This window comes from Methylocystis sp., assembly GCF_051061225.1.
Taxonomy (GTDB): domain Bacteria; phylum Pseudomonadota; class Alphaproteobacteria; order Rhizobiales; family Beijerinckiaceae; genus Methylocystis.
Genome location: NZ_JBPFEB010000006.1, coordinates 1 through 112569 on the forward strand (window position 1 = coordinate 1; position 112569 = coordinate 112569).

General features: G+C 67.4%; 106 protein-coding genes and 1 pseudogene (1 of these 107 only partly in view). 46 read left to right on the forward strand and 61 right to left on the reverse strand.

Translation table 11 applies throughout. The annotated features are described in order from the left end of the window. Positions 1–230: 230 nt before the first annotated feature. From ACR652_RS01980 to ACR652_RS01990, 3 genes are all read right to left on the reverse strand, one after another. A complete protein-coding gene (locus ACR652_RS01980; protein ID WP_434504845.1) occupies positions 231–770 on the reverse strand; it encodes a DUF992 domain-containing protein in 540 nt (179 codons plus the stop codon). A gap of 127 nt (positions 771–897) precedes the next feature. Further along, the gene (locus ACR652_RS01985; protein ID WP_434504846.1) at positions 898–1947 is read right to left on the reverse strand and encodes an SAM-dependent methyltransferase; all 1050 of its coding nucleotides are present in this window, start codon (positions 1945–1947) and stop codon (positions 898–900) included. Positions 1948–2146: 199 nt separating this feature from the next. Continuing rightward, positions 2147–3496: a sensor histidine kinase gene (locus ACR652_RS01990; RefSeq protein ID WP_434504847.1), complete on the reverse strand. Its 1350-nt coding sequence runs from the start codon at positions 3494–3496 to the stop codon at positions 2147–2149. Between the two features lie 201 nt (positions 3497–3697). On the opposite strand from ACR652_RS01990, the gene ACR652_RS01995 reads away from it, so the two are divergent. Next, positions 3698–4399, forward strand: a complete 702-nt coding sequence (locus ACR652_RS01995) for a hypothetical protein (RefSeq protein WP_434504848.1) — start codon at positions 3698–3700, stop codon at positions 4397–4399. 89 nt (positions 4400–4488) lie between these two features. Here ACR652_RS01995 and ACR652_RS02000 read toward each other — a convergent pair whose 3' ends face one another. After that, on the reverse strand, positions 4489–5331 hold the full coding sequence (locus ACR652_RS02000) for a hypothetical protein (RefSeq protein ID WP_434504849.1): 843 nt from the start codon (positions 5329–5331) through the stop codon (positions 4489–4491). A gap of 218 nt (positions 5332–5549) precedes the next feature. Between ACR652_RS02000 and ACR652_RS02005 the strand changes: the two genes are divergently transcribed. The 4 genes from ACR652_RS02005 (at position 5550) to ACR652_RS02020 (ending at position 8578) form a co-directional block, all read left to right on the forward strand. After that, entirely contained in the window at positions 5550–5864 is a 315-nt protein-coding gene (locus ACR652_RS02005) for a hypothetical protein (RefSeq protein ID WP_434504850.1), read from the forward strand. A gap of 97 nt (positions 5865–5961) precedes the next feature. Continuing rightward, positions 5962–6636 carry a M15 family metallopeptidase gene (locus tag ACR652_RS02010; RefSeq protein WP_434504851.1) on the forward strand — a complete coding sequence of 225 codons (675 nt, stop codon included), beginning with the start codon at positions 5962–5964 and terminating at the stop codon, positions 6634–6636. 131 nt (positions 6637–6767) lie between these two features. Next, a complete protein-coding gene (locus ACR652_RS02015) occupies positions 6768–7175 on the forward strand; it encodes a hypothetical protein (protein WP_434504852.1) in 408 nt (135 codons plus the stop codon). Continuing rightward, complete coding sequence (locus ACR652_RS02020; protein ID WP_434504853.1) at positions 7172–8578, forward strand: hypothetical protein; 1407 nt, start codon at positions 7172–7174, stop codon at positions 8576–8578. The genes ACR652_RS02015 and ACR652_RS02020 overlap by 4 nt, the downstream gene beginning before the upstream one ends. A gap of 102 nt (positions 8579–8680) precedes the next feature. On the opposite strand, the gene ACR652_RS02025 is transcribed toward ACR652_RS02020, so the two are convergent. Both ACR652_RS02025 and ACR652_RS02030 read right to left on the reverse strand, forming a co-directional pair. Further along, the gene (locus ACR652_RS02025) at positions 8681–9112 is read right to left on the reverse strand and encodes an MgtC/SapB family protein (RefSeq protein ID WP_434504854.1); all 432 of its coding nucleotides are present in this window, start codon (positions 9110–9112) and stop codon (positions 8681–8683) included. A gap of 31 nt (positions 9113–9143) precedes the next feature. Then, positions 9144–10745: an APC family permease gene (locus ACR652_RS02030; protein ID WP_434504855.1), complete on the reverse strand. Its 1602-nt coding sequence runs from the start codon at positions 10743–10745 to the stop codon at positions 9144–9146. 46 nt (positions 10746–10791) lie between these two features. Between ACR652_RS02030 and ACR652_RS02035 the strand changes: the two genes are divergently transcribed. The 5 genes from ACR652_RS02035 (at position 10792) to ACR652_RS02055 (ending at position 14227) form a co-directional block, all read left to right on the forward strand. Further along, positions 10792–11289, forward strand: a complete 498-nt coding sequence (locus ACR652_RS02035) for a hypothetical protein (RefSeq protein WP_434504856.1) — start codon at positions 10792–10794, stop codon at positions 11287–11289. Positions 11290–11606: 317 nt separating this feature from the next. Then, positions 11607–13001: an outer membrane beta-barrel protein gene (locus ACR652_RS02040; RefSeq protein WP_434504857.1), complete on the forward strand. Its 1395-nt coding sequence runs from the start codon at positions 11607–11609 to the stop codon at positions 12999–13001. Positions 13002–13279: 278 nt separating this feature from the next. Next, positions 13280–13525 (forward strand): hypothetical protein, encoded by a 246-nt coding sequence (locus ACR652_RS02045; RefSeq protein WP_434504858.1) that lies wholly within the window; start codon positions 13280–13282, stop codon positions 13523–13525. A 16-nt stretch (positions 13526–13541) separates the two neighbouring features. After that, positions 13542–13784, forward strand: a complete 243-nt coding sequence (locus ACR652_RS02050; RefSeq protein ID WP_434504859.1) for a hypothetical protein — start codon at positions 13542–13544, stop codon at positions 13782–13784. Positions 13785–13969: 185 nt separating this feature from the next. After that, the gene (locus ACR652_RS02055) at positions 13970–14227 is read left to right on the forward strand and encodes a hypothetical protein (RefSeq protein WP_434504860.1); all 258 of its coding nucleotides are present in this window, start codon (positions 13970–13972) and stop codon (positions 14225–14227) included. Between the two features lie 32 nt (positions 14228–14259). Here the strand turns inward: ACR652_RS02055 and ACR652_RS02060 are convergent, their stop codons facing one another. Then, entirely contained in the window at positions 14260–14778 is a 519-nt protein-coding gene (locus ACR652_RS02060; RefSeq protein ID WP_434504861.1) for a hypothetical protein, read from the reverse strand. Between the two features lie 139 nt (positions 14779–14917). Here ACR652_RS02060 and ACR652_RS02065 point away from each other — a divergent pair, with 139 nt between their 5' ends. Beyond that, a complete protein-coding gene (locus tag ACR652_RS02065) occupies positions 14918–15337 on the forward strand; it encodes a hypothetical protein (RefSeq protein WP_434504862.1) in 420 nt (139 codons plus the stop codon). Between the two features lie 18 nt (positions 15338–15355). On the opposite strand, the gene ACR652_RS02070 is transcribed toward ACR652_RS02065, so the two are convergent. From ACR652_RS02070 to ACR652_RS02100, 7 genes are all read right to left on the reverse strand, one after another. Then, the gene (locus ACR652_RS02070; protein ID WP_434504863.1) at positions 15356–15871 is read right to left on the reverse strand and encodes an NADH-quinone oxidoreductase subunit B family protein; all 516 of its coding nucleotides are present in this window, start codon (positions 15869–15871) and stop codon (positions 15356–15358) included. Positions 15872–15897: 26 nt separating this feature from the next. Next, positions 15898–17421, reverse strand: a complete 1524-nt coding sequence (locus tag ACR652_RS02075) for an NADH-quinone oxidoreductase subunit C (RefSeq protein ID WP_434504864.1) — start codon at positions 17419–17421, stop codon at positions 15898–15900. 196 nt (positions 17422–17617) lie between these two features. Continuing rightward, positions 17618–19066: a hydrogenase 4 subunit F gene (locus ACR652_RS02080; protein ID WP_434504865.1), complete on the reverse strand. Its 1449-nt coding sequence runs from the start codon at positions 19064–19066 to the stop codon at positions 17618–17620. Next, a complete protein-coding gene (locus ACR652_RS02085) occupies positions 19063–19728 on the reverse strand; it encodes a hydrogenase-4 component E (protein WP_434504866.1) in 666 nt (221 codons plus the stop codon). The genes ACR652_RS02080 and ACR652_RS02085 overlap by 4 nt, the downstream gene beginning before the upstream one ends. Position 19729: 1 nt before the next feature. Next, positions 19730–20683 carry a respiratory chain complex I subunit 1 family protein gene (locus ACR652_RS02090; protein WP_434504867.1) on the reverse strand — a complete coding sequence of 318 codons (954 nt, stop codon included), beginning with the start codon at positions 20681–20683 and terminating at the stop codon, positions 19730–19732. Beyond that, entirely contained in the window at positions 20680–22671 is a 1992-nt protein-coding gene (gene hyfB / locus ACR652_RS02095; protein ID WP_434504868.1) for a hydrogenase 4 subunit B, read from the reverse strand. Before hyfB ends, ACR652_RS02090 begins: the two co-directional genes overlap by 4 nt. 112 nt (positions 22672–22783) lie before the next feature. Next, the gene (locus ACR652_RS02100; protein WP_434504869.1) at positions 22784–24439 is read right to left on the reverse strand and encodes a SulP family inorganic anion transporter; all 1656 of its coding nucleotides are present in this window, start codon (positions 24437–24439) and stop codon (positions 22784–22786) included. A 271-nt stretch (positions 24440–24710) separates the two neighbouring features. Between ACR652_RS02100 and ACR652_RS02105 the strand changes: the two genes are divergently transcribed. Then, positions 24711–25433 (forward strand): response regulator, encoded by a 723-nt coding sequence (locus ACR652_RS02105; RefSeq protein WP_434504870.1) that lies wholly within the window; start codon positions 24711–24713, stop codon positions 25431–25433. Beyond that, positions 25433–26827 (forward strand): ATP-binding protein, encoded by a 1395-nt coding sequence (locus ACR652_RS02110; RefSeq protein ID WP_434504871.1) that lies wholly within the window; start codon positions 25433–25435, stop codon positions 26825–26827. Before ACR652_RS02105 ends, ACR652_RS02110 begins: the two co-directional genes overlap by 1 nt. An 11-nt stretch (positions 26828–26838) precedes the next feature. On the opposite strand, the gene ACR652_RS02115 is transcribed toward ACR652_RS02110, so the two are convergent. The 12 genes from ACR652_RS02115 to ACR652_RS02170 form a co-directional block, all read right to left on the reverse strand. Then, positions 26839–27072, reverse strand: a complete 234-nt coding sequence (locus ACR652_RS02115; protein WP_434504872.1) for a hypothetical protein — start codon at positions 27070–27072, stop codon at positions 26839–26841. 62 nt (positions 27073–27134) lie between these two features. Next, the gene (locus tag ACR652_RS02120; RefSeq protein ID WP_434504873.1) at positions 27135–27404 is read right to left on the reverse strand and encodes a hypothetical protein; all 270 of its coding nucleotides are present in this window, start codon (positions 27402–27404) and stop codon (positions 27135–27137) included. Positions 27405–27458: 54 nt separating this feature from the next. Beyond that, complete coding sequence (locus tag ACR652_RS02125) at positions 27459–28886, reverse strand: FAD-binding oxidoreductase (protein ID WP_434504874.1); 1428 nt, start codon at positions 28884–28886, stop codon at positions 27459–27461. Positions 28887–28971: 85 nt separating this feature from the next. Beyond that, a complete protein-coding gene (locus ACR652_RS02130; RefSeq protein WP_434504875.1) occupies positions 28972–31680 on the reverse strand; it encodes a nitrate reductase in 2709 nt (902 codons plus the stop codon). A gap of 8 nt (positions 31681–31688) precedes the next feature. After that, positions 31689–33296 (reverse strand): sulfite reductase subunit alpha, encoded by a 1608-nt coding sequence (locus ACR652_RS02135; RefSeq protein WP_434504876.1) that lies wholly within the window; start codon positions 33294–33296, stop codon positions 31689–31691. Next, positions 33293–35047: a NirA family protein gene (locus ACR652_RS02140; RefSeq protein WP_434504877.1), complete on the reverse strand. Its 1755-nt coding sequence runs from the start codon at positions 35045–35047 to the stop codon at positions 33293–33295. Before ACR652_RS02140 ends, ACR652_RS02135 begins: the two co-directional genes overlap by 4 nt. Then, positions 35047–36252, reverse strand: coding sequence for an NAD(P)/FAD-dependent oxidoreductase (locus ACR652_RS02145; RefSeq protein ID WP_434504960.1), 1206 nt, complete (start codon positions 36250–36252; stop codon positions 35047–35049). Before ACR652_RS02145 ends, ACR652_RS02140 begins: the two co-directional genes overlap by 1 nt. Then, complete coding sequence (locus ACR652_RS02150; RefSeq protein WP_434504878.1) at positions 36252–37043, reverse strand: ABC transporter ATP-binding protein; 792 nt, start codon at positions 37041–37043, stop codon at positions 36252–36254. The genes ACR652_RS02145 and ACR652_RS02150 overlap by 1 nt, the downstream gene beginning before the upstream one ends. A gap of 17 nt (positions 37044–37060) precedes the next feature. Next, positions 37061–37942 (reverse strand): nitrate ABC transporter permease, encoded by an 882-nt coding sequence (ntrB, locus tag ACR652_RS02155; protein ID WP_434504879.1) that lies wholly within the window; start codon positions 37940–37942, stop codon positions 37061–37063. Between the two features lie 20 nt (positions 37943–37962). After that, on the reverse strand, positions 37963–39255 hold the full coding sequence (locus ACR652_RS02160; RefSeq protein ID WP_434504880.1) for a CmpA/NrtA family ABC transporter substrate-binding protein: 1293 nt from the start codon (positions 39253–39255) through the stop codon (positions 37963–37965). Positions 39256–39532: 277 nt separating this feature from the next. After that, positions 39533–40666: a CmpA/NrtA family ABC transporter substrate-binding protein gene (locus ACR652_RS02165; RefSeq protein ID WP_434504881.1), complete on the reverse strand. Its 1134-nt coding sequence runs from the start codon at positions 40664–40666 to the stop codon at positions 39533–39535. Further along, a complete protein-coding gene (locus ACR652_RS02170; RefSeq protein WP_434504882.1) occupies positions 40663–41235 on the reverse strand; it encodes an ANTAR domain-containing response regulator in 573 nt (190 codons plus the stop codon). The genes ACR652_RS02165 and ACR652_RS02170 overlap by 4 nt, the downstream gene beginning before the upstream one ends. Before the next feature lie 348 nt (positions 41236–41583). Here ACR652_RS02170 and ACR652_RS02175 point away from each other — a divergent pair, with 348 nt between their 5' ends. Then, positions 41584–42840 (forward strand): alpha-amylase, encoded by a 1257-nt coding sequence (locus ACR652_RS02175; RefSeq protein ID WP_434504883.1) that lies wholly within the window; start codon positions 41584–41586, stop codon positions 42838–42840. A 14-nt stretch (positions 42841–42854) separates the two neighbouring features. Here ACR652_RS02175 and ACR652_RS02180 read toward each other — a convergent pair whose 3' ends face one another. Further along, entirely contained in the window at positions 42855–43115 is a 261-nt protein-coding gene (locus ACR652_RS02180; RefSeq protein WP_434504884.1) for a WGR domain-containing protein, read from the reverse strand. Between the two features lie 46 nt (positions 43116–43161). After that, positions 43162–44706 (reverse strand): S10 family peptidase, encoded by a 1545-nt coding sequence (locus ACR652_RS02185; RefSeq protein ID WP_434504885.1) that lies wholly within the window; start codon positions 44704–44706, stop codon positions 43162–43164. A 193-nt stretch (positions 44707–44899) separates the two neighbouring features. Between ACR652_RS02185 and ACR652_RS02190 the strand changes: the two genes are divergently transcribed. After that, positions 44900–45505, forward strand: a complete 606-nt coding sequence (locus tag ACR652_RS02190; RefSeq protein WP_434504886.1) for an Hsp20/alpha crystallin family protein — start codon at positions 44900–44902, stop codon at positions 45503–45505. A 51-nt stretch (positions 45506–45556) separates the two neighbouring features. On the opposite strand, the gene ACR652_RS02195 is transcribed toward ACR652_RS02190, so the two are convergent. Beyond that, positions 45557–45823, reverse strand: a complete 267-nt coding sequence (locus ACR652_RS02195) for a hypothetical protein (protein WP_434504887.1) — start codon at positions 45821–45823, stop codon at positions 45557–45559. A 165-nt stretch (positions 45824–45988) separates the two neighbouring features. On the opposite strand from ACR652_RS02195, the gene ACR652_RS02200 reads away from it, so the two are divergent. The 3 genes from ACR652_RS02200 (at position 45989) to ACR652_RS02210 (ending at position 49392) form a co-directional block, all read left to right on the forward strand. Continuing rightward, the gene (locus ACR652_RS02200; protein ID WP_434504888.1) at positions 45989–46420 is read left to right on the forward strand and encodes an Rrf2 family transcriptional regulator; all 432 of its coding nucleotides are present in this window, start codon (positions 45989–45991) and stop codon (positions 46418–46420) included. Positions 46421–46625: 205 nt separating this feature from the next. After that, complete coding sequence (gene hcp / locus ACR652_RS02205) at positions 46626–48290, forward strand: hydroxylamine reductase (protein ID WP_434504889.1); 1665 nt, start codon at positions 46626–46628, stop codon at positions 48288–48290. 85 nt (positions 48291–48375) lie between these two features. Then, on the forward strand, positions 48376–49392 hold the full coding sequence (locus ACR652_RS02210) for a 2Fe-2S iron-sulfur cluster-binding protein (protein WP_434504890.1): 1017 nt from the start codon (positions 48376–48378) through the stop codon (positions 49390–49392). Positions 49393–49441: 49 nt separating this feature from the next. Here the strand turns inward: ACR652_RS02210 and ACR652_RS02215 are convergent, their stop codons facing one another. After that, positions 49442–50494, reverse strand: coding sequence for a LysR family transcriptional regulator (locus tag ACR652_RS02215; RefSeq protein WP_434504891.1), 1053 nt, complete (start codon positions 50492–50494; stop codon positions 49442–49444). Between the two features lie 185 nt (positions 50495–50679). Here ACR652_RS02215 and ACR652_RS02220 point away from each other — a divergent pair, with 185 nt between their 5' ends. Genes ACR652_RS02220 through ACR652_RS02230 form a run of 3 tightly spaced genes read left to right on the forward strand, consistent with a single transcriptional unit; the run spans position 50680 to position 52399 of the window. Next, complete coding sequence (locus ACR652_RS02220) at positions 50680–51207, forward strand: hypothetical protein (protein WP_434504892.1); 528 nt, start codon at positions 50680–50682, stop codon at positions 51205–51207. Between the two features lie 11 nt (positions 51208–51218). Further along, on the forward strand, positions 51219–51860 hold the full coding sequence (locus ACR652_RS02225) for a GNAT family N-acetyltransferase (protein WP_434504893.1): 642 nt from the start codon (positions 51219–51221) through the stop codon (positions 51858–51860). Then, the gene (locus ACR652_RS02230; protein ID WP_434504894.1) at positions 51857–52399 is read left to right on the forward strand and encodes a hypothetical protein; all 543 of its coding nucleotides are present in this window, start codon (positions 51857–51859) and stop codon (positions 52397–52399) included. Before ACR652_RS02225 ends, ACR652_RS02230 begins: the two co-directional genes overlap by 4 nt. Before the next feature lie 18 nt (positions 52400–52417). Here ACR652_RS02230 and rocD read toward each other — a convergent pair whose 3' ends face one another. Further along, positions 52418–53635: an ornithine--oxo-acid transaminase gene (gene rocD, locus ACR652_RS02235; protein WP_434504895.1), complete on the reverse strand. Its 1218-nt coding sequence runs from the start codon at positions 53633–53635 to the stop codon at positions 52418–52420. Positions 53636–53777: 142 nt separating this feature from the next. On the opposite strand from rocD, the gene amaB reads away from it, so the two are divergent. Together amaB and hglS are read left to right on the forward strand one after the other, a co-directional pair. Beyond that, positions 53778–55328 carry an L-piperidine-6-carboxylate dehydrogenase gene (gene amaB, locus ACR652_RS02240; protein ID WP_434504896.1) on the forward strand — a complete coding sequence of 517 codons (1551 nt, stop codon included), beginning with the start codon at positions 53778–53780 and terminating at the stop codon, positions 55326–55328. After that, positions 55325–56692, forward strand: a complete 1368-nt coding sequence (hglS, locus tag ACR652_RS02245) for a 2-oxoadipate dioxygenase/decarboxylase HglS (RefSeq protein ID WP_434504897.1) — start codon at positions 55325–55327, stop codon at positions 56690–56692. The genes amaB and hglS overlap by 4 nt, the downstream gene beginning before the upstream one ends. On the opposite strand, the gene ACR652_RS02250 is transcribed toward hglS, so the two are convergent. The 4 genes from ACR652_RS02250 to ACR652_RS02265 are packed head-to-tail and all read right to left on the reverse strand — an operon-like array spanning position 56675 to position 62752. Further along, positions 56675–58294: an adenylate/guanylate cyclase domain-containing protein gene (locus ACR652_RS02250; RefSeq protein ID WP_434504898.1), complete on the reverse strand. Its 1620-nt coding sequence runs from the start codon at positions 58292–58294 to the stop codon at positions 56675–56677. The genes hglS and ACR652_RS02250 overlap by 18 nt on opposite strands. Before the next feature lie 7 nt (positions 58295–58301). Next, a complete protein-coding gene (locus ACR652_RS02255; protein ID WP_434504899.1) occupies positions 58302–58676 on the reverse strand; it encodes a response regulator in 375 nt (124 codons plus the stop codon). A 17-nt stretch (positions 58677–58693) separates the two neighbouring features. Continuing rightward, positions 58694–61465, reverse strand: coding sequence for a response regulator (locus ACR652_RS02260; protein ID WP_434504900.1), 2772 nt, complete (start codon positions 61463–61465; stop codon positions 58694–58696). 3 nt (positions 61466–61468) lie between these two features. Beyond that, positions 61469–62752, reverse strand: coding sequence for an urea ABC transporter substrate-binding protein (locus ACR652_RS02265; RefSeq protein WP_434504901.1), 1284 nt, complete (start codon positions 62750–62752; stop codon positions 61469–61471). 218 nt (positions 62753–62970) lie between these two features. Here ACR652_RS02265 and ACR652_RS02270 point away from each other — a divergent pair, with 218 nt between their 5' ends. The 3 genes from ACR652_RS02270 to egtD are packed head-to-tail and all read left to right on the forward strand — an operon-like array spanning position 62971 to position 65623. After that, complete coding sequence (locus tag ACR652_RS02270) at positions 62971–63390, forward strand: hypothetical protein (RefSeq protein ID WP_434504902.1); 420 nt, start codon at positions 62971–62973, stop codon at positions 63388–63390. Then, a complete protein-coding gene (gene egtB / locus ACR652_RS02275; RefSeq protein WP_434504903.1) occupies positions 63387–64673 on the forward strand; it encodes an ergothioneine biosynthesis protein EgtB in 1287 nt (428 codons plus the stop codon). The genes ACR652_RS02270 and egtB overlap by 4 nt, the downstream gene beginning before the upstream one ends. Then, a complete protein-coding gene (gene egtD, locus ACR652_RS02280) occupies positions 64673–65623 on the forward strand; it encodes an L-histidine N(alpha)-methyltransferase (protein WP_434504904.1) in 951 nt (316 codons plus the stop codon). Before egtB ends, egtD begins: the two co-directional genes overlap by 1 nt. Before the next feature lie 133 nt (positions 65624–65756). On the opposite strand, the gene ACR652_RS02285 is transcribed toward egtD, so the two are convergent. The 3 genes from ACR652_RS02285 to ACR652_RS02295 all read right to left on the reverse strand — a co-directional run bounded on the left by ACR652_RS02285 (position 65757) and on the right by ACR652_RS02295 (position 67392). Next, entirely contained in the window at positions 65757–66095 is a 339-nt protein-coding gene (locus tag ACR652_RS02285; RefSeq protein WP_434504905.1) for an MscL family protein, read from the reverse strand. A 14-nt stretch (positions 66096–66109) separates the two neighbouring features. Continuing rightward, complete coding sequence (locus ACR652_RS02290) at positions 66110–66676, reverse strand: HdeD family acid-resistance protein (RefSeq protein ID WP_434504906.1); 567 nt, start codon at positions 66674–66676, stop codon at positions 66110–66112. Between the two features lie 215 nt (positions 66677–66891). Next, on the reverse strand, positions 66892–67392 hold the full coding sequence (locus ACR652_RS02295) for an SH3 domain-containing protein (RefSeq protein ID WP_434504907.1): 501 nt from the start codon (positions 67390–67392) through the stop codon (positions 66892–66894). Positions 67393–67586: 194 nt separating this feature from the next. On the opposite strand from ACR652_RS02295, the gene ACR652_RS02300 reads away from it, so the two are divergent. Further along, on the forward strand, positions 67587–67925 hold the full coding sequence (locus ACR652_RS02300) for a hypothetical protein (protein ID WP_434504908.1): 339 nt from the start codon (positions 67587–67589) through the stop codon (positions 67923–67925). Between the two features lie 23 nt (positions 67926–67948). Here ACR652_RS02300 and ACR652_RS02305 read toward each other — a convergent pair whose 3' ends face one another. Both ACR652_RS02305 and ACR652_RS02310 read right to left on the reverse strand, forming a co-directional pair. After that, entirely contained in the window at positions 67949–68467 is a 519-nt protein-coding gene (locus ACR652_RS02305) for an RES family NAD+ phosphorylase (protein WP_434504909.1), read from the reverse strand. Next, entirely contained in the window at positions 68464–68799 is a 336-nt protein-coding gene (locus ACR652_RS02310; RefSeq protein ID WP_434504961.1) for an antitoxin Xre/MbcA/ParS toxin-binding domain-containing protein, read from the reverse strand. The genes ACR652_RS02305 and ACR652_RS02310 overlap by 4 nt, the downstream gene beginning before the upstream one ends. A gap of 293 nt (positions 68800–69092) precedes the next feature. On the opposite strand from ACR652_RS02310, the gene ACR652_RS02315 reads away from it, so the two are divergent. The 8 genes from ACR652_RS02315 to ACR652_RS02350 all read left to right on the forward strand — a co-directional run bounded on the left by ACR652_RS02315 (position 69093) and on the right by ACR652_RS02350 (position 76016). Then, positions 69093–70463, forward strand: a complete 1371-nt coding sequence (locus tag ACR652_RS02315; RefSeq protein WP_434504910.1) for a tryptophanase — start codon at positions 69093–69095, stop codon at positions 70461–70463. A 91-nt stretch (positions 70464–70554) separates the two neighbouring features. Next, positions 70555–70980, forward strand: a complete 426-nt coding sequence (locus ACR652_RS02320; protein ID WP_434504911.1) for a universal stress protein — start codon at positions 70555–70557, stop codon at positions 70978–70980. Between the two features lie 203 nt (positions 70981–71183). After that, positions 71184–71420: a hypothetical protein gene (locus ACR652_RS02325; protein ID WP_434504912.1), complete on the forward strand. Its 237-nt coding sequence runs from the start codon at positions 71184–71186 to the stop codon at positions 71418–71420. 81 nt (positions 71421–71501) lie between these two features. Further along, positions 71502–72353, forward strand: a complete 852-nt coding sequence (locus tag ACR652_RS02330) for a cytochrome c oxidase subunit II (protein WP_434504913.1) — start codon at positions 71502–71504, stop codon at positions 72351–72353. A 6-nt stretch (positions 72354–72359) separates the two neighbouring features. After that, entirely contained in the window at positions 72360–74114 is a 1755-nt protein-coding gene (locus ACR652_RS02335; protein ID WP_434504914.1) for a cytochrome c oxidase subunit I, read from the forward strand. Continuing rightward, positions 74111–74812, forward strand: a complete 702-nt coding sequence (locus tag ACR652_RS02340; RefSeq protein ID WP_434504915.1) for a cytochrome c oxidase subunit 3 — start codon at positions 74111–74113, stop codon at positions 74810–74812. Before ACR652_RS02335 ends, ACR652_RS02340 begins: the two co-directional genes overlap by 4 nt. A gap of 10 nt (positions 74813–74822) precedes the next feature. Continuing rightward, positions 74823–75560, forward strand: a complete 738-nt coding sequence (locus ACR652_RS02345) for a heme-copper oxidase subunit III family protein (RefSeq protein WP_434504916.1) — start codon at positions 74823–74825, stop codon at positions 75558–75560. A 24-nt stretch (positions 75561–75584) separates the two neighbouring features. Next, positions 75585–76016 carry a cytochrome C oxidase subunit IV family protein gene (locus ACR652_RS02350; protein ID WP_434504917.1) on the forward strand — a complete coding sequence of 144 codons (432 nt, stop codon included), beginning with the start codon at positions 75585–75587 and terminating at the stop codon, positions 76014–76016. Between the two features lie 64 nt (positions 76017–76080). Here ACR652_RS02350 and ACR652_RS02355 read toward each other — a convergent pair whose 3' ends face one another. Continuing rightward, entirely contained in the window at positions 76081–76293 is a 213-nt protein-coding gene (locus ACR652_RS02355; RefSeq protein WP_434504918.1) for a hypothetical protein, read from the reverse strand. 68 nt (positions 76294–76361) lie between these two features. Continuing rightward, positions 76362–77627: a cation:proton antiporter gene (locus ACR652_RS02360; protein ID WP_434504919.1), complete on the reverse strand. Its 1266-nt coding sequence runs from the start codon at positions 77625–77627 to the stop codon at positions 76362–76364. A 97-nt stretch (positions 77628–77724) separates the two neighbouring features. Here ACR652_RS02360 and ACR652_RS02365 point away from each other — a divergent pair, with 97 nt between their 5' ends. The 4 genes and pseudogenes from ACR652_RS02365 to ACR652_RS02380 all read left to right on the forward strand — a co-directional run bounded on the left by ACR652_RS02365 (position 77725) and on the right by ACR652_RS02380 (position 80839). Continuing rightward, positions 77725–77952 (forward strand): hypothetical protein, encoded by a 228-nt coding sequence (locus tag ACR652_RS02365; protein ID WP_434504920.1) that lies wholly within the window; start codon positions 77725–77727, stop codon positions 77950–77952. A gap of 342 nt (positions 77953–78294) precedes the next feature. Continuing rightward, a pseudogene (nirK, locus tag ACR652_RS02370) lies at positions 78295–79371 on the forward strand (copper-containing nitrite reductase); the annotation flags it as partial. 303 nt (positions 79372–79674) lie between these two features. Further along, complete coding sequence (locus ACR652_RS02375; RefSeq protein ID WP_434504921.1) at positions 79675–80574, forward strand: SUMF1/EgtB/PvdO family nonheme iron enzyme; 900 nt, start codon at positions 79675–79677, stop codon at positions 80572–80574. 109 nt (positions 80575–80683) lie between these two features. Next, positions 80684–80839, forward strand: a complete 156-nt coding sequence (locus tag ACR652_RS02380) for a hypothetical protein (protein WP_434504922.1) — start codon at positions 80684–80686, stop codon at positions 80837–80839. A 17-nt stretch (positions 80840–80856) separates the two neighbouring features. Here the strand turns inward: ACR652_RS02380 and scpB are convergent, their stop codons facing one another. The 3 genes from scpB to ACR652_RS02395 form a co-directional block, all read right to left on the reverse strand. Further along, positions 80857–81552, reverse strand: a complete 696-nt coding sequence (gene scpB, locus ACR652_RS02385) for an SMC-Scp complex subunit ScpB (protein WP_434504923.1) — start codon at positions 81550–81552, stop codon at positions 80857–80859. Continuing rightward, the gene (locus tag ACR652_RS02390) at positions 81549–82613 is read right to left on the reverse strand and encodes a DUF1403 family protein (RefSeq protein ID WP_434504924.1); all 1065 of its coding nucleotides are present in this window, start codon (positions 82611–82613) and stop codon (positions 81549–81551) included. The genes scpB and ACR652_RS02390 overlap by 4 nt, the downstream gene beginning before the upstream one ends. An 84-nt stretch (positions 82614–82697) precedes the next feature. Beyond that, positions 82698–83738 (reverse strand): AI-2E family transporter, encoded by a 1041-nt coding sequence (locus ACR652_RS02395; RefSeq protein ID WP_434504925.1) that lies wholly within the window; start codon positions 83736–83738, stop codon positions 82698–82700. A 184-nt stretch (positions 83739–83922) separates the two neighbouring features. Between ACR652_RS02395 and ACR652_RS02400 the strand changes: the two genes are divergently transcribed. Beyond that, positions 83923–84396 (forward strand): YaiI/YqxD family protein, encoded by a 474-nt coding sequence (locus tag ACR652_RS02400; RefSeq protein ID WP_434504926.1) that lies wholly within the window; start codon positions 83923–83925, stop codon positions 84394–84396. A 7-nt stretch (positions 84397–84403) separates the two neighbouring features. Here ACR652_RS02400 and ACR652_RS02405 read toward each other — a convergent pair whose 3' ends face one another. From ACR652_RS02405 to ACR652_RS02415, 3 genes are all read right to left on the reverse strand, one after another. Further along, a complete protein-coding gene (locus ACR652_RS02405; protein WP_434504927.1) occupies positions 84404–85507 on the reverse strand; it encodes an extracellular solute-binding protein in 1104 nt (367 codons plus the stop codon). 99 nt (positions 85508–85606) lie between these two features. Then, on the reverse strand, positions 85607–86491 hold the full coding sequence (locus tag ACR652_RS02410; protein ID WP_434504928.1) for a hypothetical protein: 885 nt from the start codon (positions 86489–86491) through the stop codon (positions 85607–85609). Positions 86492–86657: 166 nt separating this feature from the next. Then, the gene (locus ACR652_RS02415) at positions 86658–87587 is read right to left on the reverse strand and encodes an N-acetylmuramic acid 6-phosphate etherase (protein WP_434504929.1); all 930 of its coding nucleotides are present in this window, start codon (positions 87585–87587) and stop codon (positions 86658–86660) included. 156 nt (positions 87588–87743) lie between these two features. Between ACR652_RS02415 and ACR652_RS02420 the strand changes: the two genes are divergently transcribed. Both ACR652_RS02420 and nagA read left to right on the forward strand, forming a co-directional pair. Further along, complete coding sequence (locus tag ACR652_RS02420) at positions 87744–88775, forward strand: SIS domain-containing protein (RefSeq protein WP_434504930.1); 1032 nt, start codon at positions 87744–87746, stop codon at positions 88773–88775. Continuing rightward, positions 88772–89926 (forward strand): N-acetylglucosamine-6-phosphate deacetylase, encoded by a 1155-nt coding sequence (nagA, locus tag ACR652_RS02425; protein WP_434504931.1) that lies wholly within the window; start codon positions 88772–88774, stop codon positions 89924–89926. The genes ACR652_RS02420 and nagA overlap by 4 nt, the downstream gene beginning before the upstream one ends. A 328-nt stretch (positions 89927–90254) precedes the next feature. Here the strand turns inward: nagA and ACR652_RS02430 are convergent, their stop codons facing one another. The 11 genes from ACR652_RS02430 to ACR652_RS02480 form a co-directional block, all read right to left on the reverse strand. Beyond that, the gene (locus ACR652_RS02430; protein ID WP_434504932.1) at positions 90255–90683 is read right to left on the reverse strand and encodes a type II toxin-antitoxin system VapC family toxin; all 429 of its coding nucleotides are present in this window, start codon (positions 90681–90683) and stop codon (positions 90255–90257) included. Beyond that, a complete protein-coding gene (locus tag ACR652_RS02435; protein WP_434504933.1) occupies positions 90683–90946 on the reverse strand; it encodes a type II toxin-antitoxin system VapB family antitoxin in 264 nt (87 codons plus the stop codon). The genes ACR652_RS02430 and ACR652_RS02435 overlap by 1 nt, the downstream gene beginning before the upstream one ends. An 88-nt stretch (positions 90947–91034) precedes the next feature. Next, positions 91035–92357, reverse strand: coding sequence for a plasmid replication protein RepC (repC, locus tag ACR652_RS02440; RefSeq protein ID WP_434504934.1), 1323 nt, complete (start codon positions 92355–92357; stop codon positions 91035–91037). Between the two features lie 187 nt (positions 92358–92544). Continuing rightward, a complete protein-coding gene (gene repB / locus ACR652_RS02445; protein WP_434504935.1) occupies positions 92545–93558 on the reverse strand; it encodes a plasmid partitioning protein RepB in 1014 nt (337 codons plus the stop codon). Further along, complete coding sequence (repA, locus tag ACR652_RS02450) at positions 93555–94769, reverse strand: plasmid partitioning protein RepA (RefSeq protein ID WP_434504936.1); 1215 nt, start codon at positions 94767–94769, stop codon at positions 93555–93557. The genes repB and repA overlap by 4 nt, the downstream gene beginning before the upstream one ends. Before the next feature lie 216 nt (positions 94770–94985). Further along, the gene (locus ACR652_RS02455) at positions 94986–99560 is read right to left on the reverse strand and encodes a hypothetical protein (RefSeq protein ID WP_434504937.1); all 4575 of its coding nucleotides are present in this window, start codon (positions 99558–99560) and stop codon (positions 94986–94988) included. A gap of 81 nt (positions 99561–99641) precedes the next feature. Further along, positions 99642–100106, reverse strand: a complete 465-nt coding sequence (locus ACR652_RS02460; RefSeq protein WP_434504938.1) for a CesT family type III secretion system chaperone — start codon at positions 100104–100106, stop codon at positions 99642–99644. Positions 100107–100273: 167 nt separating this feature from the next. Then, entirely contained in the window at positions 100274–100546 is a 273-nt protein-coding gene (gene minE / locus ACR652_RS02465; protein ID WP_434504939.1) for a cell division topological specificity factor MinE, read from the reverse strand. Continuing rightward, the gene (minD, locus tag ACR652_RS02470; protein WP_434504940.1) at positions 100543–101358 is read right to left on the reverse strand and encodes a septum site-determining protein MinD; all 816 of its coding nucleotides are present in this window, start codon (positions 101356–101358) and stop codon (positions 100543–100545) included. The genes minE and minD overlap by 4 nt, the downstream gene beginning before the upstream one ends. A 49-nt stretch (positions 101359–101407) precedes the next feature. Next, the gene (gene minC, locus ACR652_RS02475) at positions 101408–102184 is read right to left on the reverse strand and encodes a septum site-determining protein MinC (protein WP_434504941.1); all 777 of its coding nucleotides are present in this window, start codon (positions 102182–102184) and stop codon (positions 101408–101410) included. 163 nt (positions 102185–102347) lie between these two features. Beyond that, positions 102348–102935 carry a hypothetical protein gene (locus ACR652_RS02480; protein WP_434504942.1) on the reverse strand — a complete coding sequence of 196 codons (588 nt, stop codon included), beginning with the start codon at positions 102933–102935 and terminating at the stop codon, positions 102348–102350. Positions 102936–103422: 487 nt separating this feature from the next. Here ACR652_RS02480 and ACR652_RS02485 point away from each other — a divergent pair, with 487 nt between their 5' ends. Genes ACR652_RS02485 through ACR652_RS02500 form a run of 4 tightly spaced genes read left to right on the forward strand, consistent with a single transcriptional unit; the run spans position 103423 to position 110099 of the window. Beyond that, the gene (locus tag ACR652_RS02485; protein WP_434504943.1) at positions 103423–103767 is read left to right on the forward strand and encodes an STAS domain-containing protein; all 345 of its coding nucleotides are present in this window, start codon (positions 103423–103425) and stop codon (positions 103765–103767) included. Further along, a complete protein-coding gene (locus ACR652_RS02490) occupies positions 103768–104193 on the forward strand; it encodes an ATP-binding protein (RefSeq protein WP_434504944.1) in 426 nt (141 codons plus the stop codon). 53 nt (positions 104194–104246) lie between these two features. Next, positions 104247–107504, forward strand: a complete 3258-nt coding sequence (locus ACR652_RS02495) for an NAD-glutamate dehydrogenase domain-containing protein (RefSeq protein ID WP_434504945.1) — start codon at positions 104247–104249, stop codon at positions 107502–107504. A 15-nt stretch (positions 107505–107519) separates the two neighbouring features. Continuing rightward, positions 107520–110099 carry a PAS domain S-box protein gene (locus ACR652_RS02500; RefSeq protein WP_434504946.1) on the forward strand — a complete coding sequence of 860 codons (2580 nt, stop codon included), beginning with the start codon at positions 107520–107522 and terminating at the stop codon, positions 110097–110099. 17 nt (positions 110100–110116) lie between these two features. Here the strand turns inward: ACR652_RS02500 and ACR652_RS02505 are convergent, their stop codons facing one another. Both ACR652_RS02505 and ACR652_RS02510 read right to left on the reverse strand, forming a co-directional pair. Next, positions 110117–110629, reverse strand: coding sequence for a hypothetical protein (locus tag ACR652_RS02505; RefSeq protein ID WP_434504947.1), 513 nt, complete (start codon positions 110627–110629; stop codon positions 110117–110119). Between the two features lie 571 nt (positions 110630–111200). After that, on the reverse strand, positions 111201–112569 hold the 3' portion of the coding sequence (locus ACR652_RS02510) for an outer membrane protein (protein ID WP_434504948.1). The gene runs 548 nt beyond the window's last position; 1369 of the gene's 1917 nt are visible here — the last part of the coding sequence; its start codon lies off the right edge, out of view — the gene reads right to left on this strand; its stop codon occupies positions 111201–111203.

A 112569-nucleotide genomic window follows, 5' to 3' on the forward strand; every position in this document is an offset into this window, starting at 1 on the left:
ACAAGCAGGCCTTCACCATCGGCTCGGTCGTCGACAGCGCCGGCGGCACGATCAGCAAGTCCAACTCCGACAACATGTCGATGAACAACAACGCCAGCGCCTCCATCGTCACCCCGCTGCAGTAAGCGGGGGGCGTTCGAGTCACGCAGTCGGGCCCCGCCGCGGCGCATGCGGCCCGCCCGACACAGGGCGGCTCTCCCCAACAGGGGCGGGCCGCCCTTGCGTTTGCGTCAGTGACGCGCGCGAGCCTTGCTCGGCGTCGGAGCCGGCGCGTCGGCGGCGGGCGGCGGCGGCGTCACCGGCATGTATTGCAGGCTGATGTTGCCGATGCCGGCGGAGAGATTGAGGCCCGTTCCCGCCGACACGGAGATCGGCTGCAGGGAGATCGTCTTGCCGGAGCCGCCGATGAGCACCGCGCCGCCGACGCCCGCGCCCACCGCGACCGAGCCCTGCGCGCCCGCGTAATCGCCGGCGAGCGCGCCGGGGCCGACGCCGTTCGTCGCCGCCAGCACGCCCCACACCATCTGACCCGAACCGCTGATCCCGATGTTGACGCCGACATTGGTCAGACGGCCAATGTAATGCGACGTGACGCCGTTCCTGCCGGTGAAGACGCAATCCAGCGCCTGATTTTCCATCAGAATCATCCCGACGCCGCCGGAAATGTGACAGACCAGCGTGCCGACCTTCGCGCTTTGGGCGGAGGCGGCCGGGGCGAAGCCGAGAACCAGCGCCGCGCCACAATAACGTAACAGCCGATGTGCAAACATTGAGAAACCTTCCACAGTCTGCGGCCCGCGCGGGCCGCGATCAACGCGCGCAGTGTAACGCGAAAACCACCCAGGTCACAGCCGCCCGCCCGGACCGCGACACTCCGCCCCGCCGGCCGCCCGCGCGTCACGCCTTTTTCAGCGCCGCCACGACGAGACAATCGGTGACGCGGAAGGGATCGGCGGCCAGTTGCGCCGCGAAACGGCGGAAGACGTCGTCGATCGAGCAGCGCGCATTGCCGCTTTCGGAGAGCACGCGGGCGAGAATCGGCGCGGTCACGGCGCGCGCCATATTGGCCCAGCCGGCGCCGAGCGCGGCGGCGTCCCCGTCGCGCTGATAGGCGTCCCAGAAGGGATCGGCGCCCTCGATCAGTTCGACATGCTCCATCACCAGCCCCGAAAAGCGGCCCGCCGCGTCGAAGGGCGCGGTGATCTCCTCCAGCGGCCGCGCCGTGACCGGCAACGCGAACGTCTCCATCTCGCCGCGCGAGAGAAGCCCCTCCCTCTTCATATCGGCGAGGACGCGCCACAGCACGTCCCAGAATCGCAGCCGCCCCGGCGCGCCCTCGCGAGCCGCGACGAACAGGGTCAGCATTCCGGCGCCGCTTTTCAGCTCGCTCGACCGGCTGCGCAGAAAATCGCGCCAGTCCTGTTGGGCCAGACGGGAGAAGGCGCGGCGCGCCGCGTCATCGCCGCTGGCGTCGATGTAGAGATGATCGCGGATCGGCGCGGGCGTGCGACTCAGCCAGTGCATCGACCACGAATTCCAGCCGAGATCGACGCTCGCGGGCGGCAGGATGGGGTCGAAATAGGAGCGCCCGATCGCCCTCGGAAAGACGCGGTCGCTTTTCTTCAGATAGCTGGCGTCGCTTGCCAGCAGCGTCTCGAACAGGGCGGAGAAATCATTCGTCGGCAGATCGGTGTGGACCACCTCGACCGGCCCGGACCGGCGCACCAGCACATGATCGAGCGCGAGGCCGATCGGCCGCAGCGAGTTTTGTCCCTGCGAGGAGGCGTAATCGACGATGACGCAGCGCGCGCCGTCGAGAGGCGCCTTTTCGACCAGCGCCCGCCACAGCGGCAAGGCGCGCGCGACGCCCGCCTCCTGCATCGTGGAGTTGCGGTTGTAGAAGCCGCCGCCCTCCATGGCCGGGCGGCTGTGATCGCCGTCTGACACCGTGCGGACCCCGCCGTTAAAAATACCGCGCGCGGCGCTTCCGCCGCTGCTTTGCAACGGCAGTTTAACGGGCTTTTTACGGTTGGCCATCCGCGATTCGGCAGGCCCGATTCGGTCGCGTTACGTTTCGCGCCTGTTCCGGCGGTCCCGATCTGGCGCAGGGCGCCGCCGCCCCCCGTTTACGATCCGGCAAGGCGCGTCACCCCTGGCGCGGTTCGCAGGGCAGGACGAAACTGAAGGTCGATCCGCCGGCGGCGTTGGGCTCCATCCAGATGCGGCCGCCATGCGCCTCGATGATCGTGCGGCACATGGCGAGGCCCACGCCCATGCCGCGCGGCTTGGTGGTCATGAAGGGCTCGAACAGGCGGTCGCGCACGCCCTCCGCCACGCCCGTCCCCGAGTCGGCGACGTCGACGCGCACCGTATGGTCCTCGTTGTGGCAGGCGATGGTGACGTGGCGCTCGCCGGCCTCGGCCATCGCGTCCACGGCGTTGCGCAGAAGATTGGAGAGCACCTGCATGATCTGCACGCGGTCCGCCTGCACCGTGTCCTGCGCGGCGTCGAGACGCAGTTGCAGGTCAGCCTCCGCCTTCTCCAGCGCCGGACGATTGACCGAGCAGGTCTCCTCGATCAGCCCGCGCAGGCTGACCGGCGCGAGCGCGGGCTTTCCTTCCAGAAGAAACTCACGCAGCCGCGCGATGATCTCGCCGGCGTGGACGATCTGCTGCGCCGCCGCCTGGAGATTGCGCTCGACGGCGGGCGCCGCGTCCGCCGCGCCGTTGCGCAGGAGCCGTCTCGACGCTTCGACGTAATTGGAGGCGGCGGCGAGCGGCTGCACGATTTCATGCGCCAGGCCGCTCGCCATGCCGCCCAGCGCCTGCAATCCGGAGGCGTGGAGCCGGTCGAGCCGCGCGCTCGCCTTGGCCTCCGCCTCCACCTGCGTGCGGATGCGCTGCTCGAGCGCGTCCGCATAGTTCCAGACCGCCCGGAGCAGCACCGCGCTGTAAACGAGCAGGACGATGATGGTGAGGTAATAGTCCCTGTCGCCCGCGCGCAGCAGGGCGAGCAGCGAGCCAAGCACGATCGGGCCGGAAAAGGCGATGGCGGCCGACGGAAGGCTCGCCATGACAATGGCGCCGCCGCCCAGCATCCCCGAGCACAGGCAGGCGATCAGCAGCTTGCCGCCGACGGTGGCGTCCTCGAGAAACAGCAGCGGCAGCGCCCCCCAGCAGCTTCCCAGCGCCGCCGCATAGAGGCCCGCGCGAATCACCCCCCGCCGCGAGGGTCCCCCCGCCGCCCGGGGCGGCCGCGGCGTCCGGCGGCGCAGATAGACGAAGGCCGCCATGCCGATGACGAGCGCGCCCCAGACGAGGGCGCGCGCGCGGTAGGGCCGGTCCCAGGAGGCGGCGATGAAGACGCTGGCGTTGCAGATGTTGGCCAGCATGACGCCCTGCGTATGCCGCAGAATATTGGAAAATTGCTCCGCCCGCAGACGCTGGATCTGGTGGGACGCGGCAAGCGGGGAGCGTTTTTCGTCGTCGGTGGTCATGTCAATGGGGTCGAAGGGGCGAGAACGGTCTTCTACGCGCCGCTTTTGTCAAAAATCTGATGCTTGGCTTTTCAAACGTCGACAAGGTTACCATGCTCTGCCCAAGCTTGCCATCCTTTTTCAACGGGCTGCGAGGCAAGCGCCCGCTTGTCCTCCGCCCGCGCGCGCCCCAGCTAACCAGCCAGGGGGGCGGCGCTGAGGGTGGAGGCGCATATTCATAATTTTCAACTTCGGCGGCTTGCCGCGGCGGACCCGGCGACGGACGCGGCGGCGCTCTTTCTCGCCGAGAGCTTCGGCCAGCATGCGCTGTTCGAACACGCCTTTCCGGACAGCGGCGCGAGAGCCTTCGCCTTGCGCGCCCTGTTCCGCGCGATCGTCGAGGACGCCGCGCGGCACGGCCGCGTCGAGGCGGCCTTCAGCGACGAGCTCGCCGGCGTTCTGCTGTGGTATCCGCCCGGCCACTATCCGATGACGCTGGCGCGCGAGCTTGCGGGCCTGCGAAGCTGGCTCCAGATCGCCGCGCGCGCGCCGCTCGGCCTGTTCAGGCTCTCCCGCCTGCAGGCGACGCTCGACAGCCTGCGTCCGAAGGCGCCCCATTGCCACGGTTACTTCCTCGCCGCCCGGGCGAGCGCGCGGATCGGCTTCGTCCTGGCGCGGCGCATGCTGGACGAGGCGGACGCGCGCGGCTGGCCGACCTATCTCGAAACGCAGGACCCGCGCACCGTGTCGCTCTATCTGCGCCTCGGCTTCCACATCGTCGACAGCGTCGACGCCGCCGGGACGCCCACCTGGACCATGTGGCGGCGCCCGCTCGCCTGCGCGGCGGCGCCGGCGCCGGCCGGATTGGGCAAGGCGCGCGCGCGCCGGATCGACGAAAAACCCCTCATGCCGAATCCGGCATGAGGGGTGGCGCCGTCCGAGCGAGGGGAGCATCCCGCGACCGCGCGGTCAGCGCGGCGGCGTCTCGCATCTGGCCTCAGCCGGGAGAGACCTCACCAGCAGTTGCAGCCGCCGCCATAGCCGTAGGTGGCCGGATAGCCGCCGCCATAGCCGCCGCCGAAGCCGTAGGTGGCCGGATAGGCCGAGCCATAAACGCCGCAGCCCGCCGTAGCCGGGTAGGCGGAGCCGTAATAGCCGTAGCCTGCCGTCGCGGCCGGATAGGCCGAGCCGTAGTAGCCATAGCCGCCATAGGGATAGGTCGCCGCGGCGAGACCGCCGCCATAGCCCCATGCGCCATACGGACGGGAGGCGTAGCCCCAGCGGCTGTAGCCCCAGCGGTTATAGCCCCACGGACGCGCATAGCCCCAACGGCTGTAGCCCCAGCGGCCGTAGCCCCACGGGCGCGCAAAGGCCAAATGCCTGTAGCCCCACGGACGCGCATAGCCCCAGCGGTTGTAGCCCCAATGGCGCCGGAAGCCGCGATAGGCCCAGCGGTCATAGGCGACGTTGCGGCGGAAGCCGCTATAGCCCCAGCGATTATGCGCGAAATCGCGACGCATCATGCCGTCGCGCGTCGAGCGGTTGAAGGCGTAGTTGCGACGATTCATCCCTTCCCGCATCCCGCGGTCCGAGGCGATGTCGCGACGCGTCATCCGGTCATTGTCGAAACGGTTGACCTTGGCCTCGTTGCGCATCGTTGAACGGCCGGCGTTGATCTCATTGCGCGCGCCGGAACGGCCGACAGTCGTATCCATGCGTGATCCGGCGACGGCTCCCTGACGGCCAGCGCCGCCCGCGCCGCGTTCCAGGGCGGACGCGGGCGAGGAAAGTGCAAACGGAGCGGCTGCCAGCGCCGCGCCAAGCGCCGCGGCCAGCATTCTGCGTGAGTTGGGCATAGCCAAATCTCCGGGTCCTTGTGTGACAAGCCCCTTAGCCAGCCGTGCAACGCGACGGGTCGCGCTTTGTTCCAAGCGCCCGCCAGACGCGGCAAGGCCTTGCAGACAGGCGCAAAGGCGCGCGTTACACAGGCGCAAAGACGCGCAAAACGCATGCGTGAACCATACGCCGTTCACCGCATTCAGCCTGCTTACGGCGCGCGTGATGGAGTCCGGCGATGGCGCAGGCGAAGACAAGCGAGGCGGGGCCTCCGACGGTCGAACAAATCCGCAGCGACATCGATCATGCCGCCGCGGAGGACAAGATCGCCTTCCCCGACCCCGCCGCGGCGCCGCTCGGCGCGGACGCGGAAGCCGGCGGCGCTCCCGCGACGGCGCGGCAGCGGGCCATGGCGGCGCCGCCGGGTCCCGCGCGCAAGCAGGAGCAGCCCCCGCCGCAGGGCGGCGTGGTCATCGCATGGCGCAGCCTCGCCCTCGGCGCGCTCGCCTTCGCTCTTGCCGGCGGCCTTCTGGTGTCGATGCGCTTCGGCTGACGGGGGCGTCCCGACATGCTTTCGACACGGCCACGCGCGAAACGTCTTGCGCGCCAGCGCAAACGTCACGCGGCGCGCAAACGCCGGGGACAGCACCATGCCGATGACGCGACGCCGCCGCCGCCTCACCTTGCAAGCGGCGGGTCTCGCCGCCCTGTTGACGGCGCTCTCGCCCGCCACGGCGCAGACGCCGCGCGCGCGCTTTGGCGCAATCCCCGACGATGTCTGGCAGCGCATGCAGGGACGGTCCTGGCGCCCCGACCTGCCCTGCGCCAGGCGCGAGGATCTCGCGCTGATGCAGATTCCCTACCGGGATTTCGATGGCGCGACGCGAAGCGGCGAATTGATCGTCGCGCGCGGCGTCGCGCCGCAGGTGGCCGCGATCTTCGACGAGATTTACGACAGCGGACGCTTCCGCATCTATCAGATGCGCCTCATCGACGACTTCGGCGGAAGCGACGACGCCTCCATCGCCGCCAACAACACCAGCGGCTTCAATTGCCGCACCACCGATCACGGCGGCCTCTCGAAACATGCGCTCGGCCTCGCGATCGACATCAACCCCGTGCAGAACCCCTATCGCGAAGGCGCGGTGACGGCGCCCGAGGCCGGCCGGGCCTATGACGAGCCGCATGAGCGCCACAGCCAGACGACGGGGATCATTCTCGAAGGCGACGTCGTCACCCGCGCCTTCGCCCGACGCGGATGGTCGTGGGGCGGAAGATGGACGCATACGGTCGACTATCAGCATTTTTCCAAGGGCGGCCATTGAGGGGCCGCTCCGTCTGGCCGGCGCCGGAGAAGCCGCCTGCGCGCGCCATTGGTACTTACACCTAGGAACAGGCAGCGCCCCGATTCTGTTTCAGCCATGGGCCTGGAAAGGACGCACGGGAGCCAGATCAAATGTCCGCCCTGTCTGAAGAGTCCGCCGCCCGGTCCGAGGCGATCGACCTTGCGCCGGGCCATGCCGCGCAGCCGGCGCCGTCCGGAGACCCGGCCAAAGGCGTGATCGCGAGCGCGGTCGGCGCCGTGGCGCAATCGCTCTCGGCCGACCAGTTGCGCGGCTATGCGAATGAGGCGATCGGGCAAACACGGATTCGGATCGGGCTCGCCGTCGGATCGCCGGAACTCGCTTTGCTCGGCATGGCGCAAAAGGCGCTCGGCCAGGCGCAGAGATATATCTGCGACGCGCAGTCGGCGCTGGAGCCCGACGCGCCCGCATGCGAAATGCTCGCGGCCGCGCGCGAGACTTGCGGGAACGAGACTTGCGCGAACGAGACTTGCGCGGACAAGACGACCGACGCGCCATGACGGCGCCGGCGACGGCCGCGCAAGGCGACGCCGTCGTCATTGATCCGACGCCGCTCTTCGAGATTTCGCCCTGGCTTTACATGCAATTCATGGAGCCGCTCGGCGTCACCGACGGTTCCGTCGCGGCCGCCTGGGACGATGACGCGGACGATTGGCGCGAGGATTTCGTCGAGGCGCTGCGCGACCTCGCGCCCGGCGCGATCCGCTTCGGCGGCCTGTTCAGCCGCTATTACAAATGGCGCGAAGGGATCGGCCCGCGCGCGCAACGCCCGGCAATGCGCAATCATGTGTGGGGCGGCTGGGAGACCAACCGCGTCGGCACGGATGAAGTCGTCGATCTCTGCCGCCGCGTCGGCGCCGAGCCGTTCTTCTGCGTGAATTTTCTCTCCGACGGCGAGACGCGCTACGGCGCGCGCGCCGGCGACGCCAGCGAGGCCGCCGCCTGGGTTCGATATGCGGGACTCGATCTCTGGCAGATCGGCAACGAGACCTCCTACGGCGCCTCCTGCTTCACGAAGGCGGAGGCGATTGCGCACACCCGCGCCTTCGCCGTCGCGATGCGCCAGGCGCGGCCCTCGATCCGGCTGATCGCCTGGGGAGACCGGGGGCGCGACGGCGCCCTGTGGGCGCGCGACATGGAGGAGCAGGCGGGCGATCTCATCGATTTCATCGCCATTCACATGATGGGCCAGCATCCGGCGCGGCCCGACAGCGTGCTTCACGGCCTGCGCTATGAGCAGGACCCGGCGCGGGCGTGGGACGAGTTGCTCGCGCTCTCCGACGCCGTGGAGCGCCGTGTCACGGAGATCGAGGAGGCGACTCGAAAACCCGTCGCGATCACCGAGGGGCACCTCAGCCTGCGCCCGCACAATGTCAACCCGATCCTCAACGAGTGGCTCTCGGCGCCCTATCACGCGCGCTCGATGAACATCTATCAGCGCCACGGCGCGCGCATCCGCATGGCCGCCACGGCGGATTTGCAGGGCAATCGCTGGACCACCACGGCGATCATGACGCCCACGCCGCGCGGCAGGAGCTATCTGACGCCGGCCGGCTCGATTGCGCGGCTGTTTGGCAGGCACACTGGCGCGCGGGCCGTGGCGGTGACCGCCGCGCCGGCGGGGCTCGACATCGCGGCCAGCCGCACGGGCGACCGGCTGTTCCTGCATGTCGCGAACCTCCTTTACGACCGGGCGGTGGAGGCGCGCTTTCCGGGAACGACCGGAGGTCGCGTGTTTGAGATCGCGCCGGACAATCCGAGACGCTACGTTAATGAGGACCAGCCGGACGTGTTCCGCCCGCGCGAATGGGCGCTGACCTCGGGCGCCTGGCGGTTCCCGGCAGGGTCGGTTTCGGTGGTGGAGCTGGATCGCGCGCCCGAGGGCGGATCGTCACCCCTCTGACGGGCTGATCCCCACCCGGTCCCTTCGGGACCACCCTCCCCGCGAGGGGGAGGGATAAGCTCACCAGCAGCATTTGTGTTCCACTGACATCGCGAGCCCCCCTCACGTGTCGCTCTTCGACTCCTCCGGCTCCAGCGGCGGCAGCGCCTTCAACGTGAGAAAGGTCATCAAGGCGACGGCGACCGCCACCTCCCAGGCGCCGAGCGCGGCGGCCGAGCCGATCGCCGCCGTGGCCCACAGGCTCGCGGCGGTGGCGGCGCCGTGCACCGTTTCCCCCGTCTTCAGAATGGCCCCGCCGCCGATGAAGCCGACGCCGAGGGCCACGCCCTGGATGATGCGCGCCAGCGCATCCGGCGATGTCGCCGCCCCGGCCTCCGCCGCCAGAATGAAGCCGCAGGCGGCGAGGGCGACGAGCGGGAAGGTGCGCAGCCCGGCGCTGCGCTCGGCGCGCTCGCGGTTCCAGCCGATCGGCAGCGCCAGCGCATAGGCCGCCGCCAGTGTGGCGACGGAGGTGACGATGTGCGACGCGTCCATCACCAGCTAAATGGCGCGCGCCCGCCCCTCGTCAGCGGGCGCTTCTGTGGCGCTTGCGGCGGGGCTTGACTGGTTCGGGCGCGGCGGGCTGCGTCACAGCCGCCGGCGCGGGCGAGGGTGCTGGCTCCGCCGCCGACACAGGCGCGGGCAGGCTCTGATCCCGAGGCGCAGGCGCCGCCGCCTCCTGAGTCTGCGGCGCCGGCGCGGGCGGCTGCGGCGGCTGGGCCTGCTGGCCGGGCTGCGCCGGCCACAGCGCCGCGAGCGCGACCGCCGCCACGGCGACGGCCGCCGTGGCCGCCCCGCCGCCCCGGCCCGCCGCCTGTTTCGGCAGCAGCAACCGGAACGCCTGTTCGGAGGCGACGGCGAGCAGCAGGATGGCGACCACGGCGGCGGCCGAGAGGCGCATGGCGGGGACGATCGCGAAATCATAGAGCGTCACCCCCAGCGCGACGACGCAGACGGCGGCGCCGAGCAGGGAGACCCATTTCCGCCCGCCGGTCTCGTGCGAGAGCCGCATATTGGCGACATTGACCGCCGCGAAGACGAGGAGAAAGCCGCCGCTCGTCGCCGCCGACAGGGCGGCGAGGTCGATCATGTTGATGGCGAACAGCGCCACCGCGCCGACGAAGACCATGCTGACCAGCGGCCGCCCGGCGACGAAGCGCGCAAATCCCAGCGGGGCCTCGCCATGTTCGGCGAGCACGGCGGGAAGCTGCGACGCCCCGAAGAAATCGGCGTTGATCGCGGAGGCCGAGGCGAGCACGGCCGCGACGGTCATCAGCGCGAAGCCGAAGGGGCCGAGAAAGCGCTCGGCCGTCGCCGACAGGGCGAAGTTGCGGGCCTCCGCCATCTCCGCGAAGGGCATGTGGCCGATGGCGACGACGATGGCGAGCACATAGAGGACGATGGCCGCGCCGACGCTGCCGTAATAGGCGATCGGCAGGGTCCGCGCCGGATCGCGCACATGCGGGGAGGCGTTGGAGATCAGCTCGAACCCCTCATAGGCCAGAAAGGCCATCATGCCGCTCGACACGATGCGCGGCGCGGACTCCCAATTGTCCATGCCGAGTCGCGACCAGTCGGGCGAGCCGAGCAGCAGGCCGGCGCCGATGAACAGGACCAGCGCGGCAAGCTTGCCGAGATTGAAGACGCCCTCGAATTTCGCCATCAGCGCCGCGCCGGCGTAATTGATCAAGCCGAGCAGGAGGATCGCCGCCGACGCCAGCACCTGCGTGAGGAAGGGCCGCTCGGGCGCCGGGAAATAAGAGGCCGCATAGGCGCCCAGCGCATGCGCATAGACCGCCATGACGCAGATGTAACTGTAGACGAGCAGCACATTGACGCTTGCCGGCAGCAGGCTCAGCCCGAAGGCGCGCCGCACGAAGCCGGCCGTTCCGGCGGGGTCGGGATAGCGCCGGGTGAGACCGACATAGGAATAGGCCGTCAGCAGCGCGACGAGGCCGCCGAGCAGGAAGGACAGAAAGGTCGAGCCGCGCGCCCCGACCACCGCGAGACCGAAGGTCGCGAAGAAGCCGCCGCCGACAATGCCGCCGATCCCGATGGAGAGCGCCTTCAAGGGTCCGATGTCGCGGACGGCGGGCGGGGCGAACGAAGGATCGCTCTGGGGCGGCAAGAGACTCTCCCAAGCTGGTGTGGACGCGGGCGCCATGCGCCGGCGAATGGCCACAAAAGTCAACCGCCCCGTCGCGTGGCCCCACTCCCCCGCCGCCCGCCGGCTCTATGCGCGCGGCGCCGGCCGGTGGATGCTCGCGGCCGGCGATGAGGGGGAAACCATGCCACGCGGATTGAACGGCGACAGGATCAACCCGGACGCGCCCGACCCGCGCTTTCCGGCCGAAGCCCAGTTCGACCTGCGCGTCGAAGGCTCGTCGGTCGACAAGCTGGCCCGGGAAGGCGAGCTGCTGCGCTGCGTCGACGTCGACGGCGCGGGGCTGCGCGTGGCGACCGGCGATATCGTCGTCATTGAGCGGCAACGCGGCGAGATCACCGAGCTGATCGGCAAACGCGTGCTGCGCCAGGGCGACGCGCTCGAACTGTGGTCCGAAAGCACGCTCGATTACTGGCGCGAGCCAGTCATTCGCCACCATCACGCCGACCGCGCCGACCCCGGCCCGCGCATCATCGGCAAGGTGCTGTACGCCCACCGCCCCCGCTGAGGCATATCCCCGCGCGTCCATGCGGCCGTGGTCCAATCGGGCGGCCCTGTCGGCCCAGCCAGTGGTCTGGCGTGGTGTATCGGCGGCGCCACAGTTTTAGGCTTTCTGCCTTCGGATCAGGCGCCCACGCCTTCGGCGTCCGCGCGATAAGGCGTTGTGATTGCGCGCGTTCGGGCTTTCCCGCGCCGCGCGTGGGCGAGGCCGCGCGTGTTGCTGGGCGGCGCGCGCGCCTGTAGCCATCCCGCAGGGAATGTCTTGCCAGTTGGGCGTCGATGGTCACGCGCGGGAGAGTGGGGTTTTCGGGGCCGTGGCGTGGCATGGCGCTGCTGCTGGCGGCGCTGCTGGCGACCCCGGTTCGCGCCGAAACGGCGTCCGCCGATCTGGCGCGGGCATGGCTTGAGACCATGTCGATCGACGGCGTTCTCGAAGGCGGCGTGTCGATCAACCCCGACATGCCCTGGAACGGGCTGAACTTCGGCCATTATTACACCGACAGGGCCAATACGCCGCAATTCAACCAGGGGCTGCTGACGATCCAGCGTCCGCTCGATCCCGACCGCAACAGCGTCAATTACGGCTTCAAGTTTCAGGGCGCGATCGGCACGGACCTGCGCTACTCCTCCTTTCTCGGCGAGACGGAATATCTGATCAAGAGCCGCACCCAGCTCGGCGTGCTGGAGGCCAATGCGCTGGTGCATCTGCCGATCCTCACGCCGGGCGGCATGGACGTGAAGATCGGCCAGTTCTTCACCTACAATGGCGCGGAGACGTTCAGCGCCAAGGACAATCTCTTCTACACCCATTCCTACAGCTATAATTTCGGCCCGTTCTTCCACACCGGCGCGATAACCCAGACGCAGATCAACGACTGGCTCAATCTCTATGTCGGCGTGACGACCGGCGTCGACACGACCTTTGGCTGGCCCGGCGACAACAATCATTCGCCCTCGCTGCACGGCGGCTTTGCGACGAGCTTGCTCGACGGCGCCTTCACCATCACCGCCATCACCCATTCGGGGCCGGAAAATCCCTCGTCGAAGGACCCGCTTCGCGTCGGCTATCCCACCGGCGTGATCGGCGGGATTCCAGCGGCCTGTGTCTGCGCGCCGAGTTCGACCTGGCGCTATTACAATAACGTCGTGCTGCAATGGAAAGCGGCCGAGGACCTCACCTTCAGCGCCGATCTCAGCTACTATCGCGAGGACGGCTGGAATCCGGCCTCGGTCACCGGCCTGCCCGCCGCCGCGGTGAACGCGCTCGGGGCCGCGCTCGGTTTCGATCCGGCGCTCGTCGGGCAGCGGGCGAAGGGCGCCAGCGCCTATGGCGCCGCGCTCTACGCCTCCTATGCGCTCAATGCGCTCACGAAGCTCAATGCGCGCGTCGAATATTGGCGCGACAACAATAATTTCTTCGCCGCCGCCTTTCCGGGATATTTCGACAACGCCAATTTCGTGCACGGCTTCCCGGCGCCCAATGCGATCTCGCGTCCGCTGGGGCCGGGAACCACCTATTTCGAAATGACGATCGGCGCGACCCTCACGCCGAAACTTCCGGATTTTCCCTCTCTCTCCGAGCTGATCCTGCGGCCGGAAATTCGCGTCGACACGGCGATGAACGGCGTCGACCCCTTCTTCGGCCCCGCGCCGAACCAGCCGCGACGGTCGCAAACGCTGCTCTCCATGGATGTGATTCTGCCCTTCTCGATCAAATAGGCGGCGCCCTCTGGCGCGACTGGCGCCATGGCCTTTGCGCCCGTCGGCCGCCGGTTGGCCGCGTCGCGCCTGCGGAATGCGCGCGGCGCGGGCTGTGGCGCCAGAGCCACGGCGGCCGACGGTCCATTTGGTCGTCGATTATTCTCGTCAGTGGCTCTATGAAGCGCCTGGCTGATAGCTTAAAAATCACTCACTTTGATTATTTGCTAGGCAGCGATTGCCTGGTCAAAGAGCAAAGAGCGCCCGCCCCCTGGGCGCCCCGACCAAGGACCGTCGTCATGAACAAGCCGAAGCTGTTTGTTTTTGCACTGATTGGCGTCTCGCTCCTGTCGTCGCTCGCGACGGCGCAGGCCGGCCCCACCCGGGCGCGGCTGCATGTGTCGGATTTCTACGCCCATGCCCCGGAGGAGTGGGCGGCCGCGCCCCATCCGTCGGCCGAGGCCGCGCCCGCCACGAGCTGTTACGTCAGCCTGAGCGCGACCGAGATCAGCCGGGGCATTCGTCACTGGACCAACAAGTGCTGACATTCGGAGAGCGCCCATGATTCGCAAAAGCCTTTGCCTCGCCCTGTTGCTCGCCTCGATCCTTCCCTCCGCCTCCTTCGCCGGCTCGAAACAGCGGACGGCGCACGCCAGGGACTTCTACGCCCGCGTCCCGGAAGAGCCTGAAACCATCAGCCTGCCGCAGCACGAGACGACCACGCATCACGGCGGCGACTGCTTTCGCGCGCTCACGCCCGTCGAAATGACGCGCGGCATCCGCCACTGGACCGGCGCCTGCTGATCCGGGCGGGCCGGAACCGGCGCGGCGGCGCGCCGGAGGGCCACGTAACTGGCGTAACGGAACGAAACTGATGCGCCAGCGCCACAGCCCAAAAAAACTGCGCATGTAACGAGAAATTTGGCGGGCGCCCGATAGAAACGCGCGCGAAGCTGGACTATGGTTGCCAAAAGCTTAAGGCAGGCGCCATGTTCAACCTCATCACCGAAGAGGAATTCATCTCGGAATTCCTCACTCGTCTCGATTCCATCAAGGGCGACGCCGTCTGGATCGAGAATCTCGACAACGCCGACGATCCGCTGCATGTGCTGATCGAGGACGCCTGTTACGCCTATCTGCAAATCCGCATTCTCGGCACGCCGGTGCGGTTTCGGCTGCATCGCGACGCGCGCGATTGCTTCACGGGCGTTCATGGCGGCAGGAGTTACGTCTACTGCCCGATGTAACACGATCAACGGCGCCGCGCCGCGCGCGCCCGTCATCCAGTCAGCGTGCGCGCCTCCCGGAGGCGTTCTGAAATCTTGATCGAAAGAACGTCGAGAAGCGCGTCGTTCTCCAGATCGACGCCGTCGAGGATCGAGTAATCCTCGAAAATCTCGTCGTCATACATCCTGTCTTCGAGAATGTCGTTGTATCGCTCGACGAGCCCGACGAGCCATTGCAGCCTGCGTCCGATCAGCGGACCGGTCTCCTCCGCCAGCGGCCCCTCCGACGACACCAGCGCATAATGGACATTCTCCTTGTCGCAGAAGACCTTGCGGATGGTGATCTGAAACCGGCTGCGGGCGTCGCTGGTCATGATTCTGGGGATGACGTCCTTGTCGTCCAGCCGCACGCCGTCCATTCCGCGCTGATCCAGCGAGAATCGGAAGGCCAGCCGCGTCAGCTCCGCCAATGCGCTCAGCAGTGCGAAAAGCTTTGGCTGGCTTGGGGAATCGGGCATATCCGCCATGGCGAAACCATTTGTAACTTCATAATCCATCACGTTATAATACAAGCCACGCTTTTGGCCAATGCTCTATCGTGAGCATTGGCGACTGTCCGGGACCGGAATGCAGGGGAATGACGAGAAGAGACCGAGCGGCGGAGCGCAGAGGACCAAGCGGGAAATCCTGCTGAGGCTCCTTCGCGGCCCCATGATCTGGCTATTTCCCGATCCCACGAACAAGCTGAAAATCTTCTTCACGCTCATCGCGCTGGACCTCCTGGTGCTGCTCGCCGACGCCGAGACGAGCGAAAACCTCTCCATGCGGCCGCTGTTTCTGGTCCCTGTCGTCCTCTCCGGCCTGCTCAACGACCGCAATTACATCCGGGCCTTCTGCGTGATCACCGCGCTGCTCTTCGCGGAGAGCTTTCGGCTGTCGCATTTCAGCGGCCGGGAGTTCAACTATCTGATGGCCATGCTCCCAGCCCTGATCGCTTACGGCATTCTGGCGGAGCTCTCCCTGTTCTCGATGCGCACGCTCCAGAAGATGGGCTTCATGCTGCTCAAACAGGACAAGGAACTCCGCGCGCTCAGGCAGGCGCGCGACGAAGACGGGGACGCGAGCGGCTGAGGCCGGCGGGCGGCGCGATCAGCCCGCCGTCTCGACGAGCGCGATCAGCCCCTTGAGCAGCGCCGCCGGTTCGGGCGGGCAGCCGGGGATGTGCAGATCGACCGGAACGACGGACGAGGCCGGACCCATGCAGGCGTAGCTCCCCGCGAACACGCCGCCATCGCAGGCGCAGGCGCCGACTGCCACGACCCATTTGGGATCGGGCGTGGCGTTGTAGGTGCGCTCCAGCGCCTCGCGCATGTTCTTCGTCACCGGCCCGGTCACCATCAGCACGTCAGCGTGGCGCGGCGAGGCGACGAAGCGCAGGCCGAAACGCTCCAGATCGTAATAGGCGTTGCCGAGCGCGTGAATCTCCAGCTCGCAGCCGTTGCAGGAGCCGGCGTCGACGGCGCGAATGGCGAGACTGCGGCCGAGCTTTTCGCGCGCGCGGCTTTCCAGCGCGCGGCCGAGTTCGGCGAGCATGGCGTCGTCAGGCAGCGGCGGCGGCTCGGTGAGCGCGCCGCGCAACAGGCCCTGAAGGATGAATTTCTGCATGTTCGCGGCCTTGTCGTGGATCGCGCCTAGAGATCGTGCCCCGAATAGGAGCAGTTGAAGGATTTGTTGCACAGCGGGAAGTCGGCGACGATATTGCCCTTGATCGCGGCTTCCAGCAGCGGCCACTGGAACCAGGACGGATCGCGCAGATGCGCCCGCGCGATCGCGCTATCGGCGCCGATGCGCAGCCAGACGAAAATATCGCCGCGGAACCCTTCTACGAGCGCCGCGCCTTCGCGCGTCTCGCCGGCCGCCGGCAGATCGGCGCGAAGGGCGCCATGCGGCAGGCGGTCGAGAATCTGCTCGATGAGGATGACGGAGGCGCGAATTTCGTCGAAGCGCACCCAGACGCGGGCGTCCACGTCGCCGTCCGTGGAGGCGCCGAGCTCGAAGGACAATTCGTCATAGGGCGCATAGCCGATCGCGCGGCGCGCGTCGAAGGCGCGGCCCGAGGCGCGGCCGATGAAGCCGCCGCAGGCGTATTGGCGCGCGAGCTCCGCGCTCACCACGCCGGTCGAGACGGTGCGGTCCTGCAAGGAGGTGGTGTCGCCATAAAGGCTGATCAGACGCGGCGTCGCCTGCGCGATCCAGTCCATCAGCGCCCGCAGCGCGGCGTCGCCTTCGCGGGACAGATCCGCGCTCACGCCGCCGGGAACGATCCGGTCCATCATCAGCCGATGGCCGAAGCAGCTCGCGCAGGCGCGCAGCAGCCGTTCGCGGATGATGGCGCATTGCGCCAGCATCAGCGAGAAGGCGGCGTCGTTGCAGATGGCGCCGATGTCGCCGAAATGATTGGCCAGCCGCTCCAGCTCCGCCATCAGCGCGCGCAGCCAGACGGCGCGGACGGGAACCACGACGCCGAGCGCCGCCTCCACGGCGCGCGCGAAGGCGAGCCCATAGGCGACGGTGCTGTCGCCCGAAACGCGCGCGGCGAGGGCGGCGGCCCGGTCGATCGCGGCGCCCATCATCAGCCGGTCGACGCCCTTGTGCACATAACCGAACCGCTCCTCCAGCCGCACGACGATCTCGCCATTGGCCGAAAAGCGGAAATGGCCCGGCTCGATGATGCCGGCGTGCACCGGGCCGACCGGAATCTGATGCAGCGGCGCGCCCTCGGCGGTCAGGAATTTGTAAGCGTCGCTCGCCGTTTCGAGCGGCTCGGCGGCGCCCAGCGGATGACGCACGCCCCAGCGGCCATGATCGAGCCAGCGCCGCCCGTCCGGCAGGCCCTCCGCCTGGAGCCCATGAAGATCGCAGATCGTGCGTTCGAGCCGCAGCGCCGGCGGATGCAGCCGCGCCACCGAGGGGAAGCGGCCGTCCGGGCAGTCGAGCGAGATGAGACGCAGCGTCTTCTCGCCCGGCGCGGCAAAAGCGAGATGGACCTGTGCGCCGTCGCTCCACAGGCTGAAGAGATCCGCCTCGCCGCTGGCGATCTCGCGGATGGCGTCGCTCCATGCGGCGGCGTCGACGGTTCGACGCGACCAGGGCCGGCAGGGGGCCTCGGGCGCGGGCGTGAGGTGCTCCGGACTTTGCTTCAGATTCACATTCATGAATGTTTCCTTTGTCCGGGCGGCGGCAAGGCCCCCTCCCTGTCCCTCCCCCGCCATAGGGCGTCCGTGAGGACGCCCGTCTTTCGACGGGCTTTGGCGGGAGAGGGGACGCTCGCGATCCGCGTTCTCGATGACGGCCCGGCTCTGCTCCCTCTCCCGCGAAGCGGGGGAGGGTTGAGGAGGGGGCGACAGCGCCTCAGCCCAGCAGTTTGGCGACATTCTCGAACCAGCTTACGAGATAGGCGGGAAGATAGAGACCGGCGATCAGCACCAGGGCCAGATGCGCGATGAGCGGCGCTGACGAGGCGTTGACCGGGCCGACGCTTCGCGACGGTTCGCCAAAGGCCATGCCGATGAGCCGCATCAGCAGCGCGCCAAAGGCGACGAGCAGGCCCAGCACCAGCGGCGCCGCGAGCCAGGGCGCGCGCGCGAAGGCCGAGCTGACCACGAGAAACTCGCTCATGAACACGCCGAGCGGCGGCATGCCGCAAATCGCCATCACGCCGACGACGAGGCCCCAGCCGAGCAGCGGATGGCTTTGCGTCAGGCCGCGAATGTCGGCGATCTTCTGCGTGCCCTTGGCCTGCGCGATATGGCCGACGGCGAAGAAGATCGCCGACTTGGTGAGGCTGTGCATCGCCATGTGCAGCAGGCCCGCGAAATTGGCGAGCGGCCCGCCGATGCCGAAGGCGAAGGCGATGACGCCCATGTGCTCGATGGAGGAATAGGCGAAGAGCCGTTTGATGTCGTCGCGCCGGTAGAGCATGAAGGCCGCGAACAGAACGGAGGCGAGGCCGAGCGCGATCAGCATCGGCCCCGGCGTGATCGCCGCCGCATTGGCGGCGAGCAGCATCTTGAAGCGCAGCACGGCGTAAAGCGCGACATTGAGCAGAAGGCCCGAGAGCACCGCCGAAATCGGCGTCGGACCCTCGGCGTGCGCGTCGGGCAGCCAGGCGTGCATGGGCGCGAGGCCCACCTTGGTGCCATAGCCGAGCATCAGAAAGACGAAGGAGACATTGAGCAGGCGCGGGCTGAACTGCGACGCATGCGCCATCAGCGACGACCACACCATGGCGTCATAGCCCTCGCCGAGCACCGGCTCCGCCGAGAGATAGACGAGGATCGTGCCAAACAGCGCCAGCGCGATGCCGACGCTGCCGAGAATGAAATATTTCCACGCCGCCTCCAGCGAGTCGCGCGTGCGATAGAGGCCGACCATCATCACCGTGGTGAGCGTCGCGACCTCCACCGACACCCACATGAGCCCGATGTTGCTGGCGAGCAGCGCGAGATTCATGGCGCACATCAGCGCCTGATACATGGCGTGATAGAAGCGCAGATTCCCCTGCGACAGACGCCCCGTCTCGATCTCGTGGCCGATATAGCTCGCGCTGAAGACGCTGGTGGTGAAGCCGACGAAGGCCGAGAGCACCACGAAGACGATGTTGAGATCGTCGACGAAGAGGAAGCTTCCCGTCTCCGGCCCCTTGAACAGAAGCAGAAAGGCGAAGATCAGCGTGGCGCCCGAGGCGGCCAGATTGATCTGCGCAGCGCGGGTGAAATCCTTCTCGAAGGCGAGGAGGGCCGCCGCCGCCGCCGGAATGGCGATCAGCGCATTGGCGAGCATGAAGAGTTCGGAAATCATTTCTGGCGTTCTCCACGCACGCGGTCGAGTTCGAAAAGGTCCACGGTGTCGAAACGCTCGCGGATGCGGAACAGGAAGACGCCGATCACGATGAAGGCGATGAGCACGGACAGCGCCACGCTGATCTCGACGACGAGCGGCATGCCATGCGCGCCGGCGGCGGCGAGGATCAGCCCGTTTTCAAGCGACATGAAGCCGATGATCTGGCTGACCGCATTGCGCCGCGTCACCATCATCAGCAGGCCGAGCAGCACGATCGCCAGGGCAAACGCGAGGTCCTCGCGCGCGAAGGGATCGGCCGCCGTCGTCGCCGGCAGCATGACCACGAGCGATAGCGCCATGAGGAACATGCCGAAGAACATCGTCGGCCCCATGCCGCCGACGACCTCCACGGTGCGGTGGATGTGCAGCCGCCGGATGATCTTGTCGAGGCTGAAGGGAATGATCAGCGCCTTGAAGATCAGCGCGATCGCCGCCGTGACGTAGAGATGCGCGGCCTGCTGCACATAGGCCTGCCAGGCGACCGAGAGGCTCAGCACGAAGGCGTGCAGCGCATAGATGTTGAGAAGACCCGACAGCCGGTCCTGATAGAGCAGCATGAAGCTCACCAGCACCAGCGAACCGGCGAGGAGCTGGGCGATATCGAGCGAGACGGACGCCATCTCAAAGGCTCCTGGAGACGAAGACGAGCAGCGCGCCGAGGAGGCCGAGCATCAGCCCGGCGCCCAGAAAATCCGGAACGCGGAAGACGCGCATCTTGGCGGTCTGGGTCTCGAACAGCGCCAGCAGGAAGCCGGCCGTCGCCAGCTTGCCCACATAGGCGAGCGCGCCGGCGCCGAAAGCGGCGAGGCCGCCGTCATGCGCCGCGAGGCCGAACGGGAAGAAGACGCAGCCGATCAGCGACACATAGAGCAGAAGCTTTAGCGCCGCCGCCATCTCGATCACGGCGAGATGGCGCCCCGAATATTCGAGGATCATCGCCTCATGCACCATGGTCAGCTCCAGATGCGTCGCGGGATTGTCGACCGGGATGCGGCCGTTCTCGGCGATCGCGACGATGAGCAGCGCGATCAGCGCGAAGAGCACCGAGACGCGCAGCGCGAAATCCGCCGACATGAAGGCCGCGACCTCGGAGAGCTGCGTCGAGCCGGCGATGAGCGAGACGGCGAAGACGATCATGATCGTCGCGGGCTCGGCGAGCGAGCCGAACATCATCTCGCGGCTCGCGCCGATGCCGCCAAAGCTCGTGCCGACGTCCATGCCCGCGAGCGCCAGAAAGAAGCGGCCGGCGCCGAGCAGCGCGGCGAGCGCGAGAAGATCGGCCGCCCAGTTGAACATCAGCCCCGTGGCGAAGGTGGGCACGAGCGACGCCGCCACCCATGTCGTCGCGAAGATGAGGTACGGCGCCGCGCGATAGAGCCAGGAGGCGTTTTCGGCGAGCACCGTCTCTTTCTTCAGCAGACGGACGATGTCGTACCAGGGTTGCAGGATCGGCGCGCCGCGCCGCCGCAGCAGGCGCGCCTTGACCTTGCGGGTGAAGCCCACGAGCACGGGCGCCAGCGCCAGCACCAGAGCCATTTGCGCGGCCTGCGCGAGGAAGTCGATGAGAAAGGTCATAGCGCCACGATGATGAGCATGAAGACGAGCGCGGCGAAGACGAGCGCCAGATATTCCTGGATGCTCATGTAATTCACCACATTGAGCCGCCGCGCGCAAAACCACACGGCTTTGGTCAGCGGCTCGTAGATGTAGGCGACGAAGCGCTCGCCGGTCTCCACGGCGAAATAGGCGGGCCGCGTCGAGCCCGGCGGCGGCATGTCGAGATGTTCGCGCACCGAGAAGGCGATATGGCCGAGCGTGCGACGGAAGGGCTGCGCGAAGCTGCTCGCCGTATATTGCGTCATCGGGCTCGGCTCGACGAAGCCGCAGTCCCACGCCGGCGCGCGGCGCACCGGACGCGGCCAGAGCGAGCGAATGAGATGGCGCGTGCCGAAGGACGAGATGGCGATGAACAGGAAGACCAGCAGCCCGTTGTAGGAGCTGCGGCTCTCGGCGACCGGGGCAATGGAGAGCCAGGCGACGTTCGCCTGCGTCGGCATGCGGCCGCCGACGAAATCCGCCGCGGCGGGCGAGATGGTGTCGATCATCACGCTCGGCAGCACGCCCGCCAGCACGCAGAGCGCGACGAGCGCCGCCATGGCGCCGAGCGACCATTGGTCCGTCTCGCGCGCCTGCTCCGCCGCCGCGCCGCGCGGCCGTCCGAGAAAGGCGACGCCGAAGGCGCGCACATAGGCCGCCGCGCCGAGCGCCGCGCTGAGCGCCAGCGCCACGCCCACGGCGGGCGTCGCGAGCTTCAGCGTCCATTGCGGCAGCGCCGGGCTGAGCAGGATGGCCTGGAAGATCAGCCATTCCGACACGAAGCCGTTGAGCGGCGGCAAAGCGGCGGCGGCGACGCAGGCGGCGAGGAACAGGAAGGCCGTGCGCGGCATGCGGTGGATCAGCCCGCCGAGGCGCTCGATGTTGCGCTCGCCGGTCGCGCCGAGCACCGCGCCCGCGCCGAAGAACAGCGTGCTCTTGAACAGCGAATGGTTGAACACGTGAAACAGCGCCGCCGTGAAGGCGAGCGCCGCCGGCAGCGCCTGCCCATTGGCCTTGAAGGCGAGGGCGAGGCCGAGCGCGATGAAGATGACGCCGATGTTCTCGATGGTGCTGTAGGCGAGCAGCTTCTTGAGATCGCTCTGCGCCGTCGCGAAGAGCACGCCGACGAGCGCGCTGACGGCGCCGAAGACGAGCGGATGCAGCGCCCACCAGAAGGCCGGCGCGCCGAGCAGATCGAAGACGATGCGGATGAAGCCATAGATGGCGACCTTGGTCATCACGCCGCTCATCAGCGCCGACACATGGCTCGGCGCCGCCGGATGGGCGAGCGGAAGCCAGATATGCAGCGGCACGAGCCCGGCCTTGGAGCCCGCGCCGAGCGTGACGAGCGCGAGCACGGCGCCGGTCGTCCAGGGCGTCCTGGCGGCGAGCCGCATGGCGTCGAAGCCATAGGCGCCGGAGACGCCGCCGAGCACGCCGAAGGCCATCAGCAGGCACAGCGTCCCGAAGCTCGCCATCAGCAGATAGATGTAGGCGGCGGCGCGGTTCTCCGCGTCGTGATGATGCGAGATCACCAGCGCAAAGGAGGACAGCGACATGAACTCCCAGGCGACGAGAAAGGTGAAGGCGTCGTCGGCGAGAATGACGCCGTTCATCCCCGCGATGAAGGCGGGGAAGAAGGGAAGGATGCGCATCGGATCCTTCTCATGCGCGCCATAACCGATCGCATAGGCGCTCGCCGCCGCGCCGCCGAGATTGACCACGGCGAGAAAGAAGCCGCTCAGCGGATCGAGCCGCAGATGCACGCCGAGCCAGGGCAGGCCGAAGGGCAGCGTCGTCGTGAGCGCGTCGGCGCCGCGCGGCAGAATGTCGAGAAGGAAGATCGCGCCGCACAAAACGCCCGCGGCGGCATAGACGCGCCGCGAGACGTCCGGCCGATCGCGCCAGACGAGCGCCAGCGGACCGAGCGCGAGAAGCGCCGCGACACAGAGAAGGATGAGCGTCATGGAAGTCCTTCGGAATGGATGGCCCGGAACGTGGCGCTTGCGCCGGGCCTGCAAGACGCGCGCCGCGCGGACAGGCGCGGCGCGAGAGACTCAAACGCTCACGCCCGCCGCCTCAGGCCGCGCGCTTGCGCGGCGCGAGCGGATGCGACGAGGCCGCCACGAGCTGATCCAGCCCGCGAATTTCCGCGAAGCCGCCCTTGCCGCGATAATCCTCGCAGAAGTGATGGAGATTCTCCATCACCGTATGATCGACCGTCGAGGTTTCCGAGAGATCGAAGATCACCGTGCGGCCGGCGGGGATCGTGGCGAGATCGCCCTTCAGCGCAAGATAATTTCCAAAGAAGGCCGCGCCGGCGACCTGCACGTGATAGACGCCCGGCTCCTTCTCCTCGATCGAGCGCGTGAGCAGGATCACGTCGCGCCAGTGGATGCTGCGCCAGAAGTGGAAGAGAAGCTCGGCCACGACGCCGATGGCGACGCCGATGAGGAGATCGGTGGCGAGCACGCCGACGATGGTGATGACGAAGACCGCGAGCTGGTCCCAGCCGATGGCGAGCGTCTTCTGAAATTCGCGCGGCGAGGCGAGCCGGTAGCCGGTGAAGACCAGCAGCGCCGCGAGCGAGGCCAGCGGAATCTCGTGGATGAGCTTGGGAAACAGCGCCACGAAGACGAGCAGGAACAGGCCGTGGAAGAAATTCGACCAGCCGGTGCGCGCGCCATTGTTCACATTCGCCGAGCTGCGCACGATTTCCGCGATCATCGGCAGGCCGCCGATGAAGCCGCAGAGCATGTTGCCGAGCCCCACCGCCGCGACGTCGCGGTTGAGGTCCGACGTGCGCTTGAAGGGATCGAGCTTATCGACGGCCGCCGCGCTCAGCAGGCTTTCCAGGCTGCCGACGAGCGCGATCGTGAACACCTGCCGCCAGAAGGCGACTTCGCCGGCGCGGTGGAAATCCGGGAAGGCGAAGCCCGCGAGGAAATTCTGCGGCAGCGTGACGAGGAACTTCGGCCCGATGGTGAATTCGTGATGCGGCAGGAACACCGCATTGGGCAGGAAGAGATATTTGTGCTCGTCCTCGAGGTCGAAATATTTGGCGAGCGCCATGCCGACCAGAACCACGATGAGCGGAGCCGGAATCGCGGCGAGTTTCGTGCCGCTGACCAGCGTCCAGGCGGCGAGGATGGCGAGACCGCAAAAGCCGATGATCGCGACTTCCGGATTCATGTCGCGCAGGCTCGCGGGGATCGCGCCGATCGTCTCGAACAGCGTCTGCGCGTCGGGCTTCACGCCCAGCATCACGTGAAACTGCTTGGCGATGATGATGATGCCGATGGCGGCGAGCATGCCGTGCACGGCGGAGGAGGGAAAGAAGGCGCTCATCTTGCCCGCCTTCATGAGCCCCATGGCCACCTGAAGGACGCCCGCGAAGACGATCGCGGCGAGCGTGTAGCGATAGCCCGCCATCGCGTCGCCCGCGCCGAGCTCCTGCACGGAGTCGAGAATGACGACGATGAGGCCGGCGGCGGGGCCGGCGATGGTCACGAAGGAGCCGTTGATCCGCGACACCAGGAGCCCGCCGACAATGGCGGTGATGATGCCGGCCTGCGGCGGAAAGCCCGACGCCATGGCGATGCCCAGACACAGCGGCAGCGCGATCAGGAAGACCAGAAAGCCGGCGAGAATGTCGCTGCGCCAGCTTTCGGCGAGGCCGGACAGGCCTGTTTTCGGCGCGGGCGCGGCTTCGCAAGCAGACATGGAAAGCGTCATCGTTTCGAACCCTCTTCGAAAAACGCGTGACTGGGGTCGGCTGAAGCTTCGCGGCCTCAGGCGAGGGCGGCGGCGGGCCGCCCGCGCGAATGGGCTTCAGCCTGTCGCTTCCAAACGTCGCAGGCTGCTGTTTCAATAATCTTTCGCAGTGCGGTAGATTATTTCTGCTCTATGTCTGAAAGGAGGCCCGCCGCCGCATTCGTGCGGACAGGCCAGCGCCGGCGCGCTATAGGGCGAGCCGGCGGAGAGACGCGGGGAAGGCTGTTCACGAATGGCGGATCAACATTCCATCCTGCTTGTGGAAGATGATGTCGAAATTGGCGAATTGATTTCACGCTATCTGGAAAACAACGGAATGAGCGTCGCCTGGGTCACGACCGGCGAGGCGGCCGACCGGAAGCTTGCCAGCGATGTCTTCGACATCATCATCCTCGACCTCAACCTTCCGGGCGAGGACGGATTGTCGATCTGCCGGCGGGTCAGCGCCAGCCGGGAGCTTCCGATCATCATCGTCACCGCCAAGGGCGAGGATGTCGACAAGATCGTGGGGCTCGAAATGGGCGCCGACGATTACCTGGTGAAGCCCTTCAATCCGCGCGAATTGCTGGCGCGCATCCGCGCCGTGCTGCGGCGGGCCGAGCCGTCGCAGGGGCGCGCGGTCGACGACTCCGCCCGACAGACCTTTCAGTTTCTCGGCTGGCGGGTCAATCTGCTGGCGCGCGAGGTGGTCTCGCCCTCGGGGGCCAAGGTCGCGATGACCGGCGCGGAATTCGACCTGCTGCACGCCTTTTGTGAAAACCCCAACCGCGTGCTGACGCGCGACCAGCTCATCAACATGACGCATGGCCGCACCGCCGGGCCGTTCGAGCGCAGCATCGACGTGCTGGTGAGCCGGCTGCGCCAGAAGCTCGAGAAAGACCCCAAGAACCCGTCCATGATCCAGACCGTGCGCTCGGAAGGCTATATGCTGACGGCGCCGGTTACGCGCTGCTGATGTTCGGCCGCCTCTTGCGCCGCCTCCAGCCGCACCGGCTCGCCGGGCAGATCACCTTTCTCATTCTCGCGTCCATCGTCTGCTTTCAGACGGTGGTGCTGATCGCCTTTCACGTGCTCGACGTCGAAGGGCGCCGGCACATCGTCGATCAGAGCGACTTCATCGCCAGCATCATCCTCGCCGTGGACGCGGCGCGGGCGGACGCGCGAACGGCGCTGCTCGAGGAATACGCCCACGCCGTCCCCTTCGCCAATATCCATCTGGTCGAGGGCCGTCCGCGGGAGGCGGATGTCGACGACAGGGAGTTCGTGAACGAAATCCGCATGGTGCAGAGCGACCTCTGGGCCGGGGCCGTGGTCTTCGCCGCCTCGCCGCCGAGCGAGCGCGCGCCCGGGATCATGGCGATCGGCCTGCGCAAGGGCGGCTATGCGCTCGTTTCCATCTCGCAGCATCGCAAGCCGCCGCGCTCGGTATGGCGCTGGCTGTGGCAGCCGGAGCCGGGCACGCCCTTCCTGCTCACGCCCTGGGCGCTCTCCGCCATCCTGTTCTTTCTCAGCACCTCGGTTCTGGTGCTGTGGGCCTCCAACGCCATCGTCGAGCCGCTGATCACGCTAGCCCGCCACGCCGAGCAGTTCCCCGGCGACGGCGGCCCGGAGAGCGAGCGGGCGCTGCCCGAGCGCGGGCCGGGCGAGGTGATGGAGCTCACCCGCGCCATCAACCGCATGCAGCGCCGCATCCGCTCGATGATCACGGCGCGCACCCATGTGCTCGCCGCCGTCAGCCATGATCTCAAGACCATCATCACGCGGCTGAGCCTGCGCTCGGAGTTCATCGCCGAGACCGAGCTGCGCGTGAAGATGCTGCGCGACATCGGCCTGATGGACGCGATGCTGCACAAGAACCTGCAATATCTGCGCTCCGAGAGCGACACCTCGGATTATTCGGCGGTCGATCTCGACAGCGTGCTGCAAACCGTCGTGGACCAGTTCGCGGAGACGGGCGAAAGCGTGACCTATCGCGGCGGCGGCCGGCAGATGATCATCGGCTCGCTGACCGACATGCAGCGCGTCTTCAACAATCTCGTCGAAAACGCCGTGCATCACGGCGACCATGTCGAAATCACCATCGGGGAGACGGCGACGGGGCAGTTGCAGATCGACGTCTGCGACGACGGGCCGGGCATTCCCGACGAACAGAAAGAAACGGTCTTCGAGCCCTTCGTGCGCGGCGAGGCGAGCCGCACCATCGGCCATCACAGCGGCTTCGGGCTCGGCCTGTCGATCGTGCGCTCTCTCGTGGAGCGGCATGGCGGGAGCGTCACGCTTCTCGACCGCGCGCCGCATGGCCTCATCGTGCGCGTCGTGCTGCCGCGCGCCGACGACGCGTCCGGCTAGCGCGCTCCGCCCTATTTCGCGCCCGGCGCGGGCGGCGGGATGATCGGCGTCGTGTTGGGCATCTCCGGCGCGGGCCGGGTGATGCCGGGATCCACGTCCGGGGGCGGCTTGATCACGCCCTTGCCCTTGTCGAGCTTCTCGCTCAGGCTTGGCTTGTCGTTTTGCGCCGGCGGCGCGGAAGGCGTCTCCGCCGCGAGGCCCGGCGCGATCCACAGCAGCGACAGGGCGGCGATCAACAGGCGCATGACGGGCCTCCGGCGTTGAACGGGACAAACGCCGCCATCCCGCCGCTGTTCCCGTCGCGCCGTCAGGCCGTCGACGCCGGCCCGCCCTGCGCCGACTCGAACACGACCATGTCGGCGACCGTGTAATCCCGCGCTTCCTCGCAGTTCGGACAGACCGCATGGAAGGTCGCGGCGCCCGACAGGCGCATGGCGCCGCTGTCGGTCGGATCGTCCAGAATGGCGAAATGTTCCCCGCAGTGGGGGCAGCGGAAGCCGAGATACCAGCCGCCCGGTCGCAGCGCCGGTCGCGCCGAAACCGCGAAATCGCCGTTGAAGCTCATTTCCCTGTCCATCTCTCGCGCCTTTCGTCCCGAAGGGTCTGCGCTCAGAAATAGGTCAGGGCGCTCTCACCACGCGACGATCTTGCCCGGATTCATGATGTTCAGCGGATCGAGCGCATGTTTGATCGCGCGCATCATGGCGATCCCGCCGGCGCCGGCCTCGCTGCGCAGAAAATCCATCTTGTGCAGGCCGACGCCATGCTCGCCGGTGCAGGTGCCGCCCATGGCGAGGGCGCGCGAGACGATCCTGTGATTGAGCGCCTCGGCCGCGGCGCGCTCGCCGGCGTCGTCGGGATCGACCAGCAGGCCGATGTGAAAATTGCCGTCGCCGACATGGCCGACGAGGAAATAGGGAAGCCCGCTCGCCTGCGTGTCCGCGAGCGACTCCAGCAGGCAATCGGCCAGCCGGCTGATCGGCACGCAGACATCCGTGGTGATCGAGCGGCAGCCGGGCCGGCTCTGCACGGCGGCGAAATAGGCGTGATGGCGGGCGGTCCACAGGCGCGTGCGCGCTTCGGGCGTCGTCGCCCAGTCGAACGCCTGCCCGCCATGCGCCGCCGCCAGCTCCTGCACAAGCTCCGCCTGCTCCTTGACCCCCGTCGGCGTGCCGTGAAACTCCATGAGCAGCATGGGCTCCTCGCGCAGGGCGAGTTTCGAATGCCGGTTGACCATCCCAACGGTCTGGCCGTCGATGAGCTCGACGCGGGCGATGGGGACGCCGAGCTGGATGATCTCGATCACCGCGCGCACGGCGTCGGCGATGGTGGGGAAGGAGCAGACCGCCGCCGAAATCGCCTCCGGCAGCGGATAGACGCGCAGCGTGATCTCGGTCATCACCCCGAGCGTGCCCTCGCTGCCGACGAAGAGCCGCGTCAGATCGTAACCGGCGCTGGACTTGCGCGCGCGGGCGCCCGTGCGGACGATCTCGCCCGAGGCCGTCACTGCCTCCAGCGCCAGCACATTCTCGCGCATCGTGCCGTAGCGCACGGCGTTGGTGCCGCTGGCGCGCGTCGCGCACATGCCGCCGAGGCTCGCATTGGCGCCCGGATCAATGGGAAAGAACAGGCCGTCCGACTTCAGCACGGCGTTGAGCGCCTCGCGCGTGACGCCCGGCTGCACCGTGACCATCAGATCCTCGGGATGAACCGAGAGCACGCGGTCCATGCGCGAGACATCGAGGCTGACGCCGCCCTGGACGGCGAGGAGATGCCCTTCGAGCGAAGAGCCCACGCCAAAGGGGATCACCGGCGTGCGATATTGGGCGCAGAGCGCCACGGCGTCGGCGACGTCCTGCGTGGACTCTGCGAAGACGACGGCCGCCGGCGGCGGCACATGGGTGTAGACGGATTCGTCGCGTCCATGCTGCGCCCGCACGCTCTCGGCCATCGAGAAGGCCGCGCCGAACCGCGCCTTCAGCGCCTCCAGCAACGCCTGCGGCGCGGGCCGCTGGGCGATCTCGGGCTCGAGCGTTGCGGCCGGGACGGGCGCGTTCATTTGAGTCGTCTCCGTGAAGGGTGCGGTTTTCTCCTTTCTCTTAAGCGCGTTTCGCCGTCCCGCGCCAGACGGCGGGGCGCGGCCGTCAGCCTTCGCCCCGGCGCCGGGCGATCATGCGGGCGATTTCCGGCGCGCAGGAGCCGCAATTGGTCCCGGCGCGCGTGCGCCGGCCGATCTCGCCAGCGTCGCAGCCCTCCGCGATGGCCGCCTCGATGCGCGCCGCCCGCACGCCGAAACAGGCGCAGACCAGCGCACTGTCGTCGGCCTCCCCGGCGGCGCGCCCGGAGAGCAGCGCCAGACGCTGCGCCGGGCCGGGCGCCTCCAGCGCGAACAGCGCCAGCGCGCTCTCCCAGGACTCAGGCTCCGTCCCCAGGAAGAGCAGGCGCTCGGGCCGCCCGGCGACGAAGGCCGCCGCCCGGTACAGCCCGCGCGCGCTGTCCACGAACTCGGCGCAGTCGGCCCCCGGAACGCCATGCGACAGCGTCTCGCGCCAGTCGGCGTCGGTCGCGTCGCTGGCCAGCCGGTAGGCGACGCCGCAGGGGACGGCGACGCGGGTCCAGACGCCGTCGCGGGCGAGGCGCAGCGGCCTCCGCGTCAGCAGGAAGCCCTGCCGCGCGAAGACATGCGGCGCGATCGCGGCGGGCGTCGCCTTGGATTCGGGCTGGCCGGACACCGGATCGACATGCGGCGCGACCAGCGCGCCGACGCGCGCCTGCGCCGAGGTGGCGTCGGTCCAGTGGATCGGCGCGAAGATCTGGCCCCTCGGCTGGCGGTCGGTGACGCGCACGCGCAGCACGCAGGCTCCCTGCGCCGTCGTGACGCGCGCGAAACCCGCGTCCGCGAGCCCCGCCGCCGCCGCGTCGTCGGGATGGATCTCGACGAAGGGCTCGGGCAGGTGAAGCGCGAGGCGCGGGCTCACGCCGCTGCGGGTCATCGTATGCCACTGGTCGCGCACGCGTCCCGTATTGAGCCGCAGCGGGAAGGCGTCCGAAACGCGCGCGGCGAGCGCCGGGGCGGCGGGCGCGACGAAGCGGGCGCGGCGGTCGGGCGTGTAGAAGCCGCCCGCCCCGAACAGGCGCGCGCGGCCCTGTTTCTCCCCGGCGCGCACCGGCCATTGGACGGGCGCGAGCGCGGCATAGGCGTCGTCGCTCGCCTGCGCCAGCCCGCCGATGTCGAAATCGCGCCGCCCGTCGTTCTCGAAAGCCGAGAGGGCGGCGTGTTCGCGAAACACATCCGCCGCCGAGCGGTAGTCGAAGCCGGAAAAACCCATGCGCCGCGCGACGCCGGCGAAGATCGCCCAATCCGGCCGCGCGGCGCCCGGCGCCGGCAGGAAGCCGCGCTGGCGCGAGATGCGGCGCTCGGAATTGGTGACGGTTCCGTTCTTCTCGCCCCAGCCCTGCGCGGGCAACAGCAGATGCGCGCCGGCAAGAGTGGTGTCGGTCGCGCGCGTCGTGTCGGAGACGACGAGGAAATCGAGCCGCCCGAGCGCCGCGCGCATGGCGTCGGCGTCGGGCAGCGAGGCGGCGGGATTGGTGCAGGCGATCCACAGCGCCTTGATCTCGCCGCGCGCGACGGCGTGAAACATGTCGACGGCCTTGCGCCCCTCGCCCGTCGCCATGCGCGGCGCGCCCCAGAAGCGGCGCAGGCGGTCGACGTTCTCCGCCTCGAAGCCCATATGCGCGGCGAGGCTGTTGGCGAGGCCGCCGACCTCGCGCCCGCCCATGGCGTTGGGCTGTCCGGTGAGCGAGAAGGGTCCGGCGCCCGGCTGGCCGATGCGGCCCGTCGCCAGATGGCAGTTGAGGATGGCGTTGACCTTGTCGGTTCCCTGCGCGGATTGATTCACGCCCTGCGAAAAGGCGGTGACGACGCGCGGCGTCGCCGCGAACAGGCGAAAGAAGGCCGCGACCTCTTCGTCGCGCAGGCCCGTCGCGGCGGCGGTCGCGGCAATGTTCGGCGTCAGCCGCCGCGCGGCGTCGCGGGCGGCCTCGAAGCCAGACGTGCAGCGCCGGATATAGTCTTCATCGAGCGCGCCGCTTTGCGCCAGATGCGCCAGCAGGCCCGAGAACAGCGCCTGATCCATGCCCGGCGCGATTTGCAGGAAGAGATCGGCGCTGTCGGAGGTCGCGGTGCGGCGCGTGTCGATGACGACCATCTTCGCGCCGCGCGTCTCGCGGTTGCGCATGACGCGCTGAAACAGCACCGGATGGCACCAGGCCGCGTTGGAGCCGACGAAGACGACGAGATCGGCGCAGTCGAGATCCTCGTAGCAGCCCGGAACCGTATCCGCGCCGAAGGCCCGCTTGTGGCCGGCGACGCTCGACGCCATGCACAGGCGCGAATTGGTGTCGACGTTGGAGGAGCCGATGAAGCCCTTCATCAGCTTGTTGGCGACGTAATAATCTTCCGTCAGCAATTGCCCGGAGAGATAGACGCCGACCGCCTGCGGCCCATGGCGCGCGGCGATGTCGCTGAAGCGCGCGGCGACTTCATCGAGCGCGGCGTCCCAGTCGATGCGCGCATAGCCGCCGTCCGGCTGGCGGCGCAGCGGGAACAGCAGGCGTTCGCCGGTCGCGAGCGTTTCGCCCAGCGCCGAGCCCTTGGAGCACAGGCGCCCGAAATTGGCCGGATGGTCGGGATCGCCGGAGATGCGCGCGCCGCCCTTGCCGTCTGGCGACGCGAGCACGCCGCAACCGACGCCGCAATACGGGCAGGTCGTGCGCGTCGCGACCGCCGGGGTCGAAGGCGGCGGCGCGGCGGCGGACGGCTGTCGTGTAATCACTGTGTCCTCAAACATGCGCCGCCTCAATAAACATCCTGCATATAACGGCCGGACTTTTTGAGTCCAGCCACGAAGGCCACCGCCTCGTCGGCGCTGCGCGCGCCATATTGCGCGACGATGTCGACGAGCGCGCGCTCCACATCCTTCGCCATACGCTGCGCGTCGCCGCAGACGTAAAGATGCGCGCCCTCCGCGAGCCAGGCCCACAGATCGCCGCCCGATTGGCGCATGCGGTCCTGCACGTAGAATTTCTCCGCGCCGTCGCGCGACCAGGCGAGCGACAGCCGCGTGAGCAGGCCCGTCGCCTTCATGGCCTCGAATTCATGGGCGTAGAAGAAATCATGCGCCGAACGCTGATGGCCGAAGAACAGCCAGTTTTTCCCCGGCGCGCGCGTCGCCGCGCGCTCCTGGAGAAAGGCGCGGAAGGGCGCGACGCCGGTGCCGGGGCCGATCATGATGATGGGCGTTTCGGGGCGCTCCGGCAGGCTGAAATTGTGAGCCGACTGCACATAGGCCCGCAGCGTTTCGCCCGGCGCGGCGCGCTCGGCCAGAAAGGTCGAGGCGACGCCGAGCCGCTTGCGTTGGCCGACGACATAGCGCACCGCGTCGACGGTGAGCGAGAGCCGCCCCGGCGTCGCCCTCGGCGAGGAGGAAATGGAATAGAGCCGAGGCTGCAAGGGCTCCAGCGCCTCGATGAAGGCTTCCGGGTGCGGGCGCGCATTGGGAAATTTTTGCAGCACGGCGAGCACGTCGAGCGCCTTCGCGTCGCCGTCCGGGTCGTCGCCCTGCGCCAGACGACGCGCCTTCTCGCGCGTCGCGCCGCCAGTGAGGAAGGAGATGAGATCGAACAGCGCGTCGGGCGCGGGCGCGAGCGAGACGTCGCCAAGCAGAATCTCGCGCAGCGTCTTGCCGCGCAGCTGCGTGACATGGGAGACGCCGAGCATGGCGATGATCTGATCGACGAGGCCCGGATGGTTTTGCGCAAAGACGCCGAAACTGTCGCCGGGGCGATAGTCGAGGCCGCCGCCGGAAACGTCGCATTCGACGTGCCAGGTCTCCTTTTCGGAACCCTCCGTATTGAGACGGCGGCGCGAGAGAAAGACGGCCGTGGCCGGCGCGTCGCGCGAGCGGCCGGGGATCAGCGCGGGCGCGTCTGTCTTTGGCGCGTCTGTCTTTCGTGCGTCTGTCTTTGGTGTGTCGCTCTTGGGCGCGGCGCCCTGCTCCGCCGCGAGCGCCTTCAACATGCGCGCGGTGTCTTTACCGCCGGGCGCGCAGAGATTGAGCCGCGTTTCCGCGCCTGTGGCGAGCGCCTCCGCATAGCGCTCGCAATCATAGCCGCACTGGCCGCAGTCCTGCTGCGCCATGGCCGCCATCATGCGGCGGCGCAGCGGCCGGCCCTGCGCCAGCGCCATGCGCGCGTCGAGCGGCAGCGTCTGATCATGCCAGGGCGCCGCGCCATCGTCGGCGTCGGGCGCGGCCATGACGGCGGCGGCGTCCCGCGCCGACAGCGGCGTCGCCGCGGCGCCCTCGGGCAGGACGAAAGCGGCGAAGAAACCATTGAGCCAGGCGCGCTGCTCGGGCGAGAACGGCGCGGTTTCGGGAATGAGGCTGGGCGGCGGCGTGTGATTCATGGCGTTTGCTCCGCATCGGCGAGGCGACGGATGGCGTCCGCGTCAAGGCGGCGCGCGAAGGCGACGAAGCTTTCATCCCCGGCGCTTCGATGACGCCGGTAGGCGCGCAGGATGCGCGCGACCCTTCGCGGCGCGTCCTCCGCGCGCACATGTTCGTAAAGCGCGCGCGCGACGCCCGCCTCCTCCGCGAAGCCGCCGCCGACGAGAATGTGATAGCCCGGCGCCGTGTCGCCCTCCTCATTGACCGGAACGCGCGCGCCGATGAGGCCGATGTCGCCGATGTAATGCTGCGCGCAGGAGTGATGACAGCCGGTGACATGGATATTGACCGGCGCGTCCATGGGCGCCGTCTCTTCACAATAGGAGGCGATGGCGGCCCCATCGCGCTTGGTGTCGGCGGCGGCGAAACGGCAGCCGGAACTCCCCGTGCAGGCGACGAGGCCGGCGCGGATCGGCGAGGCTTGCGTCGAAAGGCCGAGCGCGTCGATCGCGGCGCGGGCGGCATCGACCTGCGCATCGGCGACGCCGGTGATGAGCAGATTCTGCCAGACGGTGAGGCGCAGGCCGCCGTCGCCGAAGCGGCGCGCAATCTCCGCGAGGCCGCGCGTCTCGTCGGGCGTGAGGCGCCCGAGCGGCAGGGCGACGCCGATCCAGTTGAAGCCCTTCTGCTTCTGCGGATGCACGCCGATATGCGCCGCGCGATCCTGACGCGGGCGCGGCGCCACGGCGTCGGCGGGCGCGCGCGTCAGTGGTCGGCCGAGCTTCTCTTCGACGGCGGTCAGAAATGCCTCGAAGCCCCAGGCGTCGAGCAGATATTTGAGCCGCGCCTTCGCCCGATTGGTGCGGTCGCCCGCTTCGATGAAGACGCGCAGGATGGCGTCGGCGACCGCGACGGCCTCGTCGGGGGCGACGATCACGCCCGTGTCGCGCGCGAAATCCTTGTGACCCGTAATGCCGCCGAGCGCGAGGCGAAACCACACGCCGGGCGCGACGCCATGGCCGTCGCGCAGTTCGACCGCCTGAAAGCCGATGTCGTTTGTGTCTTCGAGCGCGCCGACGCGTCCGGCGCCGTCGAAGGCGATGTTGAACTTGCGCGGCAGGCCGGTGAGCGAGCGATCGTTGAGAATGTGATGATGCATCGCCCGAGCGTAAGCGCGCGTGTCGATCAGCTCCTGCGGATCGACGCCGGCCGTCGGAGTGCCGGTGACATTGCGGATATTGTCGGCGCCGGAGCCTTTCGTCCACAGGCCGAGGTCCTGCACGGCCTCGATGACGGCGACGGCGTCTTTCGGCGCGATTTCACGGATCTGGAGATTGGCGCGCGTCGTGACATGCAGATAATTGCCGCCGAGGCGCTGCGCGACATCCGCGAGTCCGGCGAACTGCCAATGGGCAAGCAGCCCGTTGGGAATGCGCAGCCGGCACATATAGGCGTCCTGCGCGGGCGCCACGTAGAAGAGTCCGTAATAGCGCCAGCGGAAATTATCGGCGGGCCGGGGCGCCGCATTGTCGCGCGCCTGCGCGACGAGGCGCGGATAGGCGTCGAACGGATGCTCCTCGCGCTTCCATTTTTCCTGATCGGTGAGTTTGGCGCGCGCGGCGGCGCGATCCTGCGCCGCAAGATGCGCGGCGTCCGGCCCCATGGGCGCGGGCGCCGACGGCGCGGCGGCGGGCGTGACGCTTCGCGCGGAAAGGCCCGCCGCGAAGCCTTCGAGATAACGCTGCTGATCGAGCGTGAAAGGCGCCGACATCAGGCTGCCTCCTTTTCCAGCGGAAGACCGAAGATCAGCGCGTCGCGCGCGGTTGCGACGCTCTCGCCCGAGCGGATGAACCCGAGACACTCGCTCGCGCCAGCGACGTCGCCCATGAGGATCGCGCCCGTCAGCCGGTCGCCGTCCATCACGAGCTTGCGATAGACGCCCATGCGCGGATCGCGCAGCGTCATCGCGCCCGCGCTCATCACGTCGCCGGCCGAAAATACGCGCACGCCGGAGACTTTCAGATTGGTGGCGACGACGCTGCCGCGATAGGACGCCGCGCGCCCCGCGAGGCGCGCCGCCAGCACCCGCGCCTGTTCATAGGCGGGCTCAATCAGCCCGTAGCATTGGCCCGCGTGCTGGGCGCAGTCGCCCAGGGCGAAGATGTGCGGGTCGCTCGTCGCGAGCGCGTCGTTCACGATCACGCCGCGCCCCAGGGCGAGGCCCGCCGTCGCCGCCAGCTCCGTCCCGGGACGAACGCCGACCGCGAAGATCACCGCGTCGACGTCGCGCCGCGACCCATCCGCGAAGGCGACCTGACGCACACTTCTGTCGCCGTGAAGATGCGTGGCGCTGGCGTCGAGCACCACCCGCACGCCCTTCTCCTCGACGAGACGGCGCAGCAGCGCCGCGCCCTCGCAATCGAGCTGACGCTCCATCAGGCGGTCCATCACATGCGCGAGCGTCACCTGCGCGCCGCGCCGCGAGAGCCCGTAAGCGGCTTCGAGCCCGAGCAGCCCGCCGCCGATGACGAGAACGCGCGCGCCCGCCGCGCCGAGACGCGTCATCGCCTCGACATCGGCGACGTCGCGGAAGCTGTGCACGCCGGCGAGATCGGCGCCCGGCAGGGGAAGCCGCAGCGCCCGCGCGCCCGTCGCCAGCACGAGCGCGTCGTAGGAGAGACCGGCGCCGTCGTCGAGCGTCACGCGCCGGGCCCGCGCGTCGATCGCGACGGCCTTGCGGCCGCTGATGAGATCGACGCCCGCCGCGCGCCACCACGGCGCCGGCTTCAGCGCCAGATCGGCAAGGTCGATCTCGCCCGCGAGCGCGGGAGACAGCAGCACGCGATTATAGGGCGGCCGCGGCTCCTCGCCGACGACGCAGATGTCGTATCGGTCCGGCGCCTGCGCGCGCAGCTCTTCGACGAGTCGCGTCGCCGCCATGCCGCCGCCGATGATGACGAGCTTGCCGCGCGCCATCATGCGGCGTCCACATAGCGGTGGCGTTCGTAGAGGAATTGCAGCACGCGACGGCGGCAGTCGAGGTAGACGGGATCGGCCGCGAGCGCGACGCGCGCCCGCGGACGCGGCAGCGGAATCTCCAGCACCTCGCCGATGGTCGCCTGCGGGCCGTTGGTCATCATCACGATGCGGTCGGAGAGCAGCACGGCCTCGTCGACGTCATGCGTGATCATCATGACGGTGGCGCCGAGCCGCTCGTGCAGGGCCATCACCTGATCCTGAAGATGCGCGCGCGTCAGAGCGTCGAGCGCGCCGAAGGGCTCGTCGAGCAGCAGCACCTTCGGCTGCATGGCGAGCGCCCGCGCAATGCCGACGCGCTGCTTCATGCCGCCGGAAATCTCGCCCGGCCGCTTGTCCTTCGCATGGCCCATCTGCACGAGATCGAGATGATGCATCGTCCAGTCGTGGCGCTCCTTGCGGCTCGATCCGGCGAAGACCTTGTCCACGGCGAGACGGATGTTCTCATAGGCCGACAGCCAGGGCAGCAGCGAGTGATTTTGAAACACGACGGCGCGGTCCGGCCCCGGCGCGTTCACCTCGCGCTCCTCCAGCAGCACGGCGCCCTTCGTCGCCGTCGTCAGCCCCGCGACGATATTGAGAAGCGTGGACTTGCCGCAGCCGGAATGGCCGATGATGGAGACGAACTGGCCTTTTTCGACGCGCAGCGACACATTTTCCAGAACCTTGGTCTGTATCCCGCCACGCGCAAAAACCTTGTCGACGTTTTCGATCTTGAGATAAGCGTTCATGATGGCCTCCTGCGAAGTCAGTTTGCCGGCGCGCCGCGCGTGGCGAGCGCGCCGATGAGGGCGACGAGGCGGTCGAGCAGAAAGCCGGTGACGCCGATATAGACGAGCGCCACGAAGATGTCGGGCAGGCGGGAGGAGTTCCAGGCGTCCCAGATGAAGAAGCCGATGCCGACGCCGCCGGTGAGCATCTCCGCCGCGACGATGGCGAGCCAGGACAGGCCGACGCCGATGCGCAGGCCGCTGAAGATGTAGGGCGCGGCGGCGGGGATCATGATCTTGTAGAAGAACTCGACCTGATTGAGCCGCAGCACCGCCGCGACATTGCGGTAGTCCTGCGGAATATTGCGCACGCCGACGGCGGAATTGATCACGATCGGCCACAGCGCGGTGATGAAGATCACGAAGATCGCGGACGGCTGGCTATCGCGAAAGGCCGCCAGCGAAATCGGCAGCCAGGCGAGCGGCGGCACGGTGCGCAACAGTTGAAAGATCGGATCGAGCCCGCGCGTCGCCCATTTCGACTGGCCGACAAAGGCGCCGAGCAGCACACCCGCGACGCTGGCGAGGCCGAAGCCCACGGCGACGCGTCGCAGCGAGGTCAGCACGCGCCAGCCGAGGCCCATGTCCTGCGACCCCGCTTCGTAGAAGGGATGCAGCATGAGCTCATTGGCCTCGCTCCAGATGCGCGAGGGCGACGGCAGCGCCGAGGTCGGACGGGCGCAGAGAAGCTCCCACGCCAGCAGCAGCAGGACGAGCGTGACGAGCGGCGGAACGACGGCGGCGAAGAAGCCCCCGATGTGATCCCTGTATTTGATCAGCAACGGCGTGCGGCGGCGGCGGAACGCTTCCTCGATCTCCAGATCACAGACGCCGGCGCGATCGTCATGGGTGACGGGCATTGTCATCTCGTCTCGTCCTTTCATGCTTGCGCGCGTTTGATCGACTGGCTTTCGAGCCAGGCGAGCGGCTTTTCGGGATCGAAGACCTTGCCGTCGAAGAAGGTCTCCCTGCCGCGCGATGTGGAGGCGGGAATATCCGCCGCCGCGACGCCCGCCGCCTTCGCCGCCTCGCGCCAGATGTCCTCGCGGTTCACCTTCGCGACGAGCGCCTTGACGTTCGTCTTCGCGTCGAGCTTGCCCCAGCGCATTTCCTCGGTGACGAACCAGGCGTCGTGACTCTTGAACGGGTAGGAGGCGTTGTCGCGCCAGAATTTCATGCCATAAGGCGTGCCCGTGGCGACGCGGCCATTGCCATAGTCGATGTCGCCCTTCAGGCGCCCGGCGATGTCGGTCACGGGGACGTTGAACCATTGCCGCCGCGCGACGATCGCGGCGACCTCCGGCTTGTTTTCGGGCTTGTCGCAATATTGCTGCGCCTCGATCACCGCGGAAACGAGCGCCCGCGCGGCGCGGGGATTTTTGTCGACCCATTCGGCGCGCATGCCGAGCGCCTTTTCAGGATGTTTCGCCCAGATTTCGCCGGTGGTGCAGGCGGTGTAGCCAACGCCCTGATTGACGAGCTGCGCGTTCCACGGCTCGCCGACGCAGAAGGCGTCCATATTGCCGACCTTCATGTTGGCGACCATTTGCGGCGGCGGCACCACGATGGTGGAAACGTCGCGGTCGGGATCGATTCCCGCCGCCGCGAGCCAGTAGCGCAGCCACAGATCATGCGTGCCGCCGGGGAAGGTCATGGCGACCTTCACCTCCCTGCCCTCGGCCTTCTTCCTCGCGAAGGCCTCCTTGAGCGCTCCGGCCTTCGCCGTCGCCTTCATGTCCCTGTAATCGTTGGAGACAGAAATTCCCTGACAGTCGAGATTGAGGCGCGCCAGAATATACATCGGCGTCGGCGCATTGTTCTGCGTCACCTTGCCGGTGGCGATGAGATAGGGCATGGGGCTGAGAACATGCGCGCCGTCGATCCCGTTGGCCCCGCCGCCGAGAACGAGATTGTCGCGCGTCGCGCCCCAGGACGCCTGTTTCACCACTTCGACGTCGGGCATGCCATATTTGGCGAAGAGGCCCTTTTCCTTTGCAAGGATTAGCGGCGCGGCGTCGGTCAGCGCGATATAGCCGAGCACCGCCTTCGTCGTTTCCGGCCCCGCGCCCTGCGCGAAGACGCCGCGCGGCAGGCCGAGCGCCGCGAGGCCCGCCGCGGCGCCCGTCAGCAGGGTTCTGCGATGAAGATGCGGTTTTGGCTGTGAGTTCGACATCGGCTGAGCCTTTCCTCTCCCGGTCGCCCGGAGCAAAAAAAAACCGCTGTGCGAAAACCTCGACGAGTCGATGTTTCCGTCACAGCGGCGTTGCTGCAAGGACCCTGCGCTGGGTCCGATCTGGTCGAATTACACTAAGCAATCCCGGCGCCAGCCGGCGCGCGTCGGTCAAGAGACTGGAATCGCGCTCACTTTCCGTTCGTGGCGGGCGGAGGCCGGCGCCCTGCGTCTGGCGAAAGGGCGCCGCATTTTTTTGCACAAGGGCGAAAAACCGGGCTTACCGCCGGCCGAAAGCGGCGACATAGGCGCGGATGTCGTCGGCGTCGAAGGCCGGACCCGCGAAGGCGCGGATGGGCGTCGGCGGGGCGGCGGTGGCGCAGGCGGCGTCGAAGAAGCGCGGATCGAAGACCGCCCGCGCCATGCGCAAATGTTCGGGCGAAAAGGCGGCCTGCCGCCAGCGCAGCATCTGCGCGTAGAGCCAGGCCGCCTGATAGGGATCGGGGCGGCCCGTGCGCGCGTCGCCGAACAGGAGATAATCGGCCTGCGCCGTCCGCGCCTGCGCGTCGAGCCGGCCGTCGAGCGTGCGGCGGATCGTCTGCGCGTCGACGCCGACGCGATCCGGCCGCGCGAGCAGCGCGGCGACCTCGGCGCGGTTTTCCGGATCGCGCACGAAGTCGGCGGCGCGCATCACGGCGCGGATCAGCGCCGCCGCGCGCTGCGGGTCACGCGCGGCGACGTCGTCGCGCAGGGCGAGCGTCTTTTCCGGCGCCGGATGAAAGATCGCGCAGCCGGGATGCAGGATCACGCCGAGGCCGGCGTCGGCGGCGACGGCGTTCCACGGCGCGCCGACGCAGAAGCCGTCGACCTGCCCCTTGGCGAGATTGTCGACCATGTAGGGCGGCGGCAGCACCACGAGGCGCAGATCGTGATCGGGATCGATCCCGCCTTCCGCCATCCAGTAGCGCAACTGGTAATTATGCGTGGAGAAGGGGAAGGTCATGCCGAAGGTGAGCGGATCGTCGCCGCGCCGCTCGCGGTCACGGATGACGCTGCGCAGGGCGCGCGCGCTGACGGCGGGATTGCCCAGCGCGCCGTCCGCCGCCTGCGTCATCTGCGCATGCAGCGCGCGCGAGACGGTGATGGCGTTGCCATTGGCGGCGAGATTGAGCGCGGCGACGAGCTTGACCCGCACATGGCTCAGGCCCAGCGTGGAGGCGACGGCCATGGGCGCGAGGAGATGGGCGGCGTCGTAATGGCCGATCGCCAGCCTGTCGCGCATGTTCGACCAGGACACATCCCGCACGAGTTCGACCGCGAGGCCCTCGTCGGCCGCGAAGCCCTTGTCGGCCGCGACAAGGAGGCTCGCCGCGTCGACGAGCGGAATGAAGCCGATCTTCACGTCCGGCGTCATCTCAACAACTCCGACGCGGTGATAATGGATTGCGCGATCTCGACGATCTTCTTGCTCTCGCGCATGGCGACGCCGCGCATGAGCCGGTAGGCCTCGTCTTCGGGTAGATTTTTGGACTTCATCAATATGCCCTTGGCGCGGTCGATGATCTTGCGTTCCTCGAGATCGGATTTGGCGCGCTCCAGCTCTGTCTGGAGCCGCGCGAAGGCGTTGAAGCGCGAGACGCACAGATCGAGGATCGACCTGATCCGCTCCTTCTTCAGCCCGTCGACGATGTAAGCCGACACGCCCGCGTCCACCGACGCCTGAATCGAGGCCGTGTCGGACTGATCGACGAACATGGCGACGGGCCGCCGCACCGCGCGGCTGACCTGAAACATCTGCTCCAGCTCGTCGCGCGAGGCGTTGTCGAGTCCGATCAGAATGATGTCAGGATCGATGGCGTAGATGCGCCGCAAGAGATTTTGTGTTTCGGCGATGCGCGTGACGTCGTCGAAACCCGCTTCCCGCAATCCCGCCTCCAGAATGGCGGCGCGGATGGGACTCTCATCGACGATGACAATTTTCACGGGATGCTCGGCTCTCTTTTTTTGCGCCTCTCGCTTGCAAGAACGGGTCCAGCCGGGCGGGCGCCTTTCATTCCGTCGGCCCGCCGGCGCGAAGAGGTTGCAACCCGCCCAATTCCTTGTCAGCCGCAAGCCCAGAGAAATGGCAGGTCGATCCTTGCCGTGACGCTGACCAGGAGCGCGACGCCCGAATTTCCGGGCGATCACGGCGCCGCGCGCTGCTGGCTTGAGATTTGCACTAACGCTGTCGAGCCACGCCTGGCGTGGTCGACTCAAAGACGGGTCAACGCACAGCAACGCCGCTGTCCGAACTTTCCGCATCTGATGCGGAAGCTTCGGGCGGCGGCTTTTTTGTTTTGGGCTCCCGCCGAAGCGCGGGTTGCTGACGAGGGCGATCTGACGATGGAGACGACATCCTGTTGCCGGGAGGCGCGCATTCGCGCCTTCACTTTGTTGGGCGCTGCCGCCGCGTCCGCGCTGGCCATGGGCGCCGCCGGCGCTGGCGAGGCCGCGAAAAAGCCGCCCGCCGCGACCGTGACCGCGGCGGCGCCCCCGCCCCCGCCGCCTCCGCCTCCGGGACCGATCGGCGTTTTCGGACTCGACATTCCGGCGCCCGGAAAGCTCGTCCTCTCGCTCACCCCCACCTTTTCCAATCTGTCCGGCATCAAAATGGGGACGCGGACCGTCTGGAATGAATACATCGTCTCGACGGTTCCGTTTTTCCTCAATCCAAGGCAGCCGGTGCGCATCGTCCCGCAGAACATCGCGGCGCGGACCCAGATCATCGGACTCAACTACGGCGTCACCAAGGATCTCTGCATCGTGCTGAACGCCGGCATGATCGAGAAGAGTCTCGAGGCGCTCGTGTTCAAGGGTCCGACCGGCCTCCAGCAGCTCGCCAGAAACTATCCCGACACGGCGAGCCTGACCGACTTCAATCTCTCCGGCGTCTACCGCGTCTATCAGGACGAGATCAACCGCATTCAGCTTTCGCTCGGCCTGTCCTTTCCGACCGGATCGAACCACGCGACCTTCAACAATTTCGTGCTGCCGAACGGCGTGCCCGCCGACATCCGCGCCTTCTACGGCATGCAGCTTGGAACCGGCACCTACGACATCATGCCGGGAATTGTCTATGCGGGCTATATCGGCCCCTGGTCGTGGGGCCTCTCCTATCGCGGCCGCTTTCCGCTCGGACCCAATCCGGAGGGATACACATGGGCCACGATCCCGGAGCTGGCGCCATGGGGCGGCGCGAGCCTCAATCCCAGGGGCTACATGTGGGGCAATCTGCACGAACTGAACGGCTGGGGCGGCTACACATGGATTCCGGGCGTGACGACGACCTTCCGGGTGAGCGCCACGATGCAGGGCGCGATCCGCGGCTGGGACCCGGAGATCAGAGGCGCGGCGGTTCCCACCAATCCGCTGTTCTACGGCGGGCAGCGCGTCGAACTCTTCGGCGGCGCCACGATCAGCGGCAAATTCATCGGTTACGAAAACTGGACCCTTGGCGTGGAAGCGGGTCTGCCGGTCTATCAAAACCTCAATGGCCCGCAGATCATGAAGAACTGGCAGGCAGGCATGCAACTCAAGGTGAAGATCTGACTCGACGGAGCGCTCTATGGCGCGACGCTCACGTAACCGCGTCGCGTCTTGCGGCGCAGGCGCCGGCGCAGCGCGTCCATCGCCTGCGCCGCGCTGTCGTAGCGTTCGGCGGCGACCTGCCCGCGCGCGCCGATGCGCCCCCATCGCCGCAGCAGCAGAAAGCCGCCGAAGAGATCGGCCACGATGTCGAGACTGTAGAAGCGGCGCATGTTGCGCGACGCGTCGACGCGGCGCAGATGCACGTGGACCGGCGCGTCGGAGGAAGGCTCCTGCATGCGCGAGAGTCTAACCCCGCGTTGAATCCCACGGCAAGAGGGCGCGTCACGGACGTTCGAGAAACGCCCGCGCCGCGTCGCGCATGGCCTTGCGCGACTCGTCTTCGAGATAGGGCATGTGTCCGCCGCGCAGCGCGAGGAGGCTCACGCGGCCCGGATCGCCCAGCGCCGGGAGCTGATCGAGCAGCAGCCTGGTCGCGAAATAGGGCGTGACGAGATCATAAAGGCCGTGCAGGACGATGACGCGCAGGCGCGGATCGAGCGCCAGCGCCCCGCGCAAGGGCGAGATCACATCGGCGCCGGCGCGCCCGCCGTGGCCGTAGTCCCAGCGATGCGCCAGGTCGCTGTTGAGAATGGTGTAGCGCGCGTCGCCGATGGGCCATTGCAGCTTTTCGAGCATCAGGCGCGTCATCGCGGCGCCGAGCGGCGCGCGCCAGCTTTCCAGCACCGGATCGGCCCAGTCGGACTCCGGCGAGAAGGGCGTCGGATCGTAGCGCGAGACCTCTCCGTCATAGACGCTGAGCACGCGGCCCTTGTCGCGCAGGCGCTCGCGGGCGAAGGTCTTGGGATCAACGCGCGCGCCCAGCCGCGCGACGAGCGCCGGATCGAGCCCGGTCAGCTCCGCCACTTTCGCGCTCATGCGCGAGATTGCCGCCGCATCCTTCTCGCCCTTGAGATAATCGGTCACGAAGTCGCCGGCGGCATAGGCCTCGGCGTCGGCGAGCGCGGCGCGGTCGGCGGCGTTGCGGGCGATGGCCGCGAAGGAGGGCAGCAGCGCGGCGCGCCAAAGCGGATGACGCTCGCCCTGCAACAGTCCGAAATCGAGGACCGGCGAGATCAGGACGAGACCGCTGACGCCGACGCTCTCCCGCTCGCGCAGCGCGTCGAGAAGCTTGACGCAGCGAAAGCCGCCATAGCTTTCGCCGACGAGATATTTCGGCGAGGCGAGCCGGCCCCGCGCCGTCAGCCATTTGCGCACCACGACCGCCAGCGCGTCGGCGTCGCCTTCGGCAGAGAAGAAGCGCTTCTTCACATCGTCGCTGTCGGTGAGGATCTTGCTGAAGCCGGTGCCCGGCGGATCGATGAAGACGAGATCGACGAAGGGAAGCCAGCTCTCGGCGTTGTCGACGATGATCGGCGGCAGGGAGGGCGAGAGCGTGTCGCGCGTCACGCGCAGCCGGAACGGCGAGAGCGCGCCCAGTTGAAGCCAGGCCGAGCCCGCGCCGGGGCCGCCGTTGAACACGAAGGCGACCGGGCGCGTCGCCGCGTCGGCGCCGTTGCGCTCATAGGAAACGAAGGCCACGTCGGCCTGCGGCGCCTCGGTCTGCGCATCGCGCAACCGCAAGGCGCCGGCGCGGGCGGTGAAGGCGATCTTGTCTCCGTCGATCGCAAGCGTGTGGCTTGTGACGGCCTCGGCGGGAAGGCCGCGCGCATGCTCCTCGGCGCCCTTGCGGGTTTCCTCGCCGCCCTTGCGAGTCTCTTCCGCGCCCTTGCGGGTCTCGTCGCCGCCCTTGCGCGCGTCCTCCGCGGCGGCGGGCGCTGCCGCGCAGAACAGCAGGATGAGCGCCGCGAGCGCCTGTCGCACAGCCATGGTGAAAACCCCTTGCAAGAACCGCCGGCGTCGGCCTGACTGGCTATATAGCGCCCTGCCGCGCGGATGAGAGGCGCGGGCGCGGAACCGACGCGGCGCGACGCCCGCCTCGCGCTTGAAGCCTCTGATCCGCAGACAATATGCCGCGACAAGGCGCTTTTGTCGCGAAGCGCCGTTTTCATGGAGTCGAACGATGAAACTACCGAGCCTTTGGTCAGGCGGCGGCCGGGGCGCGCCCGGCGCCTGGTCGCGCGGTCAGGGCCTCCTTCCGCAGGCCTTCTGGTCGATGGAAAGCGAACTCGGGGACATGCTGCGCGCCTTCGATCGCCTGCCCTCGCTGCGCGGCGCGGCGGGCGTTCCCAAGGTCAGCGTCTCCGAGAGCCGCGACGCCTTCGACATCGCGGTGGAGCTGCCGGGCGTCGACGAGACCGACATCCGGCTCAATGTCGAGGACAATCAGCTCGTCATCTCCGGCGAGAAGCGCGAGGAGAGCCAGAGGGACGAGCGCGACTGGCATGTGGAGGAGCGCAGCTACGGCTCCTTCTACCGCGCCATTCCCCTGCCCTTCCGGCCCGAGGAACAGGGCGTCGAAGCGGTCCTCGACCGGGGCGTGCTGACGATCAGGGTGAAAAAGCCGGCCGAGGCGCAGCAGCGCGGGCCACGCAGCGTCGAAATCCGGCGGGGCGCGGCGCCGGGCCAGAGCCAGCAGGCCGCGCAGGAGGCGCCGGCTGGGTCGCAGGCCAACGCGCAGCCGACTTCCGCCACGCCGCGGCCGGATCAGCCGAAAGCGGCCGAGTGACGGGAACACAATCGCCGGGGCGCGCCTCGCGCGCCCCGGGCCAGGAGCGGCTCACCAGCCGTAATATCCGCCATAGGCGCCGTAGCGCGGATAGCCATAGCCATAGCCGTAAGCAGGGTAGGCGTAGCCGTAGTAACGCGGCTGGCTCGCCATGGCCCCGACCGCCGCGCCCAGCGCCATGCCGCCAATGGCCGCTCCGGCGATCGCCCCCGCGCTCGGGCCGGAGCGGTAGTAATAGCCCGCCGAAGCGGGGGTCGTCGCGCTCGCGAGGGTCAGCGCCGCAATCGAGCCGGCAAGGATGGCGCGGAAGGTGGTCATTGCTCTCTCCATTGAACTGCTCTGTCGATGGAGTGGACGCTACCAAACGAGGCGCCGCCTGCATGTGCGGTTCAGCACATGATGCGCGGCCAGGGGCGCAGGCGCGGCCGGGGAGGACGTAAAGACGCATTCTGAAATCCGATTTTTTGTGATAAGGGTTCGTTCATGCGTCTGACGAATTTCACCGACTTTGGCTTGCGCGCCCTCATTCTCCTTGCCGACCGCAATGGGGAGACGCTGTCCGCGACCGAGATCGCCGAACATTTCAGGGTTTCGCGCCACCACATGGCCAAGGTGCTTCAGGAGTTGACGGCGGCGGGCTATCTCGTGGCCGTGCGCGGCGCCCAGGGCGGCGTCCGGCTCGCCCGCGACCCCCGCGACATCCGCATCGGCGATGTGGTGCGGCGGCTCGACGATCAGCCGCTGGTCGAATGTTTCAGCGCCGAAGGCAGCGATTGCGCGCTGCTGCCGCGCTGCCGCCTCAAGGGCATGCTCGGCCGCGCCCATATGGGCTTCCTGCGCGAGCTCGACCGCTTCACCCTCGCCGACTGCCTCGAAAAGCCGACGTCACTCCCGGCGCTCGATCTCGCCGAATGACCCGCTGAGGCGCGCTTTTCCAAAAGACATGAATGCCCGCGTCTCGCGCGCGCCCCGCTTGCGGGAAAGCGTTCGCGAGGGCTCGTCCCTGCGTCAAACTGAAGCCCCTCTCCCAGGCGGCTTGACTTTCCCGCCGTTAAATACGCATTCTAGATACCGATTTCGGCGCCGCTCATGCGCCGGGGCGAGAAGCGAGGGAGTCGCAATGTTCTGTTATCAATGCGAGCAAACCTACCGGTCAGAGGAAGGGCTCGGCTGCGCGAGCGCGAAGGGCATGTGCGGCAAGGACGCCGCCACCGCCGATCTTCAGGACATCCTGCTGCATGTCTGCGAGGGGATCGGCCAATATCTGCGCCGCGCGCGCGATCTCGGCGCCACCGACGCGGAGGCCGATCGCTTCCTGCTGTTCGCCTTCTTCACCACGCTCACCAATGTGAATTTCAACGCGGCGCGCTTCGTCGAGCTGATCGCGCAGGCGGCCGCGATCCGCGACCGCGCCCGGGCGCTCTATGAACGGGCGGCGAAAGACCACGCGCGTCTGCCCGAGACGCTGCATGGCGCCGCCGCCTTCGTTCCGGCGACGGACATGACCGGCCTTCTGGCGCAGGCTGGAGACGCGGCGATCAAGAAGGACGTCGCGCGGATCGGCGAGGACGTCGTGGGGCTGCGCGCGCTGGTGCTCTACGGGCTGAAGGGCGTTTGCGCCTATGCGCATCACGCCCGCGTGCTGGGCGAGGAGCGCGACGCGATCTACGCGGCGGTCGAACATGCGCTCGATCTCCTCGCCAGCGAGCCGGAGGAGCTCGCGCCGCTGCTCGACGAGGCGCTGGCGCTCGGCCACGCCAATTTCCTCGCCATGGAGGCGCTCGACGCGGCGAACACCGGCGCCTTCGGCATGCCGGAGCCGTCGAGCGTGCGCGTGACGCCGGTCAGGGGCAAGGCGATCCTCGTCTCCGGCCACGACATGAAGGACCTGCACGCCATTCTCGAAGCCACCGCCGGCAAGGGGATCAACGTCTATACGCATGGCGAGCTGCTGCCGGCGCATTCCTATCCGAAGCTGAAAGCCTATCCGCATCTCGTCGGCAATTACGGCGGCGCCTGGCAGGATCAGCAGAAGGACTTCGCCGAATTCCCCGGCCCGATCGTCATGACCTCCAATTGTCTGATCGAGCCGCAGGCGCGCTATCGCGGGCGCATCTTCACCGCCGGGCCGGTCGGCTGGGCGGGACTGCGCCACATCGCCAACGACGACTTCGCGCAGGTCGTTCAGGCCGCGCTCGCGCTGCCGGGCTTCGCCGCCGACGCGGAGGAGAAGCGCATCACCATCGGCTTCGGCCGCGCGGCGGTGCTCGGCGTCGCCGACAAGGTCATCGACGCGGTGAAGAGCGGCGCCATCCGGCACTTCTTCCTGATCGGCGGATGCGACGGCGCGGCGCCGGGCCGCAACTATTATTCCGACTTCGCCGAGAAGACGCCGCAGGACACGGTGATCCTGACGCTGGGCTGCGGCAAGTACCGCTTCAACACGCATGACTTCGGAACCGTCGGCGGCCTGCCGCGCCTGCTCGACATGGGACAGTGCAACGACGCCTATTCGGCGCTCGTCGTCGCGACGAAACTCTCGGAGGCCTTCGGCGTCGGCGTCAATGAACTGCCGCTGTCGCTGATCGTCTCCTGGTTCGAGCAGAAGGCGGCCGCGGTGCTGCTGACGCTGCTGGCGCTGGGCGTGCGCAATGTGCGGCTCGGTCCGACGCTGCCCGCCTTCCTCACGCCGGCGCTGGTCAATGTGCTTGTCGAGCAGTTCGGCGTTCTGCCGGTCGGCGACGCAGAAGCGGACATCGAGGCGGCGCTCGGCCGCGCGGCCTGACGCGGTCTCTCGAAAGGGACGACGCTTGCAAACCGGAGGCGCCCGCCATCGCGGGCGCCCCACAGCCTGTGCGGGACAACACGACATGTTCAAGGTCAGTCTGCTGACGCGCGACGGCGCCGCCATCGCCTTCACGGCGGAGCCGGATGAGACGCTGCTCGACGCCGCCGAACGCGCGCAGATCTATCCGCCCTCGTCCTGCCGTCAGGGCGGCTGCGGCGCCTGCCGCGTCGGAGTCGCCTCCGGCGAGGCGCTTCTCGAAACCTTCAGCGACGCGGCGATGAGCGCGGCGGAGCGCGAGGCGGGCGACATTCTGCTCTGCCGCGCCCATGCGCGCAGCGATCTGTCGCTGACGGCGCCCTTCGATCAGGCCGCGATCGGCTTCGCGCCGACGCCCGCGCGGCGCGCGACCATCGTCGAATTGGGTCCGGCGGGCTCCGCCGCCATGCGTCTGGTCCTGCGCTATGACGACGATCCCGAATTCGGCTGCGCCGCGCAATTCGTGGCCGGCCAGTTCGCGGAGCTCGAACTTCCAGGCGAAAGCGTCACGCGCGCCTATTCGATCGCCTGCGCGCCCAATTGGGACGGCGTGCTGGAATTCCTCATTCGCCTCCAGCCCGGCGGCCTCTTCTCGTCCTGGCTGACGGAGCGCGCGGCGATCGGCGACGCCCTGATCGTGCATGGCCCGAAGGGGCAGTTCACGCTCGATGACGCCAGCGCGGCGCCGCGCTGGTTCGTCGCCGGCGGCACGGGCCTCGCGCCGGCGCTGTCGATGCTCCGGCAGATGGCGGAATTCGGCGACGCGCGGCCCTGCCGGCTGTTCTTCGGCGTCAATCGCGTCGACGAATTCTTCGCGCTCGACGCCATCGAGGCGCTGCGCGCGCTGCTGCCGCAACTCGCCGTCACGCTCTGCGTCTGGAAAGCGGACGCCGCATGGACCGGACTGACGGGCACGCCGGCGCAGGCGCTCGCCGAGGCGCCGCAACAGCCGGACGTCTATGTCTGCGGTCCGCCCGCGCTGATCGTCGCGACGGAGGCCGCCGCCGCCGCTGCCGGGATCGCGCCCGAGCGCGTGTTCAGCGAGCGCTTCGCTCCGGCCTGAGGGCGTCAGGCGTAGCGGAAGGCGAGCGTATAGGCGCGAAGCCGGCCGGTCATTCGATCGGCTCCTCGTCGACGCTCGCGACGGCGACGCGCGGCGCGGGGCGCAGGCTTGTTCCGGTCAGATGCGAGGCGCCGAAATTGATCGCCGAATAGATGCGCTCGCGCGCGGTGCGGCCGGTATCGCCCATCGACCGCATGAGATCGACGGGATGAATGAACTCGTCGCGGAAGCAGGGATAGAAGCGCGGATCGAAGATGCGCTTGAGCCACTCGATCACGCGCATGTGCCGCTCGGACTTCTTCAGATCGGGATGATAGATCATGAAAATGTCGAGGCTGTATTCGACGCCCATGTCCACCGGCACCAGTTGCGGACAGAAGTTCAGCGCATAGCTCGGCAGCACGCCAATGCCCGCGCCAAGCTCGACCGCGTAGAGAACGGCCGAGCTCGCATTGGTGCGGATGCCGACGATGCCCGAGAGATCGTCGACGCTCAGCGCGCGCTTCATCACCTCTTCGTCGAGCAGGGGCGACGCCTGCTCCACGAAACGGTGCTCGACCGCCTCCGCGAGCGATTTCGGAACGCCGAACCTGTTGCGATAATCGGCGGAAACGAAGGGATAGGTGTGCAGCCGGCCAAGCTTGACGATCTTGAGATCGGCGGCGGCCGGGCGGTGAAACTGAATCGCGATGTCGGCCTCGAGCCTCGAAACGTCCGCCTCCTGCATGGAGGCGCGAAAGTCGATCGTCAGCAGATTATTGGCGCGCTGCCAGTCGATGAGCTTGGGGAGAATCCAATAGGTGCCGAGACCCTCGGTGACGGCGAGGCGGATGAGTCCGCGCAGATCGCCGGCATGTGAGAGACGCGAGATGTTCTGCGTCGCGCGCATCATCGACGCGACTTCCTCGAACACCGAAAGGCCGAACGGCGTCAGCTTGACGCCATTCTTGTAGCGCACCAGCAGCCTGTGGCCGAGCTGTTCCTCGAGACGATCCATCCGTCGCGTGACGGTCGCCGAGTCGACGCCAAGTTCAATCGCCGCCTTCCTGAGGCTGCCGGCCTCGGCGCAAGCAAAGAACAGACGGCAATCGTCCCAATTCATCTTCGATCCTGCTCGCGGAGCCAGAGCAGAGCGCTGCAAAATCGCAGCACATCTATGCCTAATCTCCTGCATACTCCCGCCTAGGGCAAGCCTAGTTTGATGGCGCTTGTCAGAAATCAAGGAGATGACGGATGCAACTCGGCTCAGCGCCAAGCTTGCGAGGGCGACGGCGAGACCTTGACGATTTGGGCGCCTCGCGCGGCCCGACCGTTCGCGCCGCCGCGCGGGAGGAAATTCCCGCCCTGCTCTCCTTCACCCGCCAAAAGCTTCCGCACAGCACGGTTCAGTTGCAGGTCGTGGAGCGCATTCATCAGTGGAACGAGGAAACCTTTCTGGTCGTGGACGGCGCGGAGGCGCCGGCCGGCGTCGCGGCGCTGCTTCTGCTCAATTCCAGGGGACTGGACGCGCTTCTCACCGGCGGCTTCTCATTCGATCGCCCGGACCTGCGTCATCTCGCGCGTAGCGGCGAAGCGCCGGCGGGGATTTATGTCTGGGCGCTGTGCATGACGGGCCGCGCCGTGGCCGCGCTCTGGGCGATCATGGACTGGTCCAAACAGCGCGGACGCGAGCATGCGCATCTTTACGCGCGTCCCGGCACGCCCGAGGGCGAGCGGTTCATGCGACATGGCGGGTTCCGGCCCATCACTTGCGGACAGCCGGATTTGTGGCGCTACGAGCGCCGTCATGACGATCGCCTGACCGGGGCGGCTTGAGGACAACTGTAATGATGACACGGGCGGAATGTGTTCACGGGACGGCGGGGTATCCGTCTCGCAGCAACCGACGCGGCTATGTCCGCATCGGGCGCGGCTTCGATGATCTGGCCATGGTCTACGCCTTGCGCGCGGCGGTCTATCTGGCCGAGCAGGATTGTCCCTACCGCGAGGAATTCGACGGCAACGACGCCTGCTCCACGCATTTCATCGGCTTCGTGGGGGACGAGCCGGCAGGCGTTCTGCGGGCGCGTTATTTCGCGGATTTCGTCAAGCTCGAACGGCTCGCGGTGCTCAAGCGGTTCCGCCGCTCCACCATCGCCTTCGATCTGGTGCGCGAAGGCATCTCCTTCGCCCGCCGCAAGGGATTTCAACGTATCTACGGCCATTCGCGCGAAGGTCTGGAGCCGTTCTGGGCGCGCTTCGGCGCGAGGCCCTTCGACGACGGGCGCACGATCGAATTTTCCGACTGCCGTTACACGGAAATGGTGATCGAGCTGACGCCAGACCCCGACGCCATCACTCTGAACAGCGGCGGACAGGTCATCATCCGCCCCGAGGGCGACTGGGATCGGCCCGGCGTTCTGGAACAGTCGGAGACGAGAGGCTCGACCTACCGGGCGGGCAACGCCGTGAAGACGCGCGCGCCATGACCATGCGCGACGCTGTCTCCGAACCCGAATGGTGTCTCGCCGAAGCGGCCGTGCTTGTGTGCATCGCCGCGTCCCGCTTCGGCGCACCGCTTCCCCTCTCCTTCACCATGACGCTGGTGGAGCTGTGGCGCTCGCGCAACTGGCCGGTCGTTCACTTCCTCCCCGATCCGGCGCTCGATCAGGACGCGCCGGCGGAGACCGCGCTCATTCAGCCGGGCTCGCTCTGGTTCGAAAGCGACACGGCGTCAATCTGGAGCTGCGCGCGCTTTCGCGAATATCACCGCGACCAGGGCTCGCCGCCGCTCGTTCTCATCGGCGGCGATCTCGACCGCAGCATGATCGCGGTCGCGGCCGGCGCCGCCGAGCGGCGCACGCCGGCCGTGTTCCTGCCAGATACGGCGGGCGTCACGCTGAAGTCGACGCGCGACAGGGTCTCGCGCGAGCGCGCCATCAGTTGCGTGCGCCATTTCGCGGTGGAGGCCTCGCTGCATGTGCTGATGACGCAACTCGTCAGCACGCGCAGGACGCTGCGCCGCTGACGGCGTGAGCGCTCGCGCTCAGGCCGCGCTCTGCCCTGAATGATTTCGCGCAATTTCCGCGAGCGTCTCCTCGAGACGATCGAGCGCGATGTCGAGGTCGTCTGTGGAAATCACCAGCGGCGGCGCGAGGCGCACGACCGTGCGATGGGTGGCGGTGGAGAGGACGCCCTTTTCGAGCAGGCGTTCGCAGGCCTCGCGCGCGCTGGCGTAGCGCGGATCAATGTCCGCGCCCGCCCACAGGCCGAGTCCGCGCACCGCCGCGAGGGCGGGCGAGCGCATGGCGGAGAGACGGCGCATCATATGCGCGCCAAGCGTTCGGCTGCGCTCCACCAGTCCTTCGTCTTCGATCACCTGCAACGCTTCGAGGCCGACGGCGGCGGCGAGCGCATTGCCGCCGAAGGTCGAGCCATGCGAGCCGGGCGTGAACACGTCCATCACCTCACGGCGCGCGACAAGGGCCGACACGGGCAGGACGCCGCCGCCGAGCGCCTTGCCGAGCGTCACGGCGTCGGGCAGGATTCCCTCGTGCTGGAACGCGAACCATTCGCCGGTGCGGCCCAGTCCCGACTGGATTTCATCCACGATCAGCAGCAGCCCGCGCTCGTCGCACAGACGCCGAAGTCCCGCGAGCCATCCCTTCGGCGGAATGATGACGCCGGCTTCGCCCTGGATTGGCTCGACCATCACGGCGACCGTCTTCGGCGTCACCGCCGCCGCGGCGGCGGCGAGATCGCCAAAGGGAATGGCGCGAAATCCCGGCGTGAAGGGACCGAAGCCCTCGCGATACTCCGCCTCGGCCGAGAAGCTGATGATCGTGGTCGTGCGCCCATGAAAATTGCCGGAAGCGATGATGATTTCGGGATCGTCGAGTCCCTTCGCGCGCAGGCCCCAGCGCCGCGCCGCCTTGATCGCCGTTTCGACCGCCTCGGCGCCCGTGTTCATGGGCAGCGCCACATCGAGCCCGACATGTTTGCACAGGCTTTCGAGGAAGGGTCCGAGCCGGTCGTTGTAGAAGGCGCGCGACGGCACGGCGAGGCGCGCGGCCTGTCGCGCGAGCGTCGCGACGATGCGCGGATGCGCATGGCCATGCGAGACGGCCGAATAGGCGCTCATCATGTCGATGTAGCGCCGGCCGGACACGTCCCAGAGATACGCGCCCTCGCCACGCGTCAGCATTACCGGCAAAGGGTCGTAGTTTCTTGCGCAGAAGGGGTTTTCGAAGGCCGGGCAACCCATGAATGACTGTCTCGCTCTTTCCCCGACCCTCTGGTCTCTTACTTCTCATGGCGCGACGCCGCGCTTCTCCTTCATCTAGGAGCGGCGCGCGACGCGACCACCCGCTGCGCGTGCGGACGCCGGGATTGCAAAAGGACAGCGCATGACCGCTTCGACCCTTCCCCCGCCGGCACAGGAAACGCGCGGGCTGCTGCTCGAGCTCGGGATCGACGCCGCCGCCGCGCAGGACGGCGATCTGCCGGTGCGCTCTCCCATCACCGGCGAGACGATCGCACGCGTGCGGTCCGCCGACCGCGCCGCGGCGACGCAGGCGATCGCCGAGGCCGACGCGGCCTTTCGCATCTGGCGCGACACGCCCGCGCCGCGACGCGGCGAACTCGTGCGCCTGTTCGCGGCCGAGCTGCGCGACGCCAAGCAAACGCTGGCGCGGCTCATCACTCTGGAAGCCGGCAAGGTCGTTTCGGAAAGTCTCGGGGAAGTGCAGGAGATGATCGACATCTGCGACTTCGCGGTTGGTCTCTCGCGTCAGCTTCACGGCCTGACGATCGCCTCGGAGCGCCCAGGCCACAGGATGATGGAAAGCTGGCATCCGCTCGGCGTCGTCGGCGTCATCACCGCGTTCAACTTCCCGGCCGCGGTGTGGGCGTGGAACGCCGCGCTGGCGCTCGTCTGCGGCGACGCGCTGGTGTGGAAGCCGTCGGAAAAGACGCCGCTCACCGCGCTGGCGACGCAGGCGTTGCTGATGCGCGCGGCGGCGCGCTTCCAGCACGCGCCGGACGGGCTGTCGCAACTCATCATCGGCGGCAGGGACGCCGCCGCGCCGCTCGTCGAGGATCACCGCGTCCGGCTCGTTTCCGCCACGGGCTCCACCGCCATGGGACGCGCCGTCGCGCCGCAACTCGCGCAACGCTTCGCGCGCGCGCTGCTCGAACTCGGCGGCAACAACGCCGCCATCGTCTGCCCCTCGGCGTCGCTCCCGCTCGCGGCGCGCGCCATCGCCTTCGCCGCCATGGGCACGGCGGGACAGCGCTGCACCACGCTGCGCCGTCTCTTCGTGCATGAAGACATTTACGCGCCGCTGCTCGAAACGCTTCGCGCCGCCTATGCGAGCGCGCCCGTCGGCGATCCGCGCGCGCCGGGAACGCTGATCGGGCCGTTGATCGACCGCGCCGCGCATGACGCCATGCAGGCCGCGCTCGCCGAGGCGCGCAGCGAGCACGCCGTCGTGACCGGCGGCGAGCGCCTCTTCGCCGAGGATCATCCCGACGCCTGTTACGTCCGGCCGGCGCTCGTCGAACTCGCCCGACAGTCTGAGATCGCAAGGCGCGAAACCTTCGCGCCGATCCTCTATGCCATTCCCTATCGGGAGTTCGACGAAGCGATACGCCAGCACAATGACGTCGCCCACGGCCTGTCCTCGTCGATCTTCACCAATGATCTGCGCGAGGCGGAACTGTTTCTCTCCGCGCGCGGCTCCGATTGCGGCATCGCGAATGTGAACATCGGCCCTTCCGGCGCCGAGATCGGCGGCGCCTTCGGCGGCGAAAAGGACAGCGGCGGCGGCCGCGAGGCCGGTTCGGATTGCTGGCGGGCCTATATGCGTCGCGCCACCAACACCATCAATTTCTCATCGGATCTGCCCCTGGCGCAGGGGGTCGCATTCGATCTGTTCGGCAAGGGCGCCGCGCCATGATCTCTCCCGACAGGCTCCGCGAAAAATTCGCGCGCGCGCTCTCCGACATGTATCAGTCGGAGGCGCCGCGCTACCGCGCGCTCGTCGCGCTCGTCGCATCCGTCAACAGCGAGACGCTGCGCGCGCGGCCTGATCTGCGCGCGGCGCTCGAAAGCAGCGGCGAATGCGAGCGCCTCGCCCTCGTGCGTCACGGCGCCGTGCGCGTCGGGACGGCCGCCGAGCTTTCGACCCTGCGGCGCCTGTTCGCGGCGATGGGCATGGCGCCCGTCGGCTATTACGATCTCTCCGCCGTCGGGCTTCCTGTCCATTCCACGGCGTTTCGGCCGCTGAGCGAGGAGGCGCTGCGGCAGGCGCCGTTCCGCGTCTTCACCTCGCTCCTGCGCGTCGATCTCATCGCGGATGAGACGCTGCGCCATGAGGTCGAGGCCATTCTCGCCCGCCGCACCATTCTCTCGCCAGCCTGCGAAACATTGCTCGATCGTCTCGATGACGCTGGCGGACTTGCCGACGCGCAAGCGGACGACTTTGTTTCCGCGGCTCTGGAGACCTTCCGGTTCCACCCCAGAGCAAGCGTCCCCATGGCGGTCTATCGCAGGCTCCACGCGGCGCATCCGCTCATCGCCGACATTGTGTGTTTTCGTGGACCCCACATCAATCATCTGACGCTCTCGACGCTCGACATCGACGCCGTGCAGCGCGAGATGCTGGCGCAGGGTCTGGAGCCCAAGCAGACCGTCGAGGGGCCGCCGGCGCGGCGCAACCCGATCCTGCTGCGTCAGACGAGCTTCAAGGCGGTCGCCGAGCCGATCTGCTTCAGCGCGCCCGATGAAGACGCGACGGCCCTGCATTGCGCGCGCTTTGGCGAAGTGGAGCAGCGCGGCGCGGCGCTGACCGCGAAGGGACGCGCCCTCTATGATCGCCTGCTCGAACGCGCTCTCGCCGCCCCCGGCGCGCAGGCGCTGCCTGACAGCTTCAGGGAGTTTCCGGACGACATCGACGCGATGCGGCGCGAGGGTCTCGCCTTCTTTCGCTACGCGCCGACCGCCAAAGGGCTGGCGCGCGCCGGCGGGCTCGCGCCGGCGGCTTGCGTGGAGGATTTGCTGAGTTGCGGCGCGCTCGCGGCCGAGCCGATCACTTATGAAGATTTTCTGCCGGTGAGCGCCGCCGGCATCTTCCGCTCCAATCTCGGCGATGTTGCGCAGGCGGGCGATCTGGCGCGCGGCGGCCGCGCGGTTTTCGAAGAGGCGCTTGGATCAGAGGTCCTCGACGCGACGGCGCTCTATGAGCGCGACGCGAGCGCGTCGCTTGCCGCGAGTCTCGCGTCGCTGGGAGCGTCGCTCTCGCGCTCACCTCCTGTGCGCTAGAAAATAGGTCTCGATCGAGCCCTTGCCCTTCAGCTCGACGCCGCCGCGCGGCTCCAGCACGAAGTCGTCGCGCAGTCGCTCACAGGTCGTTTGCGAAACCTGAATGCGGCCCGGCAGGCCCGTGGATTCGAGGCGGCTCGCGACATTCACGGCGTCGCCCCAGATATCGTAGATGAACTTGTGCGTGCCGATCACGCCGGCGACGACATCGCCCGAATTGATGCCGATTCTGATTTCGAGCTGCGCCGGCAGCTCCTCGTTGAGACGCGCGAGCGTCTCGATCATCGCCATCGCCATCCGCGCCACGGCGTGGGCGTGATCCTCACGATGACCGAACAGGCCGCAGGCGACCATATAGGCGTCGCCGATGGTCTTGATCTTCTCCACGCCATGTTCGAGCGCAATGGCGTCGAAGGCCGAAAACACCCGGCCCAGCACGCTGACCAGTTCTGGCGCCGGCAATCTGGAGGAGAGTTCTGTGAAACCGACGAAGTCGGCGAACAGGATCGTCACATTGCCGAGCTGATCGGCGATGAGCGACTCCCCGCCCTTCAGCCGATCGACGATCGGCGCCGGCAGGATATTGAGCAGAAGATGCTCCGAGCGCTCCTTTTCGATGCGCAGCGCCTCCAGCGCCGCGCGTTCGCGATCGCGCAGACGTTTCTTCTCCAGAGACGACCCGATGCGCGCGCGCAGCAGCACGGGATCGAAGGGCTTGGCGAGATAATCCTCCGCCCCCGCTTCGATGCATCGCACGATGGAGTCGAGCTCGTTCAGGGCCGAAATCACGATGACGGGAATGTCGCTCAAGGCGGGATCGGCCTTGAGAGTCGAGAGAACGTCGAAGCCGCTGATGTCGGGCATCAGCAGATCGAGCAGGATGAGATCGAATGGCGCCTCCCTGACCATAGCGAGCGCGCGCGACCCGCCTTCCGCCAGCGAAACCGAGTGGCCCTGCCGTTCGAGACGGCGCCGCAGAAGATCGCGATTGGACGCATTGTCGTCGACGACCAGAATATGACTCGGCAGCGATGCGGCGTCCTCGCCGTCGCGCTTCGAGATCGGCTGCACGGATGCGACGAAACGATGCGCGACCCTGGCCGAGAGCGTCTGCGCGCCGCTGTCCGCATCGGGCCGCGCCTCCTCGTCGGCGAGCGAAAAACTCACCAGCCCGTCGATTCCGTCAAGCAGGCGCGACGCCTCCGCGAGCAGCTGATCGAGGTCCGCGACCAGCGCCGCCGCATCGTCCAGCGCCGCGGCGTCTTCGCGCAGCATTTCGCCATAGCCCTTGATCGCGTTGATCGGCGTGCGCAGGTCGTGCCGCAGGCGCCGCCGATACTCGCCGGACTCCACGTCGTCCCCATGCGCCTCGCGCGCGCGGGACGGGCTGACGAGGGACGCGATGAGATCGGAGAGCGCGCGGCTGGCGTTGTGAATCCGGTCGAGATCGTCGCGAAACGTCGCATAGGCGCTCTTCTGCGCTTCCTCCAGCAACAGCTCGACATAGCCCGCGATGGCGATGGCGGGCGCGCTGAGTTCCTGCTGAACATAGGCGATCAGCGCGCGATCGGTCCTGCCGGCGGATGAGGATGCGTCAGGCATGGCGGCGTCACTGCGCGCGGGAGTCGAGCAAGGCCGTGATCTTGCCGAGCAGCCGCGTGATTTCGACCGGCTTGGTGTCATAGTCCTCGCAGCCGGCCTCGATGGCCTTCTCACGATCGCCCGCCATCGCATGGGCGGTCAGGGCGATCACCGGAATCCCGCGCGTCGCGTCGTTCTCCTTGACGCGGCGCGTCGCCTCCCAGCCGTCGATCACCGGCAGGCTCATGTCCATCAGGATGAGGTCGGGCGTCTCCGACACGGCCATGTCGACGCCCTGCTGTCCGTCCACCGCGATGACGACCTCATAGCCGTTGCGCTTGAGACGCCGGGACAGCATGTCCCGGTTCATCTCATTGTCCTCGACAAGCAGAATCTTGACCACGTGACAAACCTCCACAATCAGTTGGTCTCAACGGCCGCGCGCGATTCGTCGATCGTGAGAGAGTGACGCATGATCCCGACCAGTTCTTCAAGATAGTCGTGATCCTTGGTGATGATCTCGGCGCGAAGCTCGTGGAGCTTCTTGATATCCTCGTCGGTCAGCTCCTTCGCGGTGACGATGATGACGGGCAGCCGGTCATAGGCGTGATCCTTGCGCAGCTCGCGCAGAAAGCCGAAGCCATCGAGATGCGGCATCATCAGATCGAGAAGGACGAGATCGGGCGCCGGATGCGCGGCGAGCCAGTCGAGCCCGTCCCGCCCGTTCACGGCGGCGTCGGCCTGATAGCCGATGGCCGCCACGGAGCGACACAGCAGCTCGCGCGTCGCGGGATCGTCCTCGACGACGAGCACCCGCCGATCCTTCGAGCCGCCACAATAAGCGTCCAGCAGGGCCGTCAGGCGCTGGCGATCGATGGGCTTGGGAAGCAGCTCCGCCGCGCCGAGCGGAATCGCCAGCCCGCGCTCGTTGAGGATCGTCACCATGATGACGGGGATCATGCGCAGCTCCGGGTCTTCCTTGAGCTGCTTGAGCACGCCCCAACCGTCGAGCTGCGGCATCATCACGTCGAGCGTGATCGCCTGCGGCCTGTATTGTCGCGCCATCGCCAGCGCCTCCAGCCCGTTGCGCGCGGTGATGACGCGATAGCCCCTGTTTTCCAGCGTGCGCGTCAGCAGATCGCGCGCCGTCCCGTCATCGTCGACGACGAGGATCGTTGCGTGGGAGAGCGAGGCGTCTGGCTCCGCCTTGCGCTTCTCTTCGGCGCGCCGCTGATCCGGCAGAGTGATGGTGAAGGTCGAGCCCTTGCCGGGCGCGCTCTCCACGGCAATGTCTCCGCCCAGAGCGGTGCAGAAATGCCTTGTGATCGCCAGCCCCAATCCCGTGCCGCCAAAGCGCTTGGTGGTCGAGGCGTCGGCCTGGGTGAAGGCCTGGAAGAGCCTGCCGAGCTGTTCCTCCGTCATGCCGAGGCCGGTGTCGGAGACGCAAAACGTCACGGCGCCCTGCGCGTCGCGCGCGACGCTCAGCCGGACATGGCCGTTGCTGGTGAACTTGTTGGCGTTGCTCATGAGGTTGAGCAGGCACTGCTTGACTTTCGTTTCATCGGAAGAAAACACGCCCGCGTCGTCCGGGCAGCTCAGCTCCAGCGCGTTGCCGTTCTTCTCGGCCAGCGGGTGCACGATGGAGACGACTTCCCGCACCAGCGGCGCGACGTCGATCGTCTCGATGAACACTTCCATCTTGCCGGCCTCGATCTTCGAGAGATCGAGAATGTCGTTGATCAGTCCGAGCAGATGCCGTCCCGCGCTTTCGATCTTCTTCAAATCATCGATGGGCTCCTCGTCGCCCTTGTCGAGCGCGTCTTCCTGAAGCATCTCGCTGTAGCCGATGATGGCGTTGAGCGGCGTGCGCAATTCGTGGCTCATATTGGCGAGAAAGGCGCTCTTCGTCTTGCTTGCCTCCTCGGCCGCCACCCGCGCGATCGACAATTCCTCATTGGCGAGCTGAAGCTCGCGCGTGCGGGCGCGGATCTTGTCCTCCATGGAGCCGTAAAGCTCGCGCAGCTCCACGGTCATGGAGCGGATCGCCGTCAGCAGATGGCCCGTCTCGTCGCGGCTCCTGATTTCGAACTTCACGTCGAGATTGCCGCCGGCGACGGTCTCCGCCACGCCGACGGCGGTCTTGATCGGCTTCGTGATCGTGCGCGCCACGGCCATGGCGAGAACGATGATCGGCGGGATCATGAACAGCAGCAGCCAGAGCGTCGCGTCTCTCTGGGCGCGGATCAGCGCAAAGGCCTCCGAGGTTTGCTGCTGCACGACCATGCCCCATCGAAACGAGGGCACATAGGTCCATGAGGCGACGACGGGCCTGTGTTCGCGATCGTCGAAGAGACCGGAGCCATGAACGCCCGCGAGCGCTTTCGCGAGAACGGGAAAGGCGCCGCTGGCGAGCGGCGTGCGAATGCTGAAGGGCTTCGAGGCGTCATGTCGCAACGGGTTGACGACGACCATCTGACCCGGATCGAGCCGGGCGGCGACGAGCACTTCCCCGGTTTCGCCGAGACCGGTGTAATCGTTGATCGCGCCATAAAGCTCCTCATTCTTGAGCCGGAAGACGACGACGGCGATCACCACGCCATGATCGAGAACCGGCCCGGCGATGAAGGCCGCCGGCTCGTCGAGTCCCGGATAGATTTCGAAGGCGGAGATTTCGGCCTGGAGCAGCGTGCGCGCGCGGTCGATCGTCTCGGAGAGATTGGTCGCCGGTTGCGCGCCCTTCAGCAGATTCGTCTTGAAAACCTGCGTTCCCGCCTGATCGAACAGCGTCTCGCCGGCGGGCGAGATCAGCGCGCAATCGACATAGTTGAATGTGTCCGCGATCTGGCCGAGCGCGGGGCCGTGCTTCGCGACGGCCTGACGATAGACGTCCGAGTCCCTGCCCTGCGCGCCGATGGCGTCGGAGAGATCGCGCACCGCCTCGCTGATCGAGGGACTGTGCATGAGCGATTCGACGCTTCTGATCTTTTCGAGCGTCAGATTCTCCAGTTGCTCCACCTTCTTCTTGGCGACGACCTGGAGCGAGGTTTGCACGGTCTGTTCGAGCGAGCCGCGCGAAATGTCATAGGTGCGCCACGCCAGCAGGGCGCAGGAAACGACGTTGATCGCAAGAAACCAGAAGATGATCTTGGCTCCGATGGAGCCGCGCAGCGGATTGAGGCGCAACAGTTTCATGGATCAGTTGACCTCCGTGGGATTCGCCCAGCGGCCGCCCCAGCGCTTGTACATGGCGGCGAGGAAGGCGTCCCATTCCGCCTTGGTGCGATAGGGAGGATAGGGAACCGGACGGATCGGATGGTTCACGGTCCAGACGAGTTCGATCTGCCCATCGGGACGAATCTTGCCGATGGAGAAGGAGCGCCAGCTATGCTGCGTATAGGGATCGACCGAGACCAGCCCCTCCGGCGCGTCGAGCGTTTCGGTCAGCATCGTCGTCTTGACGCGCTGCACGTCGAGCGACTGCACCTCCTGCACCGCCTTCGCCCACAGGCGCACGCTGAAATAGGAGGTGGCGATCACATCGCTGGTGACGCGGTTCTCCCCGTATTTCGCCCGGAAAGCGCGAATGAATCGCTCGTTTTCCGCTGTCTTGATCGACTCGAAATAATTCCAGGCGCTGTAATGACCCTGAAGGCTGGCGATCGGCAGGCTGCGCAGCTCCTCCTCTCCGATGCTGACGGAGACAACGGGAAGTTTCTGCGCGGTCAATCCGGCGTCGGTCAGCGCCTGATAGAAAGCCTTGTTGGAATCGCCGACGACCGAGCTGATCACCACATCCGGCCGCGCGGCCTTTATTCTCTCCACCGCGCCGGCGACGTTCGAGCTGCCAAAGAAGATGTAATCCTCGCCGACGAGATCCGCGCCGAGCGCGCGGATCGTATCCTTCATGATTTCATTGATGCTGTGCGGCCAGACATAATCGGAGCCGATGAGATAGAAGCGCTTGCCGATGTGGTCGAGACTCCATTTGACCGCCGGAATTACCTGCTGGTTGGGAGCCGCGCCGGTGTAGATGATGTTGGGAGACTGTTCGAGACCCTCATAGGCCATCGGATAGATCATCAACTGACCGTATTTCTCGATCACGGGCGCGACGGTCTTGCGGCTTGCCGAGGTCCAGCATCCGACGATCACCGAGACGTTTTCCTGCGTGATGAGGCGCTCGGCCTCCTTGGCGAAGGTCGGCCAGTCGGACTTTCCATCCGCGATGACGGGTTCGATCCTGCGGCCGAGCAGGCCGCCACTGGCGTTGAGTTCGTCGATCGCCAGCAGTTCCGCGTCGACCATCGAATTCTCGCTGATCGCCATGGGGCCGGAGCGCGAGTGCAGAATGCCGACCTTGATCGGCGCGGCCTGCGAAAACAACGGAAGCGCCGTCGCCGTCGCCGCCACGAGCGCCGCCGCAACGACGATCGCCGCGCCCGCCGTCTTCCAGGCGCTGTCAAAAGCCTTGAGGGCCATGTTCTGTTTCCTGCTTTCCAGTTGTTGCGACTGGTCGCGACCGAGCTTGCGCCATCGTATGCGATTGCAAGCCCGCGTTCCAGACAAGCGCATCCGGTTTTTGAATGCTTGAGCTGAAGCATATTCCACAAGATGACAACCCGGCCGCGGGCGCTACATCATCCCTTGCCTGACGCCATGCGCCCGGGACGCGCTCTCGCGAAGACAAGGGGAAGGACATGCCATCGACGTCGACGCCGCGCGATATGTCGGTCTCGAAAACCATCGCCGCCCTGCTCGGGCCGACGCTCGTCGCCACGGCGCTGATGCTTCTCGTCAATCTCGGCGACATGCCGGCGATGATCGACGAACTGTCCCGCAGCCCAATGCTGATCATTCTCGCCGGCTACGCCGCTTTCACGCCGGGGCTCGCCATTGTCTATTTCCACAATCGCTGGGAGGGCGGCTGGCCCGTGCTCATCACCCTGATCGGTTGGCTGTCGGTGATCGTCGGGCTGATCCGCATGGTCTTTCCCGTGCAACTGGCGCGGATCATGACGCATGCCGGCCCTTCTCTGCACAGTGTGCTTCCCATCGTCGGAGCGATCTTCCTGCTGATCGGCGGCGTGCTGTGCGTGAAGGGATACGGACGCGAATGACGCCGCGCGCGCCCGCCCCTGCTGAAGCATCTAGACAGCGGCTCGGCGCGCGCCTGCGCGAGACGCGCAACCTCTCCATGGCGCTGATCGCGCCGCTCGGCGCCGAGGACATGGCGGTGCAGGCGATGGACGACGCCAGCCCGACGAAATGGCATCTCGCCCATACGAGCTGGTTCTTCGAAACCTTCGTGCTGGCGCCGCATCTGCCCGGCTATCAGATGTTCGACGCGGCCTTCGCCTATTGCTTCAACTCCTATTACGAGTCGCTTGGCGCGCGTCACGCCAGACCGAAACGCGGCCTGCTCACGCGCCCGCCGCTCGACCGGATCATCGCCTATCGCGCGCATGTGGACGCGGCGCTTGCTCGGCTGATCGCCGGAGATGGCGCGCCCTGTTCCGCCTGGGCGGGTGTCGCCGAAACCGGGCTGCATCACGAGCAGCAGCATCAGGAGTTGATGCTCACGGATATTCTCGCGCTGTTCGCGGCGAATCCGCTCCGCCCGGCCTATCGCGCCCCGCCGCCGCGCGCGCCCAGCGCTCCGCGCGCGCCTGTCCGCTGGGTCGATTTCGACGGCGGAATCTTTCAGATCGGCGATGCGGGCGACAGCTTCGCATGGGACAATGAACGTCCCCGTCACGGCGTGCTGTTGCGCCCTTTTTGCCTCGCGGATCGTCTGGTCGCCAATGCGGAATGGGTCGATTTCATTGACGACCATGGCTATGAGACGCCGCTTCTGTGGCTGTCGGACGGCTGGGCGGCCGTGCAGCGCGAAGGCTGGCGCGCGCCGCTCTATTGGGAGTCGCACGATCATGCGTGGTTTGAAATGTCGCTCGACGGTTTGCAGCCGCTCGATCCCGAAGCGCCTGTCGCGCATGTGAGCTATTACGAAGCCGACGCCTTCGCGCGCTGGGCGGGCAAAAGATTGCCGCTCGAAGCCGAATGGGAGATCGCGGCGGGACCATCCTCACGAGACGGGAACAGTCTCGCCACGGGCGCATTGCGTCCACGGCCGGCGTCGACCGAACGGCCGGGCATGCTGCGTCAGATGTTCGGCGATGTCTGGGAATGGACGCAGAGCGCCTATCTGCCCTATCCGGGTTATGTCGCTCCCAAGGGCGCGCTGGGCGAATATAATGGGAAGTTCATGGTCAATCAGCATGTGCTGCGCGGAGGCTCCTGCGTGACGCCGGCAGGCCATGTTCGCGCCACCTCCCGCAACTTCTTCTATCCGCATCAGCGCTGGCAATTCACCGGCCTGCGCCTCGCCTCGGAGGCTTGCTGATGACGGCGTCACGCGCGGCGGCGCGCGCCTCGCCGAACGACGATTTCCTCGCGAGCGTGCTGGAGGGGTTGTCGCGGCCGTGCAAGAGCCTGCCGTGCCGCTTCCTCTACGACGAAACCGGGAGCGCGCTGTTCGAGGAGATTACGCGGCAGCCGGAGTATTACCTCACCCGCGTCGAGACCGCCCTTCTCGACGCGCATGCGGCGCGCATGCTCGGCGCGGAAACGGTTCTCGTCGAATTCGGCTCGGGCGCGAGCGTGAAGACGGAAATTCTCCTGCGCCAAGCGCGCGGGCTGTACGCCTATGCGCCAGTCGATATCTGCGAAAGCTTTCTGGCCGCTTCGGCGCGACGTCTGCAAGGGCGGTTTCCCGATCTGCCCATCCGGCCGCTGCCGGCTGATTTTTCACATCCGATCCATCTTCCCGCCGATCTCGCGGAACGCGGGAAACTCGGATTTTTTCTCGGCTCGACGATCGGCAATTTCGCGCCGCCCGAAGCGATGCGGCTGCTGCGCGCCATGCGCGAGACGCTCGCGCCGCAGGGACGGCTGATCGTCGGCGTCGATCTCAGGAAAGACGCCCGGCGGCTTCTCGCCGCCTATGATGACGCGCAGGGCGTCACCGCCGCGTTCAACCTCAATCTGCTGTCGCGCATCAACAGGGAAATCGACGCCGATTTCGATCTTTCCGCTTTCCGTCATCAGGCGATCTACGACGCCGACGAGGGCCGCGTCGAAATGCGTCTGGTCAGTTTGAGGGATCAGCGGGCGCGGGTGCGCGACAGCCGGTTCGACTTCGCGCGCGGTGAAACGATCCACACCGAGAACGCTTACAAATTCACGATTGACGCGTTTCGCGACATCGCGCGCCCGGCGGGCTGGACGCCCGGGCGCGTCTGGACGGACGAGCTGAGGCTGTTCAGCATCCACGAATTGCATGCGTCGCTTTGAAGCCGATGTAGCCCATCCTGCGGCGCGATCCCCATACCTCCCCTTCACGGGGAGGTCGGCGGTCGAAGACCGCCGGGTGGGGTTCAGGCCGCAACGTCCATGATGGGGCCTGACCACAAACACCGCCTCAATGTCACCCGGCGTTCTTCTCCTTGCGCAGGCCGCTCACGACGAGGCCGACGAGCGTCGCCACGATGATGAAATAGACCAGCGCGATGATGAACTGACCATAGCCGATGACCGCCCCGATCTTGCGCGCCTCCTCATAGGTCATGTCGCTGTGCGTGCCGGGAACGAGCGGGATGAAATAATTCGCCATGTCGCGGCCGGCGCCGAAGAAATGGCTGATCAGCGGCGTCACGATGTCGATGACGACCGAATCCACCAGCTTGACGATCGCCGCCGCCAGAATGACCGCCAGCACGATGTCGAGCGCCTGGGACGTCGCGAGATAAGCCTTCAGACTGCGCATGTGATGTCTCCAACTCACGCCGAAATGGCGCGCAGGCTCAGCCCGAGCGCGATGATGGCGCAGCCCTTGAACAGCATGTCGACGCCGATGAAGGTTCCGATCGCCCACAGGCCCGTCAGCGGCCAGCCCGCGAGCAACAGCGCGCCGAGCCCCAGATTGATCAGCCCTTCCGCAACATAAATCCACAGATTGTCGACATGGCCGGCGTGCGCGAACCAGATCGTCAGCACGCCGGAGATGAGGAAATAGACCGCCGCCATCAGGGTGATCGCTTCAGCGCCCGCCGCCGGACGCAGCAGCATGATGAGCCCCACGAGGCCGATCAGCATGGCCCACAGCACATGCACGAAATATTCCGTCCAGAAGCCCGCGAGCGTCACCGAAAAGCCGAGCACCGCCGCCGCGCTGACGAGCGTCAGCAGGCCGAGGAGGCGCACATAGAGGATCGTCGCCGCGCCCGCCTTCCAGATCGCGACAATGCCGAGCAGGGCGATGACGAGGCCGAGCGCGATGGGCCATCCCCAATGCACCGCCAGAACGTCCGGGGCCTCCAGCATGAACATGTCAAATTGCTTCTGCATCTGTCTCTCCACTCAATCCGACGGGCGCCCCGCAGCGGGGCTGCCATTGCCGCTGCAATTGCGGGACCATCGCCCGCGCCGCCCGCGCCCGCAAGCAGGAGCCTTGCCGCGAAAAAGCAAAAGCGGCGTGACAGGCACGCCGCTCGCTCTTGCGGGGCCGGCGCGGCGCCGCCCCGCATCGGTCGTTGGACGAGACCCGAGCCGGCCGGGCCGTCTCAGTAGAAGGTGGTGCTGTAGGGCGCATCCTGCCGGCGCAGCACGAGGCCGTTGACGAAGCCCGTCTGGCCTTCATACTGGACCTTGCACCAGCCGTAGAGCCAGCCCTGCGAGCAATAGGCGACGTCGACCTGCGTTCCCGACGGCACGACCGCGAGCGACGGCCAGTTGGAGCCCGGACCCTTGCGAAGATTGACGTGGTCGATCGTCACGATCGGCGCGACGATGACGTCGCTGGAGCCCGACGGCGCGAGGGCGCCGGCCTGCACATAGCCCTTCACCTTCTTCCACGACACGGCGCACCAGCCGCCGCCCCAGCCCGAATAGCAGCCCGAGACGTTGACGTCGGCGTTGGCCGGGATCTTCGCAATGGTCGGCCACTGAATGCCGGGGCCGGACCGCACGGTCACGGGGCTCACGAGCGCATGCGCCGACGCGCCGGTGATGGCGAACAGCGCGCCCATCGACGCGGCTAACACGGTGACGAACTTGACTTTCATCGACGCTTCTCTCCTTGCGACGGCGTTTTCGCCGTTCCGCCGCGAGTTGACCACGCTCCCGCCAAGCTTGCCAGCGCCTACCTGCTCGTTTTGAGCACCCCCCGTCGCCGCTCATTTCGACCGGGTTACGCCTTGACGCCGCCGCGCGCCGGCGAAACCATCCATGCCCGACCGCAAAACAAGGAGCAGCGACGATGCTTGAATCCCTGGCCGAGACGCCGCCCGGCGTTCGTGGCCTGCGCGCCACTGGCGTGGTCGTCGCCGCCGATGTCGCCCAGGCGCTCGCCGCCGCGCAGCCCGACGCGGCGGCGGGCCTCGTGGTGGTGATCGACCCCGATTTCGACGGATATCTCGCCGAACTGATGCGCGGACTCGCCGCCGCCGCCGCGGCGCCGGCCCCGGCCTTCGCGCGCGTCGCGCTCGTCGCGCCCGACGACATGCTGGCGGAAGCCGGGCGGCATGGCGGCGAGGTGCGGCTCTTCCCCGCGAGCCGCCGCGCCGAGGCGCTGGCCTATGCCGCGGGCAAGGGCTGACGCCGCAAATCGCGGGGCGGCGCCTATCGCCAGGAAAGCTGATCCTTCGGCAGCCGCCCGCTGGGATCATGGACGGACACCTTGTGCGGGAGGCGGTCGCTCCACCGCCACAGGACGAGATTCTCGTCCTCCGCCGTCGCGCCGGGCGCAAAGCTCGGGACCAGCACGCCGGAATGGCCCGCCTCCATGAGCCCCCGCGCGACCCGCCAGGACGCGGGCTCGCGCCCCTCGGAGAGATCGAAAAACCAGGCGCAGGCCATGTCCTCGAAGGAGACGCCCGCCGCCTCCCGCGCCGCCTGCGTGCGCAGATCGGCGACGTCGGCGCAATCCACCTCATAGGCGCAGAGCACGCAGGGCTCGATCTTGCGGGCGAAGCCCTGGCTGATCTCCTTGACCGCCGTCACGATGGCGCGGGCGAGATAGAGCGCCGGGACGCCCTTCGGATTGAAGCGCGCGCCGCGGATCGCGGCCCCCTCTCCCGACAGCGGCGCGAAGGACCAGCGCGGATCATGCGCCCGGTAACAGGCGCCGCGCACTCTCACGCAAAGCCGCCCTGCGCCAGATGATCGAGGTAGTCGCGCAGCGCCGCCGCGCGTCCGTCCTTCACCAGCGCTTCCGCCGTGCGGCCGCCGAAGGCGGCGATCGGCTGGGCGCGATACCAGGCCATGGCCTGTTCCTTGCCGCCGGCCCAGGCGGCGACGCGCGAAACGATTTCGAGCATCTCCCTGAGACGCGTCTGCGTCCTCGGGGCCTCGACCCGCGCCACCTTGTGGAGCGCCTCCCGGCTCACGCCGATCGTCTGCGCGAGCTGGCCCCGCGACATGCCGAAGGCGTCCGTCACGCTGTCGATGGCGACGAGGCCGCGATGGTTCATCAGCGTCGCGACCAGCGGCGCGTCGACGGCGGCCGCCGCAGGGGCGCGGCGGGCGGTGGAGGCGGGCTTCCTGGCGGCGGGCGCGCCGCGCTGTTTCGTCGGGGCCATGGTCGCTCGGGCGTGTCGGTTGATCTGCCGGGTTTTCCGGTCAGATTATAGGGCAAAACCGCGCAGACTCAAGCTGTGTCGGCTTGCCCCTCACGCCCGCCCTCTCACAAGGGGAGACGGTCCGCGAACCGGCGGGAACACCAGGCGCTCCGGATGCGTTTCCGCCTGATCCGAGAGGGCGTTTCGTGAAGACCATCATCGAGCCGTTCCGCATCAAGATGACGGAAGCCCTGCCACTGACGGCGCGCGGCGATCGCGAGGCCTGTCTGGCCGAGGCGGGCCACAATGTGTTTCTGCTCGACGCGGATCGCGTCACCATCGACTTGCTGACGGACAGCGGCACGGGCGCCATGTCGGACCGGCAATGGGCGGCGATGATCCGGGGCGACGAAAGCTATGCGGGCAGCTCCTCCTGGCGCGCCTTCGAACGGACCGTGCGCGAGATCACCGGCTTCCGGCATATCTTCCCCACCCATCAGGGCCGCGCCGCCGAGCGCATTCTCGCGGCGACGCGGCTGCGCGCGGGCGACGTCGTTCCCAACAACGGCCATTTCGACACCACCCGCGCCAACATCGAATATGTCGGCGCGCAGGCGGTCAACCTGCCCTGCGAGGCGAGCCGCGACCTGCACGCGCCGACGCTCTTCAAGGGCAACATGGACGTCGCCGCGCTGGAGCGGCTTCTCGACAGCGAGAGCGGAGAACATGTTCCCTTCTGCATGATCACCGTGACGAACAACAGCGGCGGCGGCCAGCCGGTGTCGCTCGAAAACATCCGCGCCGTGAGGTCGGTCCTCGACCGACATGGCAAGCCGCTGATCATCGACGCCTGCCGCTTCGCCGAAAACGCCTTCTTCATTCACGAGAACGAACCGGGCCAGGCGCGAAACAGCCTTCTCGAAATTGCGCAGGAGATGTTCTCGCTCGCCGACGGCGCAACGATGAGCGCCAAGAAGGACGGTCTCGCCAATATCGGCGGATTCCTGGCCTGCCACGATGACGGCTGGGCGGATGAGTTTCGCAATCTGCTCATTCTCACCGAGGGCTTTCCGACTTATGGCGGCCTTGCCGGACGCGATCTCGAAGCGATCGCGGTCGGGCTGATGGAGGCGCTCGACCCCGATTACCAGCGCTATCGCCATGCGACGGTGGAATATGTCGCCGGCGCGTTGACGGCGCTCGGCGTGCCGATCGTGCAGCCGGCCGGCGGCCACGCGGTCTTTCTCGACGCCGCCGCCTTCTGTCCGCATCTCGCGCCGCGCGACTATCCGGGAATCGGCCTCGTCAATGCGCTCTATGTCGAAGGCGGCGTGCGCGCCGTCGAACTCGGCAGCGTGATGTTTGGCGCGAGAGGCGCGGACGGCTCCGAGACGCCCGCGCCGCACGAGCTGGTGCGCCTCGCCTTTCCGCGCCGCGTCTATACGCAGAGCCATTTCGACTATGTGGTCGAAACCATCGCCATGGTTCACCGCGCCCGCGACGCGATCCGTCCGCATCGCATCATTCGGCAGGCGCCGTTCCTGCGTCATTTCACGGCGCGTTTCGGGCCTGCCTGAGCGGCTGTGCGGCGGCGGCGGCGCGGCCCGCTCGCGGAACCGCGCGCCATCCGCCCGCGTTTGAGACAAGGTGTCGCGGCCAAGGAGGCGCATGATGTTTTCGAAAATTCTCGCGCCGATCGATCTCGCCGAGCCCGGTATGACCTCGCGCGCGGTCGGCTACGCCGAAGCCCTCGCCAACGCCTTCGACGCCGACATCCGCCTCGTCAACGTGCAGTCGCTGACGCCCATCGCCGGGCTCGACTACACGAAGGAGGATTTCGACGAGGTCATCCGGCGCGGACTCGAATCCGAGCTTGCGGCCGTCGCATCGGGCCTCGATCGCCCGCCCGAACGCATCTCGACCGCCTTGCTGTTCGGGCCGGTCGATCAGAACATTCTCGCCGAAGCGGAGAGCTGGGGCAGCGACGTGATCGTCCTGTGCTCGCATCGTCCGGGCGTCGAGCGCTTTCTCATCGGCTCCAACGCCAGCGCCATCGTCAAGCGCGCGACCTGCCCCGTTCTCGTTCTGCGATAGCGTTCGGGAAGCCCCCTCCCTGTCCCTCCCCCGCTTCGCGGGAGAGGGAGGAGCCTGGGGCCTTCATCGAGAGTGCGGATCGTGAGCGTCCCCTCTCCCGCGAAGGCGGGGGAGGGACAGGGAGGGGGCTCGCAAGGACCTTTCCGCCTGCTGGCTCGTTAAGCACTTGCGTCACAGTTGCACGCGCCGCTGGAGCCCAAGCCATGATTTCCGTCGAATCCCTCTACCTCACCGCGCTGCTGAGCGCCTTTGTCGGACTGATCGCGCTTCTGGCGCTGTCGAGGCCAAGAGCGAAACACGCCGCGACCAATTTTCTCGGACAGCTCATCATTGTCGCCACTGTCGTCTCGGTCGGCTCCTTCCTTGTCTATTCCTTCAGCCCGCATCATGCGGCGCGCGCCGTCTATGGCGCCGTGAGCGCGGCGGTCCTGCCGATCTGAAAGTGCGTCAGGCAGGCAGCCGAGCGGTTGCCAGCGCGGCCGCGGCTCCTAATTGCAGATGGAAACCCCGTGGAGGCGCGCGTGCTCGTCGCTCTGGTCATGGTTCTCGTCGTCGTGGCGTCGCTCGTCTTTCATTTCCTGAGCCCGTGGCGCGCGCCGCCGATCGCCTCCAACTGGGGCTTCATCGACGACACCATGGCGCTCACCTTCTGGGTGACGGGCTTCGGCTTCGTCGCCGTCATTCTGTTCATGTCCTATTGCCTCTATCGCTTTCGCCACGAGGCGGGCCGTCGCTCGACCTATGAGCCCGAGAACCGCAAGCTCGAACTTGCGCTGGGCGGCGTCACCACGCTCGCCGTCATCGCCTTGCTGGCGCCGGGGCTTCTGGTCTGGGGACGCTTCATCACGCCGCCGCCGGACGCCGCGCAGGTCGAGGCCGTGGGCGTGCAATGGAACTGGAGCTTCCGCCTGCCAGGCGCGGACGGGCGCTTCGGCGCCACCGACGTGCGCTACATCTCCGGCGACAATGCGCTGGGCGTGAGCCCCGCCGACCCGCACGGGCGCGACGATCTCATCATCAGCGCCGGCGAGCTGCATGTGCCGCTGGGAACGCCGGTGAAGGTTCTGCTGCGCTCGATCGACGTGCTGCATGATTTCTACGTGCCGCAGATCCGCGCCAAGATGGATCTGGTTCCCGGCATGGAGACCTATTTCTGGTTCACGCCGACGAAGGCGGGACAATTCGAAATTCTCTGCGTCGCCTATTGCGGCGTCGGCCATCCGCAGATGCGCGGCATGCTCGTCGTGGAGCCGGAGAGCGACTACCGTAAATGGCTCGCCGCCCAGCAGAGCTTTGCGCAGAGCCGCCATGGCGATGCCGGCGGGGACATGAAAACAACGGTTGTTCAGACTGGATCGAGCCTCGGGAGATAAAGCTTTATGACCGACATTCCGATCAGCGTTCCGCCGCAGGAGGTCGAGGAGGTCGAGCTCTACCATGCGACGAGCTGGCTCACGAAATATGTGTTTTCGCAGGACGCGAAGGTCATCGCGATCCAATACGCCTGCACCGCCATCGCGATCGGCCTGCTGGCGCTGGTTTTGTCATGGGTGATCCGGCTTCAGCTCGCCTTTCCCGGCGCGATCCCCTTCATCGACGCCACGGTCTATTACCAGGCCGTGACCATGCACGGCATGATCATGGTCGTCTACATGCTGACCGCGATCTTTCTCGGCGGCTTCGGCAATTATCTCATTCCGCTCATGGTCGGCGCGCGGGACATGGTGTTTCCCTTCGTCAACATGCTGAGCTACTGGGTCTATCTCCTCGCGGTGCTGGTGCTCACCGCGAGCTATTTCGTTCCCGGCGGGCCGACGGGCGCGGGCTGGACGCTCTATCCGCCGCAGGCCATTCTCTCCGGCACGCCGGGCCGCGACTGTGGCATCGTGCTGATGCTCGCCTCGCTCATCCTGTTCATCATCGGCTTCACCATGGGCGGGCTCAACTATGTCGTCACGGTGTTGCAGGGCCGCACGCGCGGCATGACGCTGATGCGCATGCCGCTCACCGTCTGGGGCATCTTCACCGCGGCGGTGATGGCGCTGCTAGCCTTTCCGGGTCTCTTCGTCGCCTGCGTCATGCTGTTGCTCGACCGCACGCTGGGCACGAGCTTCTTCATGCCGGAGATGGTGGAGATGGGCGAACAGAAGAATTACAGCGGCGGCAGCCCGATCCTGTTCCAGCATCTCTTCTGGTTCTTCGGCCATCCGGAAGTCTATATCGTCGCCCTGCCGGCCTTCGGCATGGTCTCCGATCTGATCAGCGTGCATGCGCGCAAGAACATCTTCGGCTATCGCATGATGGTCTGGGCGATCCTCGCCATCGGCGTGCTGAGCATGGTGGTGTGGGGCCATCACATGTATGTCAGCGGCATGGACCCGATCTTCGGCTTCTTCTTCGCCGTCACCACGCTCGCCATCGCCGTGCCGACCGCGATGAAGGTCTATAACTGGGCGCTGACGCTGTGGCGCGCCGACATTCATTTCACCACGCCGATGCTCTTCGCGCTGGGCTTCCTCGTCACCTTCGTCAATGGCGGCATCACCGGGCTTTATCTCGGCAATGTCATCGTCGACGTGCCGCTCTCGGCGACGCTCTTCGTCGTGGCGCATTTTCACATGGTGATGGGCATCGCGCCGGTTCTGGTGATCTTCGGCGCCATCTACCACTGGTATCCCAAGATCACCGGACGGATGATGGACGAGCGCCTCGGCAAGATCCATTTCTGGATCACCTTCCTCGGCGCCTACGCCATCTTCTTTCCCATGCATTATCTCGGGCTCGTCGGCGTGCCGCGCCGCTTCTACGAATTGGGCGACGCGGCCTTTCTGACCCATTCGGTCGTGGGGCTGAACATCTTCATGACCGCCATGGCGCTCTTCGTCGGCGTGTCGCAGCTCCTGTTCTTCTACAACGCCATCCACAGCCTGAGACATGGCGCGGTCGCCGGCGGCAATCCGTGGCGCGCGGCCTCGCTCGAATGGCAGACGCCGGAAACGCCGCCGGGCCATGGCAATTGGGGCAAGGAGCTGCCGATCGTCTATCGCTGGCCCTACGCCTATAGCGTGCCCGGCGCGCCGCAGGATTATCTGCCCCAGAACGCCCCGCCGCTGAAGGGAGAGCACGCCACATGAGCGTCATGGGACTGTATTTCGTCGTCGTCGCCTTTGGCGCGGCGCTGTGGCTGTGGCGCGAGGGCGTGACCGAGGCGCCATGGCTGCACGAGGGCGAGGCTCCGGCGCGGCGCGGCGGCGGCGAGGCGCCGCAGGCCGCGCGGGCGGGGCTGACGATCTTTCTCGCGGTCGCGCTCTGCCTGTTCTCGCTGATGAGCGCGGCCTTCTTCATGCGCATGGGGTCGCCGGACTGGGCGCCGCCGCCGCTGCCGCGCATCCTGTGGATCAACACGGCCTTGCTCATCGCCGGCAGCGCGGCGCTGGAGGTCGCGCGGCGGGAGGCGCGGGCGGGCGCGGCGGCGCCCATGCGGCGCGCGCTCGCGGCGGGCGGCGTCGCCAGCGCCCTCTTTCTCGCCGGCCAGCTCTGGGCCTGGCGGGAGATGGTCGCGGAAGGCTTCTACGCCGCGCAAAATCCCGCCAACGCCTTCTTCTTCCTGCTGACGGGCGCGCATGGGCTGCATGTCGCGGGCGGGCTCGTGGCGCTCGCCCGCGTCGGCGCCTCGGCGTGGCGGCGCGCCAGCGCGAAAGTGCTCTCCGAACGCATCGGGCTCTGCGCGCTCTACTGGCATTTCCTTCTCGGCGTCTGGCTGCTGCTGCTTGTCCTGCTCATCGGCTGGGCGGACGGTTTCGGCGCCATCTGCCGACGCATCTTGTCGTGAGGATCGCGCCATGACCGCCGAAACGCACGGGTCGCATGGGTCGCATGGGTCGCAGGCCGGGCAGGAACGCCCCACGGGGGTGAGGGGCGTCGTCGCCGACTGGGCCTCGGATCAGCGTTCGTTCAAGAGCGCGTCCTGGGGCAAGACGATGATGTGGATCTTCCTCGTCAGCGACACCTTCATCTTCTCCTGCTTCCTCATCTCCTATATGACGGTGCGCATGTCGACGACGGTCGACTGGCCGAACCCCAGCGAAATCTTCGCGCTGGAGATCGGCGGCAGGAAGATCCCGCTCATCCTCATCGCCATCATGACATTCGATCTCATCACCAGCTCGGGCACCATGGCCATGGCGGTGAATTTCGCCTATGCGCGCGAGCGCCGGAAGGCGGCGGCGCTGATGCTGGTGACGGCCTTCTTCGGCGCCGCCTTCGTCGGCATGCAGGCGTTCGAATGGACGACGCTCATCCGGGAGGGCGTGCGCCCCTGGGCCAACCCCTTTGGCGCGGCGCAATTCGGCGCCTCCTTCTTCATGATCACGGGCTTTCACGGATTCCATGTGTCCATGGGCGTGATCTTCCTGCTCCTCATCGCCCGCGCGGTGTGGCGCGGCGATTACGACAAGGGGCGGCGCGGCTTTTTCACGAGCCGCAGGGGGCGCTATGAAATCGTCGAAATCATGGGCCTCTACTGGCACTTCGTCGATCTCGTCTGGGTTTTCATATTTGCGTTCTTCTATCTTTGGTGAAATCCGCGCGCGAGGAGAGGACGGATGAAAACGGCTGAAGGCGAAGTGGCGGACCTTGCGCCCGCGGGCGGGCGCGACGCGGCCGCGCACGGCAAGGAGGCGCCGGTCAGGGAGGTCCACGGACAGCAGCACCCGATCGGCCTCTATCTGACGGTCTGGGTGCTTCTGTTCGTGCTGAGCGCCTGCTCCTATCTCGTCGATTATTTCAACCTGCACGGCAATCTGCGCTGGGGGCTCATCGTCTTCTTCATGATGGCCAAGGCGAGCCTGATCGTCGCCGTCTTCATGCACATGGCCTGGGAGCGCCTCGCGCTGGTCAGCGCGATTCTCATTCCGCCGCTGGCGGTGCTGGTGTTCATGGCCAGCATGGCGATGGAGGGCGATTACACCTTCTCCACCCGCTCCGTCTTTTTCGCGCCCGGCGCGCAGACGCAGATCAGCCCGCATGCGCCGTGAGCGCAAAAGCTCGCCCCGCCCCCGCGTGGGGGAGGGACGGGCTCTTGTCGCGTCGGCTGATCGGCTACCCGTTCGGGCGCGCGTCGCGCCCGCGTTCGGCGACGGCGGCGCGGATCATCGCCTCGATCTCGGGGCGCAGGCGCTTGCCGCCGGCCACGAACAGGCCGGGCGTCTCTCCGGCCGCGATGCGCCGGTGCCGGGCCGCGCGGGCGTCCCGGCGGTGCTGGTTGGCGCTGTCCGCTTCGGAGCGGGGTCGTTTGGGCGGTGTCTGGTTCATCGCCGGAAGATAGGGCGCGCGCCTTCGCCTCCGACCCCGTAGTTTCCACAGGCGTCGCGACGTGTCGGTCAGCGCCGCATCTGCTGCACGCGCGCGAAAAGCCTCTCCGCCTGCGCCGCATTGCCGTCCGCCAGTTTCGCGACGACGCTTTCGAGCGGTCCCGGCGGCTGCGCGGCGCGGCTGGCGGCCCGGAAGGTGAGGGCGAGCGTGGGAAACACCGTGACCGTCACGACCGCCGCGCCGACCAGCGCCGAGGCGTCGCCCGGCGCCAGCGCGCCGATGCGCAGGCCGAGATAGCTGATCGCGACCACGAGCGGGAGCGTCGTCGAGGCGAGCAGCGCCAGCGCCGGCAGGTCGCGCGCGGGCAGGAGCCCCCTGTAGAGGAACAGCGGCGCCGTGCGGATGACAAGGAAGGCCACGCAGAACAGCGCGAAGAGCGCGAGGCTCGCGGGCGAGGCGACGAGCGCGCGCAGATCGAATTCGATGCCACTGGCGATGAAGAAGATGGGCGCGAGGAAGCCGGAGTCGATGGTCGTCAGCCGCTCTTCGAGCGCCTGCGCCCGCGTGCCGTCGACGAGCAGGGCGACCGAGAGCCCCGCGAAATAGGCGCCGATCACCGTCTCCATCCCGAATCTGCCGGCGAGCGAGACGAAGCCCAGAAGCAACAGGATGGCGACGCGAACGGGGAGGATGTCCCCCTTGCCGAGCAGGCGCACGATCAGCGCGGTGAGCCGGTGCGAGCGCAGTCTCGCCAGCAGCAGCACGCCCGCCAGGGCGACGCAGAGAAACAGCAGGCTCAGCAGGCTCTGATGGAAATGATGGTTCTGCGGGGCGAGCGCCACCGAGGCCAGCAGCAGCGGCCCGATCTCGCCGATGGCGGCGGCCGCCAGAACATAATGTCCGAACTCGGTCTCGACTTCGCCCGCCTGACGCAGCATCGGCAGGAGCACGCCAAAGGCGGTCGTCGGCAGGATGATGGCGACGAGCAAGGGCGCGCTCACCAGACCGGCGGCGTAAAACAGCAGGGAGATGACGATGGCCGCGCCGAAGGAGACGAGCCAGGCCATTGCGCCGACGCGCAGCGCCTGCGCGCCGACCTCGCGCAGCTTGAATTCGAAGCCGGCCTGAAAGAACAGGAACAGCAGCCCGAGCTTGCCGAGGAACGAGATCGCCGGGTCGGTCTCGACAAGACCCGCGACGCTCGGGCCGATCAGCACGCCGAGAACCAGCTCGATGGCGACGATCGGCACATGCGCGAGGACGGCGCGGTTGAGCAGCGGCGCGAGCACCGCGACGCAGGAGACGATGAAAATTCCAAGGAATTCGTTCGGCAAGGCGGGCGTCCGTCTTCTCGCAAGGAGGGGGGCGAGGCTAGCGCCTTTCAGGGATTGTGTAAATTTCACCGCGACGCGTGTCGATTCTGCCGGGAGATTGGCGAAAAACGCGGTCGCGGCGCGTCGCCGCGCACGGGAAGTTGGCGGAGATTGCCGGGGGGCGACGTCCCTTCGGGATAGTCCGGCGATCGGGGCCGCGCCATTTCCCAAGGCTGGCGCGGCCCTCTCGCCCCGGGAGGACGCCATGGCGGGATACGGATTGTTCGTTCTGATTCTGGCGGTTGGAGCCGCCACCCTCGGCTATTTCTGGATGCGCGACGACTGAGCCCGCGCGCCAGCCTGACCGGCGGCCAGCGCTGAACCTTTGCAGGGACGCGCCAGGCCGCCCGCCGACGTGGAGCCAGCCGCCTGCCGCAACGCCGCGATCGCTTTCGCCTGCTCCTGATGGGGACAGGCCGGACGGCCATTTCCGAACAGACGACCGCTTTTTATTGTGACTCTTAGTTACAACAACCGTGCAGGCGTGTTTCCGCCGAGGCCCTGCGACCATTGCGCCGCAGCATGGCGCCACGCAACTTTTGGTTGATAGGGCCAATTTCCGGGCATAGGCTCGCACAAAAGACAATCCGTTTCACAACAACAAAAATAATGTTTGGGGAGCCATGTTATGAAGCCCGTCAGGATTTTTCTTGGGCTCGCCGCGCTGTTTCTCAGCCCGGCCTCGACACACGCGGAAGACGAGAAGGCTCTGACACGCGAGAAAGTCACGCTCGTCACGCCGCCGCTCGTCCATGCGCATGAACAGGCGACGACCGCCAAGCCGAAGATCGTCGAATTCACGCTGACCGTGATCGAAAAGCCCATCGTCATCGACGAGGCCGGCACCACGATTCCCGGCGCCACCTTCAACGGCTCGATCCCCGGGCCGCTCCTGGTCGTCCACGAAGGCGACATCGTCGAGGCGACGCTCGTCAATCCGGCGAGCAACACGATGGAGCATAATATCGATTTCCACGCCGCGACGGGCGCGCTCGGCGGCGGCGGGCTGACGCATGTCAGTCCCGGCGAGAAGGTCACCTTGCGCTGGAAAGCGACGCGCGCCGGCGTCTTCGTCTATCATTGCGCGCCCGGCGGCTCGATGATCCCGCTGCATGTCGTTTCCGGCATGAGCGGCGCGGTCATGGTCCTGCCCCGCGACGGTCTGAAAGACGAAACCGGGAAAAGCCTGCATTACGACCGCGTCTATTACATCGGCGAGAATGATTTCTACGTCCCGCGCGACGGGAACGGGCAATTCCGCAAGATCACCGCCATCGGCGATTATTTCCCGCAGACGCTCGACGTCATGCGCAAGCTCGTTCCCACGCATGTCGTCTTCGAGGGGAAGGTGGGCGCGCTCACCGGAAAGAACGCCTTGCCCGCCAATGTCGGCGAGACGGTGCTGATCGTGCATTCGCAGGCCAATCGCGACAGCCGGCCGCATCTGATCGGCGGCCATGGCGATTATGTCTGGGAGACGGGCAAATTCCACAACCCGCCGCAAAAAGACCTCGAGACCTGGTTCATTCGCGGCGGCAGCGCGGGAGCCGCGCTCTACACCTTCCGCCAGCCGGGCGTCTACGCCTATCTGTCGCATAATCTCATCGAAGCCGTTGAACTCGGCGCCACCGCGCATTTCAAGGTCGGCGGCAAATGGAACGACGAGCTGATGTCGCTGATCGCCGCCCCGCAGCCCATTACGGCCGTCGCGTCGGCGAAGGCGCCTGCGCATCCGGGCCAGGCGGCGGCGCGCCCGAAGCCCGCCGTCGCCGCTCCTCTCGCGTTGAGACCGGCGGCCGCCGCGCCGCAGACGCTCGCCAGAAAGGCGGTCGTCCCCGGCGAGACGCCCGCCGCCGGCAAGCGGGACCAGCCGCCCGCTCCGGCCTCCGGCGAAACGCCCGACGCGCCTGACGGCGGCGCCCGCTAAGGCGCGGGCGCGCCGTCGCGCGGTTTTGCAAACGACCTTTTTTTCAGGCGAACAGCGCATTCAGCAAAGAGTGAGTCTGTCATGCCGATTGCAAGATGGGTTCTCCCCGGCGTCATCGCCGCCGGCGCCCTGAGCCTTCACGAGAGCGCCGCCTCGTCGCGCGGGACCGCGATCGACACGATCGAATTGCCGCCGCGCGCCTTCGTCTATCGTCAGGCGGGGGAGTTCAGTCTCGCCGGCCGCCCGGTGAACGCGCCGCAGGCGACGATCACGCGCAGCCAACCGCTGCGCATCATGACGCGTCAGGTCTCGGCGGCGGAGTATCAGCGCTGCGCAGCGGCGGGCGCCTGCCGGCCGAACGGCTCGGAGCCGTCGCGCGATCTTCCCGCCGTCAATGTGAGCTTCGAGGACGCGACGTCCTATGCGCGCTGGCTCTCCGAGGAGACGGGCGTGTCGTGGCGGTTGCCCACGGATGAGGAATGGGCCTTTGCGGCCGGCTCGCGATTCCACGACGACGCCCTGCCGGTCGCCGCCTCCGACGATCCGTCGCGTCGATGGCTGGCGCGTTACGAACGGGAAGCGTCAGGCGCCTCCTTCGGACGCCAGCCCCGGCGCGTCGGCGCCTTCGGGGCCAATGAATTTGGCGTCGTCGATCTCTCGGGCAATGTCTGGGAGTGGACGAACACCTGCTTTTCGCGTCGGTCGCTCGACCGGGGAGATGGGTCGCGCGCGGTGGTCAATTGCGGCGTCCGGGTCGTGGAGGGACAACACCGGGCCTATGTCACCGATTTCATCCGCGACGCGAGCGCGGGCGGCTGCGCCGCCGGAACGCCGCCGAGCAATCTCGGATTCAGACTGGTGCGGGACGACGCGACCCTTGCGGCGCGACTGGCGGCGCGGCTCTGCGCATACATGGCCAGTCATTGGCAGGGATGCGATGCGCGCGCGGCTGACGAAACAGCGTGGTCGGGAGGGTTTTGAACAGGACGACGCTTCAATTCGAATTGAGCATACGCAGTCTGGTTTCAGTGTTTCATCCGTCTTTCTCCTTCGATCCGCGCGCGACGCGCGCGGAGGCATGGAGGTTTCCATGGGTGGTTTCATTCCCCGTTTGCTGATGGGCGCCTGCATTGTCGGCCTCGCCGCATCCGTCACGGTGTTCACGACCGGACAGGAGATGTCGGCGGCGATCCCGGAAATCATGAGCTGCCTGCTCGCGGCGGTCGTCTGCGCCTATCTGAAATAGGACAACGACGCCACGCCTCACGCGTCCAGCTCCGCTTCCGCGCAAGCGGCGCCATCCAGGTCGCCGTCGTCTTCCGCGAGTCCGAGCGCGTCGTCCAGCGCGGCTTCAATCTCCTCGTCCGCGTCTCGCGCCTCGCCAGCTTCCAGCGCCTCGGGATCGGGCAGATCGCGCAGGCTTCCGAGCGCGAACATTTCCAGAAATCGGGCGGTCGTCACCCAGGCGATGGGGGCGCCGGGCATGGGCGCGCGCGGGCCGGGCGCGATCACGCCGGCGCTCTTCAGGCGGCCGAGAATGTCGCGGCTGATGTCGTGGCCGGCGAGGCGGGACAGTTGCGCGCGGGTGACCGGCTGCTGATAGGCGATGGCCGCGAGCGCCAGCATTTCGAGCTTGGTGAAGGACGGCGGCCCGGCGTCTTTCGTTCCGGCCAGCGCGCGTAGCGTCTCGGCGTGGCGCGGGCGCGTGCGAAACTGAAAGCCCCCGGCGACGAAGACGATTTCATAGGGGCGGTTCTTCAGCTCCTCATTGATGTCGGCGACGAGCGCGTCGAGCCGGCAGGCGTCGCCCACCAGCCGCGCCAGCGTCTCGCGCGCGACGGGCCGGGGCGCCGCGAAGATCGCCGCCTCGGCGCGCATCATCCATTCGCGCCAGCGCATGCCCTCCGGCAGGTCCGACAGTTCGCGGTCGAGACGGCCGGACGGCGCGTAACGGGTCATAGGCCGTAGATCCTGAAACTCTCGCGGCCGGTGAGTTCGCGGACGGCGCCGAGCGCGACCAGCCGGTCGAACAGCCGCCGCGCGGCGCGGTCGGAGAGACCCGCGCGGGCGGCGGCGGCCGGCGCGACGGCGTCATCAGACAGAAGCAGCTCGACGACGCGGCGCTCGCCCTTGGCGCGCAAGGCCGGGGCCACCGCCAGGAGCCGGTCGGCCCGCCGCGCCAGATCGACGGCGAGCGCATGGGCCTCGACGGCCGCCAGCGCGTAACCGCGCGCGAGCGACGCCGGCCAGTCGCCGTCCCCCGGTCGCGGGCGGCTGGCCCGCGCCTCTCCCTGCGCCCCGCGCCGCAGCGCCGGATCGCGGAGGACGGCGGCGAGCAGGGGAACCGGCCGCGCCCAGTTCAGCCGCGCCGCCAGCGCCAGGTCGGCCGCCCAGAGCGCGACAATCTCCGCGTCGGGGGCGCCGGCGCAGATCTCCATCGCCGCCGCGCTGGCCTGCGCCGCGGCGGCGAGCGGATCGGGCGCCTCCGCCACGCCCGCCCGCAAGACTTCCGCCATGACCTCGGCCAACCCCTCGCCTTTTGCGCCGGCGTCGCTCCCGGACCAGCCGAGAAGCGCGACGGCGCGCGCAAGGGCCGCCGCGTCGGGGCGCGCGGGAGAGGCGGCGAAGAGCCGGAACAGCCGGTGAATGCGCCCTGCGGGGCTGGGCTCGGCGCCGCCGGCCAGATGCTGGGCGTCGCGCAGCGCGGCGGCGTCCTCGCGCAGCCGGGCCAGCGCCGCCCCGCTCTCGGCGGCGCGCAGCGCGAGCCGCTGGCGCAGGCAGCCCGCGAAATCGGGCTCGCCGCCGTCGGGGCCGGCGCGCAGCAGATGATCGAGGAGGGCGAGCCCGGCGCCGGCGAAGAACGCGCTGCCGCGATCGGCGCCGGAGGGCCGCGCCCAGCGCGGAAGCGGCAGGATCTGCGGCGCACTTTCGGCCGCCGGCGGCGCGGCGCGACGCGGACGCGCGAGCCGCCTTGCGGGAGAAACGGCGTCCGGCGGCGACCGCGAATCGAGAAGCGACATGGCCGAATCCTAGCCGACGGCGGCGCTTTGTCGACTGTTTTCACGCCCGATGCGCCGGGATCGGCTGGCGGCGCGGGACGGTCTTCAGCCTCCCGAAGGCTGCGCGATCACATCATAGGCGACGGCCAGCACCACGGTCGCCGGGACCGCCAGCACCACGCCCATGGCCCCGAACAGCGCGCCGAAGGCGAGCATGCAGAACAGCAGCACGACAGCCGGCACGCTCAGGGAGCGGCTTTGCAGAAACGGGGTGATGAGATACCCCTCGACGAAGCTCGCTCCGGCGATGGCGATCGCAACGGCGGCGGCCTGATCGACGCCATGCGGCAAGGCCACCAAAGCGCCGACGACAAGCGCGATCATCGAGCCGAAATAGGGCACGAAGGCCAGCATTCCGCTGATCGTCGCGAGGGCGAGCGGCGCCGGCGCGCCAAAGGCCCACAGCGCCACGCCGGCGAAGACCGTGTTCATCGCGACGACATAGAATTGCAACAGCATCCACTGGCGCAACGCGCCCCCCGAGCGGTGGAGGAAGGCCGCCATCCTGTCCCGCTGTTGCGCCGGCGTCAGCGCCAGAATCCCGTCGACATGCCCTTTCGGATCGGCGGAAAGATAGGCCGCGCCGATGATGGCGACGAGCGTCGTGGCGAGGGCCGCGCCCACCGATCCGAGCGCCGCGCCGATGTGTTGGGCGATCGGAGCCGCGGCCTTGGAGTAATCGAGTTCAAGAACGAATGTCTCGATGAAACGGGCCCAGGGATGCTCCTCGACGAGACGCTGGATGAGCGCCATCGCGGCCGGAACGTCGAGCGCCACTTCGTCATATTGGCGGACAAGCTGGCCGCCGAACGCCGTCGAACCGACGGCCAGCCCCGCGACGAGCGCCAGGGCGACGGCGAGGAGCGACAGCCCCGGCCCGATCCCCAGGCGCCTTGCAACGCTTTCCGCGGCCGCGCGCCAGCCGACGGCCAGAACGATCGTGGCGAAGACGAGCGGCAGAAAGATCGACAGCCTCCAGAACAGAAGGCCGAGCCCCACGGCGGCCGCGACGATCGCCACGACGGCGACGGCGCGCGCAATGAAGTCGTGCTGGTCGAGGTTCTTCGTCAGGAAACTGAATTTCATGGCCTGCCCCCGCATGCTCTGCGCGGGGAGCCTTGTGGCCCCGCGAGAGACGCCGCCTTTGTCGCTTGCCCGGTCACAGGCGCCGCCCGGCCTGATCTTGGCGCCGCAGGCGAGCCCCCGTCAATGAATGCGCGTGAGTGCGCGCGAGCCTGCGTCGGCGGATCGCCTGTGCTATCCTGACATCATGACAATACGCATCTACATCGACGCCGACGCCTGTCCGGTGAAGGAGGAGACCTACAAGGTCGCGGTCCGCTACGGGCTGCAAACCTTCGTGATTTCCAACAGCTTCATGCAAATCCCGGCGTCGCCGCTGATCACGCGGATCGTCGTGGAGGCCGGCCCGGACGCCGCGGACGACTGGATCGCCGACCATATCGTCGCCGGCGACGTGGTCGTCACCAGCGACATCCCCCTCGCGGCGCGCGCGCTGGCGAAGGAGGCGCATGCGATCGCGCCCTATGGGCGGCCCTTCACGACGGATTCGATCGGACTGGCGCTCGCGCAGCGCTCGCTCATGGAGCATATCCGTTCGACCGGCGAGACGACCGGCGGTCCGCCGCCCTTTTCGAGCGGGAACCGCTCGCGATTTCTCCAGGCCCTCGATCAGGCGATCGCGCGCGAAAAAAGAAAGCGCTCTCTGACCGAGTCAGGCTGAGGCGCCGTCATTTCATCCGCGCCCATTCGCGGAGAAAGGCGTCCTGTGTCGGAGCGCGGGTTTTTTCGGGCACGAACAGCCTCTCGACGAGGGCGGCGTCCGGGTAGATGGCTTTGTCTGCGGCGATCGTCTTGTCCACCAGAGGTTTCGACGCGAGAACGCCATTGGCGGAATGGGTGAAGCCGGTGTTGCGGGCGGCGATGTCCGGCCGCATGAGGAAATTGAGGAACTGATAGGCTTCCGCGACATGCGGAGCGCCCTTCACAATAGCAAGACTGTCGATCAGCACGGGCGCGCCCTCGCGCGGAATCACATAGGTGATCTCGACGCCGTTCTTGGCTTCCCGCGCCTGATCGCGCGCGCGGTAACTGTCCAGCGAATAGCCGATGGCGAGGCAAATCTCGCCATTCGCGAGCGCCGCGACATAATTCGACAGGCTGATTTTTCTCACGTCGCGCAGGACGGCGCCGAGCATGTCGCCCGCGCGTTTGAGGTCCGTCTCATGCGACAGGCCATCGGCTGACGACCAGTCGGACCACAAATATCGCCGCGCGACCGCCAGCAGATTTTCGGGACTGTCGATGAGGCCGACGCCGCAATTGGAAAATTTGCGAAGTGAGTCGCGTTTGAACAACACGCTCCAGGAGTCGAGCGTCGGTGAGGCGACGGGCCGCGCCGATGCGCGGCGGGGCGTGGCGGTTTCGCCGGCCTCCCGGATTTTATCGAGATTATAGGCAATGCCGAGGGTGAACCACATGTAGCTGACGGCGAAGCGATTGCCGGTGTCGTAAGTCGAAAGCAGCTCCATGATCGCCGGCCAGAGATATGTCCTGTTGGGAAGCCGGGTCTGATCCAGCTTCAGATAGACGCCCCTCGCGAGCTGTTTCGCAAGGGTCGGCGCGGAGACCATGACGACGTCGAAACTCCCGGTCGCGAGGCTTTTCTCAAGCGCCGCATCCGACGTGTAGGAGTCGTAGGTCACCCTGACGCCGGTTTCCTCGGTAAACGCCATGATCACATCCGGGTCGATGTAATCATTCCATCCGAGCACATTGAGAATCCGCTCCTGCCCGAAGGCGGGCGGCGCCCAAAACGCCAGGAGGCAGACCAACCAGACGGCTCCCGTCGCACATATCCCTGGTCTCGCCATCGGGGTGATCCGTCTTGAGCGACGCCCGCTTGTTCGGGCGTCTCTATCCGTGGGAGCTGGCTATTTTTTCGTCGGGACGAAATTCGGCCCCGGCGGCGGCGCGAGCGGCGTGGCCGGTTTGTCCTGGACGGCCGCGCTGCTCGCCGGCTCCGGCGTCTGGGCGATGCACATGGTCCGATGAATCTTCTGGATCACGGCGATCGCCCTCTGCGACGCATCCATCCGCTCGGCGAGATCGAGAAGCCGCTGCCGTGTCGCGGCGACGTCCTTCAGGTCTCCCTGCAAAGTGTCATTCATGGATTTCAGGATTTCGTCCGAACGCGGCATATCGGCGAGGCTGACCTGTTGCAGGGATTGCTCGACTTTCGCCACACAGGAGAGGCGCCGGTCGTATTCGTTGCGCAAATCCCTGAACCTCGCCACGAAAGTGGAGGCCTTCTCCATATGGGCGGAGAGGTTCTCCGGCGCCATGCTGCAAATGGCGTCGACATTGGCGACGTCGGGATAATTCGCTTCGACGATCCTGGCGAAATCCTGCACGAGCGCCTTCGCCTGCAAGGACAGCGCGGCAAGGCTGCAAACGAGCTGCTCGCGACCGCGATAGCAGCGATCGAGTTTGATCTCGCCCTTGGTTCCGGGCAAGCTCAGGCTCTCGGATTTTCCGTTGCCCTTCTCGCAGGCGGCGAGCGCCTCGCCTGTCGCGCCGCCGGGCTCCGGCTCCTGAGGCGCCTCCTCCGCCGGCATGACGCGGCGCGCGACATGTCGGGCGATCTGATAACGCGGAGCGGAGAGATCGTTCCCCGCTATGAACGGGTCGAAGAGCGATGGCCGCGCCAGATCCGCCTTCGGCGGGAGCTCGGCGGATCGCGGGGCGCCGATCGGAATCGCAAGGACGCAGACGGCCGCCTGCGCCAGTTTCGCAATCTTTCCATTGATGGCGCCCATGGACTCTGCTCCGCTTCCGATCAACACGGGCGGCGCCGATGACTCGTGCGATAGGGCTGGCCTGAAGCGCGTCGCGGAGGTCATCGGCGTCACGGGTATGCAAGCGAAATGTCGCCGCCGACACGCGCCGGCAAGGGGGCGCGTCTGTGATTATCCGACGCCCGCCTCAGCCGGCGCGCAAGGAGGGTTGCGCGGCGGCCGCGCCTTCGACGATCAGGCTCATCGCGCGACGCAGATGGCCGTCGGCCTGCGACAGCGCCGCTTCCGCCTCCTCGCGCCCGAAGCCTTGCAACAGCAGAAAGGCGAGCTTCACGCTCCCGTTGGCGTGTCGCAACGCCCTGTCGATTTCTTCGGCGTCGCGGCCGGTGAGGCGCGAGAGAATTTTCTCGCTGCGTCGGTGCAGTTTCCTGTTGGTGGCCTGCACGTCGACCATCAGACCCTCATAGACGCGCCCGAGCAGGATCATGACGAGCGACGACAGCAGGATCAGCGTGACGCGCTGGGCCGTTCCCGCCTTCATGCGCGTCGAGCCGGCGATCGGCTCCGGCCCTGTTTCGAGAAAGATCGCATGGTCGGCTTCCTTCAGCAGCGGCGTCCCCGGATTGTTCGCCACGCCGATCGTCAGCGCGCCATTCATCTTCGCCTCGCGCAAACAGGCGAGCGTGAAGGGCGTCGTGCCGCTGGCGGCCACCGCGATGACCACGTCGCACGCCTTGATCCCATGCGCGCGAACCGCTTCAATGGCCTGCTCGTCCTGATCTTCCGCGCCTTCGACGGCGCGCAGCAGGGCGTTCGGGCCGCCGGCGATGAGCAGCAGCAGCCGATCCTGCGGCCAGCCGAATGTCGGCATCAACTCGGCCCCGTCCTGAGCGGCGAGGCGGCCGGAGGTGCCGGCGCCGACGTAAACAAGTCGCCCCGGACCACGCAGCCGGCGCTCGATCGCAACGCCCGCGCGCTCGATCGCGGGCCGGGCGGCGCGAACCGCGGCGACGGCCGAAAACTGCCCCTCGATGATCGACTCCAGAATCTCATCCGGCTCCCAAACGTCGATCCGGGCGTAGCGCGGGCTTTGTCGTTCCGTTTCCGTCGGGCGCATGGGCGCGATTCCAGTTGACATGCGCCATATGGAAGATGTGAAAAGGACGTCAAGCCAAGTTTCTGCGCCGCCGCTTGCGCGAGATCGCCGAAACTTGCCTTCCGGGGCGTCAGGCTCAATCTTCCTGCGAGAAGCATGCGAGCGGAGCCGACGCGAATGACGGTCATCGAGACGCAAATGCGTTCCGAAATCAGCGAGGCGCCGGAGGCCGTGCGTCGGCAGGGCGAGGCGCTCGGCGCGATCCTCCCCGTGCTCGCGGAGCGCTTGCTGCGCGCGCCGCCCCAGCTCGTCGTCACCTGCGCGCGCGGCAGTTCCGCGCATGCCGCGACCTTCGGCAAGCATCTGATCGAACGCTATCTCGGCATTGCCGTCGCCGCCGCCGCGCCGAACATCACGACGATCTACCATCGGCGCCTGCGTCTCGCCGGCCAGTTCTTTCTCGCGATTTCGCAATCGGGCATGAGCAATGACATCGTCGAACAGGCCGCCGACGCGCGAAGCTGCGGCGCCGTGACCGCCTGCCTCACCAATGACACGGCAAGCCCGTTGGCGCGCGCCTGTGAATTTGTTCTCCCGATGGCGGCGGGTCCGGAGCTCAGCATCCCCGCGACAAAGACGTTCATCGCATCGGCGGCGGCGCTCGCGCGACTGGTGGCGATATGGGCGCGCGACGCGGCGCTTGCGCGCGCGATCGACCGTTTGCCGGATCGCCTCGCCGCCGCCGCCGGGCTCGACTGGGGCGGCCTGCTGGAGGGGCTGGCTCACGCGCGCAGCGTCGTCACGATCGGGCGCGGTCCGACGCTGGCCATTGCGCGCGAGGCCGCGCTGAAGCTGAAGGAAACGTCGAACCTCCATGCGGAGGCCTTTTCGGCGGCCGAATTTCTGCACGGGCCGGTCGCTCTGGTCTCGCCGCGCTTTCCCGTGCTGATGTTCGCGCCGACCGACGCGGCGGCTGCGGGCATGACAGAGCTGGCGGCCGATCTGCGGACGAAAGGCGCGGCGGTCTTCATCACCTCGGCGCAGGAGCATGCGCCGGACCGGCTCCCGGCGCTGCCCCCCGAGCATGCGGAAGCGGACGCCATCTGTCTGATCCAGAGCTTTTACGCAATGGTCGTGCGTTTGGCGGCCAAACGCGGCATGGACGCCGACCGGCCGCGTCATCTGCGCAAGATCACGCGAACGCGATGAACCCTCCCGCCCGACACGCCGTCGCCGCCGACGTCGTCTTCGACGGACGCCATCGGCATGACAACGCCGCCGTGGTTATCGAGGGCGGCCATATCGTGGCGCTGACGGCGCGCGCGAACCTCCCCGCGTCAATCGAGGCGTTCAACGCGCCGCCCGGCGCATGGCTGGCGCCGGGCTTCATCGACCTTCAGATCAATGGCGGCGGCGACGTTCTGTTCAACGACGATCCGACGCCGGAAGCGATCCTGACAATCGCGGCGGCGCACCGCCGCTTCGGCGTGACCGGCTTTTTGCCCACGCTCATTACCGACAGCGACGAGAAGATGGTGGCGGCGCTCGACGCCGTGGCCGTGGCCAAGACGCGCACGCCCGGCGTGCTCGGGCTCCATCTCGAAGGGCCGTTTCTGTCACCCGAAAAGCCCGGCGTGCATCGGCCGGACCTCATCCGGCGTCCCCTGCCCCATCATCGCAGGATGCTCGGGGGCTTTCGCGCCGGCGCGCTGCTCGTGACCCTCGCGCCGGAAGAAACGCCCGATGGCTTCATCGCCGATCTCGTCGCCTCGGGCGCGAAAGTCGCGCTGGGTCATTCCATGGCGACCTATGCGCAGACCTGCGCCGCGATGGCCGAGGGGCTGACGGGCTTCACCCATCTCTTCAACGCCATGCGCCCGCTGACCGCCCGCGAGCCCGGCCCCGTCGCCGCCGCGCTCGAAACGCCCGGCGCCTTCTACGGGCTCATCGTCGACGGCGCGCATGTCGCCCCCGCCATGCTCCGCCTCGCCATGCGCGGCGTCGGCCGCCCCATGCTCGTGAGCGACGCCATGCCGCCGGTCGGCGGACTCAGCGCGGCGTTCGATCTTCAGGGCAAGAGCGTCACCGTCCGCGACGACAGTTGCCGCACGCAGGAGGGCGCCCTCGCGGGATCGGCGATCGGCATGGCGCAGGCCGTGCGCAATTGCGTGCGGCTGCTCGGGCTCCCGCTGGAGCGCGCCCTGTCGTTCGCCTCGGACGCCCCCGCGCATTTTCTGGGCCTCGAACACGTTCTCGGCCGGCTCGCGCCGGGCTATCGCGCCGACATGGCGGCCATCGACCCGCTGGAGATCGCCGTGCGCGCGACCTGGGTCGCGGGCGAGCGATGGGAAAATCCGTGACGGCGCCTTTGCGCCTGCGCTGCGTCTATTTCTGGCATTTGTCGAAGAACGTCCTGAAGGCGCGTTGCGCGTCGGCAGTTGCGCCTTCCGCGAACTGGGGCGCTATACGCGGCGCTTTACGGCCTGTATTCCGGTCAAATGCGCCGGACCTGTCGTCTTCCGTCCATGTCCGATAATGTGCGCTTATCGGACATGGCGCAACGCCCCCGCAGATCCAGGCCAAATTCCTCCAGACACGCCTGCCCGGCCATCCCCAGCCGTCGGGAAAAAGGCCGGGAAAGCAAGAATCGCCGCCCCCGCCGAAACATTCGTCCGCCTGCGAATGCGGCTACTGACCTTGCTCTGTGCGGGACGCGTCTGGATTGATCGCCGCGACATCGGTTTGTAAAAAGTCGTCGCCTTTAAACAGCAGCGGCGAGCGATAGGCCTTGGCGCAGGCATAGGACAGGCAGTCACCGAGAGTGAGTCGGGCCGAATGCCTTCCTTTGCCGAAAGCCTCGAAACAGGCGACGGCGAGCGCTCCAATCCTGTCATCGATCGCAACGATCGACACATCCGCCTCTTCCAGAAAATCATCGAACAAGGCGTTTGCCTGCGATGGGGCAATATCGAGCCTCGACGCAAGCACCATGCAGGCTTCCAGCCTCACCACCGGCGAGGTGAATCGGCGCTCCGCGGCGGCGAGCCGCTGCGCGAGCTCGGCCGCGTCAGGCTCGCCGCAAAGGAGAGCCACGATCGCGGAGGCATCCACGAACATTATTGTCCCCAGAAGCCGTCTATTTCATTCTTGGGGACATCACGCGCCTCTGGGCCGGCGAGCCGTCGCGCCTTTTCCGCCAACCGGGCAAGCCGGTCGGCGAGCGGCAGCGACTCTCGCTCCCGTTTCAGCTCGTTCTCCAACGCCACGATAATCGCCTCGGTCATTGTGGTCTTGCGCTGAGCGGCGAGTCTCTTTGCGAGTTCCGCCGCACGAGGATCCCGGATGCTCAGCATAGGCGCCTGTCCCTGAAAGCGTGTCATGACATATATAAGCCGCTGTCATTACAGCGCAACACGCGCCAGGCTCGCTTCTCTCCAGCGGCGCCCGCGCGCAACCCGATTTCAACCATCACCCTGCCCTCTTCCGCTCGCGCGCCGCCTTCGCCGACTTCCCGCGCAACAGCGCCATCAGCACCGGCCCGAGTGAAAACTCCCCTGTCCGCGCCTTGGCGGTCAGGGCGCGCAGATAGCCGCCGGCGGATGTGATCTCCTCGCCCCGTTGCAGGATCGCGGCGATGACGATCGAGGCGTCGTCCTCTCCCATCGCCTCCAGCGCCTGGCGCCAGGCGTCCGGCGAGACGCCGAGCGCGGAGCGCACGATGGCCGCGGCGTCGATCAGATCGCGCCAGCAGGAGATTTCGCCGCTTTTGGCGTAATCGGCGATGTCGGGACAGGCTTGCAGCACCATCCCGAGCGGATAGGGCCGGGCCGACGGCCCGCCCCGCGACTTGCGTTCGAGCGGCCCGTCCTCCGCCTCCCCTGCCCTTTCGGCGTCGACGGCGTCGCCCGTGACCCCGGACGGCTCCGCCCTGCCTTCTCGAAGGCGAGGTTCAAGATCGGAATGGTTTGTGGTTTGATTCTGTATATGACGCTCGTTTCGGGACTCACTGGCGCTCATATTTTCGTGAAGAACGAAGCTTTCCAGCCATTTGCGCGCCTCGGCCGCCAACGCGTCCAGCGCCTTTGCGCGTTCCGAGAGTTGCGCGGTCGACAACAGCCGCAGCGGCTCGGCGCACAGATGGGCCAGCCGCAGATTGAGCGCCGCCCAGTCGCCGGGGACGCCCTCGGCGAGGCCCGTCTCGATCATCTTGGCGGCCTCGCGGCGCAGCAACGTGATCTTCTCGCGCAACAGGCCGCGGGCGCGGGCCTCGGCGCGGCCCTCCTCCGCCATTCGCCCGATCTCCTCCGCCCGCATCACCAGCGGCGTCAGATCGAATCCGAAGGCTTCCGAAATGTCGCCGCCCTCGGCGCGGCGCGCGAAGCGTTTGCCATTGGCCGAGTCGCGCCGCAGGATCAGCCCGGCCTCGACGAGGCTGGCGAGATGCCGGCGCAGGGTCGCCGCCGCCATGCCATGGGCGCGCAGGGACAATTCGCGATTGGAGGGAAAGACGGTCAGCGCCGCGCGCGTCTCGTCCTCCGGCGCCGGCGGCGACAGCGCCGTCTCGGGATGAAAACTCAACAGGGCGTAAAGCACGGACAAGGCGCGGTCGCCGACGCCGAGGCGCGCCTTCGCCTCGGTCAGCGACCGGAACAGCCGCCATTTGTGCACCACGGGGCTGGCGCCCCCTGCCCCGCCGCTCGTCTGCGCGAAAGCCCGCGCCGCCGCCTGGCTCGCCACCACGGCGAGCGACAGCGGCCGCCGCCCAAAGGGCGTCGTCGTTTGCGTCGTCATCTGAAATGCCCTCATTCGGGCAAAAGAATCCCGCTCGCCGAGAACGGCGGCCGCGCTTGACAGCAATGTGCGGAAGTGTGATTCTCTTAGTTGCTACACATCGAGAAGGGCTTCCGGGCGGTGACGTTTCGGGGGCCTTTTTCTTTTGCGCGTCTTCCTCTGGTTGGTGTGGCGACAGCCGCCGGCGCTAGTCGCGCCGACGGAATTCCTCGTAAAGCCCGGCGAGCCGCGCCGCGACGAACTCCGCGAACTCCGGCGCCGCCTTTTCGTCGAAGCGCAGCACCGTGGCCGCGCCCTCGCGCTTCATGCGCGCCAGCGGCGCGCCGTCGGCGCGGCGAATCATCTCCGGGGCGGGGCGGGGCGCCGGCGCCTCGGCGGCGGCCAGCGCCCGCAGAAACCGCGCGTCCGTATCGGTCTCGGGATCAAGCCCGGCGAGAGCGATCTCGGCGCGTCGCGCCGCCTCGCGGCTTTTCATCAACTCGGCGAACTGCATCCAGCGCCGGCGGCCGGCGCGCGGCGCGGGGCCGATGGCGCGCACCACCGGCGCCGGCAGGGCGCGGGCGGTGGTGAGCATCTTGGAGAGTTCCGTCTTGTCGGTGGAGAGCGCCGCCATGATCACCGGCCGGTCATAGCCGGAGGTCTCCAGCGCCAGCGCGAAGAGCGCGCGCTCGATGAAGGAAAGATCGCGCCGCGCCGAATTCTCGATGCCCTGGGCGAGGACCAGTTCGCGATCGTCGAGAACGCGCACCACCGCGCGCGCCTTGATCCCCAGCTCCTGCGCCGCGCGCAGGCGGCGATGGCCATAGACGGCCTGAAAGCGCCCCTCATCGGTCGGATGCGGGCGCAGCAGGATCGGCACGGTCTGGCCGTGGAGGCGGATCGACTCCTTCAGCGCCTCGAAGTCGGGTCCCTCCGGCTCGGCGAGCCGGTCGCGCAGAAAGGCGGGATCGACCGCCGCCGGGTCGATTTCGACCACGGAGGCGCCCGTGGCCATAGCCACGCGCAACGCGCGGGACTCCTCCTCGATGCGGTCGAGGGTGAGGCTCATCGCCCGCACCGCGCCGGCGGGGGCGCGGGGGCGGACGGCGGAGTTGGCCGCGGCCAACTCATCGGCCGGCCCGCCCGCGGATTTCGTCTCAAGGGCGGGGGAGGGCGACTGCGCCGGTCCCAGCAGATTGGTGAGGAGATTGCGGCGGCTCATGCGGGCCTCCCCCAGGCGGCGAGGATGAGGCCGCGAATCTCGCTGTTCACGGCCTCGAGCGATTCGATGGCGCGATCGTAGGTGGCGCGGCCGACGGCGCTGCGCTCCAATTCATAGAGCGACTGCTTGGACAGGCCCGCGTCGGCGATGGCGGTGGATTTCCACACGGTGGCCGCGAGCACTTCCTCGCCGAACAGGCCGCGCAGCAGCGCGACAATCTGCGATTGCGGCCCGTCATGCGGCTCATGCCGCGTGATGACATAGCGGATGAAATCATGGGTGAGGTCGCCGCCGGCCTTGCGCACCACGGCCATTAGATCCGAGGCCATCAGCAGGAATTGCGACATGGAGGCCACGTCGACCATCTGCGGATGAATGGTGACGAGCAGCGCCGTCGCGGCGCAGAGCGCGCCGAGCGTCAGATAGCCGAGCTGCGGCGGGCAATCGATGACAACGATGTCGTAGTCCGCCCCGATCTCGTCCAGCGCCCGGCCGAGCCGCTCGAAGAACATGCCGCCCTCGGGACGCAGCCCCCGCGCCAGCGCCTGCGGCGTCTCGTGCTCGAACTCCATGAGTTCGAGATTGCCCGGCACGAGATCGAGCCCGTCGAAATAGGTCTTGCGCACGACGTCGCGCGCCGGGCGGCGGCGGCCGTCGTAGCGGATCGCGCCGTAGATCGTGTCGCCCTCGCCGAGATCGAATTCCGGCTGCAGGCCGAGCATGGCCGAGAGCGACGCCTGCGGATCGAGATCGACCGCGAGCACGCGGAAGCCGGACAGCGCCAGATATTGGGCGAGATAGAGCGCGGTCGTGGTCTTGGCGGAGCCGCCCTTGAAATTGGCGCAGGCGATGATCTGGAGCTTCTCGCCCTCGCGCCGGCGCGGCAGGATCTTGTGCGCCTCGCGCGGCTTGGCGTTGGCGATGTGATGGCGCAGTTCGTTGATCTGGGCGAGCGTATAGAGCCGCCGCCCGGAGGCGGTGGTGGCGGGGGCGGGGCCGACGCCGTCGAGCGACAATTGCCGCAGATAGCCGTCCGAGACATGCAGCAGTTTCGCCGCCTCGCCGGACGAGAAGGAGCGCAGCGCCTTCTGGCTGTCGGGCGGAAACAGTCGTTCGCCGAGCTTCTGCAACTGCTCGGACAGGAGTCGCGCATGGGCCGAGATGCGCGCATCCGAAGTCTCAATGTCCCGACGCAGGGAAGCCGCCGCCACGATAATTTCCTCCAATACGCTTTTGAGGCCAAACCCCCGTTTGTTCCGTTAAGAACACACGATTCGCCGATTCCGGCAAGCCGTTTATCCTTAACGGCCCTTAACCATACGGCCGGTTTGGGGGGGTGGGGACAGATTTATTTTCGTCCGCCGCCGGGCGGCGGGGCCGGCGGGCGGGCGACGAATCACGGCGTCGATCCTGTCCTGCGCGGCGAATCAGCCCGCGGCCGGAACGGCGAGGATCATCGCGGGGCGCTCCATCTTCCCGTCCGAGAATTGGCCCCACTGAATGAAGCGCGCATTGGCGACGACATTCTCACGCTTGTCGATCGTGTTGGCGACCAGAGCGATCTTGGTGGGGTGATAGGAGGCCTCGTCGTCGACGATCAACCGCGCCCGCGTCTCCAGCGCCTCGGCCTGAAGGCCGGCGCCGTCGCGGCGCAGCGTCTTCGCCTTGCCGAGCAGGGCATTGGCCTGCGCCATGGCGTCCGCCTTGAGCCCATAGGTCACCGCGAGAACGTCATTGTCCGTCATCGCGCCCATCAGAAGGCCGATGTCGCGCGAGAGCGCCTCATCAGGGGAGCCCGGCTTCGGCGCGTCGATGCGGCTCCGCAGGCCCGCGTCGATGACGGCGGCCATGGCGAAGATCGGCCCCGACGCCGCGCTGGTCTGGCGCACCTTTTCGCCCGACGTCACCATCCCGTCGCCGGTGTAGCCCGTCTTCCATTTCAGCGTGTAGTTCCACGTCGCGGAGGCGCCGATATTGGCGAGATCGGTGTTCCCCACCCCGCTTTCCATATTGTAAGCGTTCCCGAATCTCTCCCGCGCGCCATTGTCGCGCGCGGCCTGTCCGGTCCCGTAATTGAGCGGATTGTAGAGTCGGGCGTAGAGGCCGGCGCTGGCGCCGATGGCGACGGAGGTCTCGACCTCGCCTTTCAGAGTGCGCTTGTTGATATTGCCCGTATCGGTGTTCTTCCAGCCCTTGCCGGCGGCCGCGGCCAGATCGACGGTCGCGCCGCCGCCCTGCTTCTCCTCGCCGGCGCCGCTTCGAGCCGTGGCCTCGACCTTCGCGCCGAAACGCGCCGTGGCGCCGGCCCTGGTCTGCGTCTCCCGCGACCGGGCGACGTCGCTCGCGCTCGCCAGATCGGACATTTTAATCTCTTGATTCTCCGTCATCTTGTGCACGAGCGCGAGCAGGGACTCGCGGCCCGCGTCGGATTTCGGAAAGCTGATCGACACGCCATTCAGCCGCGCATGCGCGCCGTCGACGCCGACCGCGCCCTCGATTTTTGCCTGGACGACCGGACCCCCGAGGTCGAAATTCTGTCCGACGACCGCCTCGACGGAGGCGCGGCCCTCATTGCCGACGCGCAGGTTCAGCTTGTAGCCGTCGCCGCCCATCTCGATCTCGAACTGGCCGATGCGGGAGCCCGCGAGCTTCGCGCGGACGCCGGCAAGCCCGGTCGGCTCCACGGGAATCTTGCCGCTGTCCAGCGTGATCTTCTGGCCGGTCTTGAGATTGAGCTTGTCGCCGTCCCGCATCCCGTCGATGAGCGACAGCAGCGCCCGTTTCGTCTCCCGATCCATCTCGCGATGGCCGACGATCTGCGCCGCGCGGCGCGGCGTCAGCATCGGCGCCGTCTCCTTGAGATAGTCCTTGCCCTGCTTCGAGAAGGTCGATTCGGCGCGCCAGGACGCGATGTCGGATTTTCCCACCGACCCGTAGAGAACCGAATCGATCTCGGGCGCGAAGGTCTTGACGTCGAGGCCCCAGGCCTCGAGCTGTTTGACCACCTTGTCGCGATGGGCGGAGGGGTCGAAACCGGCGGCCAGCTTCCCGTCCCGGACGACGACGTCACGGGCGTCGCGCGGCCAGACGGAGAGCAGCGCGGCGCGCGCCTGTTGCCGGACGTGGCTGATCGCGTCCCGATGTCGGGCGCGCTCGGCGAGGAGGTCGTTCATCTCTCCCCCGATGGCCGCGATGCGGCGGCGCGTGTCGTCGAGGGCGAGCGGCGCGCTCTGCCGGACCTGGACGATCGCTTCCGCCGCCGCTTCGAGCCGCGCCAAATCCTCGAACGACGGCTTCGCCCCGCGCCCGAGCATGGCGGCGATCTTGCCGGTCCAGGGCCGGCGCATCCGCTGCGCGTCGAAGCCGCGCAACTGGTTCAGGCTGTCGTCGAGCAGCTTTCGCGCATCGGCGTCGTCGGGCGCGGCCTCCAGTCTCCGATGGGCGCCAAGGGCGCCGAGAATGGCCCTGGCGCTGGAAAGGCCGCGCGGATCGTCGGAATCTATCTCCAGCCCAAGGCCGCCGGGCGCCGGCGACGCCTGCTCCTGGAGAAAGCGTTTCGCCGCGTCGCTGTCCTTCTGGATGCGCAGACGCTCCTCCACGAGGTCGACGACCCGCATTTCCAGATCGACATATCTCTCCGCGCCGAGCGCGAGCTCCTGAATCCCGGTCTGGCCCAACACCTCGGGCAGCTTCTGCCCGTTCGCATATGTGAAGCGCGCGACGACGCGCGGGTCGTTGGCGGCGAGATCGAGATTTCCGGTGAGGTCGGGGGCGGTCCGCGCGCCGCTGGCGTGCAGGATCACGGCGTCGAGCAGCAGATCCTGAAGCAGACGCCGGGCTTCGGCCGCCGCCGACGCCCCGGCGGAGGCGTCGATCAGCTCCTGCCCGAGTTCGCTGCGCAGCACCTTGTCGACGGCCGCGTTCACCGCCGCGACGGTCTCCTTGACCTCGGCCATGCTGAGCACGCCCTGGCGGGCGATCCCGGCGACTTTCGCCCGCAGCGCGGCGGCGTCCGTGTCCGTCAGGCCGAGCTTGCGGAGGTCCTTGTTCGTCACGCCGACATGGGCCAGCGGATGGTCGGGATCGGGGGAGGGCAGGGGCCGCAGCCGAAGATCGCCGAAACGGGCGCGGATGTCCGGCGGAAAGCTCAGCGCATAGGACTTCACCGGCTCCGGGAAAGCGGCGATCTTCGCCTCGATCGCCGGATTGGCGGCGAGCGGGACGCCCTGCCGCCGCGCCGCCTCGATCTCCTCCGGCCCCGTCGGCTGGACGCCGGCGTCGATCAGACGGTTTTGCAGCCCGGTCCATTTCTCCGGCCCGACATCGACGCCGGGCGGCGCGAAAAAGAACGCGCCATGCAGGCCGAACAGCCTCTGCTCCGCCGCGATCGCGCGCGTTTCGAGGTCCGAAATCTGCGCCAGCAGGAAGGCGGCGTCGCGCCCGGCGCCGGGGCCGCTGCGTTTCGCGAGCGCCGCCAGCAGATTGGCGTCCTTGGCGACGCTTCCGGCGGCGCCCTCGCCGAAGACGAGAGCGCCCCGCCCGCCCCATGCGGGGATTTTCAGCAGCCCTTCGAGACGCCGGTTCGCGGTCGTCAACTCCTGACGCAGCAAAACGGCGGCGCGCGTTTGCGTCCTGGCGGAGGCGCGCAGATCGGCGAGATCCTGAGGCGGAGGCGTCGCCGGGTCCCAGTCCGGGTGAAGCGCCTTGTAATCCGCGACCACCCGCGCATCGGCGAGGGCCATGAAATGGCGGTTGGCGAAGACGCCCGCCGCCTTGTCGAACTCGGCGTCCAGGCCGAGCGCCAGCGCCGGCGTCTCGCCGCTGGCGAAGAGACCCGCCATCGCCGCGAGACTGCGGACGGCGCGCGCGCGGTCCTGCGGGGCGTCCGAGCGGGCATCCGCGAACAGGCGGGGCGGCCAGGCCGCGAAGGCGCGCAAGGCCGCGTTCAGCGGAAAGGGCGAGACGGCCGGCTCGCCAACCTGCCGCTGGACAGCCGCATAGTCGCTTTCCGCGCCCGCCAGCGTCTGCGTCAGCGCCACGAGCGGCGCGCGCGCGGCGCAAAGGGCCGCGAGCGCGTCCAGCGCCTCCAGCGCGGGCCGCGCCGCCGCCGCCGCCTCGGCGGAGGTCGCGCCCATCGCCATCGACAGCAGGCGCGCGGCGTCGACAGTCTCCCTGATCGACCCCAGCAGGCGGCCGAAGGCCGCCGCGTCGACCTTGCCGCCGCCCGGCGTTTCGGACGCGTCCGCGTTGAAAGCGTCGATTTGCCTCGCCAGCGTCGCCGCGTTTTCCGCCAGCACGCCCTTGAATTTGCCCGGCGCGGCGCGTTCGGCGCATTTCAGCGCCGCCACCGCCTCGTCCCGGGAAAAAGTCGTGGCCGCGAAATCCGAAAACAGTCGGGGGAAATGGGTTTTCACACCGAGCGCGACCAGATCGCGCTTCATCGCCGCGAGCGTCTGGGCGTCATCGCCCGTCGCCGCGCCCAACAGCGCGTTGGCGGTCTTCAGACAGGCCTCCATCTCGGCCCCCGCCTTCTGCTGCGCAACTGTCGTCGCGGCCTCATGTTTCGACCATGCGGCGACGTCGCCCTTCGGCGGCGGCGCCTCCGCGAAGCGCGCGGCGGCGTCGACAAGGCCGCGAGCCGCCTCGATTTTCGCGGACAAAGCGTCGATCGGCGCGGCCGGCGCGGGCGTGGGCGACGGCGCGGGAGCCGCCGTCGCGGGCGCGGCGATGGGCGCGGCGGCGGTCGGCGCCTTGGCCGCCACGCGCGGACGCGGCGACGCGGCGTGCAGCCGCCCCAGATGCAGGGAGGCGTGGCGCGCGCCGACCCGTTTCAGCAGCAGGTCGCCGGGGAGCGGCCCAGCGGCGAGCCTCGGGCGCGCGGGCGCCCGCGGCCGGCGGAACAGGGATTTCAGCTTTCCGAACCCCTCGCCGGGGGGCGCCGTCCGGGTTCCCCCGAACAGATTGCCGATGCTGAGTCTCTTGGCGTTCAGCGAGGTCAACATGGTTTTTGCTCCCGGCGGCGCGCCGTGTCTCTGTCTGTCGCGCGCGCCTCGACCAGCCGGCGTCGCTTTGGCGGAAAGCGGCTAGGCCCGGATGAGGGTCGAAATCCCGCTGGCGAGGGGAAGCGGCTCGAAGGGCGGCGGCGCGCCCGCGAGCACGGCGGGCAGGGCGGCGGCCTGTTCGACGAAGGCGGCCATGATCGCGGCGAGGCGATCGCCGTCGATCAGCGCGCCCGGAACGGCGTAACACAGGACGAGTTCGTCGCTCGCCTCGTCCAGCGCCACCCACGCGCCCGGAAGCGACAGGCCAAAGAGATTGAGCCGCAGGCTCCGCAGAAGCGCCGCCTCGCGGCTGTCTTTGGGGAGACGCGACACGGGCGCGTGAAAATAGACGTGCTCGGCGTTGCGGGGCGCCTCGATGGAGCAGAGCACGCCCTGCGCGCATTCGATTGTGGCCACCCGATGCTCGTCGAAGACGAGACTCGCGCCCACAGCCTTTCCGATTTCGGCCAGCGCCCGGTCGATACGCTCGCCGTCGATCGTCGTCATCGTTCGATTTCGTTCAGATGAATTCCTGAACGAACTGTAAAGCTCAAGTTTATCGCTTTTGTGACATGCAACCGCCGGTGGGAGAGCGCCAGCGCGTTCCGCCTGCTCCCACGCGCGCCGCCCCGGCGCCGGCCGAAGCGGCGTCGGAGCGCGAAGGGGCGTTTGTCCTAGGCCGCGCGCTCGCCGGGGCGCATGGCGTCGGCTTCCATCTCTATGTCGATCTCGAGAAGAGACACGCCGTCGCGGCGATGCAGTTTCACCTCCACCTTGTCGGGGTCGACCGAGACATGACGGGAGATGGCCTCCAGCACGTCCCGGTGCAGGGCCGCGAGGAGATCGGAATTGCAGGACGAGCGGCGCTCATGGGCGAGCAGGATCTGAAGCCGCTCGCGCGCCACCGGCGCCGAGCTTCCCCGGTTGAAAAAGCCGAACAGCTTCATGCCGCCCTCCTGCCGAAGAGGCGCCCCAGAAGGCCCTTCCTGTCGGAGGGAATGTTCATCGGCAGCTCTTCGCCGAGCAGCCGGCGGGCGGCGTCGGCATAGGCGCGGGCAGGGGCGCTCGCCGCCTGATGCAGCACGACCGGCGCGCCCATGTTGGAGGCGCGCAGCACCTCCTCGCTTTCCGGCACGACGCCGATCAGCGGAATCGAGAGAATTTCGAGAATGTCGTCAAGGGCGAGCATCTCGCCGCGTCCCGCGCGGGCGGCGTCATAACGCGTGAGCAGCAGATGTTTCTCGACGCGCTCGCCCTTTTCGGCGCGCTCGGTCTTGGCGTCGAGAAGGCCGATGATGCGGTCGGAGTCGCGCACCGACGAGACTTCCGGATTCACAACGACAACGGCGACGTCGGCGAAGCGCATGGCGAGCGTCGCGCCACGTTCGATTCCCGCCGGACTGTCGCACAGGATGAAATCGAATTTCTCGCGCAACTCCGTGATGACGGTGCGCACGCCGTCTTCGGTGAGCGCGTCCTTGTCGCGCGTCTGCGAGGCGGGCAGCAGGAAGAGGTTTTGCAGGCGCTTGTCGCGGATGAGCGCCTGATGCAGCTTGGCGTCGCCCTGCGCGACATTGATGAGATCGAAGACGACGCGCCGTTCGGCGCCCATCACCAGATCGAGATTGCGCAGGCCCACGTCGAAATCGACGACGGCGACTTTCTTTCCCTGCTGGGCGAGCGCCGCGCCGAGCGCGGCGGTGGACGTCGTCTTGCCGACGCCGCCCTTGCCGGAGGTGATCACCAGGACCTTTGCCATCTTGCTTGTCCTCACTTCATCCTGAAACAGTGCCGCGCGCTCGCGCGCGCTAATCGAGCCGCGCGATCTTCACGTCCTCGCGCTCCAGCCAGATGTGAACATTCTGGCTGAGCATCTGCGCGTTGATCTCGTCGGCGGTGAGATAGACGCCGCCGACCGCCAGCAATTCCGCTTCGAGGCGGCGGCAGAAGATGCGCGCCTGCGTCTCGCCATAGGCGCCCGCCATGGCGCGGCCGCGCAGCGTGCCGTAAATGTGAATCGAGCCGCCCGCGATGACGTCCGCGCCCGAGCTGACCGAGCCGATCACGATGACGTCGCCCTGCGGATAGAAGATCGTCTGTCCCGAGCGCACCGGCGCTTCGATCACCAGCGGCTGGAAGGCCGGCGCCTGCGGCGCGGCGTCCTCCGCGAGGGCGGTCTCCTCCTTGCCCTTGAGCGCGCCGGCGATCTCCTCGAAGGCGGCAAGCTCCTCGCGCGTCAGGGCGGTTTTGGCGGCGGCGTTTTCAGCTTCCAGCGGCGCGTCGCGGCCGCCGGCGAGGATCGGCGGCAGATCATCCGACGCCCAGGCCGGATCGACGCCCGCGACGCCCAGCGCGCGGATCTTGCGCGCCGCCAGTTGGTGCAGCAGCTCCACCAGCGCCGGGCGCGTCAGGTCGAGCCTGGCCACGTCGATGACGATCGCCTTGCGGCTGAAGAAGGCCGGCGAACAGGCGAGATAGGCGTCGAGCTTCTCGATCCAGCCGGCGAGCGGCGCCTCGGGCTCGAGCGCCAGCGCCGGGAAGGAGCGGCCGCGGAAACGAATATGGCGGGAGGCGGTCTGCGTCACGGCAAGCTCTTGGTTTATTGACGATTCCTTAATGCAGCGAGATGGTTAAGGAAGGATTAAGGATGACGGCGGCGTTCACCCTTCGTTAGATGTTTGACCAGCCGCAGAAGGGAGCGTCGCGCAGTTTCCAAATATGTTCCCTCAATTTTTGGGAATGGCCGCGCTACCTGCACCCGTATAGTGTCAGCTTATAGTAGTTTGCCTTTGAGAGGCGGCTGATCGCAAAGTCGCAGTTCTCGCCCATTCCATAATGCTGCTCGATCTCTAAGCCGAGGACCATCTTTTTGCATAAATCCCCGACTCCACTTCCTAGGCACTCCTTGAAGCTGTCGGCTGGCGAGTATATTATGAGTACATCTATCGATTCATTCAAGCCGAACTGATAAGAGGAGGGTTCAAATGCAAGCGCACAGTCTGTTTTGCAATTCTTGAAAGGGCTGCCTTCCTTCCCATGCAGCAGGAAAAAGTCGACGGGAGTAACAGGCGGGAATAGAAATGCTATTACCATAAGTCCGCAAATGGCTGCAAAACTCACGACAGGAATAGACGGGGGCCAATTCTTATAAGTGCATATCCCGAACGTCACACAGAAAATTGCCATGATGACAATTCCGAATATGTAGTGTGAGTAGCTATACTCAACTGAATAGAAGTTGTCGAATTTACTTAGCCTTGCGACATATAAGCCCACGTAAGCAATCAGCCAGAGCAAAAAGCAAACTAAAAAAACGAACCTCATGATCTTTGTCATTGGGCCTGCTCTGAAATTTTGAGGGAGCATCGCCTGCGCAAATTAGCATGAGAGATGCTGAGCTTGTTAGTTCAGCCCATCGCCAAGCGGTCTCGCATAAACAAAGCTATATCTTAGCTATTTCTCGTCGGTCAATCCTACCCAAGCAACAAGATGGAGGATTGTCCGCTCGAATGAATTCTTTCGTCTTCTGGTTGACCCATGCCGCTTGGCGAGGGCTCTCAAGTTCTCTTGACTAGTTGTATCGTTCGACGCACCGCCTCTGTCGTGCGTGCGCTCCCGTGGAGAGCCTGGCCCATAGCGCATCCTTCCAGTCGCTGGGTAAGATTGCACCTCCAAACCCTGGGATTAGATATCTGGAGCGCCGCACGCCGGGGCGACGCCCGCTTCGGCCCGCGCCGCTTGCGCTGCGCCAGCTGCGCGACTGATTGACGCCGCTGTGGGGCGTCCTAGCTAAGTTCACAACAGGGAGCGCGTCGCAGCGGCCATGAAACTCGAAACCCAATCCCAAAATGGTCAGATTGTCGTCGCGGTCCGGGAGGAGCGCCTGGACGCGCATAATTCCGGCGAGCTGAAGGATCGGTTCCTGCGCCTTCTGGAAGAGGGCGGCCGGCATCTTGTCGTCGATCTCTCGTCGGTGAACTTTATCGACAGTTCGGGCCTCGGCGCGCTGCTGTCGGGCTACAAGAACGCCTCGCAGCGCGGCGGCTCGCTGGTGCTCGCCGGCCCGCAGCCGCGCGTTCGCGCCATGTTTGAACTGACGCGGCTCAATCGCGTCTTCGACATCTATCCGCGTTTGCAGGAGGCGCTCGCCAGCCAGAGCGTGGGATAGATGCGGCACACCAATATGAGCGTCGACATCGTCGTTCCCAACCAGACGCGCTACCTGCGGCTGATCGGCAACATCGCCGAGCAGATCGCCCGGGAGATGGACGCCGACGCGCCCGATTGCGACACGCTCGCCTGGCACCTCAATCTCGTGCTGACCGAGGCGGTCGCCAACGCCATCGAATATTCCGGTGCGCGCGACGCCGACAATACGGTGAAGGTCTGTCTCGACATCGCCGACAGGGACATTCGCATCCGCGTCTACGACCACGGGCAGGGCTTCGACATCGCCTCGATTCCGCCGCCGGACGTCGAGCAGCTCAGCGAGCGCGGCCGCGGCATCTTCTTCATCCGCAACCTCATGGACTCGGTCGAATATCACAAGGGCGCGGACGGCAATGTCCTCGAGATGCGCAAGAGCCTGAAATGAGCCGGGGCCGCGTCCGCGTCCCGTGAAAGCGCCTTCAAGGAAAGCCTGTCTGCATGAACGGGGACACAGAGCTGCGAGACGTCGTGGAGCGGGCGGTTCCGCTCGCGGCCCGCGCCGACGCCGGGACCTTTCAGTTTCCGCCCAATTACGCCGAGCTGACGCCGCCGCGCCAGCGCGGGCGCGATCTTCTCCTGCTCGATCGCCTGCAAAGCCAGGGCGGCGTCGCCGTCGATCTGCGCCAACGCGCGCAGCAGGATGGCGCGGCGGCCTTCGAAATCCGCATCTATGGCGAGAGCCCGCACGATCTCGATGCGCTGACGCCCATGCTGCACAATCTGGGCCTTCCCGCCGTCGATCAGACTCTGTTCACGCTTACGGCGGGGGGGACGCCGCACTTCATCCGCAGCTTCCTCGTCAGGCCCGCGCAGGGCGGGCGGGCGGCGGCGTCGAAGCCGCAGCTCCTGCGCGCGCTCGCCGCGCTGCTGGCGGGAGAGGCGACGGACGATCCGCTCAATCAGCTCATCCTGCTCGCGGGCCTCGACTGGCGCGAGGTCGACGCGCTGCGCGGCTATTGTCATTACTATGTGCAGCTCGGCGGGCGCGTCGGCCGCACGCGGCTTTATGAAGCGCTGTTGCGCAAGGCCGAGGCGACGCGGCTTCTCTTCTCCTATTTCGAAACGCGCTTCGCGCCCGCGCATGCGGGGCAGGGCGCGCTCGACGCCCTCGCCGACATCCGCCAGCGCCTCATCGTCGCCTTCGACAAGGTGGAGAACGCCACCGACGACAGCCTGCTGCGCGATCTCTTCAATCTCATCGACGCGACGCTGCGCACCAATTTCTATGCGCCGGGCGCGCGGTCCGCGCTCGCCTTCAAATTCGACAGTCTCGGCGTGATGAGCGCGCCCGCGCCCAAGCCCTTCGTCGAAATCTTCGTCCATGCGCCGTCCTTCGAGGGCGTGCATCTGCGCGGCGCGCCCGTGTCGCGCGGAGGTCTGCGCTGGTCGGACCGGGCGCATGACCTGCGCGCGGAAATTCTCGATCTGATGCAGACGCAGATGGTCAAGAACGCGCTCATCGTGCCGCAGGGCGCGAAGGGCGGCTTCGTGCTGAAGGCCCCGCTGAGCGATCCGATCGCGCGCGAAGGGCAGGGGAAGGCCGCCTATCGCGCCTTCGTCGGCGCGCTGCTCGATCTGACCGACAATCTGGGCGCCGCGCACGCGCCGGAGCGTCCGCGCGACATGCGCGTCTACGACGATCCCGATCCCTATCTCGTCGTCGCGGCGGACAAGGGCACGGCCGCCTGGTCGGACATCGCCAATGAAATTGCGACCGCGCGCGGCTTCTGGCTCGGCGACGCCTTCGCGACGGGCGGCTCCAACGGCTATCACCACAAGAAGCTGGGCATCACCGCGCGCGGCGCCTGGGTCTGCGCGCGCCGTCATTTTCTTGAGCTCGGCCGCGATCTGGATCACGACCCGGTGACCGTCGTCGGCGTGGGCTCGATGGACGGCGACGTGTTCGGCAACGGCATGCTCCTTTCCGACAAGTTGAAGCTTCTCGGCGCCTTCAGCGGCAGTCATATCTTCATCGACCCCGATCCCGATCCCGCCGTCTCCTTCGCCGAACGGCGGCGGCTCTTCGATCTGCCGCGATCGAGCTGGGCCAATTACGATCCCGCCAAACTCTCGCCGGGCGGCGGCGTGTGGCGGCGCGACGCCAAGGACATCGAACTCTCGCAGCAGGCGCGCGACATGCTCGGCGCGCGTCATCGGCTCGTGGACGGGGAAGGGCTCATTCGCCTGCTGCTGACGGCCCCGGTCGATCTCATCTGGATGGGCGGCGTCGGCACTTATGTGAAGGGCGCCGACGAAAGCGACGAGAGCGTGGGCGATCGCGCCAATGACGGGGCGCGCGTCAACGCCGGCCAATTGCGCGCCCGCGTCGTGGCGGAGGGCGCCAATCTCGCTTTCACCAAGCGCGCGCGCGTCGAATATGCGCTGAACGGCGGGCGCATCGACACCGACGCCGTGGACAATTCGGCGGGCGTCGATCTCTCGGATCATGAAGTGAATCTCAAGATTTTGTTCAAGAACGACCCGCAGCCGGCCCGGCTTCAGGCGCTGACGGAGGAAGTCTGCGCGGCGGTGCTCGACGACAATTACCACCAGAGCCTTTCCCTCTCGCTCGAACAGTTGCGCGCCCGCGACGACGTCCCGGCCTTCATGGATGTCGCGGATCGCTTCGAGGCCGCCGGGCGGCTCGACCGCGCCAATGACGGCTTTCCGACGCGCAAGGACGTGCTCGCGCGCGCCGAGAAGGGGCTCACCCGCCCCGAACTCGCGCTGCTCATGGCCGACGCGAAACTCGCGCTGAAACGCGCGCTGCTGGAGGCGCCGCATGTTCTCGACGCCAATTGGGCGCGCGCCTTTCTGAGCGAATATTTCCCGCAATCGCTGCGCTTCACCCATGCGGCGGAAATCGTCGCGCATCCGCTCGCGCGCGAGATCGCCGCGACGGTCATTTGCAACAGGATCGTCGATCAGGCCGGCGCGCGCTTTCTCCTGTTCGGCGATCCGCTGACGCCCGATCTGCTCATCCGCGCCGTGGAGCTTTATCTCGCCTTCGACGCCATTCTGGAGGGCGCGCGCTGGCGCCAGGCGCTGCGCGATCTCACCCGCGATCCGCAGGAAAAATACCGCGCCCGCGACGAACTCGAAAACACGCTGTCGATGCTGTGCCGCGCGGCGCTGCAACGCGGCCTGCCGCTGCGGCCCGAGAAACAGCAGATCGCCGCCTGGCGCGCCGATTTGCAGGCCTATCTGGCCTATCTGCTGCCGGGGGCGACGCCCTCCATTCTCGACGCCGTCTCGACGGCGCCGTCGCGGCGCATGTTTCTCGCGCGGCTGCGGGATTTTCCCTTCCTCGTCGATCTCGCCCGCGCTTCCGGCAATGACGTGGCGGTGATCGCGCGGCTTTTCGACGACGCGGCCGCGCTTCTGGGACTTCCCGCGATCGCGGCGGGCGCCGCCGCGCTCTCCGCGCGCGACGGGTGGGAAGCGCGTCTGCAACGAACGCTGGAGACGCGCCTGCGCTGCGCGGCGGCGCGGATCGCCGGGCTGATGCTGCGCGGCGGCGCGAGCGCGCCGGCCGACGTCTTCGAGCAGGCGGGACTGACGCCGCAGCTTCTGCTGCTGCAAAAGCTGCATGACGAACTCATCACGGACACGCCGAAAACAATCTCGCCCTATGCGCTCTTCGCCGCCGAGCTCGACGCGCTCGTCGATGGCTGCGACGCGCCGAGACGGGCCTGAGGGAAGGAGCCGCGCGTGGAGGAGAGGCCGCTCTCGCATCTGCTTCTCGAAACGGCGACTGACGCCGCCTGTCTGATGGACGCGTCAGGCCGCGTGCTCGCGATGAACCGGCGCGCCGAGACGCTCACCGGCTATGGCGAGGAGGAGCTCGCGGGACGCCCCTTTCCGGGGCGGCTGAAGATCGGCGGCGCGGAGATCGACTCCTCCCTCACCTGGCGGCTGGCGCCGGCGCGGCAATGGCTCGACGTCAGCGTGCGGCGCAAGGACGAAACGGAGGTTTTCGCCACCGGCGCGATCTGGCGCCTCGGCAAGGGCGGCTCGGAAGGGCTGCTGCTGAAGCTGCGCCCCGAAGACGTTTCATCCTCCGGCGACGCGGCGCTGGAGGACATCAAGATCAAGCTCGACGCCATCTTCAGCGGCATGGCCGACGGGCTGGTGGTGATCGACGAGCGCGGCCGGGTTCTCCTGTTCAGCGCCGGGGCCGAGAAACTCTTCGGCTATGCGGCCGAGGAGGTGCTGGGCGCCAATGTGAAGCTCCTGATGCCCTCGCCCTATCGCGAGGCCCATGACGGCTATCTGGAAGCCTATCGCCGCACCGGCGTGCGCAAGATCATCGGCGTCGGCCGCGAAGTGGCGGGACGGCGCAAGGACGGCTCGGTGTTCCCGATGTATCTCTCGATCGGCGAGATCTGGCTGGAGGGCCGACGCTATTTCGTCGGCGTCACCCATGATCTCACCCGCGCGAAGAGCGTCGAGGGGCGGTTGTGGATGCTCTCGGCGGCGGTCGAACAAAGCCCCGTCGGCGTGCTGATCAGCGACCGGGACGGCGCCATCCAATATGTCAACAGCGCCTTCTCGCGCCTGACCGGATATTCGGAGGACGAGCTTCTCGGCAAAAATCCCAGCACGTTCAAATCCGGACATACGCCGAAGGCGCAATATGAGCGTCTGTGGGACACGATCACCTCGGGCGGCGAATGGCGCGGCGAGCTGGAGGACCGGCGCAAGAATGGCGAACTCTACTGGGCCTATGACATCATCACGCCGCTGCGCGACGACCACGGGCGGATACGGCATTTCCTCGCCCTTCAGCAGGACGTGACGGAGCAGCGGCGCGACAAGGAGGCCCTCGCGCAAAGCGAGGAGCGCTTCCGCAAGGTCGCGCAAATGGTCGGCGAATGGCTGTGGGAGCAGGACGCCGGGGGCCGCTACACCTACAGCAGCGACGCCGTGCGCGACATCCTCGGCCTGTCGCCGCAGGAGGTGATCGGCAAGACGTATCTCTCCCTGTTCGACGGCGGGTCCGGCAGATCGGCGCAGGCGGAACGCCCCCAGCCGTTCACCCGCGTCGTCAACTGCTACCGCCATCGCGACGGCCGCCGCATCTTCACCGAATCGACCGGGGCGCCGATCTTCGACGAGGCCGGGCGGCTGGTGAAATGGCGCGGCGTCGATCGCGACATCACCGACCGCAAGAATTACGAGGACGCGCTACGCGTGCGCAACCGCGCCATGGAGGCGGTGAACGTCGGCATTGTGATCTGCGACGCGCGCCGGCCGGGCAATCCGAATATCTACGTCAATCCGGCGCTCGCGCGCATGACCGGCTATACGCAGCAGGAGCTGCTCGAAGGCGGCATGCACATGTTGCAGGGACCGGGCACCGACCGCGAGGCGATCGAAAAGATCCGTCATGCGCTCGCGGCGGGCGAAGGCTGCGAGGTCACCTTGCGAAACTATCGCAAGAATGGCGAAGCCTTCTGGAACGAGCTGATGATCTCGCCGGTGCCCGACGAAACCGGCGCCATCACCCATTTCATCGGCGTGCAGACCGACGTGACCGAGAAGCGGCGCGCGGAGGAAAACCGCCGCAGTCTCGAAATCGCCCGTGAGATTCAGCTCTCGCTGCTGCCGGGCGAGCCGCTGCGCGTCGCGCGCGCCGCCGTCGCCGGCCTCTGCGCGCCCGCGACGCATGTCGGCGGCGATTATTTCGACTATTTCGAAAACGCCGGAGCGGTCGACATCATCGTCGCCGACGTTTCAGGGCACAATGTCGGCGCCGCCCTGATCATGACCGAGGTGCGCAGCATGGTTCGCGCCCGCGCCCGCGAGCCGGGAATCACGCCGCCGGCGCAAGTGCTGCACGATCTCAACGATCTGCTCTACGACGATCTCACCCGGGCGGAACTGTTCATCACAATGTTCAGTTGCCGCTTCGAGCCGGAGAGCCGCACGCTGAGATTCGGCAGCGCCGGCCATAATCCGGCGCTGCTGCTGCGCGCCGAAGCGGCCGATTGCCTCGAACTCGACGCCGACGGCATGGTGCTTGGGGCGAAGCGCGGCGTCGCCTTCGAAGATCGCCGCATCACGCTCGGCGCGGGCGATCGGCTGCTCCTCTACACCGATGGCGTCACCGAGGCGCAGGACGCCGAGGGCGCCTTCTTCGGCCTGTCGCGTCTGTGCGACAGCTTCATCGCCCATCGCCGCGAGCCGCCCGAGCGGATCATGACGGCCATCCTGCACGACGTGCGGGCCTTCTGCGGCGCCACGCCGCTCAGCGACGACGTCGCGGTGGTCGTGCTGGAGGTCTCCTGAGAGACGGGTGTGAACGGCTATTTCGCGGGAGCCACGCCCGTCGGGTTCTGCGGCGCGGCCGAGGCCCGGACGCCGTCACGCGGCGGGGTGTTCATGACAATGACGCGCAGGCGGGACTGGTCGTGGAAAATGGCGAAGTTGAAGTCTTCGAGCAATTTCTGCGCGATGATTTCCCGCGAGCCCTGAAAATTGCCGGTGGCGACGCGCCGCTCCAGCCGGCTGCTCTCCCACTCGACGTCGGCCCCAAGCTCCAGCAGCAATTGCTTCAGCGTTTTGCCCGCGCCGGCGTCCAGGCTGATTTCGGTCACCCCCTGCGTCGGCGGCGGCTGCACCGCAACGGCCGCAGCCGCGGGCGCGGGCGGCTCGGTCTCCCTGCGAATCACGACGATGCGTCTTTCCGGCGCCTTCTTCGCGACGCGGGCTTTCTTGCAAGGCGCGCCGTGGCAGGCGGTCCAATGGCACGGCTTCGCCAGAGCGGGGGAGGCGAGAAGACCCGCCAGCAGCGCAATCGCGCGTGTGAATCCCTTCATCCAAACGCCCCCCTCACACAATCGCCGCCAGCCAAACGCCAGACACAAGCCGAAAGCGCCCGTCTCGCGCCCGCGCCATCTGAAGCGGCCTGAAGCGTCAGAGTCAAGAAAAGGTAAACGCGAGCGAGCGCTTGCGGCTTCATAGAGGCGCCCGCCGGCCGCCGCGCGCGGCAACCATTCAGAAACGATACATGAAACTTATTGTAACACACACTCAGGAGTCGCAACAGCGTCCTTGCTGCAAAACGCCGCGCATCCCACTGGATTTGCGGTGTTTTCATGGGCCGCCCGCCTTGTTGCGCGCAAGGGGAGGGCCGGTTCGACCATCTTCACGCCCGCAGCGTCCGGGGCTAACATCCCATTGCTCTGACAGGCGCCCACAGACCGGCGAGAGCCCCCGGCATGCGCCGCTGGGGGTTTCTCACGCCGATGTGGCGAGAGCGATTTCGGGGAAGGGGAGGGCGCCTTTCGCGCCATTCGCGGGGGCTCGCAATCACCTTGACCGAACGCGCTTTCGCGACCCTCGCCAGTGCAGCGGCCAAGTTAGCGCCCGACCCGCCTCACCACGCGATCAATTCGCAACCGCAGTCGCGTTGCTCCAGTCGAGGTGATAGTTCACCCCTGCGCGGATGACCTTCCCGTCGAACCGAAGCTGGTCATTCACGGTCGAGAACTGACCGGCGGAGGCATAAGACAAGGGCAGTCCCGCCTTGGCCGTTTGTACAATCCCAAGGTCGTAATGGATATATTCGGCCTTGACGCTCCATCTGGGCAAAAACATCCACTCGACGCCACCGCCGCCAGCCCATCCAGGAGTCATATCGACATAGCCAAGCCAGTTGCCCCCGGAAGCGAGCACTGGCTTGAGGGCTGGGCTGAAATAGGTTGCATTGAGGTCGGTTTCGCCGAATGCGAATCCGACCGTGCCATAAATGAGCGCCGCTGGGGTTATCAGGTAACCCAACCGCGCGCGCACAGTCCCGAGATTGCGTTGGTCGCGCCCTGCCTGAAGATAAGTGAGGGGAGAGCCCTGCAGTGAAACCACGCTGTTGACGCCAACAGCCGTGCCGGCAAGGTCCGCCTCAAGACCCGCGAGCACGGTCTCGTGCAAGTTCACATTATAGCCGATCTGACCGCCGCCTGAGAAACCCCTGCTCTCCAGGCTGAGTTTGGACGGGAGCGCGCCCGACCGCCACAAGGAAACAAACCCGCCGGAGCCCTCGTAGCTGAAGCTGGCGTTCGTGTCTCCGGCTGAAACGCCCCCGGCGTTCGCACCAAAGTAGAGCCCTGCCCAAGCCATGATTGGCAACAAGGCGACCGCCTTCTCGTCCTTGAACAAGGGCGCGGCCGAAGCAACCATATTCGATCGGGGCTCGCCGACCTTCCAGCGCAGCGCCATGCCTGCTTGCCAATTCCTGGAGAGCTGGGGACCGTTGAGGTTCTGAAAGACTGGCGCGCCTCCTTCCACGCCGATCGAAAAGCCCGGCGCACCGAACAGCTTCCCGTCGATGTCGGCGCCAACATATGCTTCGATCCGCTTCCCGCCGTAGAAATTCGGATTGGCGCTTTGCAGCTTGCCCAGCATCAGCCAATCGGCCCCGGCGATAGGGCTTTGAATGTTGAAATTGGCGCGGATCGTCGTCGTCAAACCTGGACCCCAGGTAAATCCGCCCCAGGCGTTCACTTCCTGGTAATTGCCCCACATGTACCCTTGAGGGTTATAGGTGAGGGGAAGACGCGCGCGATAGGAAAGCCCCCATGACCATGGCGCAATCGCGCCGGCATACATGACGCCTGGGAGCACGTCGTACGTGCCCGTCCCTGATTGCATGCCATAAAAGGCGCGCGCGATCGTGTAATCACCGCCGGGCTGCAAAAGCGCGCCACCCAGGTTGTGATTGCTTCCCGTTGGAAAGGACATTCCGAGATTGATCTTGATG

Bases quoted from the DNA above. Each gene is read 5' to 3' on its own strand.
- ACR652_RS02210 (WP_434504890.1), top strand. From the start codon at position 48,376: ATGTTCAAGGTCAGTCTGCTGACGCGCGACGGCGCCGCCATCGCCTTC.
- ACR652_RS02325 (WP_434504912.1), top strand. From the start codon at position 71,184: ATGATTTCCGTCGAATCCCTCTACCTCACCGCGCTGCTGAGCGCCTTT.
- ACR652_RS01980 (WP_434504845.1), bottom strand. From the start codon at position 770: ATGTTTGCACATCGGCTGTTACGTTATTGTGGCGCGGCGCTGGTTCTC.
- ACR652_RS02140 (WP_434504877.1), bottom strand. From the start codon at position 35,047: ATGTCGGCGCCTTTCACGCTCGATCAGCAGCGTTATCTCGAAGGCTTC.
- ACR652_RS02115 (WP_434504872.1), bottom strand. From the start codon at position 27,072: ATGCGCCTGTTGATCGCCGCCCTGTCGCTGCTGTGGATCGCGCCGGGC.
- ACR652_RS02080 (WP_434504865.1), bottom strand. From the start codon at position 19,066: ATGATTTCCGAACTCTTCATGCTCGCCAATGCGCTGATCGCCATTCCG.
- ACR652_RS02485 (WP_434504943.1), top strand. From the start codon at position 103,423: ATGAAACTCGAAACCCAATCCCAAAATGGTCAGATTGTCGTCGCGGTC.
- ACR652_RS02160 (WP_434504880.1), bottom strand. From the start codon at position 39,255: ATGTCGAACTCACAGCCAAAACCGCATCTTCATCGCAGAACCCTGCTG.
- ACR652_RS02250 (WP_434504898.1), bottom strand. From the start codon at position 58,294: ATGCCTGACGCATCCTCATCCGCCGGCAGGACCGATCGCGCGCTGATC.
- ACR652_RS02165 (WP_434504881.1), bottom strand. From the start codon at position 40,666: ATGACGCCGGACGTGAAGATCGGCTTCATTCCGCTCGTCGACGCGGCG.
- egtB (WP_434504903.1), top strand. From the start codon at position 63,387: ATGACGCCGCGCGCGCCCGCCCCTGCTGAAGCATCTAGACAGCGGCTC.
- hyfB (WP_434504868.1), bottom strand. From the start codon at position 22,671: ATGACGCTCATCCTTCTCTGTGTCGCGGCGCTTCTCGCGCTCGGTCCG.
- ACR652_RS02410 (WP_434504928.1), bottom strand. From the start codon at position 86,491: ATGGGCGCCATCAATGGAAAGATTGCGAAACTGGCGCAGGCGGCCGTC.
- ACR652_RS01990 (WP_434504847.1), bottom strand. From the start codon at position 3,496: ATGACCACCGACGACGAAAAACGCTCCCCGCTTGCCGCGTCCCACCAG.
- ACR652_RS02350 (WP_434504917.1), top strand. From the start codon at position 75,585: ATGAAAACGGCTGAAGGCGAAGTGGCGGACCTTGCGCCCGCGGGCGGG.
- amaB (WP_434504896.1), top strand. From the start codon at position 53,778: ATGACCGCTTCGACCCTTCCCCCGCCGGCACAGGAAACGCGCGGGCTG.
- ACR652_RS02400 (WP_434504926.1), top strand. From the start codon at position 83,923: ATGACAATACGCATCTACATCGACGCCGACGCCTGTCCGGTGAAGGAG.
- rocD (WP_434504895.1), bottom strand. From the start codon at position 53,635: ATGGGTTGCCCGGCCTTCGAAAACCCCTTCTGCGCAAGAAACTACGAC.
- ACR652_RS02390 (WP_434504924.1), bottom strand. From the start codon at position 82,613: ATGTCGCTTCTCGATTCGCGGTCGCCGCCGGACGCCGTTTCTCCCGCA.
- ACR652_RS02045 (WP_434504858.1), top strand. From the start codon at position 13,280: ATGAACAAGCCGAAGCTGTTTGTTTTTGCACTGATTGGCGTCTCGCTC.
- ACR652_RS02015 (WP_434504852.1), top strand. From the start codon at position 6,768: ATGTCCGCCCTGTCTGAAGAGTCCGCCGCCCGGTCCGAGGCGATCGAC.
- ACR652_RS02310 (WP_434504961.1), bottom strand. From the start codon at position 68,799: ATGAACCATCGCGGCCTCGTCGCCATCGACAGCGTGACGGACGCCTTC.
- ACR652_RS02230 (WP_434504894.1), top strand. From the start codon at position 51,857: ATGACCATGCGCGACGCTGTCTCCGAACCCGAATGGTGTCTCGCCGAA.
- ACR652_RS02495 (WP_434504945.1), top strand. From the start codon at position 104,247: ATGAACGGGGACACAGAGCTGCGAGACGTCGTGGAGCGGGCGGTTCCG.
- ACR652_RS02195 (WP_434504887.1), bottom strand. From the start codon at position 45,823: ATGACCACCTTCCGCGCCATCCTTGCCGGCTCGATTGCGGCGCTGACC.
- ACR652_RS02225 (WP_434504893.1), top strand. From the start codon at position 51,219: ATGATGACACGGGCGGAATGTGTTCACGGGACGGCGGGGTATCCGTCT.
- ACR652_RS02200 (WP_434504888.1), top strand. From the start codon at position 45,989: ATGCGTCTGACGAATTTCACCGACTTTGGCTTGCGCGCCCTCATTCTC.
- ACR652_RS02455 (WP_434504937.1), bottom strand. From the start codon at position 99,560: ATGTTGACCTCGCTGAACGCCAAGAGACTCAGCATCGGCAATCTGTTC.
- ACR652_RS02180 (WP_434504884.1), bottom strand. From the start codon at position 43,115: ATGCAGGAGCCTTCCTCCGACGCGCCGGTCCACGTGCATCTGCGCCGC.
- ACR652_RS02380 (WP_434504922.1), top strand. From the start codon at position 80,684: ATGGGTGGTTTCATTCCCCGTTTGCTGATGGGCGCCTGCATTGTCGGC.
- ACR652_RS02150 (WP_434504878.1), bottom strand. From the start codon at position 37,043: ATGAACGCTTATCTCAAGATCGAAAACGTCGACAAGGTTTTTGCGCGT.
- ACR652_RS02295 (WP_434504907.1), bottom strand. From the start codon at position 67,392: ATGAAAGTCAAGTTCGTCACCGTGTTAGCCGCGTCGATGGGCGCGCTG.
- ACR652_RS02050 (WP_434504859.1), top strand. From the start codon at position 13,542: ATGATTCGCAAAAGCCTTTGCCTCGCCCTGTTGCTCGCCTCGATCCTT.
- ACR652_RS02285 (WP_434504905.1), bottom strand. From the start codon at position 66,095: ATGCGCAGTCTGAAGGCTTATCTCGCGACGTCCCAGGCGCTCGACATC.
- ACR652_RS02070 (WP_434504863.1), bottom strand. From the start codon at position 15,871: ATGCAGAAATTCATCCTTCAGGGCCTGTTGCGCGGCGCGCTCACCGAG.
- ACR652_RS02120 (WP_434504873.1), bottom strand. From the start codon at position 27,404: ATGGACAGGGAAATGAGCTTCAACGGCGATTTCGCGGTTTCGGCGCGA.
- ACR652_RS02395 (WP_434504925.1), bottom strand. From the start codon at position 83,738: ATGAAATTCAGTTTCCTGACGAAGAACCTCGACCAGCACGACTTCATT.
- ACR652_RS02065 (WP_434504862.1), top strand. From the start codon at position 14,918: ATGATCTGGCTATTTCCCGATCCCACGAACAAGCTGAAAATCTTCTTC.
- ACR652_RS02355 (WP_434504918.1), bottom strand. From the start codon at position 76,293: ATGAACCAGACACCGCCCAAACGACCCCGCTCCGAAGCGGACAGCGCC.
- ACR652_RS02435 (WP_434504933.1), bottom strand. From the start codon at position 90,946: ATGACACGCTTTCAGGGACAGGCGCCTATGCTGAGCATCCGGGATCCT.
- ACR652_RS02490 (WP_434504944.1), top strand. From the start codon at position 103,768: ATGCGGCACACCAATATGAGCGTCGACATCGTCGTTCCCAACCAGACG.
- ACR652_RS02335 (WP_434504914.1), top strand. From the start codon at position 72,360: ATGACCGACATTCCGATCAGCGTTCCGCCGCAGGAGGTCGAGGAGGTC.
- ACR652_RS02020 (WP_434504853.1), top strand. From the start codon at position 7,172: ATGACGGCGCCGGCGACGGCCGCGCAAGGCGACGCCGTCGTCATTGAT.
- ACR652_RS02420 (WP_434504930.1), top strand. From the start codon at position 87,744: ATGACGGTCATCGAGACGCAAATGCGTTCCGAAATCAGCGAGGCGCCG.
- ACR652_RS02415 (WP_434504929.1), bottom strand. From the start codon at position 87,587: ATGCGCCCGACGGAAACGGAACGACAAAGCCCGCGCTACGCCCGGATC.
- ACR652_RS02505 (WP_434504947.1), bottom strand. From the start codon at position 110,629: ATGAAGGGATTCACACGCGCGATTGCGCTGCTGGCGGGTCTTCTCGCC.
- ACR652_RS02290 (WP_434504906.1), bottom strand. From the start codon at position 66,676: ATGCAGAAGCAATTTGACATGTTCATGCTGGAGGCCCCGGACGTTCTG.
- ACR652_RS02190 (WP_434504886.1), top strand. From the start codon at position 44,900: ATGAAACTACCGAGCCTTTGGTCAGGCGGCGGCCGGGGCGCGCCCGGC.
- ACR652_RS02040 (WP_434504857.1), top strand. From the start codon at position 11,607: ATGGCGCTGCTGCTGGCGGCGCTGCTGGCGACCCCGGTTCGCGCCGAA.
- ntrB (WP_434504879.1), bottom strand. From the start codon at position 37,942: ATGCCCGTCACCCATGACGATCGCGCCGGCGTCTGTGATCTGGAGATC.
- ACR652_RS02110 (WP_434504871.1), top strand. From the start codon at position 25,433: ATGTTCGGCCGCCTCTTGCGCCGCCTCCAGCCGCACCGGCTCGCCGGG.
- ACR652_RS02340 (WP_434504915.1), top strand. From the start codon at position 74,111: ATGAGCGTCATGGGACTGTATTTCGTCGTCGTCGCCTTTGGCGCGGCG.
- ACR652_RS02145 (WP_434504960.1), bottom strand. From the start codon at position 36,252: ATGGCGCGCGGCAAGCTCGTCATCATCGGCGGCGGCATGGCGGCGACG.
- ACR652_RS02035 (WP_434504856.1), top strand. From the start codon at position 10,792: ATGGCCACAAAAGTCAACCGCCCCGTCGCGTGGCCCCACTCCCCCGCC.
- egtD (WP_434504904.1), top strand. From the start codon at position 64,673: ATGACGGCGTCACGCGCGGCGGCGCGCGCCTCGCCGAACGACGATTTC.
- ACR652_RS02215 (WP_434504891.1), bottom strand. From the start codon at position 50,494: ATGAATTGGGACGATTGCCGTCTGTTCTTTGCTTGCGCCGAGGCCGGC.
- ACR652_RS02085 (WP_434504866.1), bottom strand. From the start codon at position 19,728: ATGGCGTCCGTCTCGCTCGATATCGCCCAGCTCCTCGCCGGTTCGCTG.
- repB (WP_434504935.1), bottom strand. From the start codon at position 93,558: ATGAGCCGCCGCAATCTCCTCACCAATCTGCTGGGACCGGCGCAGTCG.
- ACR652_RS02125 (WP_434504874.1), bottom strand. From the start codon at position 28,886: ATGAACGCGCCCGTCCCGGCCGCAACGCTCGAGCCCGAGATCGCCCAG.
- minD (WP_434504940.1), bottom strand. From the start codon at position 101,358: ATGGCAAAGGTCCTGGTGATCACCTCCGGCAAGGGCGGCGTCGGCAAG.
- scpB (WP_434504923.1), bottom strand. From the start codon at position 81,552: ATGACCCGTTACGCGCCGTCCGGCCGTCTCGACCGCGAACTGTCGGAC.
- ACR652_RS02135 (WP_434504876.1), bottom strand. From the start codon at position 33,296: ATGAATCACACGCCGCCGCCCAGCCTCATTCCCGAAACCGCGCCGTTC.
- ACR652_RS02105 (WP_434504870.1), top strand. From the start codon at position 24,711: ATGGCGGATCAACATTCCATCCTGCTTGTGGAAGATGATGTCGAAATT.
- nagA (WP_434504931.1), top strand. From the start codon at position 88,772: ATGAACCCTCCCGCCCGACACGCCGTCGCCGCCGACGTCGTCTTCGAC.
- ACR652_RS02345 (WP_434504916.1), top strand. From the start codon at position 74,823: ATGACCGCCGAAACGCACGGGTCGCATGGGTCGCATGGGTCGCAGGCC.
- ACR652_RS02055 (WP_434504860.1), top strand. From the start codon at position 13,970: ATGTTCAACCTCATCACCGAAGAGGAATTCATCTCGGAATTCCTCACT.
- ACR652_RS02430 (WP_434504932.1), bottom strand. From the start codon at position 90,683: ATGTTCGTGGATGCCTCCGCGATCGTGGCTCTCCTTTGCGGCGAGCCT.
- ACR652_RS02480 (WP_434504942.1), bottom strand. From the start codon at position 102,935: ATGACAAAGATCATGAGGTTCGTTTTTTTAGTTTGCTTTTTGCTCTGG.
- ACR652_RS02130 (WP_434504875.1), bottom strand. From the start codon at position 31,680: ATGTTTGAGGACACAGTGATTACACGACAGCCGTCCGCCGCCGCGCCG.
- ACR652_RS02075 (WP_434504864.1), bottom strand. From the start codon at position 17,421: ATGAATGTGAATCTGAAGCAAAGTCCGGAGCACCTCACGCCCGCGCCC.
- ACR652_RS02185 (WP_434504885.1), bottom strand. From the start codon at position 44,706: ATGGCTGTGCGACAGGCGCTCGCGGCGCTCATCCTGCTGTTCTGCGCG.
- ACR652_RS02100 (WP_434504869.1), bottom strand. From the start codon at position 24,439: ATGACGCTTTCCATGTCTGCTTGCGAAGCCGCGCCCGCGCCGAAAACA.
- ACR652_RS02265 (WP_434504901.1), bottom strand. From the start codon at position 62,752: ATGGCCCTCAAGGCTTTTGACAGCGCCTGGAAGACGGCGGGCGCGGCG.
- repC (WP_434504934.1), bottom strand. From the start codon at position 92,357: ATGACGACGCAAACGACGACGCCCTTTGGGCGGCGGCCGCTGTCGCTC.
- ACR652_RS02260 (WP_434504900.1), bottom strand. From the start codon at position 61,465: ATGAAACTGTTGCGCCTCAATCCGCTGCGCGGCTCCATCGGAGCCAAG.
- ACR652_RS02000 (WP_434504849.1), bottom strand. From the start codon at position 5,331: ATGCCCAACTCACGCAGAATGCTGGCCGCGGCGCTTGGCGCGGCGCTG.
- ACR652_RS02375 (WP_434504921.1), top strand. From the start codon at position 79,675: ATGCCGATTGCAAGATGGGTTCTCCCCGGCGTCATCGCCGCCGGCGCC.
- hglS (WP_434504897.1), top strand. From the start codon at position 55,325: ATGATCTCTCCCGACAGGCTCCGCGAAAAATTCGCGCGCGCGCTCTCC.
- ACR652_RS02270 (WP_434504902.1), top strand. From the start codon at position 62,971: ATGCCATCGACGTCGACGCCGCGCGATATGTCGGTCTCGAAAACCATC.
- hcp (WP_434504889.1), top strand. From the start codon at position 46,626: ATGTTCTGTTATCAATGCGAGCAAACCTACCGGTCAGAGGAAGGGCTC.
- ACR652_RS02320 (WP_434504911.1), top strand. From the start codon at position 70,555: ATGATGTTTTCGAAAATTCTCGCGCCGATCGATCTCGCCGAGCCCGGT.
- minE (WP_434504939.1), bottom strand. From the start codon at position 100,546: ATGAAGCTGTTCGGCTTTTTCAACCGGGGAAGCTCGGCGCCGGTGGCG.
- ACR652_RS02025 (WP_434504854.1), bottom strand. From the start codon at position 9,112: ATGGACGCGTCGCACATCGTCACCTCCGTCGCCACACTGGCGGCGGCC.
- ACR652_RS02300 (WP_434504908.1), top strand. From the start codon at position 67,587: ATGCTTGAATCCCTGGCCGAGACGCCGCCCGGCGTTCGTGGCCTGCGC.
- ACR652_RS02005 (WP_434504850.1), top strand. From the start codon at position 5,550: ATGGCGCAGGCGAAGACAAGCGAGGCGGGGCCTCCGACGGTCGAACAA.
- ACR652_RS02460 (WP_434504938.1), bottom strand. From the start codon at position 100,106: ATGACGACGATCGACGGCGAGCGTATCGACCGGGCGCTGGCCGAAATC.
- ACR652_RS02090 (WP_434504867.1), bottom strand. From the start codon at position 20,683: ATGACCTTTCTCATCGACTTCCTCGCGCAGGCCGCGCAAATGGCTCTG.
- ACR652_RS02010 (WP_434504851.1), top strand. From the start codon at position 5,962: ATGCCGATGACGCGACGCCGCCGCCGCCTCACCTTGCAAGCGGCGGGT.